102 protein-coding genes, 1 tRNA gene and 1 pseudogene (2 of these 104 cut by a window edge) are annotated in these 115,343 nt (G+C 43.8%); 55 read left to right on the top strand and 49 right to left on the bottom strand.

Annotated elements, in window-relative coordinates; translation table 11 throughout:
- The 4 genes from L1D23_RS04325 to L1D23_RS04310 form a co-directional block, all read left to right on the top strand.
- A protein-coding gene (locus L1D23_RS04325; RefSeq protein WP_239864428.1) for a DUF4105 domain-containing protein crosses the window boundary here: on the top strand, positions 1–1,047 show its 3' portion. The gene continues 690 nt to the left of window position 1, outside the view; the window shows 1,047 of its 1,737 coding nt (coding positions 691–1,737); the start codon falls outside the window, past its left edge; the stop codon is at positions 1,045–1,047.
- Positions 1,048–1,340: 293 nt separating this feature from the next.
- Entirely contained in the window at positions 1,341–2,051 is a 711-nt protein-coding gene (locus L1D23_RS04320; protein ID WP_239864427.1) for a YiiX/YebB-like N1pC/P60 family cysteine hydrolase, read from the top strand.
- Positions 2,052–2,156: 105 nt separating this feature from the next.
- Positions 2,157–2,957, top strand: a complete 801-nt coding sequence (locus L1D23_RS04315) for a hypothetical protein (protein WP_239864426.1) — start codon at positions 2,157–2,159, stop codon at positions 2,955–2,957.
- 326 nt (positions 2,958–3,283) lie between these two features.
- On the top strand, positions 3,284–4,912 hold the full coding sequence (locus tag L1D23_RS04310) for an endonuclease (RefSeq protein ID WP_239864425.1): 1,629 nt from the start codon (positions 3,284–3,286) through the stop codon (positions 4,910–4,912).
- Between the two features lie 54 nt (positions 4,913–4,966).
- On the opposite strand, the gene L1D23_RS04305 is transcribed toward L1D23_RS04310, so the two are convergent.
- From L1D23_RS04305 to L1D23_RS04295, 3 genes are all read right to left on the bottom strand, one after another.
- Positions 4,967–5,914 carry a hypothetical protein gene (locus L1D23_RS04305; RefSeq protein WP_239864424.1) on the bottom strand — a complete coding sequence of 316 codons (948 nt, stop codon included), beginning with the start codon at positions 5,912–5,914 and terminating at the stop codon, positions 4,967–4,969.
- Between the two features lie 315 nt (positions 5,915–6,229).
- Positions 6,230–6,979 (bottom strand): transporter substrate-binding domain-containing protein, encoded by a 750-nt coding sequence (locus tag L1D23_RS04300; RefSeq protein ID WP_239864423.1) that lies wholly within the window; start codon positions 6,977–6,979, stop codon positions 6,230–6,232.
- A gap of 150 nt (positions 6,980–7,129) precedes the next feature.
- Positions 7,130–8,809 carry an RluA family pseudouridine synthase gene (locus tag L1D23_RS04295; protein WP_239864422.1) on the bottom strand — a complete coding sequence of 560 codons (1,680 nt, stop codon included), beginning with the start codon at positions 8,807–8,809 and terminating at the stop codon, positions 7,130–7,132.
- Between the two features lie 448 nt (positions 8,810–9,257).
- On the opposite strand from L1D23_RS04295, the gene L1D23_RS04290 reads away from it, so the two are divergent.
- Entirely contained in the window at positions 9,258–11,336 is a 2,079-nt protein-coding gene (locus L1D23_RS04290; RefSeq protein ID WP_239864420.1) for a PhoX family phosphatase, read from the top strand.
- Positions 11,337–11,464: 128 nt separating this feature from the next.
- Here the strand turns inward: L1D23_RS04290 and fghA are convergent, their stop codons facing one another.
- Entirely contained in the window at positions 11,465–12,304 is an 840-nt protein-coding gene (fghA, locus tag L1D23_RS04285; protein WP_239864418.1) for an S-formylglutathione hydrolase, read from the bottom strand.
- 67 nt (positions 12,305–12,371) lie between these two features.
- Positions 12,372–13,520, bottom strand: coding sequence for an S-(hydroxymethyl)glutathione dehydrogenase/class III alcohol dehydrogenase (locus L1D23_RS04280; RefSeq protein ID WP_239864416.1), 1,149 nt, complete (start codon positions 13,518–13,520; stop codon positions 12,372–12,374).
- A gap of 192 nt (positions 13,521–13,712) precedes the next feature.
- Here L1D23_RS04280 and L1D23_RS04275 point away from each other — a divergent pair, with 192 nt between their 5' ends.
- Entirely contained in the window at positions 13,713–14,597 is an 885-nt protein-coding gene (locus tag L1D23_RS04275; protein ID WP_239864414.1) for a LysR family transcriptional regulator, read from the top strand.
- Here the strand turns inward: L1D23_RS04275 and L1D23_RS04270 are convergent.
- Positions 14,574–16,403, bottom strand: coding sequence for an MFS transporter (locus L1D23_RS04270; protein ID WP_239836081.1), 1,830 nt, complete (start codon positions 16,401–16,403; stop codon positions 14,574–14,576). The two genes, L1D23_RS04275 and L1D23_RS04270, sit on opposite strands and share 24 nt — an antisense overlap.
- Before the next feature lie 233 nt (positions 16,404–16,636).
- Between L1D23_RS04270 and L1D23_RS04265 the strand changes: the two genes are divergently transcribed.
- The gene (locus L1D23_RS04265) at positions 16,637–17,749 is read left to right on the top strand and encodes a DUF481 domain-containing protein (protein WP_239864412.1); all 1,113 of its coding nucleotides are present in this window, start codon (positions 16,637–16,639) and stop codon (positions 17,747–17,749) included.
- 39 nt (positions 17,750–17,788) lie between these two features.
- Here L1D23_RS04265 and L1D23_RS04260 read toward each other — a convergent pair whose 3' ends face one another.
- Together L1D23_RS04260 and L1D23_RS04255 are read right to left on the bottom strand one after the other, a co-directional pair.
- Positions 17,789–18,559, bottom strand: a complete 771-nt coding sequence (locus tag L1D23_RS04260; protein ID WP_239864410.1) for a siderophore-interacting protein — start codon at positions 18,557–18,559, stop codon at positions 17,789–17,791.
- A 76-nt stretch (positions 18,560–18,635) separates the two neighbouring features.
- Complete coding sequence (locus L1D23_RS04255; protein WP_239864408.1) at positions 18,636–19,220, bottom strand: LysE family translocator; 585 nt, start codon at positions 19,218–19,220, stop codon at positions 18,636–18,638.
- 144 nt (positions 19,221–19,364) lie between these two features.
- Here L1D23_RS04255 and L1D23_RS04250 point away from each other — a divergent pair, with 144 nt between their 5' ends.
- The 9 genes from L1D23_RS04250 (at position 19,365) to L1D23_RS04210 (ending at position 27,135) form a co-directional block, all read left to right on the top strand.
- Positions 19,365–19,805, top strand: coding sequence for an Lrp/AsnC family transcriptional regulator (locus L1D23_RS04250; RefSeq protein ID WP_239836085.1), 441 nt, complete (start codon positions 19,365–19,367; stop codon positions 19,803–19,805).
- Between the two features lie 267 nt (positions 19,806–20,072).
- The gene (gene thrS, locus L1D23_RS04245; RefSeq protein ID WP_239864406.1) at positions 20,073–22,001 is read left to right on the top strand and encodes a threonine--tRNA ligase; all 1,929 of its coding nucleotides are present in this window, start codon (positions 20,073–20,075) and stop codon (positions 21,999–22,001) included.
- A gap of 3 nt (positions 22,002–22,004) precedes the next feature.
- On the top strand, positions 22,005–22,556 hold the full coding sequence (gene infC / locus L1D23_RS04240; protein WP_071881323.1) for a translation initiation factor IF-3: 552 nt from the start codon (positions 22,005–22,007) through the stop codon (positions 22,554–22,556).
- Between the two features lie 103 nt (positions 22,557–22,659).
- Positions 22,660–22,854 carry a 50S ribosomal protein L35 gene (gene rpmI / locus L1D23_RS04235; protein ID WP_019275792.1) on the top strand — a complete coding sequence of 65 codons (195 nt, stop codon included), beginning with the start codon at positions 22,660–22,662 and terminating at the stop codon, positions 22,852–22,854.
- 41 nt (positions 22,855–22,895) lie between these two features.
- Entirely contained in the window at positions 22,896–23,249 is a 354-nt protein-coding gene (gene rplT / locus L1D23_RS04230) for a 50S ribosomal protein L20 (protein ID WP_021019837.1), read from the top strand.
- A gap of 275 nt (positions 23,250–23,524) precedes the next feature.
- A complete protein-coding gene (gene lhgO / locus L1D23_RS04225) occupies positions 23,525–24,730 on the top strand; it encodes an L-2-hydroxyglutarate oxidase (protein ID WP_239864404.1) in 1,206 nt (401 codons plus the stop codon).
- Positions 24,731–25,035: 305 nt separating this feature from the next.
- On the top strand, positions 25,036–25,866 hold the full coding sequence (locus L1D23_RS04220) for a DUF6279 family lipoprotein (RefSeq protein WP_239864402.1): 831 nt from the start codon (positions 25,036–25,038) through the stop codon (positions 25,864–25,866).
- Positions 25,867–25,978: 112 nt separating this feature from the next.
- Complete coding sequence (locus L1D23_RS04215) at positions 25,979–26,746, top strand: sulfite exporter TauE/SafE family protein (RefSeq protein WP_239864400.1); 768 nt, start codon at positions 25,979–25,981, stop codon at positions 26,744–26,746.
- Between the two features lie 197 nt (positions 26,747–26,943).
- On the top strand, positions 26,944–27,135 hold the full coding sequence (locus L1D23_RS04210; RefSeq protein ID WP_006961283.1) for a hypothetical protein: 192 nt from the start codon (positions 26,944–26,946) through the stop codon (positions 27,133–27,135).
- Positions 27,136–27,168: 33 nt separating this feature from the next.
- On the opposite strand, the gene L1D23_RS04205 is transcribed toward L1D23_RS04210, so the two are convergent.
- Positions 27,169–28,689 carry an aldehyde dehydrogenase family protein gene (locus tag L1D23_RS04205; RefSeq protein ID WP_239864398.1) on the bottom strand — a complete coding sequence of 507 codons (1,521 nt, stop codon included), beginning with the start codon at positions 28,687–28,689 and terminating at the stop codon, positions 27,169–27,171.
- A 256-nt stretch (positions 28,690–28,945) separates the two neighbouring features.
- Here L1D23_RS04205 and L1D23_RS04200 point away from each other — a divergent pair, with 256 nt between their 5' ends.
- Positions 28,946–30,709: a sigma-54-dependent Fis family transcriptional regulator gene (locus L1D23_RS04200; RefSeq protein ID WP_239864395.1), complete on the top strand. Its 1,764-nt coding sequence runs from the start codon at positions 28,946–28,948 to the stop codon at positions 30,707–30,709.
- Here the strand turns inward: L1D23_RS04200 and L1D23_RS04195 are convergent.
- A complete protein-coding gene (locus L1D23_RS04195) occupies positions 30,702–31,106 on the bottom strand; it encodes a VOC family protein (RefSeq protein ID WP_239864393.1) in 405 nt (134 codons plus the stop codon). The two genes, L1D23_RS04200 and L1D23_RS04195, sit on opposite strands and share 8 nt — an antisense overlap.
- 97 nt (positions 31,107–31,203) lie before the next feature.
- On the opposite strand from L1D23_RS04195, the gene L1D23_RS04190 reads away from it, so the two are divergent.
- Together L1D23_RS04190 and L1D23_RS04185 are read left to right on the top strand one after the other, a co-directional pair.
- A complete protein-coding gene (locus tag L1D23_RS04190; RefSeq protein WP_006961279.1) occupies positions 31,204–31,503 on the top strand; it encodes a putative quinol monooxygenase in 300 nt (99 codons plus the stop codon).
- Positions 31,504–31,524: 21 nt separating this feature from the next.
- On the top strand, positions 31,525–31,968 hold the full coding sequence (locus tag L1D23_RS04185; RefSeq protein ID WP_019275802.1) for a YtoQ family protein: 444 nt from the start codon (positions 31,525–31,527) through the stop codon (positions 31,966–31,968).
- Positions 31,969–32,012: 44 nt separating this feature from the next.
- On the opposite strand, the gene L1D23_RS04180 is transcribed toward L1D23_RS04185, so the two are convergent.
- From L1D23_RS04180 to L1D23_RS04160, 5 genes are all read right to left on the bottom strand, one after another.
- Positions 32,013–32,150: a hypothetical protein gene (locus tag L1D23_RS04180; RefSeq protein WP_006961277.1), complete on the bottom strand. Its 138-nt coding sequence runs from the start codon at positions 32,148–32,150 to the stop codon at positions 32,013–32,015.
- 200 nt (positions 32,151–32,350) lie between these two features.
- Positions 32,351–33,799, bottom strand: coding sequence for a decarboxylating NADP(+)-dependent phosphogluconate dehydrogenase (gnd, locus tag L1D23_RS04175; RefSeq protein WP_239864391.1), 1,449 nt, complete (start codon positions 33,797–33,799; stop codon positions 32,351–32,353).
- A gap of 37 nt (positions 33,800–33,836) precedes the next feature.
- Positions 33,837–34,553: a 6-phosphogluconolactonase gene (pgl, locus tag L1D23_RS04170; RefSeq protein ID WP_239864389.1), complete on the bottom strand. Its 717-nt coding sequence runs from the start codon at positions 34,551–34,553 to the stop codon at positions 33,837–33,839.
- Positions 34,550–36,052 (bottom strand): glucose-6-phosphate dehydrogenase, encoded by a 1,503-nt coding sequence (gene zwf, locus L1D23_RS04165; RefSeq protein WP_239836392.1) that lies wholly within the window; start codon positions 36,050–36,052, stop codon positions 34,550–34,552. The genes pgl and zwf overlap by 4 nt, the downstream gene beginning before the upstream one ends.
- Before the next feature lie 344 nt (positions 36,053–36,396).
- A complete protein-coding gene (locus L1D23_RS04160) occupies positions 36,397–39,273 on the bottom strand; it encodes an HD domain-containing phosphohydrolase (protein WP_239864387.1) in 2,877 nt (958 codons plus the stop codon).
- Positions 39,274–39,440: 167 nt separating this feature from the next.
- On the opposite strand from L1D23_RS04160, the gene L1D23_RS04155 reads away from it, so the two are divergent.
- From L1D23_RS04155 to L1D23_RS04145, 3 genes are all read left to right on the top strand, one after another.
- On the top strand, positions 39,441–39,890 hold the full coding sequence (locus L1D23_RS04155) for an SRPBCC domain-containing protein (protein WP_239836097.1): 450 nt from the start codon (positions 39,441–39,443) through the stop codon (positions 39,888–39,890).
- Positions 39,891–39,938: 48 nt separating this feature from the next.
- Positions 39,939–40,682 (top strand): phosphatase, encoded by a 744-nt coding sequence (locus tag L1D23_RS04150; RefSeq protein WP_239864386.1) that lies wholly within the window; start codon positions 39,939–39,941, stop codon positions 40,680–40,682.
- 79 nt (positions 40,683–40,761) lie between these two features.
- Positions 40,762–41,145: a cytochrome b562 gene (locus tag L1D23_RS04145; RefSeq protein WP_239864384.1), complete on the top strand. Its 384-nt coding sequence runs from the start codon at positions 40,762–40,764 to the stop codon at positions 41,143–41,145.
- On the opposite strand, the gene L1D23_RS04140 is transcribed toward L1D23_RS04145, so the two are convergent.
- From L1D23_RS04140 to uhpT, 4 genes are all read right to left on the bottom strand, one after another.
- Positions 41,142–42,461: an MFS transporter gene (locus L1D23_RS04140; RefSeq protein WP_239864382.1), complete on the bottom strand. Its 1,320-nt coding sequence runs from the start codon at positions 42,459–42,461 to the stop codon at positions 41,142–41,144. The two genes, L1D23_RS04145 and L1D23_RS04140, sit on opposite strands and share 4 nt — an antisense overlap.
- Before the next feature lie 10 nt (positions 42,462–42,471).
- Positions 42,472–43,983, bottom strand: a complete 1,512-nt coding sequence (uhpB, locus tag L1D23_RS04135) for a signal transduction histidine-protein kinase/phosphatase UhpB (protein WP_239864381.1) — start codon at positions 43,981–43,983, stop codon at positions 42,472–42,474.
- Positions 43,983–44,594, bottom strand: a complete 612-nt coding sequence (gene uhpA, locus L1D23_RS04130) for a transcriptional regulator UhpA (protein ID WP_239864380.1) — start codon at positions 44,592–44,594, stop codon at positions 43,983–43,985. The genes uhpB and uhpA overlap by 1 nt, the downstream gene beginning before the upstream one ends.
- Positions 44,595–44,742: 148 nt before the next feature.
- On the bottom strand, positions 44,743–46,134 hold the full coding sequence (gene uhpT / locus L1D23_RS04125; RefSeq protein WP_095570861.1) for a hexose-6-phosphate:phosphate antiporter: 1,392 nt from the start codon (positions 46,132–46,134) through the stop codon (positions 44,743–44,745).
- Positions 46,135–46,474: 340 nt separating this feature from the next.
- On the opposite strand from uhpT, the gene L1D23_RS04120 reads away from it, so the two are divergent.
- Both L1D23_RS04120 and L1D23_RS04115 read left to right on the top strand, forming a co-directional pair.
- Complete coding sequence (locus tag L1D23_RS04120) at positions 46,475–46,828, top strand: hypothetical protein (protein WP_239864379.1); 354 nt, start codon at positions 46,475–46,477, stop codon at positions 46,826–46,828.
- Positions 46,829–46,957: 129 nt separating this feature from the next.
- The gene (locus tag L1D23_RS04115) at positions 46,958–48,412 is read left to right on the top strand and encodes a PepSY domain-containing protein (RefSeq protein ID WP_239864378.1); all 1,455 of its coding nucleotides are present in this window, start codon (positions 46,958–46,960) and stop codon (positions 48,410–48,412) included.
- A gap of 52 nt (positions 48,413–48,464) precedes the next feature.
- Here the strand turns inward: L1D23_RS04115 and pyrC are convergent, their stop codons facing one another.
- Complete coding sequence (pyrC, locus tag L1D23_RS04110) at positions 48,465–49,493, bottom strand: dihydroorotase (RefSeq protein ID WP_006961262.1); 1,029 nt, start codon at positions 49,491–49,493, stop codon at positions 48,465–48,467.
- A 493-nt stretch (positions 49,494–49,986) separates the two neighbouring features.
- On the opposite strand from pyrC, the gene L1D23_RS04105 reads away from it, so the two are divergent.
- Positions 49,987–51,804 (top strand): hybrid-cluster NAD(P)-dependent oxidoreductase, encoded by a 1,818-nt coding sequence (locus tag L1D23_RS04105; RefSeq protein WP_239864377.1) that lies wholly within the window; start codon positions 49,987–49,989, stop codon positions 51,802–51,804.
- 289 nt (positions 51,805–52,093) lie between these two features.
- Here L1D23_RS04105 and L1D23_RS04100 read toward each other — a convergent pair whose 3' ends face one another.
- The 3 genes from L1D23_RS04100 to L1D23_RS04090 all read right to left on the bottom strand — a co-directional run bounded on the left by L1D23_RS04100 (position 52,094) and on the right by L1D23_RS04090 (position 54,808).
- The gene (locus L1D23_RS04100) at positions 52,094–52,816 is read right to left on the bottom strand and encodes a LuxR family transcriptional regulator (protein WP_239864376.1); all 723 of its coding nucleotides are present in this window, start codon (positions 52,814–52,816) and stop codon (positions 52,094–52,096) included.
- A 145-nt stretch (positions 52,817–52,961) separates the two neighbouring features.
- Positions 52,962–53,726 carry a DeoR/GlpR family transcriptional regulator gene (locus L1D23_RS04095; RefSeq protein WP_239836108.1) on the bottom strand — a complete coding sequence of 255 codons (765 nt, stop codon included), beginning with the start codon at positions 53,724–53,726 and terminating at the stop codon, positions 52,962–52,964.
- Between the two features lie 182 nt (positions 53,727–53,908).
- Positions 53,909–54,808: a DMT family transporter gene (locus tag L1D23_RS04090; protein WP_239864375.1), complete on the bottom strand. Its 900-nt coding sequence runs from the start codon at positions 54,806–54,808 to the stop codon at positions 53,909–53,911.
- 99 nt (positions 54,809–54,907) lie between these two features.
- On the opposite strand from L1D23_RS04090, the gene L1D23_RS04085 reads away from it, so the two are divergent.
- Entirely contained in the window at positions 54,908–55,696 is a 789-nt protein-coding gene (locus tag L1D23_RS04085) for a helix-turn-helix transcriptional regulator (RefSeq protein ID WP_239836110.1), read from the top strand.
- Here the strand turns inward: L1D23_RS04085 and L1D23_RS04080 are convergent.
- Positions 55,691–56,611, bottom strand: a complete 921-nt coding sequence (locus tag L1D23_RS04080) for a M14 family metallocarboxypeptidase (RefSeq protein ID WP_239864372.1) — start codon at positions 56,609–56,611, stop codon at positions 55,691–55,693. The two genes, L1D23_RS04085 and L1D23_RS04080, sit on opposite strands and share 6 nt — an antisense overlap.
- 187 nt (positions 56,612–56,798) lie before the next feature.
- Here L1D23_RS04080 and L1D23_RS04075 point away from each other — a divergent pair, with 187 nt between their 5' ends.
- Entirely contained in the window at positions 56,799–57,701 is a 903-nt protein-coding gene (locus L1D23_RS04075) for a DUF808 domain-containing protein (RefSeq protein ID WP_239864371.1), read from the top strand.
- A 4-nt stretch (positions 57,702–57,705) separates the two neighbouring features.
- Here L1D23_RS04075 and L1D23_RS04070 read toward each other — a convergent pair whose 3' ends face one another.
- Positions 57,706–58,362: a DsbA family oxidoreductase gene (locus tag L1D23_RS04070; protein WP_239864370.1), complete on the bottom strand. Its 657-nt coding sequence runs from the start codon at positions 58,360–58,362 to the stop codon at positions 57,706–57,708.
- A gap of 207 nt (positions 58,363–58,569) precedes the next feature.
- Here L1D23_RS04070 and L1D23_RS04065 point away from each other — a divergent pair, with 207 nt between their 5' ends.
- Positions 58,570–59,922, top strand: a complete 1,353-nt coding sequence (locus tag L1D23_RS04065) for an alpha-amylase family protein (RefSeq protein ID WP_239864369.1) — start codon at positions 58,570–58,572, stop codon at positions 59,920–59,922.
- 29 nt (positions 59,923–59,951) lie between these two features.
- On the opposite strand, the gene L1D23_RS04060 is transcribed toward L1D23_RS04065, so the two are convergent.
- Both L1D23_RS04060 and L1D23_RS04055 read right to left on the bottom strand, forming a co-directional pair.
- The gene (locus tag L1D23_RS04060) at positions 59,952–61,820 is read right to left on the bottom strand and encodes a methyl-accepting chemotaxis protein (RefSeq protein ID WP_239864368.1); all 1,869 of its coding nucleotides are present in this window, start codon (positions 61,818–61,820) and stop codon (positions 59,952–59,954) included.
- An 83-nt stretch (positions 61,821–61,903) separates the two neighbouring features.
- Positions 61,904–62,518: an AraC family transcriptional regulator gene (locus tag L1D23_RS04055; protein ID WP_239864367.1), complete on the bottom strand. Its 615-nt coding sequence runs from the start codon at positions 62,516–62,518 to the stop codon at positions 61,904–61,906.
- Positions 62,519–62,715: 197 nt separating this feature from the next.
- Here L1D23_RS04055 and L1D23_RS04050 point away from each other — a divergent pair, with 197 nt between their 5' ends.
- The gene (locus tag L1D23_RS04050; protein ID WP_239864366.1) at positions 62,716–63,828 is read left to right on the top strand and encodes a 1-acyl-sn-glycerol-3-phosphate acyltransferase; all 1,113 of its coding nucleotides are present in this window, start codon (positions 62,716–62,718) and stop codon (positions 63,826–63,828) included.
- A 102-nt stretch (positions 63,829–63,930) separates the two neighbouring features.
- Here L1D23_RS04050 and L1D23_RS04045 read toward each other — a convergent pair whose 3' ends face one another.
- A complete protein-coding gene (locus L1D23_RS04045) occupies positions 63,931–64,284 on the bottom strand; it encodes a DUF3024 domain-containing protein (protein WP_239836118.1) in 354 nt (117 codons plus the stop codon).
- Positions 64,285–64,422: 138 nt separating this feature from the next.
- Between L1D23_RS04045 and L1D23_RS04040 the strand changes: the two genes are divergently transcribed.
- Entirely contained in the window at positions 64,423–65,241 is an 819-nt protein-coding gene (locus L1D23_RS04040; RefSeq protein ID WP_239864365.1) for a phosphate ABC transporter substrate-binding protein, read from the top strand.
- A gap of 52 nt (positions 65,242–65,293) precedes the next feature.
- On the opposite strand, the gene L1D23_RS04035 is transcribed toward L1D23_RS04040, so the two are convergent.
- On the bottom strand, positions 65,294–65,986 hold the full coding sequence (locus L1D23_RS04035; RefSeq protein ID WP_239864364.1) for a MaoC family dehydratase: 693 nt from the start codon (positions 65,984–65,986) through the stop codon (positions 65,294–65,296).
- 316 nt (positions 65,987–66,302) lie between these two features.
- Here L1D23_RS04035 and L1D23_RS04030 point away from each other — a divergent pair.
- The 11 genes from L1D23_RS04030 (at position 66,303) to L1D23_RS03980 (ending at position 78,631) form a co-directional block, all read left to right on the top strand.
- Positions 66,303–66,393: transfer RNA gene (locus L1D23_RS04030), tRNA-Ser, on the top strand.
- 84 nt (positions 66,394–66,477) lie between these two features.
- Complete coding sequence (locus tag L1D23_RS04025; protein ID WP_239864363.1) at positions 66,478–67,740, top strand: tyrosine-type recombinase/integrase; 1,263 nt, start codon at positions 66,478–66,480, stop codon at positions 67,738–67,740.
- 194 nt (positions 67,741–67,934) lie between these two features.
- Complete coding sequence (locus tag L1D23_RS04020; protein ID WP_239864362.1) at positions 67,935–69,086, top strand: hypothetical protein; 1,152 nt, start codon at positions 67,935–67,937, stop codon at positions 69,084–69,086.
- 339 nt (positions 69,087–69,425) lie between these two features.
- Positions 69,426–70,538, top strand: coding sequence for a site-specific integrase (locus L1D23_RS04015; protein ID WP_239864361.1), 1,113 nt, complete (start codon positions 69,426–69,428; stop codon positions 70,536–70,538).
- Positions 70,535–70,753, top strand: a complete 219-nt coding sequence (locus L1D23_RS04010) for a hypothetical protein (protein WP_239864360.1) — start codon at positions 70,535–70,537, stop codon at positions 70,751–70,753. The genes L1D23_RS04015 and L1D23_RS04010 overlap by 4 nt, the downstream gene beginning before the upstream one ends.
- Positions 70,754–70,755: 2 nt before the next feature.
- Positions 70,756–72,246 carry a hypothetical protein gene (locus L1D23_RS04005; RefSeq protein ID WP_239864359.1) on the top strand — a complete coding sequence of 497 codons (1,491 nt, stop codon included), beginning with the start codon at positions 70,756–70,758 and terminating at the stop codon, positions 72,244–72,246.
- A 70-nt stretch (positions 72,247–72,316) separates the two neighbouring features.
- Positions 72,317–72,967 (top strand): DNA-binding protein, encoded by a 651-nt coding sequence (locus L1D23_RS04000; RefSeq protein WP_239864358.1) that lies wholly within the window; start codon positions 72,317–72,319, stop codon positions 72,965–72,967.
- 387 nt (positions 72,968–73,354) lie between these two features.
- Complete coding sequence (locus tag L1D23_RS03995) at positions 73,355–74,479, top strand: DNA cytosine methyltransferase (protein WP_239864356.1); 1,125 nt, start codon at positions 73,355–73,357, stop codon at positions 74,477–74,479.
- A 108-nt stretch (positions 74,480–74,587) separates the two neighbouring features.
- A complete protein-coding gene (locus tag L1D23_RS03990) occupies positions 74,588–76,552 on the top strand; it encodes a DUF262 domain-containing protein (protein WP_239864354.1) in 1,965 nt (654 codons plus the stop codon).
- Positions 76,542–77,678: a DUF3696 domain-containing protein gene (locus L1D23_RS03985; protein ID WP_239864353.1), complete on the top strand. Its 1,137-nt coding sequence runs from the start codon at positions 76,542–76,544 to the stop codon at positions 77,676–77,678. The genes L1D23_RS03990 and L1D23_RS03985 overlap by 11 nt, the downstream gene beginning before the upstream one ends.
- The gene (locus tag L1D23_RS03980) at positions 77,675–78,631 is read left to right on the top strand and encodes a hypothetical protein (RefSeq protein WP_239864351.1); all 957 of its coding nucleotides are present in this window, start codon (positions 77,675–77,677) and stop codon (positions 78,629–78,631) included. Before L1D23_RS03985 ends, L1D23_RS03980 begins: the two co-directional genes overlap by 4 nt.
- Positions 78,632–78,764: 133 nt before the next feature.
- On the opposite strand, the gene L1D23_RS03975 is transcribed toward L1D23_RS03980, so the two are convergent.
- Both L1D23_RS03975 and L1D23_RS03970 read right to left on the bottom strand, forming a co-directional pair.
- The gene (locus tag L1D23_RS03975; RefSeq protein WP_239864349.1) at positions 78,765–80,120 is read right to left on the bottom strand and encodes a peptidoglycan DD-metalloendopeptidase family protein; all 1,356 of its coding nucleotides are present in this window, start codon (positions 80,118–80,120) and stop codon (positions 78,765–78,767) included.
- A gap of 85 nt (positions 80,121–80,205) precedes the next feature.
- On the bottom strand, positions 80,206–81,099 hold the full coding sequence (locus L1D23_RS03970) for an AraC family transcriptional regulator (RefSeq protein WP_239864347.1): 894 nt from the start codon (positions 81,097–81,099) through the stop codon (positions 80,206–80,208).
- A gap of 191 nt (positions 81,100–81,290) precedes the next feature.
- On the opposite strand from L1D23_RS03970, the gene L1D23_RS03965 reads away from it, so the two are divergent.
- Positions 81,291–82,496, top strand: a complete 1,206-nt coding sequence (locus L1D23_RS03965) for a sugar efflux transporter (protein WP_239864345.1) — start codon at positions 81,291–81,293, stop codon at positions 82,494–82,496.
- A 33-nt stretch (positions 82,497–82,529) separates the two neighbouring features.
- Here L1D23_RS03965 and L1D23_RS03960 read toward each other — a convergent pair whose 3' ends face one another.
- The 6 genes from L1D23_RS03960 to L1D23_RS03935 are packed head-to-tail and all read right to left on the bottom strand — an operon-like array spanning position 82,530 to position 87,091.
- Complete coding sequence (locus L1D23_RS03960) at positions 82,530–83,312, bottom strand: heme ABC transporter ATP-binding protein (protein ID WP_239864344.1); 783 nt, start codon at positions 83,310–83,312, stop codon at positions 82,530–82,532.
- A complete protein-coding gene (locus L1D23_RS03955; protein WP_239864343.1) occupies positions 83,312–84,349 on the bottom strand; it encodes an iron ABC transporter permease in 1,038 nt (345 codons plus the stop codon). The genes L1D23_RS03960 and L1D23_RS03955 overlap by 1 nt, the downstream gene beginning before the upstream one ends.
- A 9-nt stretch (positions 84,350–84,358) precedes the next feature.
- Entirely contained in the window at positions 84,359–85,213 is an 855-nt protein-coding gene (locus tag L1D23_RS03950) for a hemin ABC transporter substrate-binding protein (protein ID WP_239864342.1), read from the bottom strand.
- A gap of 8 nt (positions 85,214–85,221) precedes the next feature.
- Entirely contained in the window at positions 85,222–85,638 is a 417-nt protein-coding gene (locus L1D23_RS03945; protein ID WP_239864341.1) for a biopolymer transporter ExbD, read from the bottom strand.
- Positions 85,635–86,324, bottom strand: a complete 690-nt coding sequence (locus L1D23_RS03940; RefSeq protein ID WP_239864340.1) for a MotA/TolQ/ExbB proton channel family protein — start codon at positions 86,322–86,324, stop codon at positions 85,635–85,637. The genes L1D23_RS03945 and L1D23_RS03940 overlap by 4 nt, the downstream gene beginning before the upstream one ends.
- Positions 86,325–86,326: 2 nt before the next feature.
- Positions 86,327–87,091, bottom strand: coding sequence for an energy transducer TonB (locus tag L1D23_RS03935; RefSeq protein ID WP_239865382.1), 765 nt, complete (start codon positions 87,089–87,091; stop codon positions 86,327–86,329).
- Positions 87,092–87,254: 163 nt separating this feature from the next.
- Here L1D23_RS03935 and hutW point away from each other — a divergent pair, with 163 nt between their 5' ends.
- The 4 genes from hutW (at position 87,255) to L1D23_RS03915 (ending at position 90,364) form a co-directional block, all read left to right on the top strand.
- Positions 87,255–88,628: a heme anaerobic degradation radical SAM methyltransferase ChuW/HutW gene (gene hutW, locus L1D23_RS03930; RefSeq protein ID WP_239864339.1), complete on the top strand. Its 1,374-nt coding sequence runs from the start codon at positions 87,255–87,257 to the stop codon at positions 88,626–88,628.
- An 11-nt stretch (positions 88,629–88,639) separates the two neighbouring features.
- Complete coding sequence (gene hutX / locus L1D23_RS03925) at positions 88,640–89,143, top strand: heme utilization cystosolic carrier protein HutX (protein WP_239864338.1); 504 nt, start codon at positions 88,640–88,642, stop codon at positions 89,141–89,143.
- Between the two features lie 80 nt (positions 89,144–89,223).
- Complete coding sequence (hutZ, locus tag L1D23_RS03920; RefSeq protein ID WP_019277743.1) at positions 89,224–89,754, top strand: heme utilization protein HutZ; 531 nt, start codon at positions 89,224–89,226, stop codon at positions 89,752–89,754.
- Positions 89,755–89,830: 76 nt separating this feature from the next.
- The gene (locus tag L1D23_RS03915) at positions 89,831–90,364 is read left to right on the top strand and encodes an ATP:cob(I)alamin adenosyltransferase (RefSeq protein ID WP_239836134.1); all 534 of its coding nucleotides are present in this window, start codon (positions 89,831–89,833) and stop codon (positions 90,362–90,364) included.
- Between the two features lie 63 nt (positions 90,365–90,427).
- Here L1D23_RS03915 and malK read toward each other — a convergent pair whose 3' ends face one another.
- Complete coding sequence (gene malK / locus L1D23_RS03910) at positions 90,428–91,549, bottom strand: maltose/maltodextrin ABC transporter ATP-binding protein MalK (protein ID WP_239836135.1); 1,122 nt, start codon at positions 91,547–91,549, stop codon at positions 90,428–90,430.
- A gap of 679 nt (positions 91,550–92,228) precedes the next feature.
- Between malK and malE the strand changes: the two genes are divergently transcribed.
- The 5 genes from malE (at position 92,229) to L1D23_RS03885 (ending at position 98,806) form a co-directional block, all read left to right on the top strand.
- Positions 92,229–93,410: a maltose/maltodextrin ABC transporter substrate-binding protein MalE gene (gene malE, locus L1D23_RS03905; protein WP_239836136.1), complete on the top strand. Its 1,182-nt coding sequence runs from the start codon at positions 92,229–92,231 to the stop codon at positions 93,408–93,410.
- Between the two features lie 72 nt (positions 93,411–93,482).
- Positions 93,483–95,054: a maltose ABC transporter permease MalF gene (gene malF, locus L1D23_RS03900; RefSeq protein WP_239864336.1), complete on the top strand. Its 1,572-nt coding sequence runs from the start codon at positions 93,483–93,485 to the stop codon at positions 95,052–95,054.
- Positions 95,055–95,065: 11 nt separating this feature from the next.
- Positions 95,066–95,956, top strand: a complete 891-nt coding sequence (gene malG / locus L1D23_RS03895) for a maltose ABC transporter permease MalG (RefSeq protein ID WP_239836138.1) — start codon at positions 95,066–95,068, stop codon at positions 95,954–95,956.
- A gap of 531 nt (positions 95,957–96,487) precedes the next feature.
- A complete protein-coding gene (locus tag L1D23_RS03890) occupies positions 96,488–97,078 on the top strand; it encodes an outer membrane beta-barrel protein (RefSeq protein WP_239864335.1) in 591 nt (196 codons plus the stop codon).
- A 75-nt stretch (positions 97,079–97,153) separates the two neighbouring features.
- Positions 97,154–98,806, top strand: coding sequence for an ABC transporter substrate-binding protein (locus L1D23_RS03885; protein ID WP_239864334.1), 1,653 nt, complete (start codon positions 97,154–97,156; stop codon positions 98,804–98,806).
- Positions 98,807–98,821: 15 nt separating this feature from the next.
- On the opposite strand, the gene L1D23_RS03880 is transcribed toward L1D23_RS03885, so the two are convergent.
- From L1D23_RS03880 to L1D23_RS03850, 7 genes are all read right to left on the bottom strand, one after another.
- The gene (locus L1D23_RS03880; protein ID WP_239864333.1) at positions 98,822–99,067 is read right to left on the bottom strand and encodes a hypothetical protein; all 246 of its coding nucleotides are present in this window, start codon (positions 99,065–99,067) and stop codon (positions 98,822–98,824) included.
- A gap of 143 nt (positions 99,068–99,210) precedes the next feature.
- Positions 99,211–99,696, bottom strand: coding sequence for an acyl-CoA thioesterase (locus tag L1D23_RS03875; protein ID WP_239836142.1), 486 nt, complete (start codon positions 99,694–99,696; stop codon positions 99,211–99,213).
- A gap of 146 nt (positions 99,697–99,842) precedes the next feature.
- Positions 99,843–101,060: an alpha/beta fold hydrolase gene (locus L1D23_RS03870; protein WP_239864332.1), complete on the bottom strand. Its 1,218-nt coding sequence runs from the start codon at positions 101,058–101,060 to the stop codon at positions 99,843–99,845.
- Positions 101,035–101,247: a hypothetical protein gene (locus tag L1D23_RS03865; RefSeq protein WP_239864331.1), complete on the bottom strand. Its 213-nt coding sequence runs from the start codon at positions 101,245–101,247 to the stop codon at positions 101,035–101,037. Before L1D23_RS03865 ends, L1D23_RS03870 begins: the two co-directional genes overlap by 26 nt.
- Before the next feature lie 174 nt (positions 101,248–101,421).
- Positions 101,422–102,858 carry a glyceraldehyde-3-phosphate dehydrogenase gene (locus L1D23_RS03860; RefSeq protein WP_239864330.1) on the bottom strand — a complete coding sequence of 479 codons (1,437 nt, stop codon included), beginning with the start codon at positions 102,856–102,858 and terminating at the stop codon, positions 101,422–101,424.
- A 322-nt stretch (positions 102,859–103,180) separates the two neighbouring features.
- A complete protein-coding gene (locus tag L1D23_RS03855) occupies positions 103,181–104,230 on the bottom strand; it encodes a porin (RefSeq protein WP_239864328.1) in 1,050 nt (349 codons plus the stop codon).
- A 4-nt stretch (positions 104,231–104,234) separates the two neighbouring features.
- Positions 104,235–104,663, bottom strand: a complete 429-nt coding sequence (locus L1D23_RS03850) for a hypothetical protein (RefSeq protein WP_239836147.1) — start codon at positions 104,661–104,663, stop codon at positions 104,235–104,237.
- A 121-nt stretch (positions 104,664–104,784) separates the two neighbouring features.
- On the opposite strand from L1D23_RS03850, the gene L1D23_RS03845 reads away from it, so the two are divergent.
- Complete coding sequence (locus tag L1D23_RS03845; RefSeq protein ID WP_239864327.1) at positions 104,785–107,433, top strand: ATP-binding protein; 2,649 nt, start codon at positions 104,785–104,787, stop codon at positions 107,431–107,433.
- Here L1D23_RS03845 and L1D23_RS03840 read toward each other — a convergent pair.
- A complete protein-coding gene (locus L1D23_RS03840) occupies positions 107,416–107,868 on the bottom strand; it encodes a cytidine/deoxycytidylate deaminase family protein (protein ID WP_239836149.1) in 453 nt (150 codons plus the stop codon). The two genes, L1D23_RS03845 and L1D23_RS03840, sit on opposite strands and share 18 nt — an antisense overlap.
- Before the next feature lie 944 nt (positions 107,869–108,812).
- Between L1D23_RS03840 and L1D23_RS03835 the strand changes: the two genes are divergently transcribed.
- Positions 108,813–109,577 (top strand): TerC family protein, encoded by a 765-nt coding sequence (locus L1D23_RS03835; RefSeq protein WP_239864326.1) that lies wholly within the window; start codon positions 108,813–108,815, stop codon positions 109,575–109,577.
- A gap of 43 nt (positions 109,578–109,620) precedes the next feature.
- Here L1D23_RS03835 and L1D23_RS03830 read toward each other — a convergent pair whose 3' ends face one another.
- From L1D23_RS03830 to L1D23_RS03820, 3 genes are all read right to left on the bottom strand, one after another.
- Positions 109,621–110,898, bottom strand: a complete 1,278-nt coding sequence (locus L1D23_RS03830; protein WP_239864325.1) for a cytosine deaminase — start codon at positions 110,896–110,898, stop codon at positions 109,621–109,623.
- A 1,109-nt stretch (positions 110,899–112,007) separates the two neighbouring features.
- On the bottom strand, positions 112,008–113,231 hold the full coding sequence (locus L1D23_RS03825) for a biotin/lipoyl-binding protein (RefSeq protein WP_239864324.1): 1,224 nt from the start codon (positions 113,229–113,231) through the stop codon (positions 112,008–112,010).
- A complete protein-coding gene (locus L1D23_RS03820; RefSeq protein ID WP_006960661.1) occupies positions 113,231–113,554 on the bottom strand; it encodes a hypothetical protein in 324 nt (107 codons plus the stop codon). The genes L1D23_RS03825 and L1D23_RS03820 overlap by 1 nt, the downstream gene beginning before the upstream one ends.
- A gap of 108 nt (positions 113,555–113,662) precedes the next feature.
- Here L1D23_RS03820 and L1D23_RS03815 point away from each other — a divergent pair, with 108 nt between their 5' ends.
- A complete protein-coding gene (locus L1D23_RS03815) occupies positions 113,663–114,664 on the top strand; it encodes an AraC family transcriptional regulator (protein WP_239864323.1) in 1,002 nt (333 codons plus the stop codon).
- Between the two features lie 267 nt (positions 114,665–114,931).
- Positions 114,932–115,343: pseudogene (locus L1D23_RS03810) on the top strand (IS3 family transposase) (it continues 702 nt past the right edge of the window).

The raw sequence follows: 115,343 nt of genomic DNA, 5'->3' as shown, positions 1-115,343 counted from the left end.
CTCAATACAGGATCTCAGCCATGGGATATGCCCATTGATATATTCCATGCTCTTCCAAATGTTATGCATCATGGGCAACCTTTGGTCAAAGCAGTTAGCCAGCGTCAGTCTAAGTACAGCCGTATTCAAAATAAGTACCTTGCCCTTAGTGATAAAGAAAAGCAGCAAACAATTACGATCGCTAAAGATCTTTCAGAGCTGACCCCCTTTATGCAGTCCGATGATTTTTCTGATTATGAAAAAGCTAAAGTCCTAGATGTTTTAACTGAGTACACAGAACTGTTATTGGTCACAGAGGATGAGTCTGAGCGCAACTACAAAGAGCAAAAGCGTCAGTTGCTCCTGACAAGGCTACAGTTAGACAGCTTTAGTGTCGATTGGCCGGAGAGTAAAGCCAAACCGCCCCATTTAGCTCAGTTACCTATTAATCTTGGTCTAGGGATAGGCTATAGCGACAACTATGGTGGATATCTCAGCTTACGGGGTTTTGCTGCTTATTATGATTTTCTGTCAATCGATGTTGCTCGATTAAAAGATTCAGCTCTTACTGTTTTGGATACTGAGCTTCATATAACCAATGATAAGGTGCGCCTTAAAAAACTGGATTTTCTCAATGTTGCTTCACTCAATACCAATGATGTGAATTTGTTTGAAAATGATCGCTTAGCATGGCAATTGGCTCTTTCACTTGAGCAGAGTGAGTGCCATGATGATGAATGTTACCGCCCGTATTTTAAAGGCTATTTAGGCTTGGCTGAACGTCGGTTTAATCGCCTTTCAGCCTACACTATGTTCGGTGGACAGGTCGATTTCGTTGACTTCGATGTCTCAGAACTTCAGCTTCCAGCAGGCGTGCTTTATCGCTGGTCCGATAGCTGGAAAACACACCTGAGAGTGGTCCCTTCTCTGGGCTTGAATGGTAATGGCTGGGACTTTGCCCTGTATGGGGACACACGCTTTAGCATCAGTAATAAAGCTGACATTCGTGTACGCTTCGAGAAAAGCTACGACAAGCTGGTAGGGATTTACTTCAACCGATACTTTTAAAGGGCCATAGTCTGTGGAGCATAATACACGGCCAAGCTTAAATAGAACTCGATACTCTTTCCAACAGCCTACTACCAATGCAAATGGTGCTGTTCTAGCCGTTGTCGTACTCTTTGACAAACTCTCCTAGTCTTATTTAAATCTGCTCTATTTCACACTTTGATATGCAACTTAATGCTTTTTCTGATAGGTTGATTTTTGAAAGATGCACACTCATTTATGTCTGTTATAGTCATGCTTTTCATGGGGTTACAAACATATCTGTACCTATTACTATAAATTAGAGGAATTCGATGGATATCATTTTTGGGGATGTGCTGCTTTTAAATGGGGTAGGTAAGCTATCAAAGCCTAATAAAATTTTTCAGACTAAACGTAGAAAAAACGAAGCGGCTTATAGCCATGTTGCACTGTGTTTAGGGCCAAATATCGTGGCTCATGCGATGCCTAAGCAAGGCGTCCACATCGTGACATTCGAATCCATCTTAGAAGAGTTTGGTGAAGACTGGATGGTAATACGGAACAAGACATTAGCTGCAACTGCAAAAGATTCAGTGGTTGGAGCAGAATATGCCATGGATGCACTTTACCACTTAGGGAAAAGATATGATTTATTGACGATTTTCTCTGGTAAAAAAGCGGATGAGTCGTTTGTTTGTTCTAACTTTGTTGCTGCTTGCCTAAATACTCACAACATTAAAGTAGGCAGAACCGCCAATGATGTACTGCCTGTTGATTTCCAATTATGTCTAGAGAGTGATGAGTGGGCTGATGTTACTTCAGAGCACAAAGGTTTCTACAAATATAGCTGCAACGATTATGCGGAACAACAAATCGAAACGTATTATCAGATTTGGAATAACGCTAAGTCACTCGCCAAATTGTACGAGTTAGCTCGAAAGTTTGATGAAGCACATAAGCGCCTAGACAAAATCGTAGGCTATCAGCCAGTTGAGCTTGAACAGCCAGATCTTGGGTTTTGGGATACCGATCTTCGAAAGTAATTGATGACGAATAGAGTGTGTTAGCCGGTCACTCTATTCGGTAGAAACGTACTATCTAATGAGTTGATCCTCTGCAGTTAATGACTCTTTATGAAGGAAAACAGAATGAAAGAAGTGGCTTTAATCACACTTCACGGCATGGGGAAAATAAAGCCTGATTACTATGATGTGCTTGAGGAACATTTGAAGGAAGAGCTAGGTTCAGAGTGGGCTAAGGTATCATTTCAAAACGTTCAGTATGCACCTATTTTACAACAGCCAGAAGATGAGCTTTGGCAAGCGATGACCTCAGAACCGAGTAATGAGCTCGATGCCATTCGATTAAGACAGTTCTTTCTATATGGATTCGGAGATGCTGGATCACTTGAGCACAGTGCCAGCAGGCAAAATGAAAAATATCTTGCAGTTCAGGAGGCTATTTTTAATACACTTGAACATGCGTATATAGATATAGGGCACAAGGCGAGTAGACCGGTGATCATCATTGCTCAGTCTTTAGGTTGTCAGGTGATTTCGAATTATATATGGGATGCTCAACACGATCTTAATAAGTTCGAGAACTATAATGGTGATGATCACAAGAAATCCTTCATGAAGTTAGAAACTTGTGAAAACCTCATTACCACGGGTTGTAATATTCCTCTGTTTAATGCTGGACTGCAGAATAGAGTATGTTTTGCAAAGCCGACAACCTCATTCCGTTGGGATAATTATTATGATCCCGATGATGTACTTGGCTGGCCTTTGAGGCAATTAGGTAACACTTATGACTTGATAGTTAAAGATCACCCGATAAATTCAGGTGGTTTGATGTCGTCTTGGAATTTATTCAGCCATGCACGGTATTGGAGCGACAAAGACGTAATTAAGCCATTGGTGAGGATCATTAGGTCAAAACTCAGCTAACTACTGACACCTTGTGTTACTTATTCAGAGCAATATGTCGGTAATTATGAAAGAAACCTTGTCTGAGGAATGAACAATAATGAGCGCTATGTTATCGAGCTAATTGACTCGTTGTGCTTGGCATTTATTTAGAGAGCAGCATCCTTATTAAATTGGAATTAACCTCTCGTTGCTCTTTGTTGTTAAATTTGTTGAAAGTGGGGTTTATATTAAACTTTCTTGAATTGTTATTAGTGCTATTGCTTAAAATTGCGACACAGGTTTTAGTAATTCAATGGATAAAATCTAATCTATATTTCGGACTTATAAAATAAAAAGGAAACAAGATGAGTTCTCCGTTGAATAAAAGCGTCTTACTGGCGTCTCTATTTCTTACCCCTACGCTTGCTCTGGCTGAAATGACCAATGGTGATTTCGAACAATGGAGCAGTTCCTCTCCAACAGGGTGGAACACAATCGACAGTGGCATTTCGGTGTCACAGGAAACCAGCATTGTAAAAAGTGGTAGCAATGCAGCAAAAGTGACGGTCAATACCGGCACGCAAAGCAACACGGACTTTCAGCAGTCTGTAAGTGTGGTATCAGGGCAGACGTATGATTTTTCTGTGTCTGTTTATCACACTGAAGGCAATGTTAAAGCACGCCTGTATGTGGATGGATACCAAAATTACAGTGTACCTAGCCAAACTGGTCAATGGCAGGATATTGCTTATTCGTACACGGCCAGCAGCACCAAGAGCATAAACGTTGGTCTGCGCTTCTATGATGAGTCTGGTTTTGATGGTTCCGAAGTCGTCTATATAGATAACTTCCAGCCATCTGATGGTGCTGTAACACCGCCTCCGACAACTTGTAGCAATCATGAAGTCACACTTAACCTAACGACTGATAGTTATGGCTCTGAAACAAGCTGGACGCTGAAAAACAGCAGCAGTCAGACTCTATACTCTGGCTCTGACTACGGTAATAACACCAGCTATGAAAAGGCGATGTGTGTTGAATCAGGCTCGTATGTGTTTGAAATCGTTGATTCCTATGGCGACGGCATCTGCTGTAGCTCTGGAAATGGGTCTTACACGCTAACGTCTAACGGCCAAACCCTTGCGTCTGGTGGAGACTTTACCAATTCTTCTCAGCACTCCTTTACGCTTGGTGGTAGCGACCCTGATCCAGAACCACCAGTGCTCGGTGACTACTACAAATCAGCCGAAGGTAAGACAGGCTATACGCTGAAGACTGCACTGTATAACATCATCAATAACCACAACTCGCAAGGCTACTCTGCCGTTTGGGATTTGGTCAAAACCGCTGATATCGACAACTACTATGAGAAGGACGGGACGATTCTCGATATCTACTCAGAGAAGATATCTGGCAGTGATTCGATTAATTTTACTAAAGTGACAGACCAATGCGGTCAGTACAGTAAAGAAGGCGATTGTTACAACCGCGAGCACTCTTTCCCTAAGAGTTGGTTTGGTGGAAAAGTGGAGCCAATGAACTCGGATGGTCACCACTTGTATGCGACAGATGGTTACGTGAATGCGAAACGCAGCAACTGGCCATTCGGTGAAGTTGGCAGTGCGACGTACACGTCTTCTAACGGCTCAAAAGTTGGCTCTGCGGCTTCTAGCCTAGGATACTCGGGTACAGTGTTTGAACCAATTGATGAGTTCAAAGGTGATTTGGCCCGTGCATATTTCTACATGGCGACACGCTACGAAAACGAGATCGCTAATTGGGAAGGGAACAGCGATAACTCCAACGCAGTGCTCAATGGCACTAATACAACAGTGTTCGAACCTTGGGTTTTAGCTATGTTAAAACGTTGGCATGCCAATGACCCAGTAGACCAGAAGGAAATTGATCGCAACAACGCGGTGTACAATTTCCAAGGTAACCGTAACCCATACGTTGACCACCCAGAGTTCGTCAACATGGTTTGGGGAGACTAACTTAAACAATCAAAGGCCTAACATATGTTAGGCCTTTTGGTTTGCGTGAAAGTACTAGTCCATAAAGGCTAATTCAAATGTGGTTCCACCTTGAGTCACGTACTCAACTTTTACGTTTTCGCCTGAGAGATCAGCAGAGTAGATTTCTGGCTTTCCGACTTGTACCCAGTAAAGCTTACCTGCATCGAAATCGACTTCCATATCTACAACGCCTTCAAATCCGTTACTTTCGTCAATTGAAAGGATTTTTTCGACCTTTCTCGATTCTCCTTTGATGTTTGCGCGATAAATGCCATGTTCGTTAGCAAAGTAAAGGAACTTGTCTTTCGGATCCAAATGCATTGCGATGATTTTGTGCCAATCCTCGTCGTGGTCGATACCGTCTTCAACCGATAATTCTTGGCGTCTGTCTACAGTTGAGTGTTCTCCTAATGGAAAGCTGATGACTTCCGTTTCTTGGTTAACGCCCAGTGCCATATACATTCGTTCGTTAGCGTTATCGATAGCCAATGCAGTGTTGTTCGCACAGTAGGCAATACCACACTCTTCCATCGTATCTCCGAATATAAACCGGAAATCTTCTCCCTCAATTGGCGCTCCTGGTGAATCTGTGTAGTCCGAATAAACCTCAACCACAGTGTCTTGAGTGATACTGGAGGTATATACTTGTCCCGTTTCTTTATCGACGACTACCGGAATATCACCAGCCATAGGAATTCGGTTCACCATCCGGTATTTTTGACCGTCCAAAGTGACACGTGATAAGGCTTGAGTACTTGGAGAGCTTGTCGTCACGTAGATTGAATTCTCTGTCACTGCCAAACGACCACCGTAATTAATATCCGCTAACTTAGTTGTTGTTTTGGTATCAAGGTCGAGAACTTGAAGTTCATTATACTGCTTATCATCGTAGTCAGTGACTAAGTAAAGATCTTTCGCAACAGTGTTGTAGCTTACAGTAATAAGCGCTATAGCGGAGAGAGTTCGTAGTGTAGGTTTCATTGGTTCCTCGTTTGAATAGGTTGGTTAAAATTAGATGGAGGTTCATGACGCGTCGAACATGAGTTTAAATCTAGTTGCATATAAATTGTTTTCTAGGTGATTAATAATCATTAAGTGGGCTTGAGATTGTTTTTGGATATTTGAGGTGAGGGCGTTAGGAGTGCTGAGGTTTATCGTGATTGTCTAAGCTTGATACATCAAAGCAATGGGAGGTTGTGTCAGTTGAATTTTGGAGTGAAAGGTAAAGAAAGCTAAAAGAGATGGTGTTAGCCATCTCTTTTAAAAACTATCGATTCCTACTGTAGTCAATAAGCGCTATTTATACTCACCTCGGATTGACGCTTCACGATACGCATCTAACTTGCCTTCTGCTTTGAGTTTTGCCAGACCACGGTTAAAGGCATCGACTAACTCTTGAGCGCGAGGAGATTTTTTCGAAATGATCACGAAGTAATCTCTTGCTGATAATGTCTTGGCATTAGGTTCAATTTTGTCGGTTAAATTGAGTTTGGTGATGGTTTCCATACCAACGTCCATATCCTCCAATACGATATCTAGGCGGCCTGCACTGAGCTTTTTATAATTGTTTTCTGCACTAGCAATACGTTGTATATTGATTAGCCCAGCTTTTTCCATATCTTCGACTCCATAGGCGTAACCAGTCACACCGCCGATTTTGAAGTTCTTAAGATCTTCTTTGCTGCTCCAGTTTACAGGTTTACTTTTTTGTTGGAATAATCCAGTGCTTAACGTAATAACAGAGTCGGTATAATGGAAAAACTGCTCCCTATCTGAATTCTTACTCCAAATAAGAGAACCATCAAAATTACCGGCTTTGGCTTCTTCAAAGCCACGCTTCCATGGCATGTAAGTAAATTCCACCTGGTAGCCTTCTGCTTCGAATGCTTCTTTAACAATTTGAGTCATGAAGCCGCCATTTTTAAGCGATTTGGATTGATAGGGTGCCCATTCGCCATTAGCGAGTTTAACGGTGTTAGCTTGAGCAAAGTTGATAAAAAGTAGAGATAAGGTCAGATATAAAAAGGTTTTAACAAAGCTGCGCATTTTTTCTTCCTTAAACATGCAAATAGATTCAATAAAAGAATAGTTGCTGATAAGGATATCACCAGAAAGTTTGAGGTTATCTGTGACAATAAACCCGAGCGCTGGAAGTTTAGCTAATAAAAGAGCACCGATTCACGGTGCTCTGGGAGTTCAAAATTCACTCTCAACTTCAAAAACCATGGGTTGCTTACTGTAGGGATGTTCTATCTCTAGGCGTTGTGCATGAAGATGTAATCGCTCGGCGCGTTGACCATAGAGACCATCGCCGACCATAGGTAAGTTGAGCCCAAGGTGATGAGCACAGTGAACTCGAAGCTGATGGGTTCGACCGGTTTTGGGGTACAGGTACAGTTTGGAGCGGCCATCTCGTGTTTCAATCAACTCCCAATAGGTTTCGGCAGGTTTTCCATGCTCAAAGCAGACGAGCTGCCGGGGGCGATCATCAGGATCGCCACGCATCGGTAAATCTATCTGACCACTGGTTTGGCTTACCTTTCCTTCAAGTAGTGCGACGTAGCGCTTTTGCACTGAGCGGGAAATGAATTGCTTCTGTAGGTTCTTGTTCGCACGCTTTGTTAGAGCGAAAACCAGTAACCCTGATGTCGCCATATCCAGTCGATGAATCACGAAAGGGCCTTCCACATCTGGATAGCGTTGCTGCAAGCGTGTGTAAGCTGAATCCTTGATGGTTTTGCCGGGGACAGACAGTAGCCCTGAAGGTTTATTGACGACAACCATAGCTTCATCTTCAAATAAGATCTCAAGCTCTTTGTCTTCTGCCCAGTTTTCTTCCAGCGGATTATCATCAACGGTCATTCCTTCCAGCATGTGGCCCAAAATAGGGAAGCACTTACTATGGCAAGAAGGGTAGAACTTTCCGTGTTGGCGAACTTCTGATTTTGGCGAGGCCCCCCACCAGAACTCGGCTAATGCCAACGGCTTAAATCCATGCTTAAAGGCAAAGTGCAGCAGTTTTGGCGCGGCACATTCGCCAGCACCTGCTGGTGGTACGGGCGCACTGGTCGGTTTGAATATCGCATTGAGGGACTTCTCCTCCCCTCTGATATTTAGAAAGCGGTAGTTATCAAACAGCTTATTTTGCAACGTATTAGATAGGGTTTTACGCTGCTCTTTCAATGCATTCAAGCTGGTATTTAATTCATCTAGCTCGTGTTGTAAGACGGCGATTTTTTCATCCCACTCCAGCTTGAGATATTTAAGCACGTTTTTTTCAGCGATGCTTTGCTTCGCCAATTCATCAAGCCTGTTTTGCAGCGCTTCTCCGGCTAGTGAGGATTCAGCTAGTTTGCGTTGTGCTTTGCGCTCAGCTCGGCCTGTAATCATTGCGTCGCGCTGTAATTGCTCCTGCTGTTGATACTCAGAAGTTAGCAAGTTTATCTGTTCGGTCAGCTCGGCAATACGAGGGTTGCTTTTTAGTTGATTGAACTTTTGATTCGCCGCCATGATTTCAGCGGTTTCCGCCCGAAAGAAGCTTTCTTCTGTCAGCATATCGAAAACGGGTGGGACAAAGCTGGGTAGCAAGTTTTGGTCGGCTATTTTTCCTGAAAAGGCTGAAAGGTAACCAATCTTGCCATCTGGTGACTGAACAAGCAGCACACCGAACATTTTGCCTGTGCCCTTTGAGTTTCCATCGACACCGAAATTATGCTGCCAATCCGTTTGCGCAACTAAGTGCTCTTGCAGTTCCTGAGCCGCAAGCTCACATAGTGGATGTGGTTGATAGAAAAAGGGAAAGGTGAACTTGTCAGGCAAGCTGTAACCATCAATGGGTGCTTTGAAAAGAGTAAACAAATGTTCAGGTTGATGCATTTTAACTTGCCGTTGCTACGAAAAACTGAAGGCGAGATTCTACCTGTTTGAGGCGTGATTTCCAGTTTCGTCATGTGAAGGTGCGCTGCAATGTTCTCCATGAGATAAGAAATGTTATAAGAGGCAAGAGGTACTCTTGATTACGTCCGTGGTTAACTCTAAGAGAATAATGATTAATTCGGTGTGATTTTATAAATGTTTAATTCATGTGGCAATATATATAGTAAGAACCTTTCATATTATTTATTAATAATATTATGATGATATTTGTCTTTATTTATTTCGTGTGGTTATTAATGTTTTCGCTTTGATTTGTTGTATTTGTTCCAAATTGTAATATTTATTGTTTTGTCTTTTTATTTAAACAAAGCTTTAACAATTTATGTTTATTAATATTTGTCTATAGAGAGTTTGCTCTATTTTTTTTGATGGAAATAAAGGCAGTATTATGAGTCGTTGTACAACTACAGATAAAATATTCAATAAAAGTAAACAGACGCCGCTTTCTGAAGTGATGTCGAAAGCATTATCAAGACGTACTATGTTAAAAGGTACAGGAGGTGTTGCTGCTTTTGGCGCTATGAGTTCTTTTGGCCTGACTGGTTGTGATACTGATGAAACTACAGTGGAGGTATCTGAGCGAGTCAACTCATTGGGCTTTGAGTCAGTGAGTGCAAAATCGAAAGATGCCTTTACTGTGCCTGAAGGGTATTTTGCGCAGGTATTAGCTCCTTGGGGGACTCGATTATTCTCGGTTTCTTCTCATAATGATTTCATTCAACCATTTAAACAAGATGGAACAAATCGCGATATAGACCAGTTGCATTCTGTTGGGCAAATGCATGATGGTATGTATTATTTCCCACTGGATGATACTCAGGGTATTTTGTGTATGAACCATGAGTTTATAAACCAAAATACTTTACATGAAGATGATTTTGAATCTAACGATAGGGATTATTTGGGCCGTCGGCTTCCAAACTATGTCCGTAAAGAATATTACGCTCATGGCGTATCCGTGGTGCATATTAAGTTGGAGCAAAGTGTTTGGCAGGTAGTGATTGATAGCCCTTACAATCGTCGAATTCATTTATCTACTGAAATGGACGTCACTGGCGCGATTACTGAGGGTGACTTACTGACGACCAAATTCACTGTTGAAAACAATAAGTCGAACGTAACTCATGGGACTTACAATAATTGTGGTAATGGTTTTACTCCATGGGGTACTTATTTGACTTGTGAAGAAAACTGGCCTGGTCATTTTAAAATTACCTCTGAGCCAGACGATGTTCAAAAACGCTATGGCACGACAAGCGATAAAGCTTACGGAGACTGGGATTCTCCACCGCAGCAAGATGAGAATTTTACAGGTGAATTTAAGCGCTGGGATATTTCAGTCTTAGGAGCGAGCCCTGAAGAGGATTTTCGTAACTACGATAACGGCTTTGGTTATATTGTTGAAATTGATCCCTACTCTCCAAACGCTAAGCCAGCTAAGCGCTCCTCTCTAGGCCGATTCCGCCATGAAGATTGTACCTATGGTGTGCTTGAACCGGGTAAACCTGTCGTCTTCTACAGTGGGCATGATGGCCGATATGAGTACGTTTATAAGTTTGTATCGGATGCATTATGGGATGAGAGTGACGCGAGTGAAAACTTATCTGCCGGCGCAGATCGTATGGCGATTGGTGCCAAATATATGGATCATGGCACATTGTATGTTGCACGTTTTGATGAGCAGGGCAAAGGTGAGTGGTTACCGTTGACTGAAAACGCTATCGACCTTGATGGTAACCGCCTTGGAGATACCATTGGCAGCCAAGCAGCTATTATTCGCAATACGATTGGCGCAGCTGATGCGATGGGAGCTACGCCAATGGATCGCCCAGAATGGACTGCAGTGGACTACAAAACGGGGCTGGTTTATCTCGCGTTGACAAACAACACTGATCGCCACAATGGAGATGTGGATGCTGCTAACCCTCGTCCGAATAACGAATATGGTCATATTATTCGTTGGAAAGAAGGTGAAGTTGCGACAGAGTTTGAGTGGGAAATCTTTGCTTTTGGTTCTTCAGCTGAAGCTGATGCATCGAGTGTTAACTTGTCCGGCCTAACCGAGGAGAATGAGTTCTCCTCCGTTGATGGAATTAGCTTCGATCAGCGCGGGATTTTATGGCTTCAAACCGACTCTGGTGCCAAAGAGGAGATTGATGTCGATAATCAGATCTTAGCTGTGGCACCTGATGCTCTTTCTCATTCTGCTAATGGTGAGCCTGTCGTCAATGTAGGTAACCAAGAACACCTCAAACGCTTTGCAGTGGCACCAAAAGGGGCGGAATCAACAGGTATTACTTTCACACCGGATTTTCGTCATATGTTTACTAACGTTCAGCATCCATCGAACTGGCCACATGATGCATTGAATGCATCGGCGGAAACTCCTGATGACGGGCGAGCTTGGCGGCCTCGTTCAAGTACCGTTGTGATTTCACGTTACGATGGTGGGAAATTAGGAGTTTAGCTTCACTTATGGGGCAAGCGTGTGAGCTAGAGCATGTTTAGCCCATGATAATTCTGTGATACCACAGAACAAATGGAAAATCCCCTTAGTCTGGATGACTGAGGGGATTTTTATTTGGCTTTGTATGTTTATTTGAACATGTGTTTCGCGTGGAACATTAAGTGTTCATCAATAAAACTCGAAATAAAGTAATAGCTGTGATCATAGCCCGTTTGCATGCGCAGTTCTAAATCTGAACCGTGGATTTCTGCAGCGGCGATCAGAGCTTCAGGCTTTAGTTGTTCGATAAGAAAGTTATCGGCATCGCCTTGGTCGACCAGAATAGGTATCGGAGACGGTGCTCGCCTGAGAAGCTCGCTAGCGTCGTAATCCTTCCAGCTTTCAACGTTGTTCCCCAGATAAGCGCTAAAAGCCTTTTGACCCCATGGACATTGCATTGGGTTACTGATTGGACTAAAAGCTGAGATGGAGCTGAAGTGAGAAGCATTTTTCAAACCAATCGTTAGGGCACCATGCCCTCCCATACTATGACCAGAGATCGCTTTCACGCCTGAAACGGGGAAGCTTGATTCGATAAGGTCAGGCAGCTCTTGTGTGACGTAATCATACATATGATAGTGTTCAGACCAAGGTGCCTGAGTCGCGTTAAGGTAGAAACCTGCACCTTTACCTAAATCGTAACCTTCGTCATCAGAGACGCCTTCACCACGTGGGCTGGTGTCGGGAGCGACGATGGCAATTCCTAGTTCAGCGGCTTTTTTGAAGGCCCCAGCTTTCTGCATAAAGTTTTCGTCGGTGCAAGTGAGGCCGGAAAGCCAGTATAAAACAGGAACAGGGGAGGCTTTGTTTGCGTTAGGCGGCAAAAAAATGGCGAAACGCATAGTGCAGTTTAGGACTATGGAATCATGGATGTATTGCTTGTGCCAGCCACCTGCGACTTTGTTTTGGCTTATGTTGGATAAACTCATTGTTAGTCTCTCAGATAAAGCCGTCACACGATAAGATGCAGCGGCTTATTAACGGGTTAAACGGGCATTATTGATCCATATGTATCACAGTACGGATACTCTTACCTTCATGCATTAAATCAAACGCTTCGTTGACGGAGTTAAGGCCCATAGTGTGAGTGATGAACTCCTGAAGCCCAAACTCTCCTGCCATGTAGCGTTCAACAATTTCTGGGAGTTCAGAACGGCCTTTAACGCCACCAAAAGCACTGCCACGCCATACTCGACCAGTGACCAGTTGGAAAGGACGTGTAGAAATTTCCTGACCGGCTCCGGCCACGCCAATGATGACCGATTCCCCCCAGCCTTTGTGGCAACACTCCAATGCTTGACGCATGACATTAACGTTACCGATACACTCGAATGAGTAGTCGACGCCACCATCGGTCATCTCGATGATCACATCCTGAATGGGCTTATCGAGATTTTGCGGGTTGAGCACATCCGTTGCGCCTAGCTGTTGTGCCAGTTCAAACTTACTTTCGTTGATATCAATACCGATGATGCGGCTTGCACCTGCCATACGAGCACCAATAATTGCGGAAAGTCCAATCCCACCTAAGCCAAAGATTGCGACGGTATCCCCTTTTTCGACTTTTGCTGTGTTCAGTACTGCGCCCATCCCGGTCGTGACCCCACAACCAAGGAGACACACTTCCTCAAGAGGCGCTTGTTTGTTGACTTTCGCCAGTGAAATTTCCGGCAAAACCGTATACTCAGAGAAAGTTGAACACCCCATATAGTGAAAAATAGTTTCCCCATTGATGGAGAATCGGCTGGTGCCATCTGGCATCAGACCTTTACCTTGAGTTTCACGGACTGCTTGGCATAGGTTGGTTTTGCCTGAAGTACAGAATTTACATTCGCCACATTCCGCTGTGTATAATGGAATAACATGGTCACCAACTTCTACGCTTGTGACACCTTCGCCAACCATCTCGACGATGCCGCCACCTTCATGACCAAGAATAGCAGGGAAGATACCTTCAGGGTCTTCACCAGAAAGAGTAAAAGCGTCTGTATGACAAACCCCTGTCGCCACAATGCGAACCAGTACCTCGCCTTTCTTAGGCAGTTGTACATCAACTTCTTCCATTTTCAGAGGCTCACCAGCAGCCCAAGCCACAGCGGCTTTTGACTTGATAAACTCTTGACCCGGTTTGATATCTAATGCCATTGGATTTTCCTTTCTATGTAATTGTTTTTTGACGTTCTAAGCGTAGACGAGGAAGGTGTTTCTCGCTGTTCTACTTTGTTGGTCACCATTCTAGGTATTTCCTATGTAAAGATAATCCCTTTAAATTGAAAATGATTTTTACATTATTGTAATAATGGTAAGGTGTTATTTTAGGGTTAACAGGAGTGCATAATGGCTAATTGGGAGGGGGTGAGTGAGTTTGTCGCGGTCGTAGAAACACAGTCATTTACCGCAGCAGCTAAGAAGCTGGATACCTCTGTGGCTCAGATCAGTAGGCGGGTTGCTGCCTTGGAAGAAAGGTTAGCAGTCAAGTTACTTAACCGGACAACGAGAAAAGTCTCTGCCACTGAAGCAGGGCAAGTTTACTACCAGCAGTGTAAACACTTAGTTGAAGGGTTAGAGTTGGCAGAATTGGCCGTGACTCAAATGCAGTCAACCCCCAAAGGGTTACTCAAAATCACAGCTCCGGTGACCTATGGTGAAACACATTTAGCCCCACTTTTACTCGACTTTCTTGAGTCTTACCCTCTGGTTGATTTAGACCTTAACCTGACGAATCAAAGGATTGATCTCATTGAAATGGGTGTCGATGTCGCGATTCGATTAGGTCGCCTCGAGGATTCTAGCTTAGTGGCCAAGCGGTTATCTAGCCGTCAGCTTTATGTGTGCGGTAGCCCAGACTATTTAGCCCGCTATGGAGAGCCACATACGCTATCTGAGCTGGATAATCACCACTGCTTAGTTGGAACTATTGATTATTGGCGTTTCAAAGAAAATAAACGAGAAAAGTCACTGCGTGTCTCAGGTCGTATTCACTGCAATTCTGGGGCGGCATTATTGGATGCGGCAAAGCGCGGCTTAGGTTTAGTTCAGCTCCCCGATTATTACGTCAAGGAAGGGCTAGATTCTGGGGAAATAGTAGAAGTATTGTCTGACTATCGGGGTGACAGAGAAGGGATTTGGGCTTTATATCCTCAAAACCGAAACCTGTCACCCAAAGTACGTCTGTTGATTGATTTTCTGGCCGATAAATTAGGTGGGAGTACTAGGTTCTAAGTCAGCATCCTGAATCGACTGCTCAACCATTTCTGCGATCTCTTCGGCTTGTTCAGGAGCCGTTTCTGAAATGGCGTTGACCCACTCTTCAACCGATTCCGTGAGATTGCTGTCTTCACGGTCGGCGGGTCTCAAGTTGCTGTTGTTCTCTACCATATTTGCCACTAACTCCTGGCTGACTTCAACAAGCATATCTGGATCGTGTTCAGCCAGTGTTTCAATCACTTTGGTTGGTGTATCGTCCATGGATTCGGTAATCGCAGCTAATATAGACATTGCATTTTCAGGCTCTTTTTCAACCAGCCACTCTACGAGTGCTTCTATCTGATTATCGTCAGACTCAGCCAGACGTTTCGCAATGTCCACAGAGAGCTCAGGGTTGGTTAGCGTCATCGCTCTGAAAAGCAGAACGGTATCGATGCTCTCGATTTGCGCAGCACGCTCTGCGATCGACACTGCCCATTCAGGCTGCTTGTTAGCCAAACTGCGAATAAAGGTAATGGCATTTGAAGGGTGTGATGCCGCCAGTTCTTCGACTTGTTCCAAAGCTTCTTCTACATACAGAGAATATTCTTGATACTCAGTTCGAGGGTCCAGCTCACTGTGAATCGATGTCGGTGTATGCATCACGAAGCTTTCTTGGTCTTCGACTGGCAGAGCTTCACGCACTGACATGCGATAAATAGTAAAGATGATAAGGCCTAAGTCCACCATTATAAGAAAAGTGAACAAAGCACTATTCTCAAATTGAGCCATTAATACTGACACAGTGTAGGGGCCGACAATCGAACCAATCGCGTAAATGCAAAGTAAACCTGATAATACGGGGACTAGCTGGGCTTTCATTGCGCGGTCAAAGGTCTCGGAAATACTCAGCGGATACAAACAGGCGACAAGCCCCATCGTCATCGCAACCAAAAGCAATTGTGTTGTTGACCACTGCCAGTCAATGGATACGGGAAGTAGGAAACTGACTATAGCAAGTACAAAACAGCTTCCAAGTATGACTTTGCGTCGTTCAAATCGATCAGATAAATAGCCCATTGGCAGTTGTAATAAGATACCGCCAGCGGTAGCCGCTCCCATGAAAACAGAAAGCTGAAAGCCAGTAATACCTACGCCATCAGCGTATATGGGTAACATGTTGGCAATGGTGGAATACAAAACGCCACAAGTGAAACACGTAACAAACCCCAAGGGAGAGAGAACGTAAATCGACTTGAGTGGGATGGAATCGGATTGTTCGATCTGAGGCTCGAATTGAGAAATGAAAACCACAGGTGTTACCGAGATACTGAATAAAACGCCACACAAAATAAACAAGGTGGTTTCACTGGGTGGTGCAATGGCAAGGCCAAACTGACCTAAAGTGATAGCACTGAGAATGACAACCTGATTAACGGCAAGGATTTTCCCTCGATTGGACTCAGTTGACACGCTGTTAAACCAAGTGTCAAGAGTAGTCATCGCGCAGGCGATACAAAAGCCCATAATGGAACGCATAATCACCCATATCCAGACTTCGTAATTAAGCCCCATAATCAGAATGGCGCTGGCTCCTAAGCTACCACACATGGCGAACGTTCTTACCAAACCAATGTTGCGTAGAATACGTTTGCCAAGAATTGCCCCCAAAAGAAAACCAACGGAGTACATGGAAAGAACGAAACCCATCGATTGAACACTGATGTTACTTTCGGAAAGGGAGACAGGAAGTAAGATGCCACTCAGGCCATGACTGCTCATCAATAGGAACGAACTGATGAAGAGAAGGGTTAGTGGTCGTAGTGCTGCTGTAATAGTCATAACCTTTGATTTAAAAGCAAAAGAGCGTCACTTTCAAGGGGGGCCAAAGGATTCGTTTCTGTTTGGTTGATCAAATATTCATAGACTGCACTTGAGTTTTCTTATATCACCCAGCTTAATTATCATGCCCAATAACATTGACAATCGCCTGTCTCGCTTCTGACATTGAGACACGATTGCCTCATTATCTTATTGCGCAATGAGATGGGTTCCTACTAGACGAAAAGGTGCAGATGAAACTCAAAATTATGGCTTTTTTTATTGCCACTGTTATTTGCCAACCTAGCGTATTTGCGGCAGAAGAAAATGCGCAAGAGATAAATAGCCAGACGGTTTATATCGATAAAAGTGATGACTGGGTAAAGCTAAAATCGGGTGAGGTGCTAAAAGGTGAGCTGACTGGGACAGTAAAGAAGGAATCGAACTCATACGATCAGGAAATTGAGTTTGACAGCGATGACCTTGGCGATCAAGAAATTGAGCTTGAAGATGTTTCGGTTTTGGAGACGGCAAGCTTTTTCACTATTCGAACCGCTAGTGGGGATATCTATGATGGTTACCTCTCAATTCGTGATAATAAACTGTATTTGAAAAAGGGCGATCAGGAGTTTTCTTTTCCTGTTAATCAGGTTGTTTCTATCTATCGTGGTGCAGAGAAGGATTCAGATTATTGGACGGCAGATCTGTTTCTTGGATTGGACATTAGCAAAGGTAATACGGAAGAGTTCTCTTTGTTAGGCGAGGTTGAAGCAGAGCGCAATACGGTTGAGTCAAGAACGAAACTCAGTGCTCGCCATGAGGTGTCAGAGTCAAATAATGAGAAGACGGCACAGAAGAGCCAATTTAATGGATCTTACGATATTTACCTCAACAACAGATTGTTTTTCAGGCCAGTAAAACTGTCCGTTCTCAGCGATGAATTTCAGAACTTGGATTATCAGGTGAATGCTTCAATGCAGGTTGGTTACTTTTTCGTGGCGGATTCAGATGCTGAGTGGGATGTGTCAATTGGTCCCGGTATGCAGTACAGCGAATTTTCGACGGTAGAAGCCGGTGAGGAAGACAGTGCCAGCAGTACGATTTTAACCTTGGAATCCAACTTTGAGTACGAGCTGACAAAGGATATCGACTTTAGTCATACTTACAATCTTGACTGGGCGAGTGATGACGCCGGTGGAATGCGACATAAGAACGACCTTGGTTTTGACATTGATCTTGTTGGGGATTTGGAGTTCAGTATTAAAGCTATCTGGGAACATGTTTCACAAACTAAAGCTGACTCGGACGGTGTCGTACCCGAGAAAGATGACTACAAAATTAACTTCGGTTTGAGTTACGAGCTTTGAACAAACCAAAAAGCGAAGCACAGAGGCTTCGCTTTTTGATTACTGGTTTTCGTCAGCATCTTGTCGTTTTATCACCTTGTGGCCGTCTTCTGAAACGCCTTGTTTCCAATAACTACTGATATAGATATTTTCTCGTCCGACTTCCTTTTCATTGCGGAAATACTGTCTCAGTTGACGCATTGAATCAAACTCACAAGCACACCAAATAGACGCCATCCCCTCTAACCAAGTTAGCTTTCGAACCTGATCTACTAAAGATTGTGATGCATTAAGCCAGATGACTTCAACGTTTTTGGGAGCGTCAACGGGTTGAATATCCTCTTCAGATTCTACTTGAATAACGGCATAACCTTTCGCTTGTTCAGGTAGGCTTCTCACTTTAACGCTTAAAGCGGGCAGCGCCGTCATATCTGCCACCATAAAGAACCAATCAGCTTGTAAATTCATCGTCGAAATAGAACCCGGTCCTGCGATGGAAATGGTGTCGCCAACCTTAGCACCCATTGCCCAGCGAGCGGCAAAGCCACATTGTAAATCCTGCGTGATATGGCGCACAAAGTCGACTTCAATTGCACATGCTTTTGGATCAAACTGACGAATCGTGTAAGTGCGCATGACAGGCCGTTCCGTCTCAGTCAGTTGGCTTAAATCCGTACTGCCTTCTTGATTAAACAAAAGCTTGATATAGCCGCCTTCACATTCGTTTGGAAAATCGGCAAGCCCAGAGCCTTGTAGTGTAATTCGCTGCATGTTAGGGGTAACGGACTCTGTCGATTGAACAATTAGCGTCTTTGCTGATGGCTTTTTCATATTTCTACTCGATAATTATTCTCTTTCGCATTTAGAGTAACAGTTATTTCATCAGTGAGACAGCAAATTTACAGTGTTAAAGCATTGGTACTGTTGAGCCAACCAGCAGTAAAGCCATGAGCAGGTTGAAGCTCCTCACTCTGATGTTGTTTGTTAACCATCGCTGCAGCTCACGTCCAGCAAGAATCCAGAAGCTGCCAGAAGGAAAGTTTGCAAATAGAAACGTACACGCGATGATCGAGAGTTCAAGCCAGCCACCGCCATTGCTGTACAAGGTCACAGAGCTCAGGGCCATTGACCATCCTTTGGGGTTTACCCATTGGAAGCTCGCAGCACCGATAAATGTCATTGGTTTGAAGTCTTCGACATCTTTTGCTTTACCACTACAGGCAATTTTTATCGCGAGATAGCCCAAGTAAGCCAGGCTGATATATTTTAGTACTGTATGAGTAACAGGATAGGTTTCAAATATACCTGTTAGACCAATGCCAACCAGCATGACCATAAAAGCAAAGCCAAAAGCGACTCCTGTCATATGAGGTAGGGTTCGTTTGTAGCCGACGTTAGCTCCTGACGTCATCAGCATGATGTTGTTTGGTCCAGGGGTGAAGGTCGAGACAAAGGCAAAAAGCACCAGTGCGCCAAGTTGTTCCATTTCCATGATGGGCTCCTGTAATTGTTAGAAAGCAAGATTGTTGCGTTGGGTGTTTTGTCTGACCGGTCAACTTCTATATTATGTGGATTAAGGCGCAATTTTGTGTTTTTATTCGAATTTTAAGGCGATGTTGCACAATTTAGGGGCGTTATGGATAAGTTTGACGAAAGAATATTGCATGAACTCAAAATGGACGGACGAATCTCTAATGTTGAGCTCTCTGAGCGCATTGGTTTGTCTCCCTCTGCAACTTTGCGCCGGGTTCAGGAATTAGAAAAGCAAGGTGTGATAAAAGGTTATCGCGCAGTACTGGATAGCAGCCAATTAGGTGTGGGCTTTGCCGCTTATGTGTCTATCGGTCTGTCGAGTCACAGCAAGCAAGCACAACTTGAATTTGAAGAACACGTCAGATTTGTTGATGAAGTCGTTGAATGCCACAACATCACAGGTGCAAATGAGTATCTACTTAGAGTGGAAACAAAAGATCTTCCAAGCTACAAAAAGATTCATGCAGATGTACTTGGGGAGTGCCGTCAAGTCAACTCTATCACCACTATGGTGGTCATGGACTCACCTAAGGATGAACGGTAAAGCCTTCCGTCAGTAACAAGTTCATAAAGGGTATAGCAAGATAAATCAGACTAATGGATGAAAAGATGCCTCTGTGAGTGTCTTTTTTCTTTAGAATACATTAGAATCCGCTCTTGGTTCATTGAGAGGTTCATCTGTATTTGTTCCTAAAAGTGTACCGAGCTGAATAAATCTTCACTTTTTCTTCATGTAACTATCTGCTACATAAAGAAAATAAAACAAATCAAGTGTTGCTTGGTGTGCAACACCACTGTAAAGGACAGTTAAATGCCTATTATTACTCTTCCTGACGGCAGTCAGCGTCAATTTGACAACCCAGTTTCTACTCTAGACGTCGCTCAATCTATCGGTCCGGGTCTTGCGAAAGCGACCATTGCTGGTCGTGTTAACGGCAACCGAGTTGATGCGTGTGATTTGATTGAAGACGATGCAAGTCTTGAGATCATTACAGTAAAAGATGAAGTAGATGGTCTTGAAATCGTTCGTCACTCATGTGCACACCTATTGGGTCATGCGATTAAACAGTTATACCCAGAAGCAAAAATGGCGATTGGCCCGACCATCGACAACGGCTTCTACTACGATATCGACCTAGAGTACTCTTTGACGCAAGAAGATCTTGAAAAGATCGAAAAGCGCATGAAAGAGCTGGCGAAGACCAAATACCAAGTTATCAAGAAAAAGGTAAGCTGGCAGGAAGCACGCGATGCGTTTGAAGCTCGCGGTGAAACGTACAAGATTGAAATCCTTGACGAAAATGTATCTCGTGACGATCGTCCAGGCTTGTACCATCATGAAGAATATATCGATATGTGTCGTGGTCCTCACGTACCACATATGGGTTTCTGTCAGCACTTCACGCTACTGAACGTAGCGGGTGCTTACTGGCGTGGTAACAGCGATAACAAGATGCTTCAGCGTATCTACGGTACTGCATTCCACGACAAAAAAGCGTTGAAGGCGCACCTAACTCGTTTAGAAGAAGCGGCGAAGCGTGACCACCGTAAGATCGGTAAACAGCTAGACCTATTCCACATGCAGCAAGAAGCACCGGGTATGGTGTTCTGGCATCATAATGGTTGGTCTATTTTCCGTGATCTTGAAGTATTCGTCCGTGAGAAACTGACCGAATACGGTTACCAAGAAGTTAAAGGTCCGCTTATCATGGATCGCGTTCTATGGGAGCGTTCAGGTCACTGGGACAAATACGCAGAAGCGATGTTCACAACATCTTCGGAGAACCGTGAGTACGCATTGAAACCAATGAACTGTCCGGGCCACGTACAGATCTTCAACCAAGGTCTGAAGTCTTACCGCGATTTGCCGTTACGTATGGCGGAGTTTGGTTCTTGTCACCGTAACGAACCTTCTGGTGCACTACACGGTATTATGCGTGTGCGTGGTTTCACTCAGGATGATGCACACATCTTCTGTACTGAAAGCCAAATTCAGGACGAAGTTACGGGTTGTATCAAAATGGTCTATGATACATACCAAACTTTTGGTTTCGACAACATCGTCGTGAAACTGTCGACACGTCCTGAAAAGCGTGTAGGTTCAGATGAGATCTGGGATCAGTCAGAAGAAGCGCTAAAGCAGTCTCTGGAGTCGATGGATATTCCATACGAAATCCAAGAGGGCGAAGGGGCATTCTACGGGCCTAAGATTGAATTTACACTGCACGACTGTTTAGACCGTGCATGGCAGTGCGGTACGGTTCAGCTAGACTTCAACCTACCAGGCCGTTTAGGTGCGACTTACGTGGATGAAAACAACGAACGTCAAGTTCCTGTTATGATTCACCGTGCGATCCTAGGTTCACTAGAACGATTCATCGGTATTCTGATTGAAGAATACTTCGGTTTCTTCCCGACTTGGCTATCTCCGGAGCAAGCAGTAATTATGAATATTACTGATAAGCAATCGGATTATGCTCAGGAAGTGGCCCAAAAACTACAAAAATGTGGAATTAGAGCTAAAGCAGACTTGAGAAATGAGAAGATTGGCTTTAAAATCCGCGAACATACTTTGAAGCGTGTGCCGTATATGCTGGTTTGTGGCGACCAAGAAATGGAAGCTGGAGAGATTGCAGTACGTACTCGTAAAGGCAAGGATCTCGGTAAGTTTAAAGTGGATGACTTTATCTCATACATCCAAGACGAGATTTCAAGCCGTAAGCTCAATCTGGAGGAATAAACTATTAAAGGCGGAAGACGCGGCCAAGTACCGGCCAAACAAAATGCTCATCGTTTAAACGGTGAAATTCGTGGCGTTCGTGAAGTTCGTTTAACTGGCGCTGATGGTGAATCAGTTGGCGTTGTTTCAATTCAAGAAGCAGTTGCAGCAGCTGAAGAAGCGGGTATGGATCTGGTAGAAATCAGTCCAAACGCTGAGCCACCAGTATGTCGTGTAATGGACTACGGTAAATTCCTCTTTGAGAAGAGCAAGTCTGCTAAAGAGCAGAAGAAGAAGCAAAAACAGGTTCAGATTAAGGAAGTAAAATTCCGTCCTGGAACTGATATTGGAGACTATCAGGTAAAACTACGCAACCTGACGCGTTTCCTTGAAGAAGGCAACAAAGTGAAGGTAACAATTCGCTTCCGTGGCCGAGAAATGGCACACCAAGAGATCGGTGTTGACGTTCTAAATCGTCTTAAGGAAGACACTGTTGATTTAGCAGTAGTGGAATCTTTCCCTAAGAAGATCGAAGGTCGTCAGATGATCATGGTGCTTGCCCCTAAAAAGAAGTAATTAACGGCTTACAAGTAATTAAACCCTGCCGTTTTTAAACGGCGGGGTTTTATTCGCCCTAATTACATGTTTATTAAACTACTACAATGCGGAGTTATTCATCATGCCTAAGATGAAAACCAACAAAGGTGCTGCTAAGCGTTTCAAGAAAACTGCTGGTGGTATTAAGTTCAAGCACGCTACTAAACGTCACATCCTGACTAAGCGTACTACTAAGAACAAGCGTCAACTACGTCCAAACGCAATCCTTCCTAAGTGTGAAGTGGCTGCAGTTGTTCGTATGATGCCATACGCTTAATTCTTTTTAGTTTATTTATCGTTTAGTTTAGGAGAAGCATAATGCCTCGCGTAAAACGTGGTGTACAAGCTCGTGCACGTCATAAGAAAGTTCTAAAACAAGCTAAAGGTTACTACGGTGCACGTTCACGTGTTTACCGCGTAGCTTTCCAAGCAGTTACTAAAGCTGGTCAATACGCTTACCGTGACCGTCGCAACAAGAAACGTCAATTCCGTCAACTATGGATTGCACGTATCAACGCGGCATCTCGTCAGAATGGTCTATCTTACAGCCGTTTCATCAACGGTCTTAAGAAAGCATCTATCGAGATCGACCGTAAGATCCTTGCTGATATCGCGGTATTCGACAAATCTGCATTTGCAGTTTTAGTTGAAAAAGCGAAAGCTGCTCTTTAATTAGAGTTAGTTATTAGGATTAAGAAAAGGAGAGCTTCGGCTCTCCTTTTTTGTTTCTGCCACTCCCACATTTCATTCAAGACGACCATATTGGTCAAATGTTTCATTCCGTTCAGTACTTTTCTGCTGCCAATATATTGGATAGCAAGTCACAAATCGCACGATTAATCTGACTTAACGATTAGACATTGCTGTGACTGTGCTCCACCTATGCGTAATCGAGCATAATTGAGATTAAAATACACTCTAGATATGGGTTAAGAGCAAGGGACGTCGTGCACGATTATATTATTGTTGGTGGGGGCATAGTGGGGGCGTCTACTGCATGGCAACTAAAACAAAAATACCCAGCTAAACGAATACTTCTTCTAGAGAAAGAAGCCGACTTTGCGCAGCATCAGACGGGTCACAATAGTGGTGTGATTCATGCTGGCGTTTACTATCAGCCCGGAAGTCTTAAAGCGGACTTTTGTAAGCGTGGCGTGCAGGCCACCATGAACTTCTGTCGGCGTCACGGTATCGACGTAGAAAACTGCGGGAAGCTCATTGTCGCAACGACAGACGATGAATTAGAGAGAATGCAGGCGCTTTTCGAACGTTGCCAGCAAAACGAAATTGACGTTGAATTGCTTGACCAAGCTCAACTGAAATTGGCAGAGCCGAACATTACGGGCTTAGGAGCTATCTACGTTAAACAGACAAGCATTGTCGATTACAAAAAAGTTGCTAAATGCATGGTTGAAGAATTCACGGCCTCTGGTGGTTTGATTGGGTTGAGAACGAGAGTCGTAGCTGCGCAAGAGCTTGAAGAAGAGATTCAGCTTACTTGCGTCGCAGATGGGCAAACAATGCAGCTTAATACCCGACATTTGATCACTTGCAGTGGTTTAATGGCAGATAGAATGACGAGAATGTTGGGGATTAAAACTGATTTTCAAATCATTCCTTATCGGGGCGAGTACTATCAATTGCCTGAGAAGCACAATCAAATCGTGAATCATCTGATTTACCCAGTCCCTGATCCTGAGTTACCGTTTCTCGGCGTACATCTTACTCGAATGATCGATGGTAGCGTGACAGTTGGTCCCAATGCGGTGCAAGGCTGGAAGAGAGAAGGGTATTCGAGGTTTAACTTCAGCTTACGTGATACATTACAAATGCTGCTGTTTAAAGGCTTTTGGCGTGTCTCAGCGAAGCATTTAAAAACTGGGCTGGAAGAGTTAAAAAACTCATGGTGGAAGCCGGGCTATCTCAAATTAGTCAATAAATACTGCCATGTAGTGGCATTGGAAGATTTACAGCCCTATCCTGCGGGTGTACGTGCCCAAGCAGTGCTAGAGGATGGTACGCTTGTTCATGACTTCTTGTTTTCTGAGAGTGCTCGAAGCCTTCATGTGTGTAATGCTCCTAGCCCAGCAGCGACCTCAGCGATTCCTATTGGAGAATACATCTGTAAGAAGATAGAAGAAAAATTTGAATGACTTCTGCTGTGAAGCCTTAATGTGAGTCTTTGAAAAGCTTTCGGGTCACACAATACTGTTTCATCTGATCCAATTTTCTAGCGAGTCTTTCTTTATAGATATGGCATGTTGTTGCCGCTTTTGACCATACCTACTTGATGAGCCATTGACGCTTCATGAGCATTTAACTTTTGTTATTTAAAGGAATTTCAGGGCTCTATTGTTCAAATACAAATTCTGGTATTTAATTTGCTGGTAATGTAACCAGCTCACACTCTGTTCACGTGAGAGCTACAATTATAATGTGTAGGGCAGAGGAATGGACAATGAAACAATGGGGATTACTGATAGCAATCTGTTTTGCCTTAACGGGTTGTAGTACCAAGTTTGTTTATAACAACATGGATTGGTTATTGGTTGAGTATCTGGAAGACTTCGTAGAGCTCAATGACGAGCAGGAAGAATTAGTGAGTGAGAAAATCGAGTTGCTCAGTGATTGGCACAGAAGAGAGGAAATCCCGAATTATATAGAGCATCTCGACCAGTTGATCGCGCTTGATCCTAAATCCTTTACAGAGGAAGACCTCAAAACCCAAGAGAAGCTATTTCAAGAGCACACGAAAAGACTCGTTGGCCAAATCGCTCCGGAAGTATTTGCTTTAGCTCGAGAGCTATCAGATGAACAGGCTGAGGAGTTAATGGATAATATACGTGTTCGTCATACCCGTTATAAAAAGAAATATCAGACGCTATCTGAAGATGAAATCCGAGCAAACTATCAAGACAAGATCACGGAGAACTTTGATGATTGGTTAGGCTCGCTGACATCTGAACAAGAACATATGATTGAAGAATGGGCAGATCAGCTTGTGGTTACTTCTTATGATTGGATTGATCACCAAACGAAAATGCGTATAGAAATGAATACGCTGCTGACTAATCGTATGCAGACGGGATATTTTCAACCACACTTCCAGCAATTGATGTTTAATCCTGCCAGCTTTTATTCAGCCGAGTTAGAAGAAAAAATAGACTACAACAAAGCAATAGCGGATAAGTATTTGGTTAAAATCATTAACTCTGTCACCAACAGGCAAACCGCGCATTACCGTCAAGAATTACGTGATTGGCGAAATATCGCAATGGATATTCAGTAGTAGAAAGTTTGTTTTTAAGGGCATCAAAGGGGCAAAATATTTGCCCCTTTAAGTTTACCTTGATGCTGAATATCGCTACATTGGATTAATAATTCTCAACTTAATCAAAAAGATGGAATGGATTCTATTGTTTGTTGCCGGGGTGCTTGGCGGCATTCTAAACAGTGTCGCGGGCGGAGGGAGTTTCATCACTTTTCCGAGTTTGTTGTTTGTGGGCGTTTCCCCTATTGTCGCCAATGCAACGAACACATTCGCTGTTTGTGCCGGGTATGTGAGTGGGGCTTATGGGTTTAGGCAGGACATAGGTAAAGACCCTAAAATCATATCCTTTACAGTGATCCTGAGTCTAATTGGTGGAGCGTTAGGCGCTTATCTTCTATTGAGCATTTCGGAGTCTTTGTTTCTTGAAGCCATTCCTTGGTTATTATTGGTTGCCACATTGCTCTTTCTATTTGGTTATAAGGTTAGTGAGTGGTCAGGAAAAATCGCTCAAGGTGTTTGTTTGCATCCAATGTGGTCAATTGTGGCGCTGGGGGCATGCCTAATCTTGGTCTCAGCTTATGGTGGATTTTTTAATGCTGGTTTAGGGGTGATCGTGTTGAGTTATCTGGTATTAGCGGGATACAAAGACATCAATCAGATGAACGGCCTTAAGCTTCTTATCTCTTCCTGTGTGTCTCTGACCGCCATTTTAGTTTTTGTTATTGATGATTCCATTGACTGGTCGCGTGGGGGTACCGTTATGCTCGGGACGCTTTTAGGTGGATATATTGCTGCTCGGGTATCGCGTAATGTACCTCAACACTACATTAAAGGTTTCATAGCGTTATCGAGTATCGTGATGACCGTGTATTTCTTCTGTGACATTTACCTAATATGAGTAATGTTCAGCTTATATTTGTGCAGATTCCCGTTGATGTATGTTGCCCTAAATGAGGATGTTGTAAATCACATAGTGAGAGTCTTTGATAACTATTTAGGTTAATTTTTGTCCGTTAATGCCACAATGACTGTGTAGAAAAAGCGCGCTCTACCTACCTCACCTTTTCCCTTCCCTTTCTCTTGGTAGGAGGAGTTATGGACAGAAAACTAGGTCGTGTGATGTCAGGCAGCAGAATGGTAACATTTATTGCTTTTCTGGCGGCAACCTTTGCCTGGATTTTGAAGATGCCAGCTTTGTTCACCGTTTCAGTGGTAGCGTTGATCGCCAGTGGCATGTTGTATTGGAATGACAAACGTAAAGAAAGCGACAAACACGAAGAAGCCTGACAGTAAAAGAGCGCCCTAGGGCGCTCTTTATGTTTAGAAGAAACCCAGTGGGTTAACGTCGTAGCTAATAAGTAAGTTTTTGGTGTTCTGGTAGTGATCCAGCATCATCTTATGCGTTTCACGGCCAATACCTGACTTCTTATAACCACCGAAGGCAGCGTGTGCTGGGTAGGCGTGGTAACAGTTCACCCAAATACGACCCGCTTCTATGTTGCGACCCATGCGGTAGGCTAGATTGGCATCTCGCGTCCAGACACCTGCGCCTAAGCCATATTCGGTATCGTTCGCAATGGCCAGTGCTTCGGCTTCATCCTTAAACTTAGTAATGGCGATGACTGGGCCAAATATTTCTTCCTGGAAGACACGCATCTTATTGTTGCCTTCAAGAAGCGTTGGCTGAATGTAGTAACCCGATTCGATATCGTCTTTTTGCTGAGCGACTTCACCACCGAACACAACTTTCGCGCCTTCTTGGCGGCCTATCTCTAGATAGCTCAGGATCTTGTCAAATTGTTCCTGAGAAGCTTGTGCACCTACCTGAGTGTCAGTATCGAGCGGGTTACCTTGCTGGATGCTCTTCGCGCGTTCTGCCACTTTGGCGATGAACTTGTCGTACACAGACTCATGCACCAACACGCGTGAAGGGCAGGTACAGACTTCACCTTGGTTGAAGAAGGCCAATAGCGTACCTTCGATACATTTCTCCAAGTACTCGTCTTCATGGTCGAAGATGTCCGGGAAATAGATGTTAGGCGACTTACCGCCCAGTTCCACTGTCGAAGGAATTAGGTTATCGGCTGCACATTTAAGAATGTGGTTACCGACTTGAGTCGAGCCTGTAAAAGCGATCTTGGCGATACGGTTACTGGTGGCTAGTGCTTGACCCGCTTCACTACCAAATCCGTTGACGACGTTTACCACGCCTGCTGGAATCAGATCGCCGATCTTTTCCATCAAAAGCAAGATAGAAGTTGGGGTCTGCTCAGCCGGTTTCAAAATCACACAACAACCTGCCGCGAGCGCTGGAGCCAGTTTCCATGCTGCCATCAACATAGGAAAGTTCCATGGAATGATCTGGCCGACAACACCAATAGGTTCAGGGAAATGGTAGCTCGCAGTATTCACATCAAGCTCGGCTGCGCTGCCTTCTTGAGCGCGGATACAGCCCGCAAAATAGCGGAAATGGTCGACAACAAGAGGAAGATCTGCTGCAAGGGTTTCACGCACTGGTTTGCCGTTTTCCCATGTTTCTGCCACGGCAAGCTCTTCAAGGTGCTGCTCAATGCGATCGGCAATCTTGAGGAGAATATTGGAACGCTCTGTGACGCTCGTGGCTGCCCAGCTCGCTCTGACATTGTGAGCCGCATCAAGTGCCAGGTTGATGTCTGCCTCACCTGAACGAGCCACCTTACAGTAAGCTTGCCCATTGACTGGTGAAGTGTTGTCAAAGTATTCGCCAGATACGGGTTTCACCCATTCTCCACCAATATAGTTGTCGTAATGGGTTTTGAAGTTAACCACAGAATCCTGACTGCCTGGTTGTGCGTAAATCATAGAAATATCCTTATTATTTTCTCGTTCAAGTTATGTTTGAAGCTGTCACTAACAGGTGAACACTTCAGTTACCATTCACCTAACTAACGCAAATCACAGACCAATTGTTAAAAACTTGTTGTGACTTTGTTCTGGCGCTAGAGTGTTCAAGGCTTAGACTGTGTTGTTTTAAACGCATGGAGATGGAATTGAGTGTTAACAAAATGTTCACCTGTTCCAAAATGGCACACCCCAAATGCTCAAGAGTGGAACAGGTATGGAACTACAAACCCATCAACCAGACAGCTGGCTCATGTCCTCATGGCAGAGAAGTACTAATGCGGGCCTCAAACAGGTAAAGAAACCTGAAGACATTAACGTGTCCAACGCATTGCTCAAAGAGCGACGTTATAAGGCTCAAGGCGTGATTGAAGCTGTGGAGCAGTGCGCTTTGCCTTTGTTTAATCAAGTTCTTTCTCGAACAGATAGCCGGTTGATTTTGACGGATGATGAAGGGGTCATTCTTGCGAGTTGGGGGCAGGAAAGATTCCGAGAAAAGTTGATGTCGATAGCGCTGGATTCAGGCAGTTGCTGGCAGGAAAGGCTGAAAGGGACGAATGCGATTGGAACGGCACTGTTCGAAAAGAAAGCAGTGTCTATTATTGGTGAGCAGCACTTTATCAAACAGCATCGTTTCATTAGTTGCTCAGCGAGCCCGCTCTTTAACCATCATGGTGAACTGGTTGGCATTCTCGATATTACTAGTGAACAAAGCAAACATGATGTGACTACGCAGCTGTTGGTCCAGAACATGGTGCAGCTGATTGAAAACTACCTGTTGACGCAAATCCCTGAGGGAGTATTGCAAATCAACCTTGCGCACAATGAGTCAGTTTTGAAGAGTGGTTGGCAAGGCATAGTGATTGCTGATGAAAATGGTCAGGTAGTGGCACACAATCAGGTTGCCACTCAACTTATCCCTAAGGCAGCACTTGTCGGAGAGCATGTCGAGAGCCTTCTCAAGCAGCCAGAGCAGAGCGCGCAGTTCGTCTTTGAAAAACGGACCTTAGGCCAGAAGCCGGTCCAGAAAAAATGGCTCAGCGTATCGAGTGAGCTTCACTATGGTGATCACCAAGTTGAACAGGCGTGGCAACAGGCAAATAAAGTACTGGGTTGTGATATTAGTTTGTTAATTCTCGGAGAAACAGGGGTAGGTAAAGGCGAATTCGTCAAAGCGCTACACAAACACAGTGCTCGATGTAAACAGCCGCTTGTCACCGTTAATTGTGGGGCACTACCTAAAGATTTGATTGAATCTGAGCTATTTGGTCATGCGTCTGGAGCGTTCACCGGGGCGAGTAAGCACGGCTATTCAGGGCGGGTGAGACAGGCGGATAAAGGTATCTTATTTCTGGATGAAATCGGGGAAATGCCGCTTGATGCGCAGTGCCGTTTGCTATCTGTCCTGCAAGACAAAGTGGTTATGCCTGTGGGTTCGGCTCAATCCTATCAAGTGAACATTCAGGTGATTGCCGCAACGCATCAGGATTTAAACCAACTGGTCGCTCAGGGACGCTTTAGGCAGGATCTCTATTATCGATTGAATGGCTTAGTTATTACTTTACCTTCACTGTATCAGCGCGAGGACAAAGCCGCCTTGATTCGGGCAATTCACGCAAAACACCAACAAGACTCTCAGCAAATCTCGGCGTCGCTAATGCAGTTATTGCTCAATTATCGTTGGCCAGGCAATTTGAGAGAGTTGGATAACCTTCTCAAAGTCACCAGCTTGATTGCTAGCGATGTAGAAGAAATCAGTATTGAGCATGTGCCTACTCACTTTGCCCAGCCATTGTTAGAAAACACTCCGGTGCAAAGTGAAGTGGTAGAACAGGATTTGAAATCAACGCTTAATAGCACATTGATCGATACCTACCATGCGCACAATGGTAATGTCAGCAAGGTGTCCCGAGTGCTGGGAATCAGCCGGAACACCGTTTACCGAAAGCTCAAAGCATTGGGGTTGATCAAAACTAAATGATGGTCTGGTGTGAAATCTCGGGATGATAAAGCGGTTGAATGACGTGACCTTCCGGATCGCGGCAATGGAAGCTTCTCGCACCATCGCTGTGATCATGAGGCGCGTCGAGCAGTGTGACTCCTTTCTCTTGCATGAACTCATACCAATGATGGAGCTCATCTTTACTTCTAACAATAAAGCCAAAGTGATCGACGCTGATGGGCGAGCATACCCGTTGTGAGTGGGCGCGACCAAGTGAGAGGTTATCGCAGCCGTTAGTCAGGTAAACCAGATTATCACTTGCTCGTCTCAACACTGACATGCCCATGATATCAGTATAAAAAGCCTCGCACTCTTCGAATTTCTGAACCACTAAAGCAATATGTTTCATGCCATTAAATGGAGCAGGTCTGTCCATAATTACACTTCCTTGTATTTTATTTTGAATTGAATTGTATACAATAAGGAGGTTGTTTTGCAATGATGATGAACATTATCAAGGAAGGTAACTAATTATGTACTGCATAATCGTCTCCAATCGAGTAAAAAAAGGTAGGGAAGAAGACTACATCACTATCATGAATGAAAACGCCAAAGCGTCCTGTCAGAATGAATTGGGTTGTGTACAATTTGACGTAATCAGAGATCTTAACGACCCGCAGCTCTTCCATCTGTACGAGATTTATCAAAGCCAAGAAGCTTTGGCTGAACATAAACAAACTGAGCACTATCTGGCAAGTCGAGTTCAGTTAGCTGATATAGTGGTTGAACAGTCAGTCATTCGTGCGGATGTCGTAGCAACAAACTCAAAATAACAATCAAAAGGAAACAATGTGATGATTTGGAAAGTCTATCTTAGCGGTGAAATTCATACCGATTGGCGCGAGCGTATTGTGGAAGGTGCTCAGAAGTTAGATCTGAATATTGAATTCTATTCTGCGAATACCGATCACGACTCCAGCGATGCAGCGGGTGACGTACTCAGAGAGAATGAATCAGGCTTTTGGCGTGACCACCAATCGTCCAAAGTCAACGCCATTCGAACGTCTACTCTTATCAAACAGTGTGACATTGGCGTGGTGCGCTTTGGTGATAAATATCGCCAGTGGAATGCCGCATTTGATGCAGGCATGTTAGCGGCACTTGATAAGCCGTATATAACGCTTCACGATGAGTCTTTGATTCACCCGCTTAAAGAGGTCGATGCTGCGGCAATGGCGTGGGCGGAATCACCAGAACATGTTGTTGAGCTTCTAAAATACGTCACGAGCCAAAAATAAAAAAAGAGCGCCACAACGGCGCTCTTTTTACTGAAACCTAGCCTTTACAGTCCGCCTTGTTGCTGCGCCTGTTTTACTAATGCCTGACGTTGAGCTTCCTTAGTTTTTACCACTTCACTTTCCTTTTTCGCTTTAGCTTCTTCAATAGAAGGAACAAAGACAAAGTACTTATTAATAGTCATTTCAAGAACCTCAATTTAGATTGTTATAAACCATCCAGGTTAAGCAATTCACCAATGTCGTTGTGTAAACTCACACGACTCCTTGTTGTAGGTTTCAAAAAATAGAGGATGCGAGCTAGGCTAACATCCTCCATAACGTCTTAATTGTAGTAGGAGTTTCGGGTATTACAAAATACCGTACTAATCCCCTTTAAGCTGAACTATACGTCGTAAGTAGTAGATGCAGTGTCGCCGCCTGTTCCTGTCCAGTTGGTGTGGAAGAACTCGCCACGTGGACGATCAGTACGCTCATAAGTGTGAGCACCGAAGTAGTCACGTTGAGCTTGAAGTAGGTTCGCTGGCAGACGCGCTGTAGTGTAACCATCTAGGAACGACAGTGCAGAGATAGTACAAGGCATTGGGATACCTGCTTCTAGCGACTTAGCTGCAACCTTACGCCATGCGCTTAGGCTGTTTTGCAGGATGCCTTTGAAGTAGTCATCTGAACCTAGGAACGCGATGTCTGGGTTTGCTTCGTACGCATCACGGATATTACCTAGGAATGCAGAGCGGATGATACATCCACCACGCCACATTAGCGCTACGTTACCGTAGTTTAGGTCCCAACCATTCTCGTTAGATGCTTCGCGCATTAGCATGAAGCCTTGAGCGTAAGAGATGATCTTAGAAGCCAGTAGAGCTTGGCGAAGTGCACCAACCCACTCTTGCTTATCACCTTCAACTGGCGTGATTGTCTTGCCGAATAGAGATTCCGCTTCAACACGTTGATCTTTTAGTGCAGATAGGCAACGAGAGAATACAGACTCAGAGATTAGCGTCAGTGGAATACCTAGGTCTAGCGCGTTGATACCTGTCCATTTACCTGTACCTTTTTGGCCGGCAGTGTCTAGGATCTTCTCTACTAGTGGTTCACCGTCTTCATCTTTGTAGCCAAGAATGTCCGCTGTGATTTCAACAAGGTAGCTGTCTAGCTCAGTCTTGTTCCAGTCAGCGAATACTGCCTGCATTTCGTCTGCAGACATACCAAGGCCATCTTTCATGAACTGGTACGCTTCAGTGATCAGCTGCATGTCGCCGTATTCGATGCCGTTGTGAACCATCTTAACGAAGTGGCCAGCACCGTCGTTACCAACCCAGTCACAACAAGGTTCGCCAGCGTCAGTTTTTGCAGAGATACCTTGGAAGATAGGCTTAACCGCTTCCCAAGCTTCAGCTGCGCCACCTGGCATGATAGAAGGACCAAAACGAGCACCTTCTTCACCACCAGAAACACCCGTACCGATGAAGTGGATGCCTTTCTCACGAAGAGCAGCAACACGACGGTTTGTGTCTGGGTAGTTAGTGTTACCACCATCAATGATGATGTCGCCTTTGTCTAGCAGAGGGACAAGTGCTTCGATGAACTTGTCAACGACGTCGCCCGCGCGAACCATTAGCATCACTTTACGTGGCGCTTCTAGCTTCTCAACTAGCTCTTCCAGAGAGTAAGCACCAACGATGTTAGTGCCTTTTGCTGGGCCTTCTAGGAATTCGTCTACTTTCGCAGCAGTACGGTTGTGAGCAACCACTTTAAAGCCGTGATCGTTCATGTTCAGGATAAGGTTTTGACCCATTACCGCTAGGCCAATTACACCGATATCACCTTTCATTATTTCTCTCCAATTTCTCTAAAAATGGACGCTCGCATTACGCGATTTTTGCTGCTGCGTCTGAATCTAAGTACCACTCGGTCTCACCAGCTTTAGACTGGATTTTCGCAGCTGGATATGGCAGCTCGCTTGCCGGAGTAGTATGAATTTCGTTTACGATGTCAACTTTGCCTGCACCAAGTACAAGATAGCTGATACGTTTAGCGGCTTCTAAAACTCTTGCCGTCTTAGAAACACGAATCTGGCCTGATTCAGGATGAGAAGCCAATACCGCTAGGTTCTCGTCTTGATAATCAGTTTGACCTGGGAACAGTGATGCTGTGTGTCCATCTGCACCGACGCCTAGCAGAATCCAATCGAAAACAGGTGTGCCGTTCTCAGTTGGAATCACATCTGCCATTTCTTTCGCGAAGCGCTCTGCTTCTGCTTTTGGCTCTTCTTCACCACGGATGCGGTGAATGTTGTCTGCTGGCAGTTCGACTTTGCTGAAAAGCAAAGTATTTGCTTCACCGAAGTTACTTTCAGCGTCGTCAGGTGCGACACAGCGCTCGTCACCCCACCAGAAGTGTAGGTTGTTCCACTCGATTGAGGTTGCGTATGTTTCTGTCGCTAGTAGCTTGAACAGCATCTTAGGTGTGCTGCCGCCAGACAGTGAAATATGAACAGGGCGACCTAGTTCGCTGAACGCTTTCATGTCGTTCGCTAAGCTCTCTACCACCTGTTCTGCTGTTGGGAAGATCTTATGGTTGATCATAGTTCGCAGTAGTCCGTATCTGTTAGGTTCTTACATGGGAAACGCCAAGCTCGGTTAGCGCGCTGAAGTAGATCATCCGCTTCTTTAGGGCCCCATGTACCACAGGCATAGCCAAATAGTGCCTGTGGATCTTGTTTAAAGTCGAGAATTGGCTGAACGTATTGCCAGCAGGCTTCAACCGCATCAGTACGCGCAAATAGGGTAGCATCGCCATTCAAAGCATCAAGTAGTAAACGCTCATACGCGGTTAGCATCTGAGTCTCTTCCAAATCATTGTAAGAGAAGTTCATTTTCACTTCTTTGGCTTTAAAGCCAGCACCTGGTTCCTTAAGGCCAAAGCTCATCTGGATGCCTTCGTCCGGTTGGATACGAATGATGAGCTTGTTTTCAGGTGCATTTTGACCAAACACTGGATGCGGTGTGTTCTTAAAGTGGATAACCACTTCTGTTACGCGTGTTGGCAATCGTTTACCAGTACGTACATAGAATGGTACGCCGTTCCAGCGCCAATTGTTAATGTACGCTTTCAAGCCGATGTAGGTTTCAGTTCGTGAATCGTCAGCGACGCCATTCTCTTCACGGTAACCAATAAGGTGCTCCCCACGAACGTCAGAAGCCGTGTATTGACCAAGCACTAGGTCATTACGCAGTGCTTCTTCATCTAAGGGCTTAAGACATTGCAGTACTTTGACGACTTCATCACGCATAGAGTCAGCATTGATCTGTGCTGGTGGCTCCATCCCTACCATGGCGAGGACTTGCAGTAAGTGATTCTGGAACATATCACGCACCGCACCAGAGCCATCGTAGTAGCCGCCACGTTCTTCGACGCCTAAGAATTCCGCCCCTGTGATTTCTACGTAATCAATGAAGTTGCGGTTCCAGAGCGGCTCGAACATAGCGTTAGAAAAGCGGAAAACTAATAAATTTTGAACCGTTTCTTTACCTAAGTAGTGGTCGATACGGTAGATTTGATGCTCTTGGAAGTGTTCGTGAATTTCTTTATCGAGCTTTTGTGCTGATTCAAGATCATAGCCAAATGGTTTTTCGATGATTAGACGTTTCCAACCTTCATCTTCATTATTTAAACCATGGGCTGCGAGACTGGCTGGAATCACACTATATAAACTCGGTGGTGTTGCTAAATAGAATAGAGTGTTGCGCTGTTCGAAGTTGTATTGCTCCGACAATTGGTCAAGACGGGTAACCAGTTTGCTGTAGTCTGCGGTTTCAGAGGTGTTGATCGCTTGGTAGTGCAGGTGGTTAATGAATGCATCTAGCGTTGCAGGCTCAGTTTTTTCCATTTCCTGAAGTGAGTGCTTCAGTTTTTCGCGGTAAGACTCATCGCTGTATTCGGTGCGGCTAACGCCTAGAATAGCGAAGTTTTCTGGAAGCTGCTTACTCGCGTAAAGGTGGTATAAAGCAGGGATCAACTTACGATAGGTTAAGTCGCCCGAAGCACCAAAAATAACGATGCTGCTGTTTTCTGGTATTACCATCATCTTTCCCTTAGAAACGAGGTAGTTATCATGTGCCGTCAATGCTGGCGACTCGAAGAGCCAACCCTATCAACGGGACTTCAAAATTGATAATTGGTGATGTCTATTAGTTTGATAGCCAAAACCTTAACCTTCTTGAGCTATAGAGATAAATCTCAATTCGGCAGCGTATTGTCTATGAGTCTTTGATATACATCAACCTTTGTGAAGGCAATCGATTAAATATTGATTAATAATAATGCTAGGTCATTGATTATATATAACTTATTGGGAATGGTGAGAAGAACTCCTGTATGGAGTTAAAACTCTAATTTTAAGACGTTATTGCAAGGTTTCTTGCTGCGTTAGAACAAGGTTTTCAGATGCGCTTTGACGGTTTGCATATGTTCTTCACGCTCAACGGGAACGATCTGCTCTGGCGCTAAGAACTTCTCAGCGTAACTTTGATCGATTTCATGCTCTAAGAATAATAAATAGAGCTTAGGATCAATATGGCCTGAGGTTGCCATGTGCGTCATGATATTGAGTGACTCAGCGAGGCTTTTGGCTTTTTTGTAAGGTCTATCGCTGGATGTGAGGGCCTCAAAAACATCGGCAATAGCCATAACTCGAGCGGGGATAGAGAGTTGTTCTTCACTGAGACCTCTGGGGTAGCCTTTGCCATCCATACGTTCATGATGTCCGCCTGCTATTTCTGGGATATTTTTGAGGTGTTCTGGGTAAGGCAGACGGCCAAGCATGGTAATGGTTTGAATGATGTGATCGTTGACGATAAATCGTTCTTCATCGTTTAGAGTGCCATAGCGAATAGAAAGGTTATATAGCTCACCGCGGTTGTATTTAAGTTTTCCTGGTTGAAGGACAAAGTTCTCTTTCCAAACATCTTGCGGGCTTTCGCCCTGAGTCCATGGGATTTGATGAACTGGCTTATCACCTAATAAGGGCTCCATAACGGGTAATACAGCGGGTTCGCCAGCTCGTTGTTTTTCGACCCAAGAAACACCGGCTTGATCGTCTAAGGTGCGTTTCCATTGTCTTTGAGCGATAGTCTTAAGACGCTCAATGGCCGATTCTTCCATCTGCTCACTGCCGACATTGCAGTTAGCAATAAACTGAAACTCTTCGTCTAAGGTTCTATGTGTTTCCTTCAACGTATGCTTTAGTTCGGTCGCACTGCCGCCGTTATACAGTCCTTGCCAGTAGTCAACTTCAGCTTGTGTTTTAAGGAGCTCAAAGCGCATTCGAATTTCATGGATACGGTCATAAATGGTTTCGAGTTTGGTCGCTTTATCGATGACATATTCTGGTGTTGTCACTTTGCCACAGTCATGCAGCCATGCGGCTAAATGTAGCTCTTCCCATTGCTTTTTATCCATTTCAAACTGGGGGAAATAATGGTCATCATCCTGAGCAACCTGAGTGAGCATTTTAGTCAGCTCTGGGACGCGCTGACAGTGGCTACCTGTATATGGAGACTTGGTATCTATTGATGAGGCAATCAGCTCGATAAACGCATTCAGCATATCTTTTTGCTGTTGCATTTGATCAATGTTTTCCTTGGCGATTTCTGCAAAGCTTAACAGCTCTTTGAGGAAAGCGTGTTTATCACTCTGTTCCTTGGTGATGGCTCTTTCGTAACCGAGTAGCAGAATACCCACTAGTTGTTTGTCCCGATTAAGTAGCGGGAAGAAGTAAATATCAGAGTTGTAGAAAATATCCTTATGTGGGCTGAGAGCGTTATCACTTCGGTTGAGGTGCACGATTTCACCTCGGCGTAAATCTGTTTCTAACCAAGCGGTTTCAGTCAGAAACTCATTCAGCTCAATTTTAAAAGGAATAATGGCGTGGTTTGCGGCCATGTCGAAGGTATTTTTCTTATCAGAGTGCGTGTACAGAATGATGGTTTCGGCTCGTGTGACAAGGTAACTTTGGTGAGTAATGGTTTTTGCTAAGAGAGAGAAATCCTGATTACTTGCTGTCTCTCTGAGTAATCTCAGCAGATCATGCAGAGTATGCTCCATCAGTTCGATGGATTCCGTAAGATTTGCGACCTCATTGATAACACTCTTAGGATAGCGAGTTTTTTTGAAATCGAAGCGTGCAATGTTATCTGTCAGCAGCACCAAGTTTTGTAATGGTGTCGCCAGTCTGTTGGCAACAATCCAAACCACAATAAAACTCAGTGCGAGCATCGCCATTGCGACCGTGATTTGCCTGTCGCGCATGGAAAGAAGATTCATTAGTAAATCTTCCTGTGGTGTAGCTTCTGCCAATAAAAGACGCACGTGTTCGTTGAGCACAACAGGAGTGAGTGTCACTGACCAGTTTTGACCGTCATGGACGACGGGCTCGTAGAGTGTTTGACTACTATGGCGGTCTAAGATAGGGGCAAACAAGCTGTCTTCAAGCTGTGTCTGTATTTGGTCCTTCTCTTGAGTTAGATCGACATTCGCCTGGTGCTGGGCGAGCACTCGGAACTGGTTGTCAAACAGGATCAGTTTCGTTTTGCCGGAAAAGCCTATCTCACTAAGTTGTTGTGATAGAGAAGAAAGCGTGAAATCCGCCGCTACGACTTTTCCTCCATCCGCAGAGCGGCGCGATAAAGTTACGCCGTTGGTTTTGAGAAAGTAAAAAAAATATGGCTCAGTGAGGCGAATATCGCCATCTGGGTCTGCATTTACGAACCACGGCCTCACTCTAGGATCAAATTCATTATCATGGGTCTTTTTGTAGCCGACCTTTCTATGTTTACTGTCTAAAAAGTGAAACTCATTTAAGCCACTTGGCTTAGTAAAGTTAATCATCATGCTGGCTGTCGGTGGCGCCCCGAATCGTTCTCGTGTTTTATCATCACGAAGCGAACGAAGCATGGTGAATTCACCTTGTTCGTTAGCATAGAAAAGCGCAACAACACCTTGATTTCTTTTGAATATTAAATCTAACGATGAAAGGAATCGTTTAACTTTAATCGGGGCTTGTCGTTGATCAATGGCTGCGCTGAGAGCCATAAAGTCTAGAGTAGTAAGGATTGGCCCTACGCGTACCTTGAAAGTTGACTCTAGCTTACGGCTATTTTCGCTACTCAGCTCTTTGGCGCTGACGGTGAGTAGCTCTTGAGAGTGACGATAACTTATGGCAATGAGCACAGTACCGACTAAAGTCGTCAGGACTAAAAATAAGCTCGTAATATGGATACTTAACGAATAGCGACGTTTCTTCATGTATCACCCAATAACAAATCACTTATTAAGTATTGGTCAATATGCGAATCATGCAAAAATTGTCGTTAATTTAGTGATAGGGCAGTCGTTAGTTTTATGATTTATAAAGGTAATATATCACTGAATCGACTATAACTATTAGAGGTGTAATTGAGGGAAGAAACGGGATGTTAACATTAAACTATCAGATAGAAGTGGCGGCAACGCCAAGCGTTATCTGGAAAGTGCTCACAGAGGTGGAGCTGTATTCACAATGGGCAAGGGCATTTTCACCCCAGTCTCAATTTGAAGGCGAGTGGTTAGAAGGGAGTCATGTCTCGTTTTTTGACCCTGAATTAGGTGGGACAAGAGCGGTGATAGATCGGATCGAAGAGCACAAAGTAATTGAATATCATCATATTGCAATCTTTAACCCGGAGCATATTCAAGATATAGACAGTGACTCGGCCAAAAAGTGGATTGGTAGTAAAGAAAGCTATCAGATTACACCTCTGGAAAACTCAGTATTACTGAAAGTGACAATTGAAACTCATCCTGATTTTGTCAGCATGTTCAATAGTGGCTGGCAAAAAGCGTTACCATTGATAAAAGTAATATGTGAGCAACAGAAGCCGTAGGCTGGTAAAGTAGATCAAATTTTTACGAGACTTAGGTAAATTGTCTTTATGAAGCTTGTTGTTGATACTCATACTCATACGTATGCCAGTGGTCATGCTTATAGCACCTTGATTGAGAATGCTCGATTGGCGAAGAAAAATGGCCTACACATGTTTTGTACCACTGATCACGCTGAATCTATGCCGGGAGCTCCCCATTACTGGTTCTTCTCAAATCAACGGGTGCTGCCTCGATTCATTGAAGGCGTTGCGGTGATTCGTGGTGTTGAATCCAATATCCTCAACATTCAAGGTGAAGTCGATATCCATTCTTCTACAGAGGCCAATCTTGATTGGGCTATCGCCAGCTTCCATGAGCCTGTATTTCGTCCCTCTAGTAAAGACGTGCACACTGAAGCCCTCATCAATACTATTCGCAGCGGTCGAGTTGATGCTCTGGGGCATCTAGGCAATCCGAACTTCGACTTTGATTTTGAATCGGTTCTAGCGTGTGCCAGAGAGCACAACGTAGCAATCGAAATCAACAACACCACATTGAAAGGTAACAGCAGAGTGGGAAGTGTTGAACGTTGCTGCGAAATCGCCCAGATTGGTAAAAAACTGGGAGTGTATTTTACCACAGGTAGTGATGCTCATTTCTGCGAGGATGTTGGTAATTTAGATCTAGTGTCGCAACTGATTGATACGATTGGTATAGATCAAGAGAAAGTGATCACCCATTCTACTCGACAATTTCTCAATTTCCTTGAGCTGAGAGGCCGAGCTCCTATCGAGGAGTACGTCAATTTATAAGTTGATACAATTTTCATCTCAAGTGTGCTGACTGAATTCAGTACACTTTCCCCTCCTATTCCAAGATAAGAACAATACAATGAGAAAGTTAATTCCAGCTCTGGTACTGATGGTATCGGTACAGGCTTTTGCGTCGGACTTCGACCTGAAAGCAACAATGAAGCAAATGAAAGTTGAATTTAAACACGCTGCTGAAGCAACTGAAATTACCGAAATGAAGACAGCGGTGACTAACCTGTCTGAACTGGTAGAGCAATCAAAGCGTGGTGACTACCCACCAGAAAAGTTTGATATCTACTTTGAAGGTTTCAATAAGCTATCAGGTGCGTTGGATAAGGTAGAAGCGCAATTGGACGCTGGCGATATGGCGTCGGCAAAAGAGTCTTTACGTCAGGTCGATGAGCTTCGCATTGAATATCACGACAAACGTAACCCAAGCATCTGGAGTAAGCTATTCGGCTAAATTGATGTTTGATTTGGACTGTTGCTGAATTGTGCCTGCAAGAAGGGCAGAAGTAACAGTCCAATAACCGCTGAGCAGATCGAAATGGTGACGAAAAAACCAGTCCAGTGGAAATGCTCCATAATGATAGCCATAGGGTAGCCTGCCAATGCTGCTCCCATATAAGCAAATAGACCGACAAAGCCCGTTGCTGCACCCGCTGAGTCTTTGTGCGAACACTCTGCAGCGGCCATACCAATCAGCATTTGTGGTCCAAACACAAAGAATCCAATGGCAAAAAATCCAGCGGCCTGAAAAGCAAAATTCGTCACTGGCATTAGCCACAAAGCGGCCACTGACAAGAAGACTCCCATCGCAAAAATCAGGTTCATTGGGCCACGATTACCACCGAACAATTTATCTGACCCCCAACCTGCAACCAAAGAACCGATAAAGCCGCCGATTTCAAACAAGGATAAAGCGGCATTTGCGTTGATCAAGTCGAAACCGTGCTGTTCGGTAAGGTAGATATTACCCCAGTCATTGACTGCTGTTCGAACGATGTACACCAGCACGTAGCTAAACGCCAGCAACCAAATATATTTGTTGTTTAGGACATAGGTACGTAGAATTTGGTGGGGTTTCAGACCAATACCATCGTTCTCTTGTGCCAGCTCAAGCTTGTCGTTTTTCCATCGGCCAATGGTGGGTAACCCCATGGTGATCGGTTTGTCTCTCAGTCTCCAACAGAGAAACAGCCCGATGATGACACCAATAATCCCCGGAATAACAAAGCCTTCTCGCCAGCTGTAATGCAGCACCATATAACCGACGACAAGAGGGATTAAGGCTCCGCCCACGTTGTGAGCCGTATTCCAGATAGCCCAGAAGAAACCGCGTTCAGAGCGTGAATACCATGTTGTGAGAAGTTTTGAACAGGAAGGCCAACCCCAGCCCTGAAACCAGGCATTGAGTACCCAAAGCGTAAACAGCGCGTAGAGTGAGCTGGATAAGCCAAACAGAATGTTAATGATGCCTGTCGCAATTAATCCAAGCCCCATGAAATAGCGTGGATTAGACCGGTCTGAAACGATGCCGGAAATGAACTTAGACAAGCCGTAGGTCAGATAAAAGAACGTGCCCATCAAACCTATGTCACTTTTGTCTAAACCTAGGTCTGCGATCAAAGCAGGGGTCGCATAGTTAAACGTCTTGCGGGTGAAGTAAAAGCCGGCATAGCCGAGATACATACCGACCATGATATGCAGCCGCCAGTACTGGTAAGTCGATTGCATCTCGTGGGTAGTGTGATTAGGTCGAGCGATAGAGTCGGACATAAGCTACACCTCAAATCCCCGGTAGTTCGACACGAATAGAAGTACCATGCTGCTCTGATTCATGCTGGCTATGGCTGCGAATATTAAATCGCCCACCGAGTGCTTGCACACGCTCTTGCATACCTTTTAAGCCAAAGCCTTTTTGGCTGTCCTGTAGTTTGAATCCAATGCCGTTGTCTTGAATCTTGAGTTCGACTTCGTCTCCCAGTTTGATATCAATCTCTAAACGGCTTGCCTGAGCGTACTTTTGTGCATTATTGAGGGCTTCCTGACATATCCGATACAAGGTTGCACTGGTCGCATCGCTTAACGTAGATACGTGCCTACCTTCTAGCTTGAACGAGACTTCAACGCCTTGCTGCTCAAACTCCATTTCGCGAACTAACTGTTGCAGAGCTTCGACCAGATCAAGATCATCCAGTGCTTTGGGTCTGAGGCGAGTCAACAGCCCTTTAGTGGTGTCATAAACATTCAGTGATAAAGATTCGATGGTGGTGGCGCAATTGGCACTCATCTGTGGATTTTCGACTCGTTTAATGATGCTGGCTTGGGTGCGGATAGCAGTAATATTCTGGCCTATTTCATCATGTAGTTCGCGTGCGACCTCCTGACGTACGGACTCTTCCGCTTTGACGAGCTGGCGCGATAAATTCTGGTTGCGGCTTAATTCATGGCGTAATTTTTGGTTTAAATCTCGCTGGCGCTGTACAGCGACGCCTAGCAAGATCCCCGTTAGTGTTTGTGCTGTAATTGATAGTAGAAGGTCGGTGATTTCAAGTTGAGAAACCCCACTACGTGCTGCGATCAAAGCAATACTGTTGAGTAAGGTACCCAGCATAGCGCCTTGCCAGCCATAACGAAAAGCCAGCAGGATAATGGGGATTGCCAAACAAAACGGGGCAAAACGTCGCAATTCATCGGGTAGTCCTATTTGCAGGGCAATACTGACAGAGAAAAGGGCGATAAATAGGATAATCGGCTTTATATTGAATTGAATCGGCTGACTGATCAAATTGGAGGTTAGAGGTAACCAAGTACTTTGAAACAGGTAGTTCCAGACCAGATAGCAGGTCGGGACCAGCATGAGTCCACCAGTGACACTAACCAGCCAAACTAAGCTGGTTGACTCAACGTGACTACTCACAGCAGCAACATTGATCAGCGACGACACAATAATCACAGCCGCTTGAACCAGCAATCGCTGAGATTGCGCACCATAGTTAAATCGCATCGCCATCGCGGTGACTGGAATACTGGCGGCACTGGCCGCTAAAACGGTAAGCCATTGAGGCTGGTCTAACAATAACGCAAGAGATATCGTTAGCAGCCATTCTGCTGCATAAATTGCAGGCCAATGCTTCTTGGCAGTATGTAATGTCACGCCCAGTCGCAAGGCGAAGGGGAAAAAGAGAATTGCCAGCTCAGCATCATTAACGAAGTAATAAGAAATGACCCATAAGCAAAACCAACTACACAGGGTAATGAACCAAGCACAGGCAGAAGTGATCAGGTAGTTGCGCATTAGAGCGGGATTTCCTGACTGAACAGCTTAGCTAATTCAACATTGTTTTTGACCGCGAGTTTGTCCATCGCATTGGCACGATGGACGTGAACCGTCTTATGGCTCAGGCCGAGCTGGTTGGCCACTAACTTTACATCCATCCCCGTCGCGAGCAGTTCACAGACTTGTTTCTCCCGCTTAGTTAGCTGGCTTAATGAAGCGGTTGCTGCTTTAGGAGAGGCCAACTTCAAGGCGATTTCTGGGGTTAAATAGCAGCCGCCAGTGGATGCGGTTCGCACAGCTTGAACCAGCTCTTCCGGGCTACATCGTTTAGTCAAATACCCAAGAGCCCCTGCTTCAAGGGCTTTTTCTACCATCGCTAGCGAGTCATGGACACTCAGCATGACGCAGGCGATGCCAGAGGGGAGCGACTCAAGTAAACTCAGTCCACTTTCATCAGGCATTGATATATCGGTAATGCACACATTAGCACCGCTGCCTGGCAAGCCTTGTTTGGCATCGGACACTGAGTTGAATTCACCAACGACGTTAATGTCACTTTCCAGACTTAGAAGCTGGGCAAAACCGGATCGAACGATGACGTGATCATCAACGAGAGCAACATTAATCATGGCAATTATCCAAAGCAAGGTAGAATGCGGGGTAAGGTACCGTTAAGTGTACTAATAGGCAAATAGCGTTTGGAACTAAAGAAAGCGCCATCTATATCTCACTGATTCAGGCTAAACAGCGAGTATTAGATAGCGCTAACTGGGGGTATTAAGCGTTTACTTGAGCGAGCTGTTTCTTAGCTTTACGAATCTTCTTCTCTTCAGCGATGGCGACAAAAGCAAGTAAGCCGATACAGATAGCCGCAGAAGTATCCAGTGCAGCAAAAGTACCTTGCCAACCCGTCAGGCCAAAAATAGGCGTGCCGTCTGCAATCATACCCAGACCAAGTTTCGCGAAGCTATCACCAATCAGGTACGCAAATGTGCCTTTCACACCGTCAGCAACACTGATGGCTTTCTTCGGTACAAAGCCAACGGCTGCAACGCCAATCAGCAACTGAGGACCAAATACAAGGAAGCCTAATACGAACAGTGACGCTAGATACATGAACTCGCTGGTGGCATGTTGGTAGAACTCGAGTGACACAATAATCAAGCCAAGTGATACACAAGCAACAAGCGCACGGCGACCGTTAGCTAAGTCTGACAAGTAGCCCCACATTAATGTACCGACCAGTGCACCCACTTCGAATAAGGTGAAACCAGAAATTGCCGCTTCTTTAGATAGACCAAGCTCTTGGTAGGCATAAACCGTTGACCATTGGTCGATACCAATACGCACGATATAAAGGAAAATGTTGGCGAAACACAGTAGCCAGATCACTTTGTTTTTCAGTACATATTCAACAAAGATTTCTCGCTTAGACATTTGCTGCTCTTCCGCGGCATTGTCTTCTTCGCTGACAGCTTCATCGAATAGCTCTTCCACTTTACCCAAACCATAGGCTTCTGGAGAGTCGCTACCAAAACGCATGCCAATAAAACCTACAATCAAAGCGATGATAGATGGGAAGATGAACATACCAATCACGTGACCATCGAATAGGTAATTCGCGCCAAATAAAGCGACACCTGCCGCGCCCGCACCACCAACGTTATGCGACATATTCCACAGACCAAGGTATGAGCCGCGCTTGTTACGTGGTGTCCACTTGGTGATGGTTGAGTAGCTAGAAGGGCCGCCAGTACTCTGGAAGAAACCACTTAACGCATAAAATGCGATCATGAGGAATAGGCTGATGCTACCGCCTCCCATGCTCATACTGAAACCCAGCATGGCAAGCCCCGAAAGGATCAACATGAAGGGTAGGAACTGCTTGGTGTTTTTGCCATCGGCGTAATAAGACACCACAGTTTTACCAATGCCGTAAGTAATCGAAAAGCCAAGGCCAATCATACCTAACTCGGTCATTGATAGGCCGTAAGTGGAGATCATATCGTTCTGAGCGATATTGAAGTTCTTACGGATCAGGTACATGGTCATGTAGCCAATGAATACAACTAAGTAAGATTGTAAAAAGGGTTTAAACCACATTTTTCGGCGAACTTCGACTGGCAGGTCCAGCGTTGGTTTGCGCACTTGTTCTAGAAATTTCAACATAGTGAATCCTTAGAGCCCAGCTTAGCCCGTTGGGCAAAGCAAATAAAAAATTCGGTTGATTTAGCTGACAGGCAGTCAGGAGTAAATCGATGGCGCTAAGTGTATTCATCGTGGTGCGTTGTGGCTTGAGAGATGCTCCTAGGCGGATTAGGAAAATTTCCTAGATCGAGTTGGTTAGTGAGTGTTTCGTGAATAGTGTCACATGATTGATTGGACTCGTTTCGGTTAGTTATTGTTCTTTTTGTAGAAAAGTTATGACTAAGCTTATGTTTTGCAGCACAACTGGCTGAGTTTGTTAATTTCACGTTATATAGTTACAGCGAACAAATCGAGAGTGATCATGTTACGCGCAACGAATTTTAACCGGACGATGTTATTGGCGAGTGCCCTGAGTTGGCTGCTCGTTTCTCTGATGCCGGTCATAAATGCGCATGGCTCAAACGCTGGAGTTTGGGCAACGTTATGTACCATCAACGGTTTCGAGCTGGTTCAGGTCGAAGAAGGTAAACCGGAAACTCAGCACGGTAAGCCTTGTCCATTCAGTCACTTTTCCTCTTTCCATCAGGATTCACTTCCAACACCACCTTACTTTACACGACAGACGTATGTGCGTGATGAAGCGTATGCTTTTTTGGCTCTAAGCGTTCGCTATCAGCTTGCACTCCCACGTGCGCCGCCTTTGTTTATTGCTTGATATAAAAATAAAATTATTAAATAAGGCATAGCGCCTCACTGTAAAGTCTACGTTCAGCAAACACTATTGAATGATCCATTCGGATTGAACCCGAATGGTTTTGCTGCGCGCAATAAAAAGGAAATTGTAATGTTGGGTAGTCAAACTCAGACTTCACCTAAGGAATCTTCACGCCTATCTTCAGAGAAGGCTCGAATCAAATCACGCTACTTTATGACATGGCGCTGGCACTTTTATGCAGGCCTTTATGTCATCCCATTTATGCTTATGCTCAGCCTGACAGGGCTTGTCATGCTGTTTGATGATGAAATCGAACAAGCTCGATATCAGGATGAGTTGGTTGTTATGCCTGAATCTTCAAAAGTTCCTGTGTCTCAGCAACTAGAGAGTGTTCAAGCTAGTTATCCATCTGGGCAGGTTACTCAGTATATCCCTGCTGCTGAAACCAACCTGGTCAATAAGTTCAGTGTACGTCTGGAAGATGGCACCTCGGTGTTTGCCACCGTGAATCCCTATAGTGGTCAGGTATTAGGTGAAATAGATCGCAGTGACAGCTGGTATCAGCTTGCGAATGAAATCCACGGAACCTTGTTGATTGGTCAATGGGGTGATTACTTAATCGAAGTCTCTGCTAGCTTGAGTATCTTACTTTTGGTAACGGGCATCTATTTATGGTTACCACGGGACAAGGCAAGTAAAGCGGGATTTCTGAAAGTGCGTTTTACATCGGGTACACGCATCTTGATGCGCGATCTGCACGCGAACTTGGGTGGTGTGTTGTCGGTTGTGTTGCTGTTTTTTGTCATCTCAGGTTTGGCTTGGGCGGGCGTTTGGGGCAGCAAGCTGGTTCAGGCGTGGAATACGTTTCCTACTTACTACACTTGGGGCGATAAGCCAGAGTCACTGCTGACTCACGCTGACCTCAACCACGGTAGTGAGGAAGAAATGCCATGGAGCTTAGAACAGGCTCCGTTACCTGAATCTAAGGGGCATGCTCATGGTAGCGAAGATCATGCTCATCATGAACATAGCTCGTATGATATCAGTCAGAGTATCAGCATCGATTCGATAGTCGAGCAAGCACAACGCCTTGGTTTTACTCAGTTCAATCTCTTTTTACCTCAGTCTGAAACGGGTGTGTATACGCTAGCAGCGAATTCTATGGCGGGCGACATTAGCGATCCGAGAAAAGACAAAACCACTCACATAGACCAGTACACAGGTGAAGTGTTGGTGGATGTGACATGGGAAGACTACAGTTTGTTCGCTAAATTTATGGCAGCAGGCGTGTCTTTGCACCAAGGGGATGTCAGCGTGGTGAACAAGATACTCAATGTTTTGTTTTGTGTGGCGTTCATCTCTATTTCCATCACTGGTATTGTGATGTGGTGGATCAGAAGGCCATCAGGCAAGACTCGAGTCGGTATTCCGCCTCGCTTTGAAAGTGATGGTATCTGGAAGGTAGGAGCCATTACACTCGCTATGGTTGCAGTCTTTTTCCCGCTAGCAGCGGTGACTATCGTGCTCTTTGGTGTGATTGATTGGTTTGTTTTCCGGCAGAAAATGGAAACGTCAGCATCCTAGTACCACAACAAAAAAGGCCACCTATTGGTGGCCTGATTCACGTATGGCTCGGTTACTTTACTGACCAGTCGATAGTCTCACCCGCGCGAATTGGTACGACAATGTCCTGACCAAATGGCATTGATTCTGCCACTGCCCATTCTTCTTTAGTGAGCGTTACGGTATCTGAGTTTCGAGGTAGACCATAGAAGTCTGGGCCATTGTGGCTCGCAAATGCTTCAAGGTTCTCTAACTTACCCTCAAGCTCAAACACTTCTGCATAAAGCTCTAACGCTGCGTGAGCAGTATATGAACCAGCGCAGCCACATGCTGCTTCCTTCATACCTTTCGCATGAGGAGCGGAATCTGTACCTAAGAAAAACTTCTTACTACCGCTAGTTGCAGCTTCAATCAGCGCTTTTTGGTGGGTGTTGCGCTTAAGAATCGGCAGACAATAGAAGTGAGGTTTAATTCCACCAACCAACATGTGGTTGCGGTTGTATAGCAGGTGGTGAGCTGTGATGGTTGCTGCAACATTATCGTTGGCGTTTTTAACAAAAGTGGCCGCATCTGCCGTTGTGATGTGCTCAAGTACGATCTTCAATTCTGGGAAATCATTGACGATGGGCGCCAAAACCGTATCTAGAAACTCTTTTTCACGGTCAAAAATATCGACATCATGAGTCGTCACTTCACCGTGGACCAGAAGTAGCATGCCAACTTCCTGCATTGCTTCAAGCACATGGTAGATGTTTTTAGCAGAAGTCACACCAGAATCAGAGTTGGTTGTTGCACCAGCAGGGTAGAGCTTGGCCGCCACCACTTTACCTGAAGCTTTTGCTTTGCGAATTTCATCGGGTGAAGTGTTATCCGTCAGATACAACGCCATCAAGGGCTCAAATTGTTCGCTTGGTTTTTCTGCCATGATGCGCTCACGATAAGCGAGTGCCATTTCAGTGTCGGTAACTGGTGGGACTGTGTTTGGCATGATTAGCGCTCGACCATTGTAGCGGCTGATGTCGCGGACGGTATCTGTTAGAACATCACCATCGCGTAAGTGAACATGCCAGTCGTCAGGACGAGTGATCGTAAGTGTTGTCATTATTGCTCCCACCATAATAATAAGTTGTCTGATTGGAGCCTAAGCATCAACGAAAACTGTGAAGGCAAACGCTTACGCTTAGGCGACAGGATGATAGTGCAAAGTGCCTTTTAATGCATCTGTTTTTTACTTTTGAAGTGGGTTGGATGAAAGAAAAGGGCTAATCCGTTAACCCTGAAATATCGGATTTTCATATTCCGTTATACAACACAACAATGTTTGGAGTACCGCATATGGGATAGTGCGGTAAATCCATACTAGCGAGGTGGTATATTAGAACAAGTTAATTTAATGGATTCTTACATAAGGGAGTGGGGTGTTAACAGTTTTCAAGACAAAACATATTTCGACATCTTCATTGCGTCGCTTTAGCCTTCATTGCATTTTTGATAAAATGCTGAGTCGATTTTCTGATCGGTACGCGCATCTTGGTGAAACATCTTGTTAGATAGTCGGGTATAATTGCAGCAAATAACAACGCTCAGGAATAGCAATGTCAGCTCCAACTCTGTCTCAACTCAACATTTTCCCAGTTAAATCCTTAGGCGGTATCAGCCAATCTTCTGCTTGGGTAGAAAAGCAAGGCCTGATGTTTGACCGTCGCTTTATGCTTGCTTTGTCCGATGGCTCCATGGTGACGGCACGTAAATATCCGCATATGGTTAAAGTTCAGTCGAGCTTGACGCCAGATGGTTTAATCTTTGTTGCTGAAGGCAAACCGCCGCTTCGCTTAAAGTACGCCGATTTTAAAATGCAGGAAGCCCCTGCTCAGGTATGGAAAGATAATTTCACCGCGTATACCACAACGGACGAAGCGGACGACTGGTTTAGCGATGTCTTGCAACAGAGAGTAGAGCTGCTGTTTTCAGGCGAGCAATCAAAGCGAGTACGAGAGAAAGTTGGGGGTAATGTCAGCTTTGCCGACGGTTATCCAATGCTTGTGATTGGTCAGGGTTCTTTGGACGAACTAAACCGCCGCAGCCCTGAACAACATTCTATGGACCAATTCCGTGCCAACCTGATTGTTTCTACGACTGAGGCGTTTGAGGAAGATAGCTGGAAGCGAATCCGTATTGGAGAAGTGGAGTTTGAAGCGGTTAAAGCGTGTGAACGCTGCATCCTGACAACGGTCGACGTTGACAAAGGTGAATTCAGACCAAGCAAAGAGCCACTCAACACACTGTCTCAGTTTCGAGCGAACGAGCGAGGTGGCGTTTTCTTCGGTCAAAACTTAGTCGCTAAGAATGAAGGTATGATTCGCCAGGGAGATGTGGTGGAAGTCCTTGAGTACAAAGAGAAAGAGTTCTATCCAGACAACACTCCGGAAAAATTGGTGATGACGTGTGTTGAACGTGAAGAGATTGCTCGTGACTTTGTGACATTTTGGCTAGAGCCAGAACACGGCACGGCTCCTGTCTACCAACCCGGTCAGCACTTACCGATTTCAGTTGATATCGATGGTGAAAAAGTCGCGCGTCGCTATACGCTCTCTTCCAGTCCTTCAAGGCCTGGGCGGTTGGCTATTTCTGTCAAACGTATTGATGGTGGGCGAGTTTCCAACTGGCTGAACGACAATCTGAAAGTCGGTGATACGTTAGCGTGTGAAAACCCTGATGGCAGCTTCCACCTTGGAGACAAACACGATCAACCCATTTTGCTCTTGTCTGCGGGGAGTGGTGTGACCCCTATGCTGTCCATGTTGAGGTACCTCTCTGATCACGATCAGGCTGATGATGTCACCTTTTATCACCAGTGTCGTAGCATTGAAGATATCCCATGCAAAGAAGAGTTGGATAGCTACAAACGTCAACACCCTGGATTGAGAGTCTTGATCGCATTGTCTCAGCCGCCAGTGGATTGGTTCGGCTTAAAAGGGCGTTTGACTAGCGCGCACTTAAAGCAGATCGAAAATGTTGAGCAAAGACAGATCTTTGTATGCGGACCTGATGGCTTTATGGAACAGGCGAAAACTCTCTTGCTGAAGAAAGGGTTACCGGAGGAGTGCTATCACCAAGAAGCGTTCGGTGTTTCTCAAACCAATCTGCAACCACTTAAAGAGCTTCAGTTAAGTGTTAATGGCAACATCTTTACCGGCAATAACCAAAAGCCGTTGTTAGAGCAAGCGGAAGATGCCGGGATAGCTATTGCTCATAGCTGCCGCGCTGGTTTGTGTGGTGCATGTAAGGTGACGGTTGAGTCAGGCAAAGTTCACCAACCTGATGTTCCAGGACTACAAGATCACGAAAAAAACATGGGTGTTGCTTTAGCATGTTGTTGTATCCCTGAAACGGATATTGAAGTGGTGAACTAAACCTAGCTCTATAAAAGGTAAAAGCCCCGAATCAATGATTCGGGGCTTTTTTTAGTGTGAATACTTTGTTTCATTTGTATTTGGATCGTATTCATCAGTCTGAGCCAACTGACGTGTCGTAACTCAGTGATATAATGATATTAAAAACAATAGGATAGTGTAACTGTCCGATCGGACAGGTTTTGTATTAAACTTGATACTAAATGGTGGATTAGAGCGAAAAATATAGACATAGCCAATCAAATCGGCTCTGATTATTTAGAACGAAAGTAGAGGAGACTACTTTCCCTTATTGATGTGGTTTAATATGCCCACCGAGTAGGGCTCTTGTCACCGCTTGGCAGCGATTGGTCGCTCCGAGTTTCTTACACGCATTACTCAGGTGAAACTTAACGGTTCGTTCAGTGCAATCAACGAGCTCTGCAATTTCTAAAGCACTTTTTCCATCGGCGGCCCAAGTCAGGCATTCAATTTCCCTGTTAGTTAACATCGCTTGAGAGTGCTTAGTTTGTGAAGTCAAAGGCAAGTGCGGTAAGTTCTGTACAATGAGCGGGATAATCAACTGAGTAAACAGTAATGCATCAGGATTAGCGGGGTGAGCAATAACGTCTGATGTGGCGAAACTAAGAATACCCACTTCACCATTTAATCCATGAATGGGGATACTGATACCTTGCTCTATTCCTTGAATATGCGATAAGGAATAAAGCGCCTGGCTGTGAACATCTATTTGTTTGGCTGATTCCCAAACGCTAGGCATACAGTTTGATGCGCCAAAATTGCAAATAGGATCAACATACATTAATTCAAGATTGCATGAATCTTTACGACATTCATCCGGAAAGTTATCTACAACGATAAATCGACCATTTTTAATATGTGGGTCAAACGATACACCAAGTACAAAATACTCGCTGTTTACAATCGTGTTTAACTGATCCAGCAATTTGACCATTGAGTCAATAGAATCAATGGTTTGGTAGTTATCTATCAGACGTAAAATTTCTTTCATTTAGTGCTATTAACGCCGCTTTTTATTACTTATAACAAATTACATTCGAGTTATGTAATATTTTTCTCACGTTAAAAGTGAGAGTGGGGAATTTTTAAGCATATTAGTGACAAGAATAGAAAAAGGCGCGATATGCGCCTTTTCTTTATTTTACAACTTGAAGAACAGTGTCGTTTTCTTTGGCGTAGGACTCTATTTCTTTTGGTGGTTTTCTATCGGTAATAATGAGATCAACATCAGCGATAGTGCCTAGCTTCACCATAGCATTACGGCCAAATTTACTGTGGTCTACGCCTAGAAATACTGAGCGGCTGTTTTCAATAATTGCACGTTTGACACGAACTTCGTGATAGTCGAAGTCGAGTAATGAGCCGTCATAGTCAATGCCTGAAATACCTAGAATGCCAAAATCTAGGCGGAACTGAGAGATGAAATCGAGGGTTGCTTCACCTGTGACACCTCCGTCTTTACCGCGAACTTCACCGCCGGCTAGAATAACCTTGAAATCAGGTTTAGACATTAGAATTGTTGCTACATTGATATTGTTGGTTACGATGCGTAGGTTATGATGTTTTCCTAGCAGGGCACGGGCGACTGCTTCCGGGGTCGTACCAATATCAATGAATAAGGTTGCGCCATCAGGGATGTGCTTGACCAGTTCCAGCGCAATTTGGCCTTTTTCCTTCTGATAGGAAATTTGGCGAGTTTGATAAGAGGAGTTCTCGGAACTGGAGGCGATCGTCGCCCCGCCATGATTTCGGCGAATTTTGTTTTCATCAGCGAGTTCGTTGAGATCACGACGAATGGTTTGCGGACTCACGTCAAAACGCTCGACTAACTCATCAGTGCTCACAAAACCTTGAGTTTGCACCAGCTCGATGATTTCTTGGTGACGCTTGATGGCTTTCACTAACAATATCCTTGTCTGTTGGAATAAAGCAATTCTACGGTTTGAGGAACGCAAAGCAATGATTTATGAGCGGAACTGGCTGATTAAGGTTCGTTTTAAGAAAATGTTCACATAAACGAACATAAAAATGATCCATTTTTGAGTTGGGTGCTTCGGTTGCGATTGTGGCTTTTGGCGCACATTCATACTGGCTTAACTTTTTGTAGACTTTGTTCTACCTTCGGCTTTCGTTTTACTTGTGACAGGATGACACCAGAGATCACCATAATACCGCCCATCAGGTGGTAACTCTGAATATTTTCTCCTAGTAAAGTAGCCGCTAATGATACGGCGACGACAGGCAGCAAATTCATGAACATCGCACTCGAATCCGCACCTATAGCATTAATCGCTTTGACCCACATCCAAGGCGCGAGAATCGATGCGGCAATGGAGGCGTAGGCGATAAGGGAGAAGGCTCCCTTTGTAGGAGTGAGATGATTACTAGAAAGCCAAAGAGGTGCTAGCATGATGACTGCAAAGATCCCTTGCATATAGATGAGTGTCCAGTTAGACAAAGGCATCTTCCAGCGTTTTATCAGTACACAGTAAGCTGCGTAGCAACAAGCCGCTAAAACCATCAATGCATCACCTTGAGTCACATTTTGATGTAAAAAGAAGGCTATGTCCCCTTGTCCGAGCATAAAAGATAAACCTGCAAGTGAAATGACACCACCAATGATGCTTAGAAGAGAGACTTTTTTATCGAGTAACGGCACGCTCATAAATACACTGAGAAGTGGTACTAATGAGGTGATCAAAGCCATATTAGATGCAGTCGTAGTAAGGCCTGCGTAATAACCCAGCGATTGGTTTAACACCATACCTAGCATGGCTAGAAATGCGAGTTTGCTTAAATACGGTTTGATGATAGGCCATTGTTTAATCACTTTCGGTAAGCAAAAAGGCGTGAGCACAAGCATGGCAAAAAACCAACGAAAGAAGCTCATCGCACTAGGCTCGATAACGGAAGCAGCCATCTTGTTGATGATCGAATTCCCTCCCCAGATGAAAACGGTAAGTAGTGGAAGTAAGTAGATCATGTGAGCCTCATCTCAAAGTGAACAGTAGAAGTGAGTTTGACAGGTCTGTATGATTGTAGATATCTCTTAAAAGACATCGGGCGCGACAGGAAGACAAATTTGAGAAAATCGGCCAAACACCTTCACCCATCTCTATCAATAGATAAAGCTCCATCAGATGTATTTATGAATTTTGAAGCTTTCTTATCCAATACAGAGACGCGAATGCATAGCCACCCATGGGGGCAGGTGCAACTGATCAGTGGTGGTATTCTTGAAATGGAGGCCGAAGGAACTCGTTTTCTTGCTCCCCCCCATTTAGCCATCTGGGTTCCAGCAGGTGTGATGCACACTAGTTACAACAGAAAGCCACTATCCTACTGTTCCTTGAATATCGCTCAGGAACTTACTACGCATTTTCCAGACTGTACTAGCTTGATCAAAATTACGCCGATTGTGTCATCGATTGTCGATGACTTTCGTCAACGAGACATTAATGTTGCCCAAACGGATCAAGATAAGCGTCTTGTGCAAGTTCTTTTAGATCAATTGGCAACTCGTGATACTCAGCATCACTTTTTGCCTTCTTCAGACAACAAATATCTGGCGAGAATATTGGCGGCAGTAGAAGAGAACCCGATTGATAATACCAGCCTCTCTGAATGGGCTGAGAAGGTACATACCACAGAGCGCACCTTGGCAAGGCACTGTCAGTCTGAGTTGGGGATGAGCTTTACTGAGTGGAGGCTGAGAGTACGCTATTTATACTCAATGGATTTACTGAGAAAGGGTCATTCGGTAAAAGAAGTGGCATTAACCTTGGGCTACAATCAAGCCAGCCCGTTTATTGCAATGTTCAAAAAATACTCCGGGCAAACCCCGGAGCAGTATAAGAGTAAGCTGTTATAGCTTTTTGATTACGAAGTCCAATCCGCCTACGATGGCCGCAACTTGAGCGTCGTTACACTCTTCATCGGTCACTTTCGGGCTATCAGGATAGACTTCGGTAGTGGTGCCGTAAGTGCAGTTGGTTACACCGCCACACAGGCCAAGTTTTACCATCGGGTAATTGATGACGCCATCCTGTACAACGGCTGAGCCGATAATTTCGCCTTTTTCATCAGCGGGAGCAATATGAGTCACTTTTCTAACTGACTCAATCACCGCTGCCTGAAACTCAGGTTGAGGGTTTTCAGTATCACCTACTGTGTAGAAGCCATCAGGAATCATACCTTCGATATACTCAATGCCATCACGCGCGGCCAGGGCAGGTCTGAACTCGGTTTCATCCGTGTCTGTCGTTTCATGCAAATCAATATGAACTAATACATCTTGTCCTATTGAGGCTACCAGCGCTCTTAGATTGGCGGATTCTTCTGCCGGGCTGTTTTCATAGAAAGAGCGGTTTGGATCAATCGCTAATGGGTTCCAGCGATTGATGGTCTCATAACCCCATGGGCTGACACATGGTGCGACGATGATGTTGAAGTGCTCAGCGTATTTTTCCATCTGAGTGTCAGCAAATTTGAGTGCACCATGAACGCCGCTGGTCTCGTAGCCATGAACCCCACCTGTCACCAGAACAAAGGGTTTTGTACTGTCCCAATTTTTACTTTTAATGCAAAAAAGTGGGTAGCGGCTTGGGTCGTAGGAGAGAGCACCATACTGTTCGATATCGAACCTTTCTTGTAGGGCTTGAATCTTTGGAACCACTTCTTGTTGGTATTCTCGTTTGATACTGGTTTTTTCACGCCAAGCTTGACGCTCTGATTCTTGCCATTTTTGGCCTGGTGTTCCGATAGGGTAAGAGTAAGAACTATGCATTACTTTGCCTATGTTTGTTATGGGATGTGGGCGACAGCATAAAACGCCCATTTTGGGGAAGCAATCAATATAAGTTCAGCCAATAACCGGGGTGTTGTTATTGACGCATTACTGACGAGAATTCGGTTTAAGTTCGATGTGGTCAATGTTACATTTAGTTACATGTCTTATTTCTAAGAGAAAACAAATGGCGGGTGCGAGTCTGTTAACCCTGTTAGATGACATCGCTACGGTGTTGGATGATGTCGCTTTGATGTCCAAAGTAGCAGCGAAAAAAACTGCTGGTGTACTAGGGGACGATCTGGCGTTGAACGCACAACAAGTATCTGGTGTTGCTGCAGAGCGTGAAATTCCTATCGTATGGAGCGTTGCTAAAGGCTCGTTTAGAAATAAATTGATTTTAGTTCCAGCAGCACTCTTGATGAGCTCTATTGCCCCTTGGCTTATTATGCCATTGCTTCTTTTGGGTGGTTTGTTTCTCTGTTTTGAAGGCGCGGAAAAGCTGGCTGAGAAGTTTTTTCATTCAAATGAAGAAGTTGATACAGGTGATGAATTACCGACGGGTTCTGTTGCAGAGTATGAAAAGCATAAAGTGGCAGGCGCAATTAGAACCGATTTTATCTTATCTGCGGAAATTATCGTTATTGCCCTTGGAACGGTTCAAGGACATTCCATGTTGACCCAAATAATGGTGGTCAGCTTAATTGCGGTTTTAATGACTATTGGTGTTTATGGCCTTGTGGCAGGTATTGTGAAATTGGATGATCTTGGCTTTTATCTTAACCGTATTTCAAAAGGGACAGGTTTGATGGCATGGATTGGTAGAGGTTTAATTATCTTTGCGCCAAAGTTAATGAAGTTCTTAACGGTAGTGGGTACTGCCGCGATGTTTTTAGTGGGAGGTGGGATTGTTGTTCACAACGTGCCTGTCATTCACCATTGGATTGAGCCAGTATTACTCAATTTGCCAAGTTTAACCTTAGCGAAAGCACTTTTCCCTTCTATTCTCAACGGCCTGATTGGTGTCCTAGCGGGCATTGTGCTTGTACTTTTATGGGGTGTCATTGGAAAGCTTCTTCGACGTAGTTAGCCATTTATTCTACATCGTGTTGCTGGTGAGTGATTTCTAGCAGTGCTTCAACCAGCATTTCACTGCTTTGAGCACCTGAAATTAAGTGTTTGCGATCAATGATGATCGCTGGTACTGCGTTTATTCCAGCTTCAAGCCATTGCTGCTCTGTTGAGGATACGGTCTCTTTCCAACTCGTGTCTGAAAGTACAGCCTGACAGGTGTCTCTATTTAGTCCAAGGGATTCAGCAATATCTAACAAAGTCTCTGTGTCACTCACATCTTTACCATCCGTAAAGTAGGCGTGGAACATGGCGATTTCTAGGTCGAGTTGTAATCCTTGCGATTGTGACCAAAGTAAGAGTTGATGCGCTTTCCGAGTATTATAAATTCTCATTTCATCTGTGAAATTAAACTCAAACCCCAATTCTTGGCCTAAATCAGTGATGGTTTGACGAGCGGCAATACTCGCTTCTAAAGACGTGCCGTATTTATCCGCCAAGTGTTCTCGTAGGTTTTGCCCTTCCGGTTTCATTGCAGGGTTAAGCTCGAATGGGTGCCAGTGAATCTCTGCCTCAATAGTGTCTGATAGTGTCATTAAAGCTTGCTCCAGCCTTTTGTACCCGATGATGCACCACGGGCAAACCACATCTGACACTATGTCTATCCGAACATTTTTCATGATTGACGCCTTTCTTTACTTACTACTTCATTATAGTGAGTGAGAATAATTAATTTTATAAATAGTTCAAATTCTACGCCTTAGATCTACTACACCCATTCCGCTTTCTAGGGGGGAAGAAAAAGATTGGCTTGTGTCTATAATGGCAGGCAGCCTTCACCTGCGATCAGTCAGGTGATTATGGAATTTGAAATAAAGGAACAAGAGATGAACGTTTTTAAAACAGCCAACGTCATTCTTCATGCCTTCGACTGGCCGTACGCATTGGTTGCTCAACGCGCTGATGAAATTACAGCGGCGGGTTATAAATCTGTGCTGGTTTCTCCTCCAATGAAGTCTTTAAAACACGCACAGGGTACAAAATGGTGGCAACGCTACCAACCACAGGATTATCGTGTGATTGATAACCAGCTCGGTGATACACGAAGCTTTAAAGACATGGTTGAAGCGCTGAATCAACGTTCAATTTATGTTTATGCAGATGTGGTTTTTAACCACATGGCGAATGAATCACAGAGTAGATTAGACCTTCAGTATCCCGATCAAAGCGTCCTAGAGTCCTATCAGTTAGATACTAACTACTATGAAAATATCAAATTGTTCGGAGACCTGTCAGAGCCACTGTTTGCTGAAAACGATTTCGTCGAAGCATTTGGGATTGAAGACTGGCAGGATAAATGGCAAGTCCAAAATGGACGGATTACTGGTGGTCCTGCCGATCCGGGCTTACCGACCTTGCGTGTTCATGAGCATGTTATCAAGCAGCAGCAGGCATATTTGTGTTCGCTGAAATCTCTTGGTGTAAAAGGGTTTCGAATTGATGCAGCTAAGCACATGTCACTAGAACATTTGCAAAAAGTGTGGAGTAAAGAGATCTGTGAAGACGTCCATATCTTTGGTGAGATCATCACCGATGGTGGTGCGACAAAGCTTGAATATGATTTATTCCTTGAGCCGTTCTTGGCGGAAACTCGCTTGGGTGCTTATGATTTCCCGTTGTTTCAAACTATGTTTGATGCATTAGAAGCTAAAGGTAGCTTAAAGAGCTTGGTTAACCCATATTGCTTCGGGCAAGCGCTCTCACAAAGCAGGGCGATTACGTTTGCCATAACCCATGACATTCCAAACAATGATGTGTTTGCTAATTTGGTCATGCCAGAAAAAACAGAGTGGCTAGCATACAGCTATATTCTCGGTAGAGATGGTGGTGTGCCATTGATCTATACGGACCTTGATACTTGTGGGCTGAAAGGCTCTGATGGTCGACCTCGATGGCTGAATGCTTGGAATGATAAGCGGATGACATCGCGTATTCGTTTTTATAATCTCATGCATGGTAAAACTATGCAGGTGATGGAAGCATCTGACGATCTCTTAATATTTGCTCGTGGTGATGAAGGTATCGTGATCATCAATAAATCCAAGCGACCACAGAGAGTACAGATTGCGGTGAGTGGAAAGTGGTTGGATTTACTGTCTGAAGAGCATTACCTTAGTCAACAAGGTACTATGAGTATCTCCGTGGCTGGTGAAGAGAGCTTGATGTTAGTTAAGAGTTAAGAGCCCTCCCAGAGGGAGGGCTGAAAATATTACACTTTGAACTTGTTGAGTATTGCATCTTGTTCGCGGATGTTTTCAGTTTGTGCTTGCATGGCAATGTTGGCATTTTCTGCGGCATCCGCCACTTGAACAGAAAGATCCTTAATTTTCACTGTGTTGTTGTTAATCTCTTCTGCCACTAAACTTTGTTCTTCTGCTGCAGATGCGATTTGAATGTTCATATCACTGATGGCTTGGATTGCATCACGAATACTGTTAAGAGCGGCGTTCGCTTCTTCTGCTCTTAATACCGCGCCACTGGCGGTTTCTTTACTCATATTCATTGCATTGGCGACTGCGGTTGCTCCTGATTGCAATTGCTCAATCATGTTTCGAATTTCAGTGGTAGACTCCTGAGTTCTTTGCGCCAGTGTGCGAACCTCATCGGCGACCACAGCAAAACCACGGCCGGACTCACCAGCACGAGCTGCTTCAATGGCGGCATTCAATGCGAGTAGGTTGGTTTGATCCGCAATGTCATTGATGACTTTCAAAATGGTTTCAATGTTGTCAGTAGCAGATTCTAATGTTTTCACTTCTTCAACTGCTTCATCGATACGTTGTGACAGTTCAGTGATGGCACCAGTTGTATCGCCAACAACCCGTGTACCGACTTCAGTTGCCTCATCTGCCTCTTTTGCTGCCGAAGCAGCGCCTTGTGCATTGTTGGCAACATCACCGGAGGTTGTAGCCATTTCGTGCATGGCTGTAGCGAGCTGTTCTAACTCTCTCAGCTGATCTTGCATGGCCGCCGCTGATTCTTGTAAGCCCATCGAAGTCATTTCAGACCCACGTAGAATCTCTTCGCCAATCGCTTTTGATTGAGTGATTTGCTGTTGAAGCGCACTGGTGAAGGAGTTGAATCCTTCTGCCAATGATGAAAACTCTTGGTCGGTATTGGTGTCGAGGCGTTGGGTAAGGTCGCCTTCACCTGAAGCGACGTCCTGAATGGCACTGTTGAGGGCACCAAGTGGCCTCATTAGAGCCGTCATCAAGACAAGAAGAATAACAATACTGATGATTAGGGCCACGACAGTGTAGATGATGGAACTGTTACGTAGGTCTGCTAATGACTGATAAGCAATTTCTTCATCGAGGACAACACCGATATACCAATCTTCACCAGGCACTTTAGAAAAGTCGAGAGTGTAATCTTTACCGTCAATAGAAACTTGTTGAGGGTCATCTTGGATATTTGTATTACCCAAGAAATCTTTCATCGGTTTACCATTGAAGTCTGTTTGAGGGTGAGCAATGGTTGTGCCGTCACCTGCGACGATAAACACGTAACCTGCATCAAACAATTGCACCTTGTTAACAAGGTCGGCAAGACCTGCCAAGCTAACATCGTAGAAGATAGCACCGATAAACTTGCCGCTGTCTTTGACTGGAGTAGCTATGGAAACCAGAATTTCACCTGTCGCAGAATCAGCATAGGGGGCCGTAATAATGAGTTTGCCTGCGTTTTTAGCGTCGATATACCAAGGACGCGCACGTGGATCCCATGTTGGTCCGGGATTCCAAGACGGATCGTTATTGATGTTTGAACCATCTTTCTCAAACCCTAATCCAGCTAATAGGAAAGTTTCTTTAACGATGGGACGTGTAATGACGGTTTCCATCGCATCCAGATCTAGGTTGGACTCAAGCATACTGGTGGCATAGGTAGCAATCGCTTTTCTACTGTTTATCTCAGCAGCGGTTGTATCTCTAACGCCATCCACAATCTCGGCGACACTGGAAGTGACTTGAGATTTAATTTCTGTTTGAACGGTGTAGTACTGCTGTAGGGTAAGCAATGTTACTGTGGCCAGTAAAAGGAGAGAGGATGCTGCCACAATTTTATGGCTGAATTTCATATTCGCCTTCCTATTTTATCTACAAATATAGAGGATATTTATAGATTTATAGTTATGAAATGAATAATCAGCCAGTAACTTAATCAAGTTTTCTGCTTTTCACCTCGAATTGTTTTTTCAATTTGTGAATACATTGCTTCATTGCCTTCGAACAGCTCGGCGACAACCTGGTGGCGTGATTGTCCAGATTGCATTCGTTTGTAGGCTTCTCGCACATTCAAAACGAGTTGTTGCTCTACCAATAGTTTGCTGTCGATGTTAGGGGCCCATTGGTTTATTTGTTGAGTCAGTTCGCTTTCCTTCAACTGAGGTTTGAAGCTTGAAAGCTCTTCTTGTAAAACAGTAAGGAGATTTTTCTTCGCATCGTGTCGATCTTCCATCACCTTTAACCTATTCAATAAAGCGTTTGTGAGCTCATTGAGAGTTACAAAGCCACCTTGTTTAGGGAGGAATGAAGTAACACGTGAAGATACTTCAATTTGTTGAACTTGCGTTTGCGGGAAGAAGGTGAGTGCGCACAGGGCATCAAATGGGATCCAAACTGCCTGACCCGCTTCAATCGCATATTCTGTTTTACCGAGTTTCAACAGCGTCAGACCTTGCTCGACTTTAAGCAGCATATGCTTGATGCTCTTTTTACGTGGTGTCATAGTCAGATATTGAAAGTCGCGATAGTCATGCGAAATAGCGTAGTGCATTGAATTGCTCATGTTCTTGGGTACTCAAGGGGCGATAAGGTTAACGTTTCTTGCAGAAAAAACCAACTTAACTCCGACTTTCCACTTAATCGGTGATTTTATTCTGGTCTGACCTTGTTGATTATGAGAGAAGTATAGCTGTCAATCCCCTAATCTCTGCGTAGAATAGGCCAGCTTTTTATCAGATGTAATAAGAAATGACTTCTAAAAACGACCCTTTTGTTGAAATCCGTCCTTATAATGACGAAGAAATTCCAGCGGCTATCGACCGCCTGATTAACGATGAAGAGTTTATCAGTGCAATTCTACAGCATCGATTTGCTAACCATGCCGGTTGGTTTAAAACGCTTATGTCACCGATTGTCAAAGTCTACCTCAAAATGAAGTGGTCAAAGCTTAACTCTGTCGAAACCATTCAGATGGAAGTAAAAAAATACCTTGAGCAAACTTTGAGCACAACAACAAAGGGTGTGACTTATTCGGGACTGGATAAGCTAGATAAAAAAACCTCTTATTTATTTGTGTCCAATCACCGTGACATTGCGATGGACCCCGCATTGGTGAACTACGGCCTTCATCAGAGTGATCATAAAACGGTTCGTATTGCCATTGGCGATAACCTCTTGAAAAAGCCTTGTGCGACGGAACTGATGAAGCTTAACAAGAGTTTCATCGTAAAACGTTCGGCGAAAGGCCCACGTGAAATGATGAAAGCGCTAGGCACTTTGTCTAGCTACATCAAACATTCGCTCGATACGGGTAACTCTATCTGGATCGCGCAAAAAGAAGGGCGCGCGAAAGATGGTAATGATTTTACCGATCCGGCGATCCTTAAAATGTTCCATGTGGAAGGGCGTAAGCAGAAAATAGAGTTTTCAGAGTACATTAAATCATTGCGTATCGTCCCGGTTTCTATTTCCTATGAAAATGATCCATGTGATATCGCTAAAGCCCGTGAGTTATTTGAAAAAGCCACCAGTGGTTCTTACGAAAAAGGTGAATTTGAAGATATTGAAAGCATCATTCAAGGCATTGTAGGTGATAAAGGTCGTATACATGTGGCATTTGGTGATGTCATTTATGATGATTTAGAAACACCAGAAGCGTTAGCAGAAGAGATTGATCGCCAGATCCATGACAATTACAAAGTGTTCCCTATAAATGAGCTGGCTGCAGGTAACGAACAGGTCGATCAAACAGTCAAAGACATCATGGCCGACAAGCTGAGCCAGTTACCCGAGGGTGCGCAACCTTATTTAGTGGCAAGCTATGCCAACCCGGTTAAGAATCAAACCGCTAAGACTCCCTAAGGGTAAAACTATCGCTTAGGTATAAATCTCTAAGCACAAGCTTCAGTATGTTTAATGCTCAGTTTGTGCTTGAAATTTAGGCTGATTTGCGTTGTTTTTCGGTTAGTCTTGCCAAAATACGGATTTAGGATCTTTGTCTACTTCGCGCATAATCGCCGTAAGATCATGACTTTGCGCAAGGTAAGGATAGGGCAGCCAATTTTCTTCATTGAGTTCGTCAGGCATAAATAGCAGCCAAGAGCGGCGCTCTTGGTTCCATTGCACCTTGGCAACAGGCATCATGTAATCGCAATGCGCTGAATCAAGCAGAAAATGTTGCTTGATGAATATCACTCCATTATCCGTTACGTCATAGCTCGCTTTACCTAATTCTGCAGGTAAGCTTTTATTACGCTGTTCACAGATTACCTGCGCGCGGCTTTCTACTTGTTTTTGCAGCAAACTGACCAGTCCCATACCGGCTCCATCATTAACGCTAACCTACCCATAGTATGTACAAGAATATGAGGAGTCTGCATAGGTTTTCACAAAAATGTCATGTAATCGAAATATGATAGCGCGAGTTTACTTATCCGCATCAGATTGGAGATTATTATGATTCGTGTTGCGCTGGTGGCAATGTTGTCCTCTTCTTTACTTACTTTTCCTGCGCTGGCGAGTGAAGTTAATGTGTCCGGTTCTACATCGGTGGCACGTGTTATGGATGTATTGGCTGAAAACTTTAATACGGCCCACCCTGAAACCTACATTGCAGTACAAGGTATCGGTTCAACTGCAGGTATTACCCTTTTAAAGAAAGGCGTAGCAGATATTGGTATGAGCTCACGATACCTGACAGAAAGTGAGCAGGATGAAACGTTAACGGTCACCCCTTTGGCATTTGATGGCTTGGCTGTTGTCGTCAATAAATCTAATCCGGTCCAAAATGTCAGTCGTGAGCAGCTATTCGATATCTATAAAGGTAAAATTACCAACTGGAAAGAGTTGGGGGGAGCCGATCAAAAAATTGCTGTAGTGACACGTGAAGCGTCATCCGGCTCACGTTATAGCTTTGAAAGCCTGCTGGGGCTTACGAAAATTGTAAATGGACGTCAGGTTTCAGATATCAATCCAGATAACTTAGTGGTTAATAGTAACAGCATGGTGAAAACCATCGTCAACCATAACAAACAAGCGATTGGATTTATTTCTACAGGATCTGTTGATAGCTCAATTAAAGCAATCACATTTGAGGGAGTGGATGCAAATAGCAAAACCATTGCTGAACGTAAATATGAACTGTCTCGCCCATTCCTTGTACTTTATAAGAAAGCGGAACTTGATAAAGATGCCCAGTCATTCATTCAATACCTGCAAGGTAAAGAGGCTCAAACTTTAATCCGCGAATACGGTTATACGCCAATCAGTCAGTAGCAGAAACAAAAAAGGAGAGCTCAAGTAGCTCTCCTTGATAATAAATGTACTACTAGAAATGCAATTGAATAACCGAAACCACAATGGCACCAGGTCGACGAACACCTTCAATTTCAACTTTAATTTCACGCTCGATCTCCAATCCTTTCTTAATCGGAGTCACCTTAGAAAGCTTACTTACCGCTCGAACTCGGCTGTTAGCTTTGACTGGATATGGAAAGCGGACTTGGTTAAGACCAATGTTGACAACCATTTTGGCTGTAGGGAACAACGAATGATCGGGATCCACGCTGTCAGTCAACTTAGGTAGTAGAGCTAGTGTTAGAAAGCCATGTGCTATGGTTGTTTTAAATGGTGATTCACTTTCAGCACGCTCTGGATCGGTATGGATCCATTGCATGTCTTCTGTAACCTGCCCAAACTGATTGATGCGCTCCTGAGAAATATCCAACCAATCACCAGTGTGAATAACTTCGCCTAATTTTTCCTGAAGCTCGTCAAACAGTTTTTGCGCTTCTGGCTTGAGTTCAATAGACTTTGGCTTTGTTACCGTAGGCTCAACATGTGGTTGAACTTCATCGTTTACAGCAGGGCGTTGCAGATCTCTGAGGCGAGTAAACAAGTGGCGGTTATTGGCTTTGTGCAAAAGCTCATCCCAATATTCACGTACTGCAGGTGACATCCACTGCATGAATTCAGAATGCTGTTTATCACCACGATGTTTAAATAGGTCTGCGACTTTCATAACAACCTCAGAAATCTCTCATTGATATAGGTCAACCCACTAATTTTGAAACACTTCACAATTATGCGCAATGATTTTCGGGCGTACATATGTTATCTCAAAGTGCTATTTCTTTTAAAAATCAGTATCTTTCTAATAAAACATTATTTTATTAGAAAATGCACTTTAGAGTATTTACACTTCAAAATGCGTTGGTTTTTGGCGTTTTCAGCGATAAAAACACAAAATTAGGTGGTTGATTTATCGTCATTTAACTCAGTGACTACAAATTAATTCTTTACAAAATTCATGCCAAAATCTAAACTGCTTGCGCATTGGAGAGATGGCTGAGTGGTTGAAAGCATCGGTCTTGAAAACCGGCATACGTTAATAGCGTATCTAGGGTTCAAATCCCTATCTCTCCGCCACTTTTAAAGATTAAACCGCTGTTTTTACAGCGGTTTTTTCGTTTTTATAACTCAAAAGTCGACAAATACAAGAGGATGATACAGATGTATTTGTTTCGACAACCCAATAGCGTGTACTACACACGTGTTGCAATCCCAACTTCCCTTCAAAAAAACGGTTTTCCTAAGGAAATTCGCTTATCCCTAGTCACGCGTGATCGTCGTACGGCTTACAAACGCAATCTTGACCAAACAAAAGTAATATTCGAGCTTTTCGAATTAGCACAGACAAAGTCTTTACCCTTTCCTGATTTTAAGCAAAAGCTTAATGCCGAGATTAACAAGCTTAGAGTCTCTTTTAATAAACAAACAGTTGATGGTGACTCAACATGTCGCCTGCTCTCGGAAACGTATGAGCCTAAGCCAAAGAAACAGATACCAGCCATCAATAGTGATTCTCTTGATCGTTTTATTGAATCTAAGCGCCTAGAAAAAGTCACTAACCTCACTCTTAAGCAGTTAAAGCAGCGTAATGGAGACTTCTTAAAGTTTGTAGAACAATTGGAAGGATCGAGTATCACCAGCAGCGTTGCAATGGCTTACAGAGACGAGCTCTTAGGTCGAGGATTAAGCCATAAGACATTACGTGACTACTTCGCCGCAATTAAGCAATTTATGAACTGGTGTGTGGTGCAGGAGCTGATAAACACCAATCCATTTGCTCACGTAAAGCTACCTTCCAAAAACATCTCGTCTCATTCCCAGCGTCTACGCTGGGGCGAAAAGGAACTAGCACGCCTATTTTCTAGTCGTGCTTTTAAAGAACAGGATTTATCCTTCCAATGGGCATCAAAGGTTATGGTATTGCATGGCTGTCGTCCGTCGGAAGCTTGTCAACTTCGAGTAGCTGATATCCATATAGATGGCCCCATACCAATAATATCTTTTAGTGATAGCGGAGAGCAGCAACATCTAAAAAATGCCTCATCCAAACGACAGGTTCCCATCCATCAAAGGTTATTGGAGTCTAGTTTTCTCGATTATGTAAAAGAGCGGAAACAACACAAGAAAATCCAACTGTTTGATTTTATCCCTCGTGGCAAGGACATCGATTGGTCAAAAGATTTCAGAGACAGCATGGGTGACGTTCTGACCGCATGTGGCTTTAAGGCGGGTAATCGCCCTACTGCGTACTCTTTTCGACACACATTCGTCGATGAACTAAAGCAAGCCAATGTTGAGGAACATGTAGTAGCTCAAATCGTAGGGCATAAAAATACCAGCATGACTTACGGACATTACGGTAAGCAACTTCCAGCAGAGAATCTGGCGCAAGCTGTTAATACATTTACGCTTAATCCGTTCTAAATCTCTTGCATTGAAAATTTAGAACCGATTACAATGAGTGCGGATGACATACACTGGTCGCTGGCGATACCTACCTCTGTCCGTACTCAAATCACTGCTAATATAACTTAAAGTCTTTGTGCTGAAACCCAGTGCACTAGTGAGCTTTTGTAAACGCCAGCCGCAGCTTGCTATTGCATGTTGGAGAGACAGCTATGCGTTTACGCAACAAATCGACTTACACTAAGTTAACCAACGCTTTCAATGAACATCTAAGACGCAATCTAGAGCTAAGTATTTCTTTTCGTCAGAGGGATAATATGCTTGCGTACATTTTGTTTAACCTCAGCCCTAATGAAGTCCACCAAAGGTTAAGTCGAAATAAAGATGTATTGGTGGATTGGAAGCAAGAAAGTGACTCCGTTTTAGAGGCTCGCTTTCAAAATACCATCTGGCCTCGCGTTATGAAAACATTCCAAGGCTACCAGCTTTCCGAATCGCAACTTATTGAGTTGATGGCAAGCACTATCAAACCTGCTTTACTCGACTTAGAGCCGTCCATGGTCTCAATGAGCTTTCAAAACGCCCTTGGGATTGAGTTTGTTTTGGTCACAGATGAAAAGGAAACGAAGGCATCAACAGGACATCACCTATTAAAGTGGCACTTACCATCACGAGACAATGTAATCGTGCCGAATAGTTGGACAGGACTCGATAATATGCGCCTTTACACTCCCAGCAGTGTTAAAGAACGTTATTCTGCTTTTGATAAACAGACCTTTGAGATCATGTCACTTTCATGTAACGAGGTTCTAATTGATGCTTATCGGCATGCACCTAAACTGAATAGTCAGTACTCTTCCCTTTATAACGAACTTCATCAATTGCGTGACTGTCATCTTTTGCTCTTGTTTGTACATGAGCATTATCGACTTGCAGAGATAATGACGCAGAGTATTGTTGATCACTATGAAAACGAGTGCCGTTTTGAAAAAAAAGGAGAATCAGGTATTGGTGAAGATATTAGTTGGTTTTCTGAGCTTCAAGCGATTAATTTCTCGCTCTACAGCTTGTGGAATATCGTTGAAGAAGAGTATGAGGAGTTTGCTTATAAGAACCACATACCAACCAGGAACGATTACGTTGATGAGCTATATCTGTTGATAATGCAGTACCTGTTTGAAACGGGTTTGGTAAATCAACAAAATAAAGAGCTGTGTGATGACGTTACGCTGAGCTATGCAGTGAATGATGCTGTGAAGAACTCAATATCCAGTTTGCATCACCAGTTAACAAGAGGAGTTCGTTTGCTGACTCATGGTAATCCTAGCAATTTTCTACTTAGTTTAATCCCAGAAGTAAATTAAATAGCCATTGTTKCAGCGACAAGTTTACAAAACCTATGTCGCTGCTCCCTTATCATCGGTGCAATTAGCCTTTCGGGAACATCAGTCCGCTCAATGGCATTTAGTACTGCCGACGGTTAATCAATTCGACTCAATTAGGTTCAATGAGAGGAAGGCAGTCAGTTTTCCTCTTTTTTTTAAAAAAAATTCAAATTCTCAACTGATTGATTAAGAACGAAAGTGCTCTGATTTTATAATAAGCAACTAATAATATTAGTATTTTTAGTATAGATTTTCTAATTTCGCCTAGATATGATGCTCTCAAATAGAAGAGCAGCAGAAGCTGTCAAGTTGAGAAAAATGGAAAATGGGAACACAAAAACACTAGAACAATACATTAAAAGCTACATGAAAAGCTTCCAGTTTTTGGCTGCTGAATCGACATTCAAATCTGACAACTGTAAAGCAAACCGATTGATAGATTCTTATGGTCAGATACCCATTCAGGATTTCTGCCATAGCGACATTCTCGACATTATAGATGACCTGCATGAATGCTACGCCAACAAAACTATCAATGCATTCCTGACTATATTAAGAGCAACATTTGCCATTGCAAAGCGTGATGGTGCTATTGATACCGATCCTATGGCTGGGATCAAGACTCTGAAGAACGGTAAGAGTAAACCTTATCCTTTTACTAAAGCTGAATTGAAAAAACTGCACAACACAGCATCGTTGTGCAAAAGCGGTAAAAATGCCGCTGAGCTTAACGTGTTAACAGGTTTACGTATCAGTGAAATTCTTGCGATTGGCTGGGAAGATATCGATTTCGAGAAGCGTAAGCTATATGTACGACGAGCCAGAGTTCTGACCAACTACAAAACACCGAAAAATCCAGAATCTGTCCGCACTGTTGAGCTCAATACATTAGCCATAAGCATTCTGAAACAACAATTAAAGTTTACAGGTAAAAAGCCAGCGCTGAATGTTTCTGTTGTGCAGGAAGATAATAAAACACGTACTCAAGAGCACGTTCGATTTGTTTTCTACAACAGCAAAAATGACGCACCGTTTCTTAACGCCGCGCAATATAACAAAGCATTTTTTAAAGGGTTTCTTGAAGACGCAGGTGTAGACCATCGAGGTGCTGGTCAACTAAGGCACACATTCGCTAGTCAAAACCTAACCGCAGGGATTTCGAAAGACTGGATTGCAATGCAAATGGGTCATACTGACACTGCGATGATCGATAAGCACTATGGCGAATGGATCACTGACGATTCCCCCGATTATGCGAATGCATCTGCGAAACACCTCGCAGGAACGTTTGGACAGTCGTTACCTGCTGATGAAACAGAGGTATCTGGAGAGGTCATAATTCAGAACGATGAAATGGCGTTGGTCAAAATCCTTCAAACTAAACCTGAGCTTCTCGCTGCGGTCAAAATGCTTGTTGGGAGCCAGTCATGATAGCTTCCTCAACGATTGGCATTTGTGGTGTCAGCCTTGGCAGTTTCACTACCAAGAATGGCACCATTGGTGCCAAAGTCATTCACTTAAAAAGTGAGATGACTAAGCAACCCGCTGCGCTCCCGTCACACTTTTTGTTCCAAAAAGATGAACGTGAGCTGCGGGCAAGAGATAGCTCTCTTGACTCTCTACCATACTCACCCCTACGGGGGTGACTATGAAGGAAATTCGATTCTTTCATCGACGCTTTAACTTCACATCAAAACCAGTTGATCGAGTTAAATGCGAACACTCGCTTGCTCATTCATTGCGTATCGCTCCACCAACAGCCGCTAATAAAGCTAAGAAGTTGGAGTGGAATGAGGAGCTTGCAGATTCCAACTTAATCTGGCTTGGTTCAAATATTCTGTCTTTGAACTCAGTGTCTGAAGAGGAGCGTCTGGAGCTGTTATATCAATTCGCACCAGAGCCTAAAATTCGTAATCAGTCCAAGCTGCAAACTCAGCAGCGGCAATATCGCCTCAAAATTAAGAAAGCTATAGAGAGTGAAACGAACAAAGGTAACGTCGATGCTGCTAAGTTTTTGCAAGATGTCTTAAATACAAAAGGTCATGTTTCGTACTCTCGCATAGAGCAGTTTAAAAAGCTTCCAATGCAAAGGAAAGGTCAACGCATCAAAATGCTCGAAACGTATTTGAACGCATACAACCAATTACAACAGCGACCTGCCGCTAATCATGTCTTTCTGCAAGAAGGCATCTTTAAAGTTCCGCATCGGTGGGATGTTGGCACTGATGTTATCAGCGTTGAGGAATACATACTCTTTACGCAAAAATTTTTGGACGACCATTTCCCTGACTATCATGTTCGCGCAATCATTGCGCATGACGATGAGCGTAGCATCGAAGTAACTACTGGAGCACATACTCACTATTTTATATCGGGGCAAAATAACCAGACAGGTAAATATGACTTAAGGAAGACTCAGATTAGAGTAGTTAATGAGTACATCAGTTCTAGTTTTCCCGATGAGGAGTTGCTACCTGCTGATGGGAAACTAAGCAGAAAATTAACCAAAAAATTCGGCCACTACTTTCAATGCATGGTATTGGATTACGCGAACGAGCACTTGTTTAAAAGTAAAGAGCTAAGAGCAGACTTTGCACCTGAAACGGAGCAGAAGTCAGAGCTTCGCAAGAAAATGGACAGAGAGGCAAGCTCACCCAAGTCTGAACGTAGCCATAATTATTACACTCATCAATTAGAGCTTGCTCAAGCAAAGATTCAATCGGCAGAGCAACAGTATGACAAGTTGCTAGAAAATACCCAGTCACTAGAAGGGCAGTTTGAAAAATTACTTGATGAAGTCACTGAAGTACAAATTAATCTCAGCGAGCTGCAAGTTGAAAAAGATACTGTAATGACAGAAGTATCAGAGCTCCAGGCACAAAAGTCGCGTCTATCTCAGCTAACGAAAGAATTATCAGAAGCTATTGTGCCAAAGTTGGTCAGTGTGTTTAAGAAAGTGCTGCTTGCTCTCAATGCTCGTGACCAAAAGATGGCAACGAAACAGATTGAGTATCTTGATTCCGCTTTCAGTGCTGCGTTAGAGCTTCCTCCTTCGGTAACGCAAGGGATTACCAGGGAAATTAAGGCTATTAAAAAGACCAATACTGCAATTGAAGCCGAAGCTTCAATAGATAAGTAAGTTAGTTAACGTGACTAACTTACTTCACTAACTAACAAACCTAAAAATGATAACTAAAAACAGGTGAAAAATGGCTAGACCGAAATCATATACCGATGACGATGTCATCAAAATTGCTACTCAGCTGATCAGCAAAGGAAAAAAGCCTTCGGGCTGGAGCATAAAAGAAGTATTAGGCCGAGGAAAAATTTCCGCAATTCAATCGGACTTAGATCGCCTTATAAAAAGTGGACATATCTCGGTTGAAGCGCTTAATGCGCAAGACTATAAAGAGTGTGAAGCTACCCGTGCTTTTCTGTCCTATGATCTTCCAGTGGAGTTGCAGGAACTTTTAGCTAAGCGGGAGGAAGAGCTTTGTAAAGTAATGCGTGATATGACGAATGCTTTGAATAACAAGGCGCACGAGCATTATGAAACCATGATGGCTATTCGTATCAGAGATCTCGACGCAAAGTACAACCTAACGTATCGAGCCAAGGAGCAAGCTGAAGCTGACTATGCTGATATTGAAGAACGCCTTAAGAAGCAAGTTGAGGAAAAGGAACGGCTTGAGGACACAATTGAAGAATTAGAACTTGAATTGGCTGAATCACGGCAAAGCCACTCGGAGTTGCTTCAACACAATCTTAAACTTACAAGCAATTTAAACTCCATTACGGAGAAGTACGAAATACTTCAAGGGACTTACCAAGCTCTTAACGAACAGTTCGCTGAGACTTAGGCAACCAGGGATACGCATTACATAGGCCAGAAAGCAGCTCGAAAAATCGATGAAAAGACATACCGAGACTAGGGCTGCTTTGCGCTTTCGAAAACTCCTTGGAGTTAATACGAGAAGATTGTTACCTATCCACCTAAAATGACTTAAAACCGTTGAAAAGTACTTGTGAAGTCAGATCGTTGTTCGTGAAATGTGGTTCGCAATTGACGAACTGAGAGGTTTTTGTCACATAGTCATTTTAAGCCTTCCAGTGGGGATGTGACCTAGCTTGCATAGGTCGTGCATTAAAGCTTCAGACTAGTGCTAATCTCATCAAAGGAGAGTGTTAGAAAGAGTAAACATAGCGTATCATACAGGGTTATTTTGTACCATTGATACTAAGGTGTAATGTTGTCCTCAACACAACCAATAATCTTCTCATTTTTTTCGGGTAGTGGCTTTTTAGACCTCGGCTTCGAAATGTCAGGCTTCGATGTACGTTTTGTAAATGAGTATCAAGAATCATTTTTAGATGCATACATATACTCTCGCGAACAAATGGGGTTACCCAATCCATTGTATGGACACCACCTAGGAAGTATTGAAGACTTTCTAAGTGGTGAAAAAAGTGAAGAATTAAATCAACTAGTGAGTGAGTCCAAGAAGGATTCACTTGTGGGATTTATTGGAGGGCCACCATGCCCAGATTTTTCCGCAGCAGGAAAGCATAAAGGTGCAGATGGAGATAACGGTAGATTAACCAAAGTTTATATTGAAGCTATCGTTGGAAATCAACCAGACTTTTTTTTGTTTGAGAATGTTAAGGGGCTCTGGCGTACGTTAAAACATCGAGAGTTCTATGATGAAATGAAGAGTCTATTGGAAGAGGCTGGGTACATTTTAACTGATAGGCTTACCAACTGTATAGAGTATGGTGTTCCTCAGGATAGAGACCGAATTTTGATGTTTGGGATACACTCGAAACATGTTGGCGACCTGTCAAGAGAAGAACTACAGCAAAACTTTAACTGGGAAAAGGAGCATCTTTTTAATCGAGAACTGGTTCTAGATAAATCTTTATGGCCTACAACCAGCAAGTTCAAAGAAGCAGTTTCGTCCCGTAAAAAGTTGCCTAGTAACCTTGAAGGCTTAGAAACATTAACTGTTCAGCATTGGTTCGAAAAAAACGAAGTTTATAACCACCCTAACTCTAAACATCACTTTAAGCCATACTCTGCACGCTTTCACACTGTAGAGGAAGGTGACGATAGTAAAAAATCGTTCAAACGTTTGCATCGCTTTAGATATTCACCAACAGCAGCATATGGTAACAACGAAGTTCATTTGCATCCATATAAGCCTCGGAGGCTTAGCGCCGCTGAAGCATTGGCGATACAGTCCTTGCCAAAAGAGTTTAGCCTACCACCTAGAATGACCCTGTCTGACATGTTCAAGACTATAGGAAATGGTGTGCCATACTTAGCATCTTTGGGACTTGCTCGAACGATTAAGCAGTACTTAAAGTCACTATAGATTGCGTATTTAGGTACTTCAGCCATCTATAATGGCAGATCAGAAGGTAGTGCAACACCGTAAGTGTTGATAAACTATGAAGAATTAATATGAAGAACTAGGTTAACTATGCAATTCAACCAAGTATTAGAAGATATCCAAGCATTGGTGAATAAACCACTTCAAGCTATAAACCCCAAAACGGCACCTATTTACATTACAAAAGTTGACTTCTCTCTAAAAAGTTACTTTGTATCTCAGTCACCAAACGAAACAGGTGATAGCCGTCCGTTTACAGAGTTGGAAGCTATATGGAATGAACTTACATACAAGGGGTTTTGCAATGTTGACCAAGCTCTTTACGGAAGTGGCAGTAGCCGTAATCAACCTGAGACTGTATTTGCACATTTGCCTTACATACAACACTTTCGTTTTAAAGGGAAAAAGCACATTTTTCTTCGGGCTAAACCTATTCATAGCCCTGGTACTTTGTCAGAGCTAACTGGTGATGAACTCAGCCTTGTTTTATCCAAAATAGACAATTATTTCTCTCTTAACAATCAAGCTGTATATGCTAGGCAGTCTGATATATTGAATAGGCTAAAGTCTACTCAGAGGCGCTTGGATAGCGGAATTTCTGTGGCTTCGATTAGCAAAGAACTTGAGTTAGCTGTTCAAAAGCTAGCTGCCCTTGAAGAGGACGTTCGTGATTCTATTGTAACTCTTCAAAATGAGCTGCATGAGATTAACCACGGCGGGCTGATTCATAGAGCTAGTGATGTTAAGTCTGTAGAGGAATACATAGAAGATGAGGATTTTACGGGAATAGAAAATGAGTCAGAGGACTCTACCGAGTTTAACGACATAACAACAACTCAAACGTCTAACTCCCATGAGGATCGATCACGTGATGAATTAAGAATACGTCATATAACCCCTGTTCTTACCTTAATTCACGATCGCCTTAGCTTCGATGAAATTGAGCTCCAACCCGACTTCCAACGTCAAGACCGTATTTGGTCGATGGAGAAGCGTTCAAAATTGCTTGAGTCTATACTCATGGGCTTACCCCTTCCTGCCTTTTACTTCGCAGAAAAGAGTGATGGTGATTGGATTGTAGTAGATGGACTTCAACGTATCACAACAATTTTTGACTTCATGAAAGACAAGTTTCCGTTGGATAAGTTGACAAGTTTAGACGACAGCTATAACGGAAAATTTTTTAGTGATCTGACTCGACTCGATAAGCGAAAAATCAGAGAGTATCAAATCACCGCTCATGTCATAGATTCCGAATCTGACAAAGAGAACTTAATAGTTGAGTTATTTCACCGTATTAACACATACGGGGTAAAATTGAGTAACCAAGAGATTCGGTCGGCAATGTTTCAGGGATCGAGTGTAACTTTCTTACGCTATCTATCTTCAAGCCCAGAATTTATAGAAGCAACCAACGGTAAAGTTAGTCCTCAACGACAAAAAGATATGGAGTTATGCTTGTCAGCTCTTTCTTATTTGGCACTGGGTTATGAAGACTTCAACTTTAACACATACAACGAGTTTCTCTCGTTAGCTATGAAGAGAATTAATAAGCATAAACTCTACCTAGATAATCTTGACTCAATCGATCAAGGTCAAGCTCACATACTGGAACAGAGTAACCAAATATTTTTTGAGCTTGAAAACAGGTTTAAGCAAGGGCTTCGCATTGCACATCAAGTTTTCAATGGCGTCGCATTCAAGAAATCATTGGATGTGGGCAAAAGCGCACCTATTAGCAAGCCGCTTTTTGAAGTCATTGTTACCATTTTTGGAAGCTTAACTACCCCGCAGATAGACTTGTTATTGTCAAATATCGACGAGTTTACTGGTGAGTTGTATAAGGCAATCGAGTCAAATTCACGCGAGTTTGCTGAGTGGGAGTCTGAAAGGTATCAAAAAGAGAATAGAGGCTTAATGTATTCTATTTCTGCATCCACGGGCAAAAGACCAACGATATTGTACAGGTTTTCTGCGTTCAGAAACATTCTAATGAAATCTACAGGAATCGACGTACGGCTTACTCCAGTTTTGGGAAATACAAATGATAAATAAGCTAAAACTACACAACTTTAAGTCATATAAAAGCGAAGAATTTGATTTTTCTAACCTTACTGTTTTTTGTGGTAATAACTCTGTTGGAAAAAGTACAGCGATTCAAGCGCTATCAGTACCTATTCAATCGTATTTTGACTCACAAATCGCACTGAATGGTGAGCTTGTCGAACTAGGCTCTCTAAACGATATTCATCACCAGTCTGCGGAAGATGAAAGTTTAAAAATTGAGCTAGAAATCAATTCTGAGCTTGTCTCTTGGGGCTATAACTATATAGATGAACAAGAACAACTATCCACTAAACACTTGAGTTCTATTACTCCACCATCATCAAATGCAAACACAGCATTGCGAGAGATAATAGAAAACCTCCAATATCTTCAAGCCGAGCGCTACGGGCCTAGGGCTAACTATGTACTTGCTAAGTCTAACGGCTTTCATCGCGATTGGTTAGGCTCAAGGGGAGAGTTTACCTCAGAGTTCCTGTCTCGTTCTTCAAGAGATATGCGCTTGTTCGTGGGTGGAGCAGAGAATTCAGCGGATGTTATCGGAGATCCTAGATTACATCCTAAAGAGGAACAAGTTGCATTAGGTAAGCAAATTGATGCTTGGTTAAAGGAGATTAGTCCTGGAATTTCAGTAACCTCCCAATTGTTCGAGCAAGCTTCCACATCGGTCAATATATTTGAACAGAATGGTAATAAAGCGCTAAAACCGCATAACGTGGGGTTTGGTGTAAGTTATGCTCTATCTATTGTAACCGCCCTTTTGTATACAAGTTCAGGTGGTCTGATCATTGTTGAAAATCCTGAAGCGCATCTGCATCCTAGAGGGCAAAGTTACCTCGGACGCTTGATTGCTCTAACTGCACAAGCTGGTGTTCAAGTCATTGTAGAAACACACAGTGATCACTTAATTAACGGAATTAGATTAATGCCTAGGTTAGGAAAAGTTAGCAATGATAAAATCAAGATTTATCAAGTTGTTGCTGACTTTTCCGCAAGATGTAGTAAAGCTATTGCCATAACTGTAAACGAACAGGGTGAGTTATCTGAATGGCCTGAACAATTTTTCGACCAACAACTTATAGATATGGATATTTTGATGAGCGGTAAGGAAGAATGAAGACTCTGATAGGTATTTCTAACTTTAGCTTTGAATCTCAGAGGTTTATTAGCTTTGGAGAGATTAAAGATGAGTTTGCAAAACTCAAATCTTTACAAGGTAAGTTTAGTCAAGATGGCGTTTCATTATCTATAGCGACGGATATTCTAAAAGATCAATATTTTGGTCACTCTATAGAAACACAATTTAATAACTTTACTTACGGTAAAGATAAACAGGCAATTACTGCCTTTCGAATGACGCTTGAACGGGGCTATTTTAGTGGCTTTGAAAAGCGTTACACTAGTGATGAGTTGAAAAAACTAGCAAAATCTCCAGATGAGAATCGTAGGCTATGCTGTACTCTATATGCGCCTAAAACACTCATCGCTGGGCTTTCAAGTATCAAGTCTATTGGTTGTTTCGATTCCTATTATGAACAAATTTTAGGCTCCTACCCAATTGATGAAGATAGTTACTATCAAAGAGCGACAAGTCATTTTAAGAATATAATCTATCATGTTGATTGCAAGGATACTCTTAAGCGGGTTCCTGATGGATTTTGCAACTATTCTGTAGCTATAACTAAGTGTTTAAAAGCGCTGGATAGTTTAAGTCCAGTGTCTGGCGTCAATATCCAAAATCACCTTTCAGATATTGCTACTAAAGCACACTATGCGTGTACTCCTGAAGGTAAATCACATGATCATTTCAAATTTGACTTTCAACATGGCGGTGTGCGTTACCCGAAACTAGGCTGCCAGTACCACCTTAAGCCTTCTGATAGGAATACTAAGGGGGATGGAAGCCACAATCATAAACGTATTTATTTTGGGTTTATTCCTCTAGCGAATAACAAACTACGAATTGCAGTCGCAGCGATCGGCCCTCATATAACAACGCACGACTCAAGTGATCGCTATGCACCAGAAAAGACCAAAAGAAAAAAAGTTAGGAGACGAGGCAACTCCTGAACAATTAAACTAAATAGGTTGAGATAATATTCCGTATTAGTTTATGATGTATTGGACAACTAGCAAATTCGACTTTTGAATGATACGCATAAGTCACTGTAAAGTAAGCATTTTAGTCTGGCGGATATAGCTTTCAAATCCCTATCTCTCCGCCACATTCAAAGATTAAGCCGCTGTTTTTACAGCGGCTTTTTCGTTTTTCATTTTGATAAAACGCGCGGTTTACCAAAGGTTGCTTTATACCTCTCTCTGTACTGTTTTGCCGAGCGGCAACTTTTTCATCAAAACTGGCCACCTTACCTGCAAATGCTTTTGATAAGCTCTTAGGAATGGATGTGGCTAGAGGTAAGTTCGCTTTCATTGGGTCGACGGCTCGATTTCGCACGAGTACTTCAAAATGAAGATGCGGTCCAGTGAGGCGACCAGTTGCGCCAGATAGAGCTATCTTCTGGCCGCGCTTAACCTGCTGCCCTTTCTTTACTAAAAAGCGACTTAGGTGTAGATATCGTGTTTTATAAACACTGTTGTGCTCTATTACTAGGTACTTACCAGCATATGGGTGGTTTCTTATCGCAATCACTTTACCATCTCCCGTTGAATAGATAGGCGTTCCGACAGGTGTGGCGAAATCTGTTCCATTATGAGGTGAAACTCTGCCTGTTACGGGGTGTTTCCTTTTGGGGTTAAAGGGGGAGGTAATTCTTCTGTAGGCTCGTGCTATTGGAAAACGATCAAATGCTTGCTCTAGGCTATTTCCCTCACGGTCATAGAAGCGCCCATCCTCCGCGAGAAAAGCAGCGACCTCTCTTCCTCTTAGCGACAACGCTATGCCTTCGATTTCCGCATTTCCAGTTTTATGTGTGTCCAAAAACTGTTCATTGACCAGAATGTTAAAACTATCGCCGGTACGTAAATCCCGGGCGAAGTTGACTTTATCTCTCAATATACGCGTGATATTTGCAATCTGTGTGGTTGTTAAACCGAGTTGATGCGCTGCGATAGAGAAGCTGCCGTTGATTTCACCGGAATAAAGCGTTGAGCGCCATTGGCTGGGTTGTTCATCGAAGCGATAGGTGAACTGGCCACTGCTGCCTTGTTCATAAATGGCTTGTTCTACTAGACTCTCGTGATAAATCAGAGAGAGCAATTTCCGTTTATCCCTATCAATCACGAATTCTAAGTGGTCACCTGGTTTTATCGTATCTAGCTTAAGTGAAGTTAAATCCGCTTCCAGTACCTCCTGTAATGTCTGATAAGGCAATCCCCATTCAGAGAAGATAGAGCTTAAGGTATCCCCAACTTTTACGATGTAATGTACTTTCATTGGCTGGATATCTGGAGTGATTGCACCTGGAAGTGACTGATACATGACTTTCGTTATTTGTTGAGAGGTGGAGGGCACTGTTTCGGTGTGTTCAATTTGGATGAGTGCGGCGGTGGTAAAGCAGGTGATAGCAATCAGGATCAGGGCTAGACGATTAACTGGCATGGCAAATTCAGCTGTAATTCAAATGGATATGTTATAACATAACATTTTTATGTTTTGTAGTGTTCATCTTAAGGAGGAGGCAGGCTTAGACTGGCTTAAATTGCCTACGAAACGCAGAAGGCGTTGTGCTTTTCATTGCCTTAAATTGGCGGTTAAAGTTTGAAAGGTTTTGAAAACCTGTTAGTTCGGCAACCAGTGAAACTGGTTTGGTCGAGCTTGCCAATAACTCGCATGCTTTGCCGATGCGATATTGCTTTAAGTGTTCTGAAAAGCTGACGCCATAGTGTTTTTCGTACATACGGTAAATAGAACTTTCGCTCATGTGAAGAAGCTGACACAAGTCAGACACTTTGATGGGCTGATGGTAATGGGTCTCGATGTACTTACGAGCTTCTTCTATTCTCAGGTAAGACTCTTTGTCATCTTTAAATTGGTGTAAATAATAAGGAGACGCCGACAACCTACGCTTGTTGTCATCTTCAAGTAACAGCATGATTATATCTATTACCTTTAATACTTGGCGCTGTGGAGGTAAATCATCAAAGTGATCCACAAGCACACTGACTTTCTCAGCCACTTCCTTACTGAATTCGATCCCGTAGGCTGAGTCGTTTAACAATCGCTTTAACTCACGAGCTTCTGGGATCAGCTCTTGTATCTTTTCAAGCCACTGATGCTTAAGCCATATTACTATGGTGTGGTGTGCGCTTTCCTCTACTCCTGATAAACGCCCAGCGAGCATGTGGGGTAGCCCGGGGCCATACAAAAACATTGATTGATGGTTGATTTTACCAATGCTGTCACCTGCGAAATAACTGCCCTCGAATACCCGTTGTGGATCAAGGTATAACACCAGTTCGTACTCTGCATGATAGTGCCAAGCACAGGCGTATTCGAGCTTGGGCACTGGGCTACGAAAGTGTTTTACCAGCCAATTGAAATTGGATGTATGACGAATATTTTCGATAAATGGCTTCAAGGGAAAAGTCCTTACTAAAGTAATCCTAAACTCAGGAAACTAGCTAAAAGCTGTCAGTGAAAATGTCATTATTGATGGAAAAGTATCAGAGTTAGGTCGAATACCATTAATTTAGCCGCCATTGATTGATTAGACTAGAGCGGATCTCACAGATGAGCACAATTCGTCCATTAGGTATAAAGAGTAGATAAATGTATAAAGATCAAACTGCGATATTATTTATTATTACTGCCTTTGTTTCAGGCTTATGCGGTGCCTTTTTTTATCCACTTTCAAGTCTGTTTATTGTTGAAGCATTAGGCGCCTCACCTATGATGTTATCAGCTTACATGGTGACAGCCGTGACAAGTTCAGTGATTGTGTCACAGATCATCGCTCGATATTCTGACCAAGGCTGGCAAAGGAAAAGAATTCTGGTGACCTCACTGAGCTGCTATTTCATTACGGTCGTCAGTTTTATTTTTATCAGAGAGTACTGGTTGGCCATCCTTGTTGTCACCTTGTTTGGTAGCGTGAGCGGTGCTGCATTTGGTCAACTATTTGCCCTTGGAAGAGAATATGGTGATAGTAAATTCGAAGATAGTACTAGCTTTCTTTCTATCATGAGAGCCGGGATTGCCATCGCATGGGTATTCGGGCCTCCTATTGCTTTTGTTCTTAAAGCTCAGTTTGGATTTAGTGCTTCATTTGCTGTGTCCGCGATCATAGTGAGCGTTGCGATTGTTGTCATTACACGCTACCTGCCTAGTGGTGTTACAAAGGCTTCTGGGAATGAAAGAAATAGCAGATTACTCGGCTCGTCAGTGAATGTTCTGACGGTGTTATACGCTTTTGTCGTGGTGTTCGCTTTTACAGCCAACAACCTATACATCGTTAGTATGCCTTTGTACTTATCTCAAGAGGTCAAGGTCGAAGCGAACTGGTTGGGCGTACTATTTGGAGTTGCTGCCTTATGTGAAATACCAGTCATGTTCTATGCCGGTAGGTTGGCCGCCAGATATAGCGCGGTACGTATCATGTGTGTAGGGCTTTTTAGTGGATGTGTGTTTTTTCTGACGATGTTGATGGCGGTGGATAAAACCACGTTGATCTTAGCTCAGATATTCAATGGTATCTTTATTGGTAGTTGCGCGACATTAGGTATGGTCGTCTTACAAGATATGATGCGCGATAGATTGGGAACGGCATCGACGCTTTTTTCCAATTTGCTCAATGTGAGCATGTTAGTGGCTAGCTTAGCGGTTGGACTGGTAGGTGAAATGTATAGTTATTACAGTGCGTTCTATGTCTGTTTATCGGCTGTGGCGTCTGCTTTATTACTGCTTGTGTTGTTTTCGTATAGTACTAAAAGAATGCAAGATCGTCGGCTCGTTGCGGAGAACACGTTGGGTGGGTAATGAGTAAGGAGCGCTGGTTGCGCTCCTTTTCGGCTATGCCGCTGGGTAAACCATAGGGAAATCCAGAGATGGATGTTTGTCTACCAAAGACTTATAGCTGTAGACGGATTCAATCATTTCAGATGTCAGTGCTTCCCAAGGTGTGGCGTCACACACCAGCCTTCCATCATGCAGTACAACAAGTCGATCGGAATATTGAGCAGCCAAATTGAGGTCATGCAAGACCACAACTACGGCGGTGTTTTGCTCGTCTGCAAGTTGGCGGGCAATCTTCAACGTATTGTGTTGATGTGCAAGATCGAGTGCGGATGTCGGCTCATCGAGCATCAAAATCTTATTATCACCTGAGTGAGACAATTGAACTAAGACGCGCGCGAGGTGTAGTCGCTGTTTTTCACCACCAGATAGAGAAGGGTAGAGGCGCTCGGTAAGGTGCGCAACATCCGTCCTCTCCATGTATTGTTTTGCTAACGTTTGAGTCTGTTTGTTGGGCAAGTTCAGTGGAATCGCACCAAGCTCAACAACTTCATGTGCCAAAAACGGGAAGTTCAAAGTGCTGTGTTGAGGCAGCATTCCAAGATGCTTGGCCAGTGTGCCTGCTTGCCACTCTTTTCGATGCTTACCAAAGTACTGAATGTTATTGTTGGACGGGATTTCACCACATAGCAATTTAAGTAATGTGCTCTTGCCTGCGCCATTAGGCCCAAGTAGGGCGGTCACTTCCCCTGACTTTATTTCGATGTCGATCTTGTCCAGAACCTTGCGATCGCCAAAGTCCATTGAGATGTTCTTTCCGGATAGTGCAACGTTACCCATTACAGAATCTTCCCTTTTTGTTTGAACAGCAAATAGATAAAGAATGGCGCGCCAATGATAGCAGTGACGATACCTACAGGGAGCTCAGCTGGAGCGAAAGCAACTCGAGAGAACATGTCAGCAATGGTGAGGAGCAGAGCGCCCATCAGTGCTGAAATCGGCAGCAGGCTACGATGATCAGGTCCAGACAGTATTCTCCCCAAATGAGGAATAATCAAACCAATGAAGCCTATCATGCCTGACACACTAACAGTCACACCAACACCAACTGCGGTTAGGAGGATGAGCTGGCGCTTAAGTTTTTGAACGGGAATCCCAAGATGGTTTGCTTCGGCTTCTCCGAGCAACAATGCGTTGAGAGGCATAGCCTTACGCATAAAAATAATCATTAGAAGGAGTAAGGTCATAGCACATAGGGTAATACTGGTCCAGTTGGCACCAGCTAGGGAGCCCATTTGCCATAATGATAAATCACGAAGCATTTGGTCATTGGCGATGAAACTCATAAAACCGATGCCTGCGACAGATAAAGCACTGAACGCGACACCTGCCAGTAGCATGATGGTGACTGACGTACCCATTTTACTAGTACCGAGTTTGTAGACCATCACGGTTGTCAATGCCCCGCCGAAAAAGGCGAATAAAGGCACGGCGGCGAAATTCATCAACTGTGGGTAGTCGATGCTGAATGTTGCAAACATCACCATCGCAAAAGCAGCACCCAAAGAGGCACCGGCAGAAACACCAATAATACCGGGTTCGGCCAGTGGGTTGCGAAACAAGCCTTGCATAACGGTGCCACACATCGCCAAGATGGCACCAACTAGCATAGATAAGACTGTGCGAGGAAAGCGGATCTCATGGATAACCATATTGATGTGAGGTGCCAGCTCATTTGAGCGGATAACGAGACTATAAAAGCTGTCCATAAAACTGATGTTCATTGGACCTACGGTCACTGATGCTAACGCGGTCAGCGCTAAAACGGAGCTAAACAGTATTAGAGCAGCAGATAAAGGGATACGACGTAACAACATGAGCGAAATTTATTCCATGGTAGTCAGCAGTAAGCTCAAACGTTCAGCTTCAGAGAGACTTTTTAGGCCCAAGCCACCGACAAGAGCGTGTCCATCCACTGTGATGATGTTTTTTGACTGACCCGCAGGCGTTGCGGCCAGCAGTGGCATTTTGGCTAAAATGGCATCGGCTCCTCCCATTTTTTCATAACTACGGCCGCTTACCAGAATGACATCAGGTTGCATCTCGAGCATAGCTTCGGTGGATAGTGGCTTGTATGAATCCAGCTTACTTGCTGCGGGATTGATGCCTCCCGCTAACTCAATGATGGCGTTAGGTGTTGTGTTAGCGCCAGCAACGTTGGCAGGGCGTCCTTCATGAATCAGCAGAAACAGGACTTTTTGGGCTTCTTTGGTTTTTGCTTTGTTTTTCTCAAGGCTCGAAATCTGTTGGTTTACTTCCGCTTTGAGCACTTCAGCATTTTTCTGGCTATCGGTTAGCGCTGCGATCTCATCAATACGTTCCAGCAAGCCTTCAGGAGTTGGTAGAGTATTGACGATATCGACCTCAACACCAGCAGTTTTGAGTTGACTTAGGCTCGTTTCTGGCCCCATTTCATCGGAACCAATCAATCGTGTTGGGTTAAGTGCCATCAAGCCTTCAGAGGATAAATTACGATGGTAACCGATCTTCGGGAGGGTTAAGTTTTGCGGCAGTTCGCTGGTGACATCGACGGCAACCAGCTGGTTTTGCTGCTCTAAGGCGAGGATAAGTTCGGTCACCGCGCTACCCGCACTGATGATACGTTCATTTGCTATCGCTGTTGCAGCAACCGTAGAAAGGGATAGGGCGGCAATTCCTTTGATCAATGTTTTCTTAAGCATAATAGACTCTATTGTTTTAATTCTTCCGTAAGCAGTTGTGTCGCCTGAATACCGTTTTCTTGTAAGAAGGCGAGTAGCTTGACGAGGTACTGCACGTCGGCAGTTTTTTCTGCACCAATCACTATCGGATGATGGTTTGATTTATGCTCCTCCAGAAGAGCAAGTTTGAAGTTTTCCCAATCAATATATTCTTTGCCATTGATTGCCCAGTAAGGCTCATTTGCAAGAAGGTTGACGGTAATAGACTTAGTATCCACTTCCGCGACTGCTTGCGAGTCAGTCGTTGGAAGATCGACTTCCAGCGAATCGAGCTTGACGGCGGCGGTGAGCATCAGGAACACCATGACAATAAAAATAATATCCAGTAGAGGAGTAAGATCAGGCGTTAGACCGAAGTGACTCTTCTCTTGTGATACTTTAATCATGATGACGCCTCGGCCACTGGTATTGGGGCTTTCGCCGATACTTGAGGCGAAACGTGTTGGAGACTGATACCTTCCAACCACAAGTTAACGTAGTTGAGTGTGTGTTCTAGTTTTGCCATGACTTTATCGGCCCATAGGCCAAGCAATTGAGCACCAGCAATGGCAGGGAGTGCGATCAGCAGACCAGCAGCGGTTGTGCGCATCGCTAAACCAAGGCCATCTGCAAGATCGTTGGGTGTAATACTGCCCGTTGATGCGGCAACACCTTTGAACATTTCAATAAGGCCAAGTACGGTCCCCAAGAGACCGATAAGAGGGCTGATCACACCGATGAGAGTCAGCAAGCGAAGGCCAGAATTGAGTTGATGACGCTTTTCCTGAAGCCACATACCCGCGGCATCTTCACGTAAAACTTTGGAAAATGAATGGTGAGCTAGCAGCATCGCCACGCCTTTATATAGCAGCGGCCGGCGCGGAGAGAGTTTCTCAGCCAGTGCTTCTAGTTGCTGTTTGTCTGAAGGGGAGATTTGGTCGAGCTCGTTACGGATAGCGCGCTTACCCACTCCCAGACTGATCATGACTTGAAATAAACGTTCGGTGATGATCATTACAGTTAATGCTGAACAAATGATCAATGGCCATGTCATCAGGCCAAGCTGTTCTTGTAATTGATGTAGTTGTTCCATTGTTAATCCAATTTAAAGCGAACGGGTAATCTGACGCGGTGGGCCATTTTTTGTCCGTTAACGATGTGCGGAGAAAATTTCCACTTTTTGATGGCTTTCAGAGCTGAATTATCCAAGATGGTTGCTCCGGAAGAAGAAATTAAGATTTGTTTAACCTGATCACCGTTTTCATCCAGCCAGACTTCATACATAGCTACGCCTTCAAGTTTTCTTTTCTGTGCGAGTCTTGGATAGACAGGTCGAGTCGGTTTCGATAAGAAGCTCGGTCTGTTTACCAGTACCGGTTCTTGGCTAATGCCTTGGTTTACTTCAGCAGGTTGAGGTTTCGTTTGTTCCACAACCTCTTTTTTCTTTTCTGGCTTCTCTGCAGTTTTTTTAGCAACAGGTTGTTCTTGTGGTTTCTTCTGCGTTGTTTTCTTAACGGGTTGGTCAGTCTTTTTCTCAACCACCTTTTTCTGTTGTTTAGGTGCCTCTTTTTTTACTACCGGTTTCTCTTTCACCGCTGGCTTTTTCACTGGTGGTTCGACTTTCGCCGGCTCAACTGGTTTAGGAGGCTCAGGTGCTTCTACGGGTTGTTCAGCGACAGGTTCCGGTTCAGCTGGTGGTTGTGGAGTGGGTACGGCTTTGAAATTGATAGAGACCGTGGAAGATTGCGCACCAGCAGGCATCGCATGAAGCTTTGGCTCATCAGCGACAAAGAGAATTGCGGTATGAAGAGCAAGGGAAACGCCTCCTGCTATCGCATATCTTTTTAGGTTCACTACCAGCCTCACGAATGAATCATTTTTTACAACATGGAATGAGATTATTACTTACAATCGAAATAAGATCAATTATCAATTGCATTATCATTTGTGCCATTTTATGATCGTTGGCAGTTTTGAAAGATTTAGCGCGAGCCCTTGTGGAATAAGCGTTAAGAGATGTTATGTGATGTTAGATATTGATAAATTTGATGAATCTGTTTTGGGAGAGGATACGCCTGATCCGTTGCGATTTGCGTTCCCCAAAAAGTATTCTGCTCATGCGGGCGGTATGGCATCTCCCATCATGCCTGAGCAAAAAGTGCCACTTCTCAACACCTTGTATGAACAACAAGGTCAACGTAACAAAAAGCGTTGCCTATACATTCATATTCCTTTCTGCCGGGTCCGATGTACTTTCTGCAATTTCTTCCAAAATGCTGCGAGCCGAAAACTGGTTGATGACTACTTCGAAGCACTGATTAATGAAATCAAGCAGAAGAGCGCTTTGCCTTGGACACAGACCGGTGTTTTTCATGCGGTTTATATTGGTGGTGGAACGCCTACCGATCTCTCGGCGGAGCAGGTTGAGCGTTTGGGTAAAGCCATACGTCATTACTTCCCGCTTGCTACAGATTGTGAGATCACCTTAGAAGGGCGAATCAATCGATTCAGCGACGAAATGTTTGAAAGGGCTCTGCAAGGTGGCTTTAACCGTTTCTCCTTTGGTATTCAGAGTTTTGATACCAAAGTCCGCCGTAGCGCAAAACGTCTGGACGATCGTGAAGTTGTACTGGAGCGTGTCGCGCAGCTCGCTGCCACCGAAGAGGCGCCAATCATTCTTGACCTTCTATACGGTCTTCCGTATCAGACGCTAGATGTATTTGAGCAGGACTTGAATGATTTCATGTCGACAGGCGCTCACGGGTTAGATCTCTATCAGCTTGTGGTCGGTGGAACCGCGCCGATGCTGAATTTGGTTGAAAAAGGCAAGATACCACCCCCAGCAACGACACCAGATAAAGCATCAATGTATGAACTTGGCGTCGCTTTTATGGACAAACATTATATGCGCCAGCTAAGTGTTAATCACTGGGCAAGAGACAATCGAGAGCGCAGCCAGTACAACAGCCTAGCAAAAACATACGCTGAAGTATTACCTATCGGTTGTGGCGCTGGTGGCAACATCGGTGGTTATGGAATGATGAATCACCGCACATTAGACACTTACATGAACGCGATGAAGTCTGGTGGTTCAGTCGTCGCGATGATGACCAAGCAACATGCGCTGGAGCCTTTGTTTGCTGCGATTAAGTCTGGTTTCGACAAAGGTGTCGTTAGCCGTCATCAACTACCTTTATTAGCAGGTGAAGATACGTTTGAGTTCTTTATGCCGCTGTTTGAAGTATGGCAGAACAAAGGCTTAGCCCGTATTGAAGGGGATTATCTAGTGTTGACTTTAGCTGGCAGCTTCTGGGCAGTCAGTCTGGCACAAGCCTGCATTCAAGTATTGCAAAAAGCACATTGTGAAGTAACCGCGTCACACAAAGTGGCACTCTAAGTGGAATTATTATGGAAGCACTAAAACAACAAGTCGCTCAACTGATAGAGCAAGAACCGACACTTCTACCTGCTGCAATTGCAGAGCGTTTAGAGGTGCCTGAATTCGAAGCAGTAGCAGCTCTACCAGAAGAGATGATTGCTTTGACTCCGGGAGAGCAGGCTCAGTCTGTCTTGGAAAACTTGGTCGGTTTTGGCCCAGTGACAACCATTGTTCATTCGTTCGGTTCAATCTTTGAAGTGAAGGCTCCATTTCCGAAAGGCAAAGTTGCTAGAGGCTACTACAACCTGATGGGTAAAGAAGGCGAGCTTCATGGTCACCTTAAGTTAGACAACGTGAAAAATATCGCGTTAGTTAGCAAACCGTTCATGGGACGTGAGAGTCACTACTTTGGCTTCTTCTGTGAACAAGGGAATAACATTTTTAAAATCTATCTAGGACGCAACGAAAAGCGTGAGCTGATCGCTGAACAGGTAGAAACATTCAAGCAGTGGCAGCAAGAGCTACGTAAATAAATAGGAGCTCCGGCATGACAGGTTATGCCGGAAGCCAGGATTATTAGAAATAAAAAGTATTGAAAAGTCAGGAGTTCAAAATGGATCCACAAGTAAAACAAGAGCGTCTTCAAGGTCGTCTTGGTCCGGAAATCAAAGAGTTTCGCCAAGAGCGTCGCACGCTTCAACTAGCCACCGTTGATGCTGATGGTCAACCGAATGTGAGCTATGCGCCATTTGTTCAAAACCAGGAAGGTTATTTCATCCTGATCTCGGAAATTGCGCGTCACGCTCGTAACCTTCAGGTTAACCCAAATGTTTCCATCATGATGATCGAAGACGAAGATACGTCAAAGCAGCTGTTTGCGCGTAAGCGTCTGACATTTGATGCAGTAGCAAGTGTCGTTGATCGTGAGTCAGAACAATGGCAACAAATTGTGGGTCAGATGAAAGAACGCTTCGGTGAAATCATTGATGGTCTTAGCCAACTGCAAGACTTTGTTCTATTCAACCTGAAAGCTGAGAAAGGTCTGTTTGTAAAAGGCTTTGGTCAGGCTTATCAGGTATCGGGTGATGATCTGGTTGATTTTGTCCACCTTGAAGAAGGTCATAAGCAGGTAGAAAACGCTTAAGCTGTCCAATTAAGTCGAAAACTGTCTGATAAGGGAGCTATACTGGCTCCCTTTGTTGTATCTGAAAGGGAAAAGCGTGAAACCTGTAAGCAAGGATCATGGGGAAATTTGTTATCCCTTTATTTATGAAGATAGTCCTGTGTGTGACTTTGAGATAGCAGCGGATGAGTTATGTACACGGATCGGTCTTGTTCTGACGATGGCTCTGGATGATTATAGTCGGGATGTGCTGCAACGAATCCAGCCTTATGTTTATCATTTGAATGGTTCGGTACGAGGGAAACTGGCAATCTTTGAGGAAAACCTGCAAGAGCTCTATAGCGATTATAATACGCTGCGTGAAAAGCTAGACGGAGGCTTTAAAGGCTTTGTACTGCCCGGAGGGCATCCTATTTCGGCTGAATTGCATCTGTGCCGCACGCAAGCAAAGAAAGTTGTACGTGCACTCGTGGCCGTTGAACATGCAGGTAAAAAATCACCGGATCCAATTTTGTTTCGATATGCTAATTTGTTAGCGAACGTCATGTATACACTGGCTTCTTATACTAACCAGATTCACAAGGTCGTTGAAACTGAGTTCGTCAGTAAAAGCTATCCAATGCCAAAATAGTATCAGTTAACGGCAATGAAAACGCCCGGCATTGAGCCGGGCGCTGTTTTAATCGATTGTCGATTACTCTTCGAAATCGACGCCTGCTTCTTTGTATAGGCGGCGACAAGCTTTACCGTCACTGTGGAACAAGTGACAGCGGTGCGCTGGAATACCTACCATCAGTTTGTCGCCGGCTTCGACCGCTAGCGTGTCTGGCTGGCGGTAGATCATATCCGCGTCAGCCGCGTCAATGTGCATGTATACCTGCGTTTCGTTACCCAACTTCTCTACGATGTTGATTTCACCTTCAATAGCAGCGTCACCTTGATCGGCAGGAAGCAAGTGCTCTGGGCGCACACCCAGCGACATACGCTCGCCACGGGTTACAGTACGGCCATCAACTGGAATCCAGAAAGTTGTGCCATTTGCTAGCTGTACCATGACACGGTCGTCTTCTACAGCTTCAATGAAGACACTCATAAAGTTCATCTTAGGTGAGCCGATGAAACCAGCCACAAAGCGGTTTTGAGGGTAATGGTATAGCTCAAGTGGTTTACCTACCTGAGCAACATAGCCTGCGTCCAATACCACGATCTTATCTGCCATGGTCATGGCTTCTACCTGATCGTGAGTCACGTAAATCATGGTACAACCTAGTTTACGCTGAAGCTTAGTGATCTCAGAACGCATCTGAACACGTAACGCTGCGTCTAGGTTTGATAGAGGTTCATCAAGAAGGAAAACATTAGGTTGAGAAACCAGAGTACGACCAATCGCCACACGCTGACGTTGACCACCAGATAGGGCTTTGGGTTGGCGATCCAGCAAATGACTAAGTTGGAGAATATCAGCTGCGTGTTCAACGCGTTTATCGATTTCACCTTTATCGGCTTTTGCTAACTTGAGACCAAATGACATGTTGTCATAGAGATTTAAGTGTGGGTATAGCGCGTAAGATTGGAAGACCATACCTACACCGCGCTGAGAAGGTTCCACTTCGTTCATGCGTTCTTCACCAATGTAAAGATCACCAGAAGTAATGTCTTCTAAACCAGCAATACAACGTAGCAGAGTTGATTTACCACAGCCTGACGGACCAACGAAGACGACAAACTCGCCTTCTTGAATGTCCAGATCAACGTTCTTTGAAATTAAAACGTCGCCATAAGCTTTACATACATTTTTTAACGTGACACTCGCCATCTAGCTCGTCCTCGATCAATATTTTTGTTTTACTGCCCATCATTATATGAATTATCGCGCGAGCAGTAAGTGTAGGAATTCGGTAAGGTGAATCGAAGTGTAAGAAAATAAGGGTGATGGATTCAATCGCATCACCCGTCAAAGCCAAATGAAAGTTCGCTTCCCCCGTATGAAAGTAACTGTCTCCCCCGTTGAATCCAAACTGGTAATGACACCAGAATTACTACGAACATTTACTTCATTACAGCGAACCTTGCGGCATTGCAAACCAGCTTTTCGTTCGATTGCCAAGCAATTCAAAACGTACTGGAAAGGGTTCTTACCATCCACTCTCGGATGACTGTAGTTTGGCTTTATTGCACTGTTGCTACATCCTCCCGATGAACTTTTTTAAAGGGGTAGTAGGCAGGGAGTAGGGAGAGTAGGGCTGATTGCACGGAGTTAGATCGAGTTCAAAGAAATATGGGGTTTGATGGTGAACTTGGTCACGTTAAGGGTCAATTTTGTGATTCTGGTCGCCTAGCCGACGGATGATGATCACGAAAATAGTCCATAATACCGAGGGCGTAGGGAGTAGGAGGATGAGCTAATTGACAGTTTAGCTAAAAATGTATGTCGAAATACGGTGAAACCTCTGAACGGTGGAGCCCTACAACACAAATATAAAAAGGATATGAACATGAAAAACGCCCTAAGCACAGTGGCACTAGGTACTCTAGTTGCTCTTGGCTCATTTGGTGCAAATGCTGCTATCGAAGAAGGTCAATTAACTATCTGGATCAACGGCGATAAAGGTTACAACGGACTTGCTGAAGTAGGTAAACAGTTTGAAGAAGATACGGGTATCAAAGTCACCGTTGCTCACCCTGATGCACTTCAAGATAAGTTCCCTCAAACTGCAGCGACCGGTGATGGTCCTGATATTGTGTTCTGGGCTCACGACCGTTTTGGTGGTTACGCTGAAGCAGGTCTTCTAAGTGAAATCAAACCGTCTAAAGAAATCAAAGAAGGTATCGTAGACTTTGCATGGGATGCGGTTAAATACAATGGCAAAATCATCGGTTACCCAGTCGCGGTTGAATCTCTGTCTCTTATCTACAACAAAGACCTAGTGCCAAACCCACCTAAGAGCTGGGAAGAAGTTGAAGCACTCGACACCAAGCTGAAGAAAGAAGGCAAGTCTGCCATCATGTGGAACCTGAAAGAACCGTACTTCACATGGCCACTAATGGCGGCTGACGGTGGTTACGCGTTCAAATACGGTGCTGAAGGTTACGACATCAAAGATGCGGGTATCGCGAACGATGGCGTAAAAGACGCAATGAGTTTCGTAAAAGGTCTGGTAGACAAAGGTGTGATCTCTTCTGATATGGATTACTCTGTTTCTGAATCATCGTTCAACCAAGGCAAAACAGCGATGACCATCAACGGCCCATGGGCTTGGGGCAACATCGAGAAATCTGGTATCAACTACGGTGTAACCACCCTGCCTAAATTTAATGGCCAATCTTCTAAACCATTCGTTGGTGTTTTGACTGCAGGTATCAGCACTGCGTCGCCAAACAAAGACCTAGCGGTTGAATTCATTGAAAACTACCTGCTGACAAATGATGGTCTGCGTAAAGTGAACAATGACAAGCCGCTTGGTGCTGTTGCTCTAAACTCTTTCCAGCGTGAGCTAGACGCAGACAAGCGTATTGCAGCGACAATGGACAACGCGATGAATGGCGAAATCATGCCAAACATCCCACAAATGAACGCGTTCTGGGGCAGTGCTAAGAACGCTATCATCAACATCGTTGATGGTCGTCAGTCTGTAGATGCAGCACTGGCTGACGCAGAAAAACAAATGACAAAATAATTGTCGACCTTTTTAAGGAGGGGGTAACCCCTCCTTCATTTCTTTGTTTTATTATCGCTAGCAGGTTCTTTTATGCAGTCAGTTCAAGGTACAGATGCTATGACATCACCAACAACGAGCTTGCCTTCAAGTAAAAATGTATTCATAAAGTGGGCGCTTCTTGGCTCAGTCGGTATTCTTAATGGCTACGCGACGATTCTAATGTATTCACGCGGTGAGATTGCGTTCGCACTTCTTACCCTTATCGTAACCGCACTCGCTCTTTATATTTTTGGTAGTAAAAAGACTTACGCGCATCGCTATATCTATCCAGGTATCGCAGGCATGATCTTATTCATTCTGTTCCCATTGGCGTATACGGTTGGTCTTGCTTTCACGAACTACAGTGCGAAAAATCAGCTTTCTTTTGAACGTGCTCAGTCTGTTTTGCTTGATCGTACTTATCAAAGTGGTGATAGCTACCCGTTTTCTCTGATCAAGACCGAGAATGGCCACCGCATCTCTGTGAAGAAAGATGACCAACTGCTGGCAACTGAAGAATTTAACCTCGCTACTTTATCGGGTGATATGTCGTTATCTCCTGTTGAGCAGGTAGAGGGTGAAAAAGAGAAAATTAAAGCCATCATCAAGAACAAATCTGTTCTTGGCGCTGTAGACCTACACATGCCGTCAGGCGAAGACATCCGCATGAGCGGTCTGCGCAAGTTTGCGGCAGTTGTCCCGCTCTACACGTTGCAGGAAGATGGAGAAACGCTCTACAACAATGAAACGCAAGAGAACCTACGTCCTAACAATGAAGTCGGCTTTTACCAACCCGTTGATGAAAATGGCCAATTTGTAGGCTCAACTGTCTCACCAGGTTTTATTGTAACGATTGGTACTGATAACTTTGAGCGCGTCTGGAAAGACGATGGCATTAAAGAGCCTTTCATTAGCATCTTCATCTGGACGATTGTTTTTTCAGCGGTCAGTGTTGCTCTAACGGTTCTGATTGGTTTGGTTCTGGCAAGCGTAGTTCAATGGGAAGAGCTGAAAGGGCGAGCAATTTATCGCGTACTGCTGATTCTGCCTTACGCCGTTCCTGCCTTTATCTCTATTCTTATTTTCAAAGGTTTGTTCAACCAGAGCTTTGGTGAAGTGAACATGGTTTTGGAGGCGATGTTTGGCATCAGCCCAACTTGGTTCTCTGACCCGTTCTTGGCAAAACTGATGATCATCATCGTGAACACTTGGTTAGGCTTCCCTTACATGATGATTCTGTGTATGGGTCTCTTGAAAGCGATTCCTGATGACCTTTATGAGGCGTCTGCTATCGATGGAGCGAACTTTATCGACAACTTCCGTCGCATCACGCTACCACTGATGATTAAACCATTGACGCCTCTACTTATTGCTAGCTTTGCGTTTAACTTCAATAACTTTGTATTGATTCAGCTTCTGACTCAAGGCGGGCCGAACATGATTGGTACGTCGGAGCCTGCTGGCTATACCGATCTATTGGTTAACTACACTTACCGCATCGCATTTGAAGGTGCAGGCGGTCAGGACTTTGGTTTAGCGAGTGCAATCGCAACGCTTATCTTCTTGTTGGTTGGCGCACTAGCGCTATTGAACCTACGTGTAACAAAAGTGGCTCAGGATTAAGGAGAAATATAATGGCAATGGTACAAGGTAAGTCATTAAAATACCGTGTTTGGGCTACTCATATTGCAATGTGGGCGTTTCTAGCACTGATCATCTTCCCATTGTTGATGATCATCGCGATTTCGTTCCGTGAAGGTAACTTCGCAACCGGCAGTATTATTCCTGAGAATCCATCGCTGGAGCACTGGAAGTTAGCATTAGGCTTTTCCGTAACTAATGCGGATGGTTCGGTGACCCCGCCTCCATTCCCGGTTCTGACATGGTTATGGAACTCAGTTAAAGTGGCTGGCATCAGCTCGATTCTTATTGTGTCGCTTTCGACAACTTCTGCTTATGCGTTTGCACGTATGAAGTTCAAGGGTAAAAACACCATCCTTAAAGCGATGATGATTTTTCAGATGTTCCCAGCCGTACTAGCCCTAGTAGCGATTTATGCTCTATTCGACAAGCTAGGTCAGTATATTCCATTCTTAGGACTCAATACGCACGGCGGCTTAATTTTCTCTTACTTAGGTGGTATCGCACTGCACGTATGGACGATAAAAGGTTACTTCGAAACCATTGATAACTCTCTAGAAGAAGCGGCAGCATTGGATGGTGCAACCCCATGGCAAGCGTTCCGATTGGTACTATTACCCTTGTCGGTGCCGATTCTTGCAGTAGTGTTTATTTTGTCATTCATTATGGTAGTGGGTGAAGTTCCAGTGGCATCTTTGCTACTTTCTGATGTAGACTCATACACATTAGCGGTTGGTATGCAGCAGTATCTGTACCCTCAGAACTATTTGTGGGGAGATTTCGCAGCAGCAGCAGTATTATCTGCACTACCAATTACTGTCGTATTCTTACTTGCGCAGCGCTGGTTGGTCGGAGGATTAACCGCCGGTGGTGTGAAAGGCTAATAAGAACGATAAGGGCGACTGCGAGGTCGCCCATTTTGTTTCCCGACTTAACACTTTTGGTTTGGCCGCCGATCAGTTAAGAAGGGAGCAAAACTGGCGTTACGCATAGCTGGCTGTTAGCTTAGATTCCTTACTATTTCACTACTAACAGTTTTTGTAACCAAAACCCGAGTTTACTCGGGTTTTTTTATATCTTTTCACTACGTATTCATTCGGCAACAGTCTTACTTATCGTTTAATTTCAATGAAATGTAGTTACTTACAGAAATAGTATGTCAGTGGCGTGCCACTGGTTCTTAAAGGGAAAACGGGGCCCATTCTCTGCTTAATTACATACAGAAATGAAATAAAAAGTGACCTTTATTTTGAGTAGTGAATAAAAAAGTAGAAAATTTACGAAAATATTCTGCGTGTTTTATTGATAAGCAAAGCTCTATTATCAGTTCTGTTTCGAAACCCAATGGTAGGGAAAACATTGGCTACATAGGGAAGTGTCAATCTGAAAGTTCAATAAGATAGGCAGTAGATACAATGTTAAAAAAATCAATTTTAGTGATCGCACTTGCGGGAATATGTTCGGTTGCAAACGCAAACCCTTATCTTGGTGTGGCAGTAGGTCAAGCTAAGTTTAAAGACACTTACTCTTCTTACAACACCACTCTATTTGGAAACGGCTCATACAAGTTAGATTTGGAAGATGATGACAGCACGGCAGCCAAGCTATTTGTTGGTTATCAGTTCAATGATTATTTCGCGATAGAAGGCTCACTTGGTGGCTATGATGCTATCGATGGCTCTTATGTGTCTATTGGTGATATGGCGTTTTTGGCAACACAAGCTAAAGGTATTCTGCCAATTGGTGATCGATTCAATCTATTTGTGAAAGGGGGGCTCGCTTACTTTGGTGCTGAGTTCAAAACGAGCTATGCTACAGTTTCTGATGAGGCTATCACAGGAATGTATGGTGCAGGCGCTGAGTTTGCAATCTCTAAAAATATCAAGCTGAGTGCTGAGCTTGATTACATTAGGCCTGAGCTTGAGGTAGTTAAAATTGGTAACGAAACCTTGAGTGTAGAGTCAGATATTACCACTCTGTCACTAGGTTTAAGTTATCACTTCTAGCCATGAAACGAAGGAGCTCTATTTTTAGAGCTCCTTATGTCTTCTTAAACAGGGGCGATGAATTCTGGAGTATTCGTGAACGATGTGAATATAAGATACCTTGAGTTGCTACTTAAAAAGTACCAGCTTAATCAGGTTTACTCAGTTGGTCTTGGTGAACTTGAGACTGTGCTTTGTACCTCAAGACGCAATGTTTCAACCGTAATGGGTAAGTTAGCGAATATTGGCTGGGTGTATTGGCAGCCTGCAGTAGGGCGTGGCAAGAGCAGTAAACTTAAGGTAAAAAAATCTCTCCAACAAGTTCTCTCCATTGTTTTTCTTTATGAACTCGAACAAGCGCAGTCTAAAGTCATTACGAAATTGCTTGAAAGTTATGGATTAGTTGCGATTCGAGCACTCAGTGTCGCTGCTGAAGAGTTTAACGAGAGAAACGAGCAAGTTAACTCAGTATTTATTTCCTCCTATCCTTGGGTCAATACCATTGACCCAGCCCAAACTTATCGCGCCTCAGAGTTACAAGTCATAAAAAGTGTTTACGATGTTTTGATAAGGCAAGACCAAGACGGCAGCCTAATGCCTGGGTTAGCCCATCATTGGGAACAGAATGGCAATGTGATCAGTTTGTGGCTTAGACCATTGATTTACCGACATGATGGTGAGTTGCTTGCAATAGAGGATGTGGTTTGGAGCTTGGAGCGCCTACGTGATTACTCTGGCCCGGTTCGAGATCTGGTGAGTGGTATTGAAACAATAGATATTACTGCCTCCGATAAAGTCGAGATTACACTGAACTTTCCCAATAAATTATTTATTTACGCTTTGGCAATGCCCTACGCGTCTATTATTTGTCGAGATCAACTATGTTTCGGTAATGGTTATACCTGTCATGTCGGAACCGGTCCGTATAAGGTTGATAGATGGAATGAAGAAAGCCTTTCTCTCAAAGCTCACAATGATTATTACGCTGCACGGGCTTTGATAGAAAAGGTGACGCTGTCTCACAACACAGAGATCATTGAAAATGCGCTTAGCTTTAATCAGGAAGTGGGCGAAGTTGAAGTAGAATCAATCAATGCCTTCTCTTATCTCACCTATCATGAGCGCGCCGACAGTGAGATAAGCCCAGCTACTTGGGATGCGTTAGCTAACTACATTGCCCAAAGTAAATACGATTATGATGAAGATAACGCTGTTGAGGGGGTAGACCTCCAACAATTATCGGAAAATATGTTGCCGGTTGAACCTCCAAAACTTAAAGGTCGAGTGGTGATTGCAGAGCCTATTTGGACCATTCCTAGTTTAATTCGTAATGCAAAATGGTTACATAGACTGATCCGTTCAACGGGGCTAGAACTTGACGTTCATATTGTCGAAGACATTAGTCACCCTGAGGCAGCCACTGCACATGCTGATCTGATGTTGATTGAAGAGATAGTCGAGGCGCCTCTTGAATACGGTCTGTTTGAATGGCTATCTATCTCGACGGGACTACGTTTTGCATTAAATGAACGGGACATGGAAACTCATCAACAGAGAATTCGTCAAGCAGTGAGTGCACACGTGCCTCTTGTCGAGTTACAGAAAATAGAGCAAGAGCTATATGAGAGTAAACGTTGTGTAGCGCTTTTTTGTGGGAAAGAGGAAGTAACGAAAGTGCAGCAAGTTCGTGGTGTGCAAATTAGGCCAACAGGGTATAGCGATTTTTACAAACTCTGGATTTCTAAATAGTCAGTGTCGTTTGGGTTAAAATTCGCGATTAGAAGGCGCGCAGCCTAAATACTGGAGCAGAACGTAAATACTTTCCTGAGAAAGAGCAACCTTACGAAATAGATCGGCGAAGGTATCGTCACCGCCAAAACAGGTTTGGATGTAATGATTAATCTCATCATCGGCATAGCCCTCCACATACATCGTACGAACCCATTGGTACTCTACGGCTTTGGGGTTGGCCAGTGTGGTTTCGCTGAGAGTGGTGTGGCTAAGGTTCAAACCGTGTTCTTCCTTCTAAACTAATCGATTGCGGATTTAATCAAATTAAGATGAAGGAAAAATGACAGAGAGGTTGCGTTTGCTCAAAACTGGCTAATAAAGTTGAAAAAAGAGGCTTTCAGCCTCTTTGCAGTACAGAGCGACTATTTCAAATACTTTACATGTGCTTCCATTTCTTCGCCTATTTGTTTACGCATGTTCATCAAACGAATCGCTGAGTCTCTTAACTCAATATCTTCTTTGGTTTCTGGAATCCATTCAGGGACTGGAGAAGGCTTACCTTCTCCATCTACCGCAACCATAATGACAATACAATGCGTTGTCAGGCGGTTTTTTAGCTCTTTCGGGTCACTGGCTTGAACGTCAATGGCAATGTGCATGGACGTTTTTCCCGTGTATATCACTTTTGCACTTACCTCAACGAGGTTGCCAACGTGTATCGGCGCTACAAATCGGATGCCACCAGCGTAAGCTGTGATACAGTATTGGCCACTCCATGCAGCAGCATTGGCATACGCTGCTAAGTCAATCCATTTCATGACAGCGCCACCATGGACTTTGCCACCAAAATTGACATCTCCGGGCTCAGCTAGAAAGCGTAGTGTTATATCGCGTTGGCCATTACTCATCTGTCAATCCTTCGTTTTTATGTGTTTGTTAAAACTATTAACAAACACTTCAATAAACTGCAATCAATAATTCCAGCTTAGTCGAAAAATGGCTTTAGCCCCAGAAACAGAAGCAGCCAGAACAGAGGCGGAAGAAGCAGATAGGATCAGGTACGTGGCGTCATGACCGAGTCCATGATTTTCATGCTTTGCTCAAAATAGGGGTTGTACGTTAAACGAGCGTGAATCTTACCGGGTTCGGTATAGCCCCATGCGGAGAACCATACTTCTTCACCCTCAGCGCATTTTGCTGCATCTGTTTCCTCTTGACCATTGGAGCAGATAAGATGAGCGCCATTGACTCCGTAGTTGGGATTATCCGGAGAGAAGAGTAACCCCATATGAGAGCCATTTGAAATTCGCTGTTCTGGCAATATCATACTAAAACGTGTCGAACGAGGGTCATTCAGATCGTGTTCCCCTTGCCAAACTAAACGATTGTTAGGGTTTGTCATTCGGTGCGAGAACATATCGATAGAATACTGAGTATTGATAACACTATCCCCCTCACTCATAAGCATGAATACGGGCTTGTCATAGTTTGCTGACGCGAGTTTTTTTCTGACATCGGAAGAAGTCTGATAGTAGATCGCTGCGGCGTTCATCGGCAAAGAATTGTAACGTAGGGGGTTATCTTCAGGATCCTGATCTGCCCAGGTAATGAAGTAGCTTGCTAACTCAGCAAATTTGACAGCGGAAGAGCCCGGTTCAAATGCTGGAGAGAAAAGAAGCACACCATTGATGCTTTTGTCGCTCAACGCTTCAGACGTGACTAAATTAGCTCCGGTCGAGTAGCCCCCAACCCAAATAGAATCCGTGTTTTTCTTAAGCAGTTCGATATGGTGTTTTACAACGCCTTGCCAATCAGCAAGGGTGGATAACTGCAGATCGCCCACTTTGCTAGCATGGCCAGGAAGTAGGACTGTTCTTACCAAATAGCCTTGTTCTGCGAGGTGGGTGGCGACATCAATGAAAGAGTAGGGAGAGTCACCCAAACCATGAACTAAGAGTACTCCCTGCCCGTTTGGCTGATTTGGAATATATTCATGCGGCAGGACTTGGTCCAACTCCTGTTGTTGGTCATCGGTCATGAACAAACGGTTGTCCGCTAACCAAGCTTTGGTCTCTTCTAGGTAGCTTTCAAAACTACTTTGTTGATAGTTTGGTAGTGTGTCAGCTTTGTCATAGGCGGGGTCTTTAGAAGGAGTACTGCAGCCAACTAGACCTGCCGTCACAGCGGCTGCAAAATAAAAGACCAAAGCTGTTTTTTTACGCATCATGTATTCAAGTTTTTCTCTTTTACTTTGATTTTGACACGTCTTCATACTCTCCCTCCAACACAGAGCCTTTTGATGGTTGTTGATACGCAGTAGCGTTTTTCTTTATCGCTTTCTCAATTTTTTTGCCGGTAATCAGAGCCACGATTGTTAGGGGAATCGCGAGGATCAGGCCAAAAATAATGGTAAAGAATCCAATAAACAGCGCAAGTGCGCTCGAAATCATTCTATTCATAACTCATACCTCTCTTTTAATACGAATATTAAGCGAAAGGAAATGAATCAAAGATGAATAAAACCTGTATCAACAAAAAAGCCGCTTTCGAATGAAAACGGCAAGTACGGGGGTGTATCTTTATAGTTGTGTTGTGGAGGTTTACCCCTGAGCGTTTTCAGGGGCGATATTTGGTTACTTTGACGGGTAAGTTTTGTAACGAACACCCATCATTTGTTCCATACAGTGGACGACTTGGCAGCTGTAGCCGAATTCGTTGTCATACCAAATATATAGAACACAGCGGTTATCTTGAGCGATGGTTGCGGCCCCATCGACTACACCAGCAAAACGTGAACCGACTAGGTCCGTAGAAACCACTTCTGTTGACTCTGTATAGTCAATTTGTGCCGATAGTTCAGACGCCAACGCCATTTCACGTAAGTAAGCGTTTAGCTCATCTTTGTCTGTCCCTTTTTCTAGGTTGAGGTTAGCAATCGCCATTGATACATTTGGAGTAGGAACTCGGATTGCGTTACCTGTAAGCTTACCAGCAAGTTCAGGAAGCGCTTTTGCAACTGCTTTCGCTGCACCCGTTTCAGTGAGAACCATGTTGAGGGAAGCGCTACGACCACGGCGTTCACCAGAGTGGAAGTTATCGATCAGATTTTGGTCATTAGTAAACGAATGCACGGTTTCAATATGACCAGAAACAACGCCATACTTGTCGTTCATTGCTTTCAGAATTGGCGTTATGGCATTAGTTGTACAACTTGCCGCAGAAATAATGGTGTCTTCTGCATCAATCACATTGTCATTGACACCAAATACAACGTTCTTGATATCGCCTTTGCCCGGAGCGGTTAGGAGGACTTTTTCGGCACCGCTACATTCTAAGTGCTGGCTCAGCCCTTCAGCATCACGCCATACACCGGTATTATCGACAACAAGCGCGTTGTTAATTCCGTAGCTAGTGTAATCCACTTCTTCAGGTTTATTAGCGTAGATAAACTGAATGTAATTACCGTTTGCAATGATAGCCTTACGTTCTTCATCTACGATTATGCTTCCATTGAACTGGCCGTGTACTGAGTCACGACGAAGTAAGCTAGCACGTTTTTCTAGGTCACCTTTTTTACCACCACGTACTACAACAGCCCGAAGGCGCAGTGGGTAGCCTGGGCCACTTTTCTCGACTAATAAGCGAGTGAGCAAGCGGCCAATTCGGCCAAAACCGTAAAGTACGACATCACGAGGTTCAGTGACCGTTTCACCATTCATTGCGCCCATGAGAGAAGAATGCAGGAAGTCTTTCACACCGTGATCGTCATCGCGACCTTTCCAGAATTGGTGCGCCAATTGGCCTACATCAATACGGCATGGCGATAGCTCCATTTCAGACAGCGCTTTGATGAGTGGTAATGTTTGTTCCGCTGAAAGAGGTGTTCCAGTGTAGCGGCGAGCAAGACGGTGAGTCTTTATGATATCAATGGTCGCTGCATTAACCAGAGTTTTACCGAACAGTAGAACTTCTACGCCTTTTTCGCGATAAAGTTGACCTAGTAGGGGAGAGATAGTTTCCGCAATCGTTTGGCTAGTTTGCCAGTCAAGAAGGTGTTTCTCTGGACTCATTGTTTGTTTGGACCTTTCACGTTTTGAGGACTGACTCTACTTCACTATGTAGGGGGAGCGAGTAGAGATAATAAAGTGTTTTAATTATGTAATTTTTATGCGGCAGGATTGTAATGCTTAATATCTTATTCTGCTAGAAAAAATAATTGTAGAGTAACTCGCTTATATGGCCCACTAAAATGGGAAATATTCTGTCAATATGACCTATTGACATTTTTTATTTACCTAACTTTTTTTTCGACAAAAAATACTCACAACACAAAATTAGTGTAATTTATGTTCATGTTTCTCTTTGTAATGTAATTTTTATCACTATTACTACTTAAAAAGTAAACGATAAACCTATGGATATCAGGTCGACCTTAGAAGCAAACGTTTCACTCGAGTTCTGTGGTTGAGTGAATTGTCCACTGATCACGTTTTTTTGACCCTCTATCCTTTGCCATTCCAAAGATGTATTAATTTGGGGCGTGAAATCATACCTAACACCGAATAGATAGCTGTTGCTCATTTTGGATTTTCGGGACTGCCCGTATTGGACATAGGGTGTCCACTTTGAGAGGCGGTAATCGACACCAGCATACCAGTTTGAATAGAGCTCATTAGACAGCAGGGTTTCAGCCTGAAAATGCCAAGCATTGATTGTATGGCTAACCCCTAAACTAAAGAGGTGTATGTTGAAGAAAATTTCATGTTGGTTAGTAAATGTTTGTTGTGCTTCGACATCGGTATAGGACAGATGAAGTTGGCTGTCTTCAAAGTAGAAGTCGGCACCAAGGCCATAAGCACTTTTAACATCCAAGGTGAAAGACTGCCCATATAGTTCATATTCCTCCTCGTTAGCTAATGCATAGAATGGTGTCAGGCTGAGATAAAATTGATTAAGAAACTCGTAATTTAGTTCAACAGACGTGCCTTCAAAATGGGTAATGCCAAGCTGCCCACCATACACATCTACGGGAAGACGTAACCAAGGGTAAGTGCTTGAAACATAGTAATACTCAGACATGATAAACATGGGGGAACGGAGTCGACCTACCTTGATTCGATGATCTGCCGCGGAGTACTCAAGAAAGGCCCTTTCGAGTGTTGGCGAAGAGAAAGCATCTTGGGGACGTTTGAGGCCTTGTAGTACGGATCGTAGGTTTGGAAGCAGTTGCCAATCTAACTGTAAACCTAGTGTGTTATCGCAGTCAAAACACCAGTCATGCGTAATATCTCGGCCATAAAACACGGGAGTATTGTTGTCACTCTTGGCGGCAGAAAAGGTACCAAAGCCGCTCAGGCTTAACTCATTAGTGAGTTGCACTTGGGCTATGGTAGGGGGGCTTATCAGTGCGATTATCAGTAAGGATCTTTGTTGAATCTCCATAATCCTAGCCTTTATTACAGAGTTTAAAGAGGACATGAGCTTGTTCTGGAATTAAGTTGATCGGAACATAAGCTATGCCATTTGGGTGATTATCTAGCCACCAAGTAATATCTTTTATTGATACTTGAGTAATTTCACTCGGTGCAGGCGCTTTTCCTGAGAAGGTTTGACGTGCCCAGATTGCGTTCATTTGAGTTGGGCTTTTGTTCAATAGGGAATGGTAAAAGTCTTGGCGATATTCTGAGTGTTTTGGCAGGTCCATTAACCTGATTGGGTACCCTTCGATACTCGATATTCGGCCTCGATAGAGCATTTTTACTTGGTTTGATCGCAGTGCTTGAATATCTGTATTTAGGGTCACGATAGCAAAGTTGCATGCCAGCGACTGAAAACAGAAAAGTTGCAATGTTAAGGTTGTCAGATGCTTAAGCAAGAATACCCCTTGAAGCCCAAAAAATTACCTTAATTTTAGCCTTGTTAATAAGAAGCAAAGTTAATATGAACTAATATTATAGGTCTAGTGGTTAAAAAATGATTCGAAGGAACGAGTCTCAATGCTACTCACTAATATATCTATAAAAAGTCGGTTGCTGATTTTATGCCTTATACCTACATTAGTCATAATTCTGTTTAGCGCCAATGCGGTCACTCGCATTCAGGACAGACTTCACAGCTACGCTGTCATTAGCGAAAAAAACCAAACACTCAGGCATTTATCTGCATTTTCTAAGTATGTGTATCAAGCGCTTAACCATCGCATGGAAGGACAGAATGCGGCTTTGGTACTGGGTATGGCCCAGCAATCATTGAATTTAGCCGCGGAGGTAGCGCATACCGAAGAGCATGTACATCACGGCATTAGAGATTCTAATCATACATTAAGCTACATTGAGGAGCTTAATGAGCTTATCCCCGAGCTCGCTACAGTCAGTTCCGATGGAAGCTTAGAATTAGGTCGCCTTATCTACACAGTCTTGTACGATCTCTATAGTGACGTTCAATCGATAGAGAGTCATAGTGCAGAGCTAAAAGTACATAAACTGGATCTTGTATTAAGTGATTTGAGTTGGTTGTATTTTTGGATGGAACAAGAAGCTTGGATTGCGCAGGAAATCAAAGCTATGGGTCTCTCATATGCGGAATACGCCAGTGAGTACTTTAAGATCAGTGAAAGGCAGCAGTTCTACCTAGACCAATTTGTCAATTTAGGAGCGGATTCCGAGCAAGTCACTACGTTACTGAATGTTTTTGCTAGTCGAGATTTTCAACGCGGGAGCTACTACAAGCAACACATGCTGTTTAGTGACAGTCAGCGAGATAAATTAGAAGGCTTTGCCTCTGCTATTGAGCAACGTAATGTTCTAGTAGAAAAACAGCTAGGTGTGTTTTCAGACAAACTTCATGCAGAACTTCAAATAAGTATTAAGAGAAGTGAACATACATTATTGGCGATAGCCATCGGGGGATTCATGCTCTTTGCGGGAATGTTCTTTTGGGGGACCAGTACCTTATACAGAATCAATTCTAAATTGGCGCACATACTTTCTGTGATGGGGAGTATGCGAAATAGTGGCAGTGTAGAACTGATCCCCGTAGATGGTAAAGATGAATTTTCTAAGTTTGCTCACAGTGTGAATTACGTGATTAAGACGCAAAAACAGTATGAGCAAGAGCTCGTCATTGCTAAAGAAAATGCAGAAGCGGCGAATCAGGCAAAAAGCTTATTCTTAGCCAATATGTCTCATGAAATCCGTACGCCATTAAACGGTATCATAGGTATGACGGAGATCTTGTCCGACAGCCATCTAACTTCTTCGCAAAAAGATATTCTTAGCGATATCGATGTGTCTTCACATGCACTGCTTATTCTTATCAACGATATTCTCGATTTATCGAAGATTGAATCTGGAAATCTAACCCTATCGCCAAGTCATTCTGATATTCGTGAATCCGCTTTTGAAGCAATGAATATGGTCAGCACTAAAGCACTTAAACAGCAGGTAGAACTCATAGCAACGCTTTCTGACAATATTCCAGATAGTTTGTATATTGATGAGTTTCGATTTAAACAAATTTTGATGAATTTACTCAGCAATGCGGTGAAATTTACTCAAGATGGCACAGTCTCGGTCACGATCACCATGCTCAATGAAGGACAGCAAGCATATTTAGATTGCTGTGTCACGGATACCGGCGTTGGCATTAATGAAGAAAAACTGGAGGAGATTTTCCAGCCATTTACTCAGGAAGATGGCAGTATTACTCGAAGATATGGTGGGACTGGGTTAGGACTAGCAATTTGTCGTCAGATTACAGAGTTGATGGGAGGACGTATCACGGCCAGCTCTACTTTGGGGTTAGGAAGTTGTTTTCGCGTTTCTATTCCTGCGAACTCTGTCGTTGATTCAAGCAGGGACAAAGTCAAAGGCAAAGCGTTGCTTATCACTAATAACAGTCGATACACCTCGTTGATCGAGAGCGAATCACAACGCTTTGGTTTGATGGTAACGACTTTAGAAAATGCCAATGAAGGTATAAAGCTAGATGAGCAATTCGATTTGATTTTTTATTGTTATCATGCGCATCACAGTTCGCGTAGAGATCTGGCCTCACTTAGAGCACGGTTTAATTTCTCGGAAATCATTGGTTTACAGCACCATCTGTTTATGCTGCCAGATTCTGAAGCACTGGTATCATCTAATTTGACGCTTCCCTTCCTCGGCAGCAGATTTGAAACTGCGGTTACGAAAGCTCTCAACTCTATTCAACTGAATAGCAATCATGCTGAACCAATACAAAATCAAGCGCTTTGCTCAAATGAAAGCCGTTGTGTGTTGATTGTAGAAGATAATTTGATGAACCAAAAAATAGCGAGTTTCTTCCTCAGCAAGATTGGAATGAACTACCAGATTGCCAGTAATGGTGCAGAGGCAGTCAATATGTTTCAGTCTGGGCAGCAGTACACCGCAATATTGATGGATTGCATGATGCCAGTTATGGATGGACTGACAGCAACACGGAATATTCGTGCGTGGGAGATAGAGCAGGGAAGAAGCAGAACACCGATCATTGCTTTAACGGCCAGTGTCCTACCTGAAGAAATAGATAGCTGCTTTGCCGCTGGGATGGATGCTTACCTACCTAAACCTTATAAGTCTCAGCAGCTATTCGATACGTTTGAACGACTACAGGTTGTCCTTTAAGTCTTCCAGCGGTAACCAGTTTACTTTCACACCGGCTTGGAGAAACATTTCTTGGCTGATTTTGATCTTGTCACCCCAGCGAGATAGGAAATCATCTGTTTGCTCTGGGCAATGCACCGCGGAGATGCCAGTCTGGATAATTTTGGCAGCGCAATTAGGGCAAGGGAAGTGTGTCACCCAAATTTCACAGCCGTCTAAGTCGCGTTTAGCGAATAGGATTGCATTTTCTTCTGCGTGTAGCGTTTTGAGGTATTTCATCTCTCTGTCATCGGTCATGGCACTATCAGAAATGCCATGTGGATAGCCATTAAATCCAACGGAAACGATACGATTTTGTTTTGTGATGACAGCACCGACCTGAGTGGAAGGATCTTTACTCCATGAGCCGACAAGAACAGCCATTTGGTAAAAGCGTTGTGCCCATTTAGAAATCATTCAGTCATTCCTCTAGGAAGCAAACCCTGTATAGGGGGAAAAGTAGTGTGATAGAGATCAGGTAATAATATCCTAATTTCGGTATAGATAGTCCAGTAAAATTCTGAGCGTTAACCTCGGTAGGCGTGTCCTTTGGCTTTTTATAGTGATTCGCATCACATATTATCAGTCGAATTAGGGGTGGCTTTAGTACTAATGGCTCGGGGTTCTGTGCGAGATCTCTTACAAATGCGTAAGTTTAATGACTATAAGCGGTGCGATAATTGTAGAATTTTTATTTTAAGTGACTGTATCTTAAATTTTTTTTGGATTTTGCCCGTCAGCTTCGCTTTCAATGTGAGAAATTAACCATTGTTAAAATACCTGAGGGGCATAATCTTAAGTGGTCAGCAGGATGCGGACACGGAACAGGAAAGACCCATGGACAGGTCATCTTCAGGACGAAGATTCGATTGCTCAGGATGAACAGTCGGCAAGGAAAGCGAAGGACATTAGCTGGACGCTAGTAACTAGGATGGTTACATCAAGGAAGGTTAATGGACGCTTAAAGGACTAAGGCAATTTCTATCAGGATGATAGATTCAGGGACACCGCTTAAGGATAAAGTGATGAGAGTTAGCGAGGATAGCTAACGGGCTGGATTGCCGAGGACACCGCTAGGAAGGCGATGATAAGGACAGAGCTGAAGGAATCAGCGAACTATCATGGAATAGATGCAGGGAGCACCTATAGTAGCCGGATTGCTGCGAGTAAGAATAAACCCCACTAAGTGAGAGCTTGGTGGGGTTTTCTTTTTACTAATTGTTACAAATAGAGCTTTGCGCATGATTTCATTGAATGATTAACTGGCCGCTTCTAAGTAACAGAGGTAAATAACTTAAAATGGACGACCCCTTTAGTCGACTGATTCATTCTCCGGCTTCTTCATCCGAGGAGGCTTTTTTATGTTAGAACTTTTCATGCAACCCGAAACCTGGGTTATCTTCGCAACGTTATTCGCACTAGAGGTGGTACTCGGCGTCGATAATGTTGTGTTTATTTCCGTTCTTTGTGAACGACTTCCTGCACATCAGAGAAAGCTTGCTCGCAACCTAGGTATAACCCTCGCAGTGGCTGCGAGAATCGTGCTGGTCTTCTCTATATCGTGGGTTATGTCGTTGACACATCCAGTCTTGGAAATAATGTCTACGAGCTTTACTGGACGTGACATCATTATGATTGCTGGCGGCGCCTTCCTATTATTGAAAAGTGCAAAAGAGCTGTGGTCTTGGCTTGTACATAGCGAGGCAACGCATTCTACCCACGTTCGAACGGGGTTAGCAGTCGTACTATTGCAGATTGTTGCTGTTGACGCGGTGTTCTCTATGGACTCTGTCATCACGGCGGTTGGTTTGACGAGTGAAGTCCCAATTATGGTAGCGGCTATTTTATCTTCGGCGGTGATTATGGTGTTAACAGCAGAGAAGATAAATCACCTTGTGAGCCGATACCCTGGGTTTAAAACATTGGCATTATTATTTTTAGTGCTGCTTGGCGGATTGTTGATGGCAGAAGGTTTTGCTATCCACGTGAATAAGGGTTACGTCTATTTTGCAATGGCGTTTGGCTTAGTATTAGAACTGTGTCATATCCGACTCAAGAAAAAGCAATCGGTTCGAATAAAACGGATCCGGCCATTTAAGCTCAAAGCAGAAACCGTTAGGTCATAAATAGAAAGGGAAGCAGTGCTTCCCTTTATTCATTCAGTTGATGCTAACGACGGAAAGTTATGCTTTCTTCACTCTCCAAATGGATCGACGTAACCGCAGGTTGAGTTTGTGCGATGACTTTTCCGTGACGTACTGAGTAACGGACTGGAACTTGACGGCGAACGGCATCAAAGCCGTTTTCAGCGGGTAGAATTAATAAGTTTCCTGGCTTACCTTCTTCGACACCGTATCTATCTTGGATATTCAAAGTACGAGCTGAGTTGGTACTGATCAAATCAAGGGAGTTGTTGATTTGATCATAGCCCATTACTTGGCATACGTGCAGTCCCATATGAAGCACTTGAAGCATATTTGCGGTGCCTAATGGATACCAAGGATCAAACACATCATCATGGCCGAAACACACGTTGATATTAGCGTTGAGCATTTCTTTAACTCGAGTGACTCCGCGCCGTTTTGGATACTCATCGAAGCGTCCTTGTAAGTGGATATTGACGAGTGGGTTAGCGACGAAGTTAATGCCTGACATTCTTAGCAAGCGGAAAAGCCTCGACGCATAAGCGCCGTTGTAGGACCCCATCGCTGTTGTGTGACTAGCTGTTACTTTATCTCCCATTTCATATTTGTGCGCGAGGGCGGCGAGGGTCTCGACAAAGCGAGATTGTTCGTCGTCAATTTCGTCACAGTGCACATCAATCAAGCGGTTATATTTTCTTGCCAGTTCGAAAACATAGTGTAGAGATTCAACACCATATTCTCGTGTAAATTCGAAATGTGGAATCGCACCAATAACATCAGCGCCAAGCCTTACCGCTTCTTCGAGTAATTCTTTACCATTAGGGTAGGAGAGAATACCTTCCTGTGGGAACGCGACGATCTGAATCTCGACCCATTCCTTCATCTCTTCACGCACTTCAACCATCGCCTTCAAAGCGACAAGCGTCGGGTCCGATACGTCAATGTGAGTACGAACGTGTTGAACACCGTTGGCAATTTGCCATTTAAGAGTCTGTTTTGCACGAGCTTTAACATCTTCTATAGAAAGTATTTCTTTACGTTCAGCCCAACGTTCTATTCCTTCGAACAGTGTCCCGGAAATATTCCAGCTCGGCTCTCCCGCTGTCTGAGTTGTGTCCAAGTGGATGTGAGGCTCGCAAAATGGCGCGACCACTATCCCCCCTTCGGCATCCAAAGTATCGCCGGAGTAAGAGAGTGAAACGTTGTTATCGACAATCTTTTGAAACTGACCATTTTCAATCAAAATTTGTTTATATTCATTTTGATGTTGTAGCTTTGCATTTTTGATCAATAACTTTGTCATCCTAGGTTCTATCTCCACAAATAGGCTTTAAATCACTATGCTGAGTTGAATATGAATAATTGACAGCTTGTACTGTGGTGAAAGTGGCTTGGTCAATCGTTTTTTTGATGTTAACGTCATTTGGTGTTCTTTATTCAATAAGTTCAATTAAAACAAATTTTTATCTTATATGAATATTATAAAAACACGACTGAAGGAATTAACTTCACTTGTCGGTATTTGGTTAATGATAGGCATTTTTCTCAGCTTATGCTGATGTTTGTATCATGCAATACCTTCTTAATAATATGATTATTGAGTGGTGGCGTATGTCGTGTCTGGTGGGGGCAGAATGAGGATGAATGGCTGGCTGAAATTTTTGTGGTTTTAGGATGATATGGTGTGTCAAACGCTATTTTTAATAAGAAAATCGCGGTTATTTTGGATGTATTAGTGTGCTAAAAGTTCAGTCTTTGCTCAAATATAGAAGGATGTGAAACACTAGGATCATGGAAATGCCACACCATTGTAGCAATGAAGAACCATGATAGATGTGTTGGCAGTAGACAGAAAAAAAGCCAACCTCAATAAGTAAGATTGGCTTAAATAAGTGTGAACAAATTTGGTTCACTAACAACGTCAGTTGGCTAGGTGACCCTCGGCTTAAGAAGGGTCACCTTAATAAATGCAGTATATGTGCCAACTTTTATAGAGCGTAATTGCCTAGCATTTGGGCGCAATATAGCATTTTTTCGACTTTAAATTGCAATGTGCATTTGCATTTTGCGAATTAAAACGTTATTGCTAATGATATTTCACACACTTTAAGACTTTCATTACATCACTTTCCTATCATTCTTGTTTAGAAAACCTTGCTAAGCTCAGAGTACCACTGTGTTTGAGATTGAGTTTCTGTTTCATTCGTACTGGAGATAACAAAGAAATGAAAAGTGCTAGCACGATGAGAATGTTGGCTTTTTTATGTTTACTATTTCAATATATTGGCTGAAATAGCTGTGCTGAGTGACATGTATGATAAAGCTATAGAAATTGACAGCTAATGCGATCGTTTTATGGTTATGTTAGTGAAAAGCAAAAGCCCGGATTCACCGGGCTGTAGGTAGTATGGGCTAAATAGAATAGAAGTAGTAGAGCTGGGACTTCATACGAATGATGATGCCACGGATAACATCGAGGAAGGCCATAAAGCCGATTGGTTTGTCTCCGCTAACCCAAGCGAGCCCAACAGAACCGACGGGAATGTCATAGCCCTCGGCTTCTTCTATTTTCAAGCGCACGAAGTGATGCTTATTTTGTACATTTTTTCCTGTCGTCACTCTTACCGATTCGTCCAAGCCCAATAAGTTGCTTTGTGATTCTCCCGTGGCTTCAACTATCCCCTCAACTTGAGCAGAAAAGATCTTACCTGGGTAGACTGAAGAAGAAAACTCAGCACTGTGTCCTGGTTTAACATTGCGAATCGCCTGATGATTGACTCGCATTAGCACGTATTTCTCATCTGTGTACATTTGCAGCCTAGGTAACATTGAGACACGCTGCCCCTCGCGCAAGATGAAGTTGGTCACAAAGCCATCTGCAGGTGCATAAACTTTGGTGCTGTTCAGCTCCCATTTTGCTTTTGCGAGTTTCTCTTGTGACTTTTTCCAATCAGCATGTTTAGATTTAACCACTAATTCTGATTTCGCGATAGCAAGTTTGGCTTTTTCAGTGTCTACCTGTTTTGTTTTTAGCTTTGATTCTATGGTTGAGACGTTGTGTCGTGCCTTAGTGACGGCTGTTTCCTGCTTATCAATATCGCTCGCAGTGATGGTGTTGTTCACTACACGGTTTTGCTCTCTGTAACGCTTTAACATTTTGTTCTGCAAACTGTAATCGGCTTTGGCAGCAGCAAGTTGGCTTTCTGTAGTCTCCAAATCCTGAACCATTGACTCGTACGTTGCTTGTGAAATTGAAACATCCTCAAATGCCACTTCAAGCTCCACCATCGCGGACTCTTCTTCTACTTTCGCTTGGTTATAGGCGATTTGGTATTGAGTCGGGTCGATCTCGTAAATCAGTTGGCCTTTCTTTACCTTTTGGTTGGGTTCAATGTAAATCTTGTCGACTTTACCTGTTACGTTAGGAGAATCGGGGCGTAACTGGATATGAGGGGATTGCACCACCGAACCGCCAGATAGATCCATTGGCGTATAGTTGATCAAACCGACCCAAACAAACATCAGCCAAGAAACGCCACCTAAATAGGCGAATGACTTGGTCGCGGTATTCCAAGGCATACCCACCAGTCTTAGCAGATAAATAAAAAGCGCCCAGACAGCTAAACCTTCTAACATTAAGCCTCCTCCTGTTTATCTTTTGTGTTGGGTGCGTGACGCCAAGTGTCGCGTAGGTTGACAATGGCTTTGTCCATATCGACAAAAGCGACAATGACTGCGACAACCCAAACCCAGTGCCAGATGAAACCAATCCATGTCAACGCCGTTATTAGTCCTATTTGATGATGGTCTTTACTATGGGCTTTGTTGATTGGTAGTTCGTGAAACTTCCAGAATCCAAACAGAGCAGCGCCGACAGTCGCAATCAAGACAATAGTTGCGACGACATGTAATGCGGTGTCTGCACCGGTTCCAACGAACGGGACACTTAATAAACTCATTCAAGGCTCCTTTATTAATAAGGATCAGTATTGTGTTTCGGATTTGAAAATTAGCTTAGTATGTGACAGATTGATTCATATTAAATAGCCAATTGATGTGATCTGTATATGGATAAAGTGCGCTTTATGCGTGTGTTGGGAATTCGACATATTCATCAGGAAGCGAGGTCGCGCTACCAAATTGATGATGGCGAACTGGTGATTGCAGAATCCGTGTTTCGCAATCCTATGACGCTGATCCCAATGGTTGAAGTGAATCGCTGGTTTGAAAAATTAGAGGGCGTTACTGATAATCCCGATGTGATTCTTGATATCAACCGTGATGTTGATGTTGGGCAGATAGGTGTTATTTCTCACTGGCTTCTTTCTGGTAGTGATCTCGCATCGACCATTCGACGTGTGAATTATGGATTTAGCAGTCTGCAAAGTGGGGCGTTTCTGTCTGCTTCCCTGAGTGGCTCATTGATCAAATGGGCGTATCGGAACCCGATGATCGAACCTGAATGTAAAGTTCACGACAGTATTCGTATGGCGATGGCACTCACTAAGGTTTTACGTACTTATCTTGGTCAGGATTTTTCTCCACTCAGAGTACAACTGTCTGGTTCTCGCAAGAATACAGCTAAATATGAAGCATATTTTGGCTGTGAGGTGGAATGGAGTCACTCGTCCACGGAGATATGGTTTCATTCGGAGCTGCGTTTAGCTACCAAGCAGCAAGCGAGGCTGCAGAAAGGGCGACTGGCGATGAATTTTGCTGACTTGGACGAATTGCTTAATATGCCTGACCCAGAAGATGAAGTGAAAGTGATTTATGAAATTCTAAACTACAGCCGCCATTATGGGCTGCCAACGGTAGAAAATGTTTCTAGCTTACTTGGTTTGTCGGTGCAGCAATTTCAACGCCGATTGCGTAACTTAGGAATGAACTTCACCACTGTGAGTGGTTATGTTCTGAGTAACATTGCGGTAGAGATGATGCGTCATGGTATCGAGATTGACGATATTGCTCAACGCCTTGGATATCAGAATATCGCTAGCTTTAATCGCATGTTTAAAAAACATCGGGGTCTAACGCCTAACCAGTACGTTCAGCGTTACTACCTTTAGAACCTATCCCAAAAGGGATTTATTCCAAATAATGCCAGAGAAGTGGCCCCCAATTTTCGGACATGACTTTAAGTGATTGATCTGTTTTGATAGTACCCAAGAATACTGGAACAGATTATGACTAGAAAACGTAGAAACCACTCTCCTGAATTCAAAGCTAAAGTGGCACTTTCTGCCGCCAAAGGTGNAGAAGTGGCCCCCAATTTTCGGACATGACTTTAAGTGATTGATCTGTTTTGATAGTACCCAAGAATACTGGAACAGATTATGACTAGAAAACGTAGAAACCACTCTCCTGAATTCAAAGCTAAAGTGGCACTTTCTGCCGCCAAAGGTGATAAAACTGTCGCTGAGTTAGCGCAGAAGTACAACCWGCACCCTAACCAAATCTCAACATGGAAAAAAGAGCTGCTTGAAAATGYAGCCATGATTTTTGCCTCTGAAAGTCAGTCGGGTAAGGACAGCTCTGAAGAAGTGGACAAACTCCACGCCAAGACCGGTCAATTGACCATGGAAAATGATTTTTTGGTCAAAGTGCTCGGTCRCTAGACCGAGCACAGCGAAAGAGTTCGCTGGATAAATCCACCCAATTACCGATAAAGCGTCAGTGCGAACTTTTCAATGTTGCTCGCTCTACAGCTTATTATCAGCCTGTCGGACTTTCTGTTGAAGAGATTGA

This window comes from Vibrio sp. Isolate24, assembly GCF_022398215.1.
Taxonomy (GTDB): Bacteria; Pseudomonadota; Gammaproteobacteria; order Enterobacterales; family Vibrionaceae; genus Vibrio; species Vibrio coralliilyticus_A.
This window is presented reverse-complemented; position numbering and strand designations above follow the sequence as displayed.

Coding starts and splice junctions, on each gene's coding strand:
- L1D23_RS04320 (WP_239864427.1), top strand. CDS start 1,341: ATGGATATCATTTTTGGGGATGTGCTGCTTTTAAATGGGGTAGGTAAG.
- L1D23_RS04315 (WP_239864426.1), top strand. CDS start 2,157: ATGAAAGAAGTGGCTTTAATCACACTTCACGGCATGGGGAAAATAAAG.
- L1D23_RS04310 (WP_239864425.1), top strand. CDS start 3,284: ATGAGTTCTCCGTTGAATAAAAGCGTCTTACTGGCGTCTCTATTTCTT.
- L1D23_RS04305 (WP_239864424.1), bottom strand. CDS start 5,914: ATGAAACCTACACTACGAACTCTCTCCGCTATAGCGCTTATTACTGTA.
- L1D23_RS04300 (WP_239864423.1), bottom strand. CDS start 6,979: ATGCGCAGCTTTGTTAAAACCTTTTTATATCTGACCTTATCTCTACTT.
- L1D23_RS04295 (WP_239864422.1), bottom strand. CDS start 8,809: ATGCATCAACCTGAACATTTGTTTACTCTTTTCAAAGCACCCATTGAT.
- L1D23_RS04290 (WP_239864420.1), top strand. CDS start 9,258: ATGAGTCGTTGTACAACTACAGATAAAATATTCAATAAAAGTAAACAG.
- fghA (WP_239864418.1), bottom strand. CDS start 12,304: ATGAGTTTATCCAACATAAGCCAAAACAAAGTCGCAGGTGGCTGGCAC.
- L1D23_RS04280 (WP_239864416.1), bottom strand. CDS start 13,520: ATGGCATTAGATATCAAACCGGGTCAAGAGTTTATCAAGTCAAAAGCC.
- L1D23_RS04275 (WP_239864414.1), top strand. CDS start 13,713: ATGGCTAATTGGGAGGGGGTGAGTGAGTTTGTCGCGGTCGTAGAAACA.
- L1D23_RS04270 (WP_239836081.1), bottom strand. CDS start 16,403: ATGACTATTACAGCAGCACTACGACCACTAACCCTTCTCTTCATCAGT.
- L1D23_RS04265 (WP_239864412.1), top strand. CDS start 16,637: ATGAAACTCAAAATTATGGCTTTTTTTATTGCCACTGTTATTTGCCAA.
- L1D23_RS04260 (WP_239864410.1), bottom strand. CDS start 18,559: ATGAAAAAGCCATCAGCAAAGACGCTAATTGTTCAATCGACAGAGTCC.
- L1D23_RS04255 (WP_239864408.1), bottom strand. CDS start 19,220: ATGGAAATGGAACAACTTGGCGCACTGGTGCTTTTTGCCTTTGTCTCG.
- L1D23_RS04250 (WP_239836085.1), top strand. CDS start 19,365: ATGGATAAGTTTGACGAAAGAATATTGCATGAACTCAAAATGGACGGA.
- thrS (WP_239864406.1), top strand. CDS start 20,073: ATGCCTATTATTACTCTTCCTGACGGCAGTCAGCGTCAATTTGACAAC.
- rpmI (WP_019275792.1), top strand. CDS start 22,660: ATGCCTAAGATGAAAACCAACAAAGGTGCTGCTAAGCGTTTCAAGAAA.
- rplT (WP_021019837.1), top strand. CDS start 22,896: ATGCCTCGCGTAAAACGTGGTGTACAAGCTCGTGCACGTCATAAGAAA.
- L1D23_RS04220 (WP_239864402.1), top strand. CDS start 25,036: ATGAAACAATGGGGATTACTGATAGCAATCTGTTTTGCCTTAACGGGT.
- L1D23_RS04215 (WP_239864400.1), top strand. CDS start 25,979: ATGGAATGGATTCTATTGTTTGTTGCCGGGGTGCTTGGCGGCATTCTA.
- L1D23_RS04210 (WP_006961283.1), top strand. CDS start 26,944: ATGGACAGAAAACTAGGTCGTGTGATGTCAGGCAGCAGAATGGTAACA.
- L1D23_RS04205 (WP_239864398.1), bottom strand. CDS start 28,689: ATGATTTACGCACAACCAGGCAGTCAGGATTCTGTGGTTAACTTCAAA.
- L1D23_RS04200 (WP_239864395.1), top strand. CDS start 28,946: ATGGAACTACAAACCCATCAACCAGACAGCTGGCTCATGTCCTCATGG.
- L1D23_RS04195 (WP_239864393.1), bottom strand. CDS start 31,106: ATGGACAGACCTGCTCCATTTAATGGCATGAAACATATTGCTTTAGTG.
- L1D23_RS04190 (WP_006961279.1), top strand. CDS start 31,204: ATGTACTGCATAATCGTCTCCAATCGAGTAAAAAAAGGTAGGGAAGAA.
- L1D23_RS04185 (WP_019275802.1), top strand. CDS start 31,525: ATGATTTGGAAAGTCTATCTTAGCGGTGAAATTCATACCGATTGGCGC.
- L1D23_RS04180 (WP_006961277.1), bottom strand. CDS start 32,150: ATGACTATTAATAAGTACTTTGTCTTTGTTCCTTCTATTGAAGAAGCT.
- gnd (WP_239864391.1), bottom strand. CDS start 33,799: ATGAAAGGTGATATCGGTGTAATTGGCCTAGCGGTAATGGGTCAAAAC.
- pgl (WP_239864389.1), bottom strand. CDS start 34,553: ATGATCAACCATAAGATCTTCCCAACAGCAGAACAGGTGGTAGAGAGC.
- zwf (WP_239836392.1), bottom strand. CDS start 36,052: ATGGTAATACCAGAAAACAGCAGCATCGTTATTTTTGGTGCTTCGGGC.
- L1D23_RS04160 (WP_239864387.1), bottom strand. CDS start 39,273: ATGAAGAAACGTCGCTATTCGTTAAGTATCCATATTACGAGCTTATTT.
- L1D23_RS04155 (WP_239836097.1), top strand. CDS start 39,441: ATGTTAACATTAAACTATCAGATAGAAGTGGCGGCAACGCCAAGCGTT.
- L1D23_RS04150 (WP_239864386.1), top strand. CDS start 39,939: ATGAAGCTTGTTGTTGATACTCATACTCATACGTATGCCAGTGGTCAT.
- L1D23_RS04145 (WP_239864384.1), top strand. CDS start 40,762: ATGAGAAAGTTAATTCCAGCTCTGGTACTGATGGTATCGGTACAGGCT.
- L1D23_RS04140 (WP_239864382.1), bottom strand. CDS start 42,461: ATGTCCGACTCTATCGCTCGACCTAATCACACTACCCACGAGATGCAA.
- uhpB (WP_239864381.1), bottom strand. CDS start 43,983: ATGCGCAACTACCTGATCACTTCTGCCTGTGCTTGGTTCATTACCCTG.
- uhpA (WP_239864380.1), bottom strand. CDS start 44,594: ATGATTAATGTTGCTCTCGTTGATGATCACGTCATCGTTCGATCCGGT.
- uhpT (WP_095570861.1), bottom strand. CDS start 46,134: ATGTTGAAATTTCTAGAACAAGTGCGCAAACCAACGCTGGACCTGCCA.
- L1D23_RS04120 (WP_239864379.1), top strand. CDS start 46,475: ATGTTACGCGCAACGAATTTTAACCGGACGATGTTATTGGCGAGTGCC.
- L1D23_RS04115 (WP_239864378.1), top strand. CDS start 46,958: ATGTTGGGTAGTCAAACTCAGACTTCACCTAAGGAATCTTCACGCCTA.
- pyrC (WP_006961262.1), bottom strand. CDS start 49,493: ATGACAACACTTACGATCACTCGTCCTGACGACTGGCATGTTCACTTA.
- L1D23_RS04105 (WP_239864377.1), top strand. CDS start 49,987: ATGTCAGCTCCAACTCTGTCTCAACTCAACATTTTCCCAGTTAAATCC.
- L1D23_RS04100 (WP_239864376.1), bottom strand. CDS start 52,816: ATGAAAGAAATTTTACGTCTGATAGATAACTACCAAACCATTGATTCT.
- L1D23_RS04090 (WP_239864375.1), bottom strand. CDS start 54,808: ATGATCTACTTACTTCCACTACTTACCGTTTTCATCTGGGGAGGGAAT.
- L1D23_RS04080 (WP_239864372.1), bottom strand. CDS start 56,611: ATGCATAGTTCTTACTCTTACCCTATCGGAACACCAGGCCAAAAATGG.
- L1D23_RS04075 (WP_239864371.1), top strand. CDS start 56,799: ATGGCGGGTGCGAGTCTGTTAACCCTGTTAGATGACATCGCTACGGTG.
- L1D23_RS04070 (WP_239864370.1), bottom strand. CDS start 58,362: ATGAAAAATGTTCGGATAGACATAGTGTCAGATGTGGTTTGCCCGTGG.
- L1D23_RS04065 (WP_239864369.1), top strand. CDS start 58,570: ATGAACGTTTTTAAAACAGCCAACGTCATTCTTCATGCCTTCGACTGG.
- L1D23_RS04060 (WP_239864368.1), bottom strand. CDS start 61,820: ATGAAATTCAGCCATAAAATTGTGGCAGCATCCTCTCTCCTTTTACTG.
- L1D23_RS04055 (WP_239864367.1), bottom strand. CDS start 62,518: ATGCACTACGCTATTTCGCATGACTATCGCGACTTTCAATATCTGACT.
- L1D23_RS04050 (WP_239864366.1), top strand. CDS start 62,716: ATGACTTCTAAAAACGACCCTTTTGTTGAAATCCGTCCTTATAATGAC.
- L1D23_RS04045 (WP_239836118.1), bottom strand. CDS start 64,284: ATGGGACTGGTCAGTTTGCTGCAAAAACAAGTAGAAAGCCGCGCGCAG.
- L1D23_RS04040 (WP_239864365.1), top strand. CDS start 64,423: ATGATTCGTGTTGCGCTGGTGGCAATGTTGTCCTCTTCTTTACTTACT.
- L1D23_RS04035 (WP_239864364.1), bottom strand. CDS start 65,986: ATGAAAGTCGCAGACCTATTTAAACATCGTGGTGATAAACAGCATTCT.
- L1D23_RS04025 (WP_239864363.1), top strand. CDS start 66,478: ATGTATTTGTTTCGACAACCCAATAGCGTGTACTACACACGTGTTGCA.
- L1D23_RS04020 (WP_239864362.1), top strand. CDS start 67,935: ATGCGTTTACGCAACAAATCGACTTACACTAAGTTAACCAACGCTTTC.
- L1D23_RS04015 (WP_239864361.1), top strand. CDS start 69,426: ATGGAAAATGGGAACACAAAAACACTAGAACAATACATTAAAAGCTAC.
- L1D23_RS04010 (WP_239864360.1), top strand. CDS start 70,535: ATGATAGCTTCCTCAACGATTGGCATTTGTGGTGTCAGCCTTGGCAGT.
- L1D23_RS04005 (WP_239864359.1), top strand. CDS start 70,756: ATGAAGGAAATTCGATTCTTTCATCGACGCTTTAACTTCACATCAAAA.
- L1D23_RS04000 (WP_239864358.1), top strand. CDS start 72,317: ATGGCTAGACCGAAATCATATACCGATGACGATGTCATCAAAATTGCT.
- L1D23_RS03995 (WP_239864356.1), top strand. CDS start 73,355: ATGTTGTCCTCAACACAACCAATAATCTTCTCATTTTTTTCGGGTAGT.
- L1D23_RS03990 (WP_239864354.1), top strand. CDS start 74,588: ATGCAATTCAACCAAGTATTAGAAGATATCCAAGCATTGGTGAATAAA.
- L1D23_RS03985 (WP_239864353.1), top strand. CDS start 76,542: ATGATAAATAAGCTAAAACTACACAACTTTAAGTCATATAAAAGCGAA.
- L1D23_RS03980 (WP_239864351.1), top strand. CDS start 77,675: ATGAAGACTCTGATAGGTATTTCTAACTTTAGCTTTGAATCTCAGAGG.
- L1D23_RS03975 (WP_239864349.1), bottom strand. CDS start 80,120: ATGCCAGTTAATCGTCTAGCCCTGATCCTGATTGCTATCACCTGCTTT.
- L1D23_RS03965 (WP_239864345.1), top strand. CDS start 81,291: ATGTATAAAGATCAAACTGCGATATTATTTATTATTACTGCCTTTGTT.
- L1D23_RS03960 (WP_239864344.1), bottom strand. CDS start 83,312: ATGGGTAACGTTGCACTATCCGGAAAGAACATCTCAATGGACTTTGGC.
- L1D23_RS03955 (WP_239864343.1), bottom strand. CDS start 84,349: ATGTTGTTACGTCGTATCCCTTTATCTGCTGCTCTAATACTGTTTAGC.
- L1D23_RS03950 (WP_239864342.1), bottom strand. CDS start 85,213: ATGCTTAAGAAAACATTGATCAAAGGAATTGCCGCCCTATCCCTTTCT.
- L1D23_RS03945 (WP_239864341.1), bottom strand. CDS start 85,638: ATGATTAAAGTATCACAAGAGAAGAGTCACTTCGGTCTAACGCCTGAT.
- L1D23_RS03940 (WP_239864340.1), bottom strand. CDS start 86,324: ATGGAACAACTACATCAATTACAAGAACAGCTTGGCCTGATGACATGG.
- hutX (WP_239864338.1), top strand. CDS start 88,640: ATGGAAGCACTAAAACAACAAGTCGCTCAACTGATAGAGCAAGAACCG.
- hutZ (WP_019277743.1), top strand. CDS start 89,224: ATGGATCCACAAGTAAAACAAGAGCGTCTTCAAGGTCGTCTTGGTCCG.
- malK (WP_239836135.1), bottom strand. CDS start 91,549: ATGGCGAGTGTCACGTTAAAAAATGTATGTAAAGCTTATGGCGACGTT.
- malE (WP_239836136.1), top strand. CDS start 92,229: ATGAAAAACGCCCTAAGCACAGTGGCACTAGGTACTCTAGTTGCTCTT.
- malF (WP_239864336.1), top strand. CDS start 93,483: ATGCAGTCAGTTCAAGGTACAGATGCTATGACATCACCAACAACGAGC.
- malG (WP_239836138.1), top strand. CDS start 95,066: ATGGCAATGGTACAAGGTAAGTCATTAAAATACCGTGTTTGGGCTACT.
- L1D23_RS03890 (WP_239864335.1), top strand. CDS start 96,488: ATGTTAAAAAAATCAATTTTAGTGATCGCACTTGCGGGAATATGTTCG.
- L1D23_RS03875 (WP_239836142.1), bottom strand. CDS start 99,696: ATGAGTAATGGCCAACGCGATATAACACTACGCTTTCTAGCTGAGCCC.
- L1D23_RS03870 (WP_239864332.1), bottom strand. CDS start 101,060: ATGAAGACGTGTCAAAATCAAAGTAAAAGAGAAAAACTTGAATACATG.
- L1D23_RS03865 (WP_239864331.1), bottom strand. CDS start 101,247: ATGAATAGAATGATTTCGAGCGCACTTGCGCTGTTTATTGGATTCTTT.
- L1D23_RS03860 (WP_239864330.1), bottom strand. CDS start 102,858: ATGAGTCCAGAGAAACACCTTCTTGACTGGCAAACTAGCCAAACGATT.
- L1D23_RS03855 (WP_239864328.1), bottom strand. CDS start 104,230: ATGGAGATTCAACAAAGATCCTTACTGATAATCGCACTGATAAGCCCC.
- L1D23_RS03845 (WP_239864327.1), top strand. CDS start 104,785: ATGCTACTCACTAATATATCTATAAAAAGTCGGTTGCTGATTTTATGC.
- L1D23_RS03840 (WP_239836149.1), bottom strand. CDS start 107,868: ATGATTTCTAAATGGGCACAACGCTTTTACCAAATGGCTGTTCTTGTC.
- L1D23_RS03835 (WP_239864326.1), top strand. CDS start 108,813: ATGTTAGAACTTTTCATGCAACCCGAAACCTGGGTTATCTTCGCAACG.
- L1D23_RS03830 (WP_239864325.1), bottom strand. CDS start 110,898: ATGACAAAGTTATTGATCAAAAATGCAAAGCTACAACATCAAAATGAA.
- L1D23_RS03825 (WP_239864324.1), bottom strand. CDS start 113,231: ATGTTAGAAGGTTTAGCTGTCTGGGCGCTTTTTATTTATCTGCTAAGA.
- L1D23_RS03820 (WP_006960661.1), bottom strand. CDS start 113,554: ATGAGTTTATTAAGTGTCCCGTTCGTTGGAACCGGTGCAGACACCGCA.
- L1D23_RS03815 (WP_239864323.1), top strand. CDS start 113,663: ATGGATAAAGTGCGCTTTATGCGTGTGTTGGGAATTCGACATATTCAT.